This window comes from Bacillus sp. SG20033, from assembly GCF_044570195.1.
Taxonomy (GTDB): domain Bacteria; phylum Bacillota; class Bacilli; order Bacillales; family Bacillaceae; genus Bacillus; species Bacillus subtilis.
This window is the reverse complement of record NZ_CP172606.1, coordinates 2927576-3042918: the sequence shown is the minus strand read 5'-3', so window position 1 is coordinate 3042918 and position 115343 is coordinate 2927576. Positions and strand designations below refer to the sequence as shown.

The following is a 115343-nucleotide window of genomic DNA, read 5'->3' as shown; positions in this document are numbered from 1 at the left end:
CGCGATACAGCGACTTCTCATGAACGTACATATGTAATCGAAGTAATGGGCCGTCATGCCGGCGATATCGCATTGTGGGCCGGTCTTGCAGGGGGCGCAGAATCGATCTTAATCCCTGAGGCAGACTATGACATGCACGAAATCATTGCCCGCTTAAAACGCGGCCACGAACGCGGCAAGAAGCACAGTATTATTATTGTTGCCGAAGGTGTAGGCAGCGGTGTTGAATTCGGGAAACGCATTGAAGAAGAAACAAATCTTGAAACTAGGGTATCTGTATTGGGCCATATCCAGCGCGGAGGTTCTCCGAGTGCTGCTGACCGTGTGTTAGCAAGCCGTCTCGGCGCATATGCAGTTGAACTGCTGCTTGAAGGAAAAGGCGGACGCTGTGTAGGTATACAAAACAATAAGCTTGTAGACCATGATATTATAGAAATACTTGAGACAAAACACACAGTTGAGCAAAACATGTATCAGCTTTCAAAAGAACTGTCTATCTAATGTACAGCTGAAGGCTGAAGATTTCAGAAGGAAGTGAACCAAATGAGAAAAACTAAAATTGTTTGTACCATCGGTCCGGCAAGTGAAAGTATTGAAATGCTTACGAAATTAATGGAGTCAGGAATGAACGTGGCTCGATTAAACTTTTCTCACGGAGATTTTGAGGAGCACGGTGCAAGAATTAAAAATATCCGCGAAGCAAGTAAAAAACTTGGCAAGAACGTTGGAATTCTGCTTGATACAAAAGGTCCTGAAATCCGCACACATACAATGGAAAACGGCGGTATTGAGCTTGAAACAGGCAAAGAGCTCATTATTTCAATGGACGAGGTTGTAGGAACAACAGATAAAATTTCAGTGACATATGAAGGTTTAGTCCATGACGTTGAACAAGGTTCAACGATTCTGTTAGATGACGGCCTTATCGGTCTTGAGGTACTTGATGTAGATGCCGCTAAACGCGAAATCAAAACAAAAGTATTAAACAACGGAACACTCAAAAATAAAAAAGGTGTTAACGTACCGGGCGTAAGTGTCAATCTTCCGGGGATTACTGAAAAGGATGCGCGAGACATCGTTTTCGGTATTGAGCAAGGAGTAGACTTCATCGCACCATCTTTCATTCGACGTTCCACGGATGTGCTCGAAATCCGTGAGCTTCTTGAAGAGCACAACGCTCAGGATATTCAAATCATCCCTAAAATCGAAAACCAAGAGGGCGTTGACAACATCGATGCGATTCTCGAAGTGTCTGACGGCTTAATGGTTGCACGCGGAGACTTAGGTGTGGAAATTCCAGCTGAAGAAGTGCCGCTTGTGCAAAAAGAACTGATCAAAAAATGCAACGCGCTGGGCAAACCTGTTATTACAGCGACACAAATGCTTGACAGCATGCAGCGCAACCCGCGTCCGACTCGTGCGGAAGCAAGTGACGTTGCAAACGCGATCTTCGACGGAACAGATGCGATCATGCTTTCTGGTGAAACTGCTGCCGGAAGTTACCCGGTTGAAGCAGTTCAAACAATGCATAACATCGCGTCCCGTTCTGAAGAAGCTTTAAATTATAAAGAAATTCTCTCAAAACGCAGAGACCAAGTGGGCATGACAATTACAGACGCAATTGGACAATCTGTCGCACATACGGCGATTAACCTGAATGCTGCTGCGATCGTAACGCCGACAGAAAGCGGCCATACAGCACGTATGATTGCAAAATACCGTCCGCAGGCTCCGATTGTTGCGGTTACTGTAAATGACTCTATTTCCAGAAAGCTTGCCCTCGTATCTGGCGTATTCGCGGAAAGCGGCCAAAATGCGAGCTCAACAGATGAGATGCTTGAGGATGCTGTCCAAAAATCATTGAACAGCGGAATTGTAAAACACGGCGATCTTATCGTTATTACAGCTGGCACTGTCGGTGAGTCCGGCACTACGAACTTAATGAAGGTTCATACTGTCGGCGATATCATCGCTAAAGGCCAAGGCATTGGACGCAAATCAGCTTACGGTCCGGTTGTCGTTGCACAAAATGCAAAAGAAGCTGAGCAAAAAATGACTGACGGTGCGGTACTTGTTACCAAAAGCACTGACCGTGATATGATTGCATCTCTTGAAAAAGCGTCTGCTCTTATTACAGAAGAAGGCGGTTTGACTAGCCATGCTGCGGTAGTCGGATTAAGCCTTGGCATCCCGGTTATCGTGGGTCTGGAAAATGCGACATCTATTTTGACAGATGGCCAGGATATTACAGTTGACGCTTCCAGAGGCGCAGTCTATCAAGGCCGTGCGAGCGTTCTTTAATTACAGGTGAAAATGGAAGGGGAATCCCTTCCTTTTCTCTTTATCATGCCTTTTGTTGAACAGAACGTGTTACACGTGTGGGGGGCTTGGATATGAGATTTTTGTTTTTGCTTTTTATTGTGTTTCCGGCAATAGAAATCGGCATATTCCTATTTTTAGGCAAGTTGATTGGCATTTCATTTTACCGACAGTTCTATTCATGATTCTGACTGGCATTATCGGCGCAGCAGCTGCAAAAAAACAAGGAACCGAAGTGTATTATAAGGTTCAGCGTGATCTTCAATATGGCAAAATGCCGGGAGAAGCGATTGCTGACGGTCTGTGCATTTTCATTGGCGGTCTATTGCTGATGCTTCCGGGCTTTTTATCAGATTTGGCCGGCGCCTGTCTTCTTATCCCGTTTACCCGCGGCTGGTGTAAGCCGATTCTGTTCAAATGGCTGAGAGGTATGTCGAAGAATAAGCGGATCATCATCAAATAAAAAACGGCAGCCATGAAAAAACGGCTGCCGTTTTATTTTTGCTGAACGGTGATATAGGACCATATTTCTTTTAATGCGCCTGTTGTGATGAAAGCTTGGATGATGACGAGTACAGCCGGTCCCGCAATCAGTCCTAAAAACCCGAATAATTTAAAGCCGGCAAACAGGGCGATGAGTGTTGCCAGCGGATCGATCCCGATAGATTTACTTAGTATCTTGGGCTCTGTCAGCTGCCGCTGAATAAGAACGACGAGGTACAGGATACCAATTCCGATTGCTTGGGGCAGCTGGCCCGTAATCGATAAATACAAAATCCAGGGCACAAATACGGAGCCGGCACCTAAGTAAGGGAGAAGATCTACAAGCCCGATTAAAAAAGCAATTGTTGCGGCGTGTTCAACCTTTAAGAGAGAAAGGCCGATAAATACAATCACCATCGTGATGAAAACGAGGACGGCTTGTGCTTTGATAAAACCAGTCATTGCTTTTTTTAATTCGCTGCTGATCGCTTTGCTGTTAGCTGTCACACGATCCGGCAGAATTAAAACAAGCATGGCTTTCAGCTTATGCCAATCCTTTGTCATAAAAAAGGTTGCCAGAAGAGAAAAAATCAGAACCGCCGCCGTATTGGGAAGAAGAGCGAAAAATCTCGGGATCATCTCTAGAATGTGGGACAGCAGGAGCCCGGCATTTTTAGCGGCAGAATCACCGAGCGTCTGGATATGAGTGACGATGGAAGCCTGCTGGTTTGTTTCCAATTCTTGAAACAAAAGAGTTAACTCGTTATAGAGCGGCTGAATATGAGTTGTAAACAATTTTTCGCAATATGAAATAAACGTGCTGATATGCGGAGGCAGCGTTTTTGCTAGATAGGCTGTTCCCGTTACGATTTCGGCTACCAGAATGGTGAGCACGCCGAAGGCTGCGAGCAGAAAAAAAGCAAGAACGCCCAGAACATTTATCGTTCGGGGGAATCCTGTCACTTTGTCCAAATAATCGACAACAGGATGAATCACTGATGAAAGAATAAGGGCGATCAGGAACGGATAAGTTAACGGAAACGAATAATAGGCCGCAGCTATCAACCCTGCGGTCATTGATATGACAAAGAGGGTTCTGAAAAAAATAGTGATATAAGATTGATTCACGAAAACGGTCCTCCTCTCGTCAGCATGTCCTATTTTTTATATGTATTCACGCTGCGGCTGAATATGAATACATTCATCTTAAAGGAGGGATGGCATGTGTTTACACAAGCGAATTTATTTTTAATTTTACTCTTGGCTATCGCACTTATCGCAAAAAACCAATCATTGCTCTTTGCTGTATCCGTCCTTTTGATCATCAAAATCGTTGGGCTTGATCAGAAATTATTTCCGACCATCCAGTCAAAAGGCATTAACTGGGGTGTGACCATTATTACCATCGCCGTTCTTGTCCCGATTGCCACGGGAGAAATCGGATTTAAGCAGCTCGGAGAAGCAATGCGGTCTTCCTACGCATGGATCGCCCTTGGAGCGGGGATCGCAGTGGCGCTGATTGCAAAAAACGGCCTGACTCTGCTTGAAAATGATCCGCATATTACAACTGCTCTCGTGATCGGGACCATTCTTGCAGTAGCGCTTTTTGGAGGAGTTGCGGTGGGACCGTTGATCGGAGCGGGGATTGCTTATTTAGCCATGCAGATCGTAAAACTGTTCACTTCATAAAAAAAGCGGCCTTAAAGCCGCTTTTTTTTTGTATGCAAAAACCCGCAAATAAAGGCGTTTTTTCGGGGAAATCACAGAATGAAAAAAAAAATTATAGGTAAACATTTAACAAATGTCTGATTATTGTTTATAATGAGAATAGGCTTAAACTTAAATAAGCTTATAAGAATTTGTTATGTTCTTTCATAAGCAAAGGGTTTTAGTTCCAGCAGCCAGTAAAATGTAAGCATTTTCTTTTTGGGGGAGAGAAATACTTGCATCGTGCTTTTTAAGTAAGCCTCATGTTTTTACAACACTCTTAAAGGGGAAATTTATTGAAAAGGAGATGTTATATATGACAGCGACACGCGGTCTTGAAGGGGTTGTAGCAACAACATCATCTGTTAGTTCTATTATTGATGATACCCTTACATATGTGGGGTATGATATCGATGATTTGACAGAGAATGCAAGTTTTGAAGAAATCATCTACTTGCTTTGGCATCTAAGGCTGCCAAACAAAAAAGAGCTTGAAGAGTTAAAGCAGCAGCTTGCAAAGGAAGCTGCCGTTCCGCAAGAAATTATTGAGCACTTCAAATCTTATTCCCTCGAAAATGTTCATCCCATGGCTGCTCTTCGGACAGCAATTTCATTACTAGGCCTGCTTGACAGCGAGGCTGATACCATGAACCCGGAAGCCAACTACAGAAAGGCGATCCGCCTTCAGGCAAAGGTGCCTGGCCTGGTTGCAGCGTTTTCCAGAATTCGCAAGGGTCTTGAGCCTGTTGAACCGAGAGAAGATTACGGTATTGCGGAGAATTTTCTTTACACATTAAACGGTGAAGAGCCTTCACCAATTGAGGTTGAAGCCTTCAACAAAGCATTGATTTTACATGCTGACCATGAGCTGAACGCGTCAACGTTCACAGCGAGGGTCTGCGTCGCAACACTTTCTGACATCTATTCAGGCATTACTGCAGCAATCGGCGCGCTGAAAGGGCCTCTTCACGGCGGAGCGAATGAAGGCGTTATGAAAATGCTGACAGAAATCGGTGAAGTGGAAAACGCTGAGCCGTACATCCGCGCTAAACTTGAAAAGAAAGAAAAAATCATGGGATTCGGCCACCGTGTGTATAAGCATGGTGATCCGCGCGCGAAGCATCTGAAAGAAATGAGCAAGCGCCTGACCAACCTGACAGGCGAAAGCAAATGGTATGAGATGTCCATTCGTATAGAAGACATCGTCACATCAGAGAAAAAGCTTCCGCCTAACGTTGATTTCTATTCGGCTTCTGTATATCACAGCCTCGGTATTGACCATGATTTGTTTACACCGATTTTTGCTGTAAGCAGAATGTCCGGCTGGCTCGCTCATATTCTTGAGCAGTATGACAACAACCGTCTGATCCGCCCGCGGGCAGATTACACAGGCCCTGACAAACAAAAATTCGTTCCGATTGAAGAAAGAGCCTAAAGAACCATTGGAGGCTGGCTTGCGTCAATGAGGTTAGCCTCTTGTTCAGAACATCAAAATTGGGTTACACTTTAAATTGAATGTTAGGAAAAATCATTTTATTTTCTATATAAGAAAAATAAAATGTTTTCTAAATATGAATTACATACTGGGAGGTTTTTTATTGTGGCACAAGGTGAAAAAATTACAGTCTCTAACGGAGTATTAAACGTACCAAACAACCCGATTATCCCATTTATCGAAGGAGACGGAACCGGTCCTGATATTTGGAACGCGGCTTCGAAGGTTTTGGAAGCAGCAGTAGAAAAAGCATACAAAGGCGAAAAGAAAATTACATGGAAAGAAGTTTACGCCGGAGAAAAGGCTTATAATAAAACAGGTGAGTGGCTCCCTGCTGAAACATTAGATGTGATCCGCGAATATTTCATCGCGATTAAAGGCCCGTTAACGACACCTGTCGGCGGCGGTATCCGTTCTTTGAACGTAGCGCTCAGACAAGAGCTTGACCTATTCGTCTGCTTAAGACCTGTAAGATACTTTACTGGAGTGCCGTCACCGGTAAAACGCCCTGAAGATACTGATATGGTCATCTTCCGTGAAAATACAGAAGATATTTACGCAGGCATCGAGTATGCAAAAGGCTCTGAAGAAGTGCAAAAGCTTGTCAGCTTCCTTCAAAATGAGTTAAACGTCAACAAAATCCGTTTCCCTGAGACATCAGGTATCGGCATTAAGCCTGTTTCAGAAGAAGGAACAAGCCGCTTGGTCAGAGCTGCCATTGATTATGCGATCGAGCATGGCCGCAAATCTGTAACGCTTGTTCACAAAGGAAACATCATGAAGTTCACAGAAGGCGCCTTCAAAAACTGGGGCTATGAACTTGCTGAAAAAGAATACGGAGATAAAGTCTTCACGTGGGCTCAATATGACCGCATTGCTGAAGAACAAGGAAAAGACGCTGCCAACAAAGCGCAAAGCGAAGCGGAAGCAGCAGGAAAAATCATTATCAAAGACAGCATTGCTGACATTTTCCTTCAGCAGATTTTAACGCGTCCAAACGAGTTTGATGTCGTTGCGACAATGAACTTGAACGGAGATTACATTTCTGATGCTCTTGCTGCGCAAGTCGGCGGAATCGGCATTGCTCCTGGAGCGAACATCAACTACGAAACAGGACATGCGATTTTCGAGGCGACGCACGGAACGGCTCCTAAATATGCAGGCCTTGATAAAGTAAACCCATCTTCAGTTATTCTTTCAGGCGTTCTGCTTCTTGAGCATTTAGGATGGAACGAAGCGGCTGATTTGGTTATCAAATCTATGGAAAAAACAATCGCTTCTAAAGTCGTAACTTACGATTTTGCCAGATTAATGGACGGCGCGACTGAAGTGAAATGTTCAGAGTTCGGAGAAGAACTGATCAAAAACATGGACTAAGCAAGGAAAAAGCCTAAAACTAGCCATAAAGGAGAAGAGAGACATGGGAAATACTCGTAAAAAAGTTTCTGTTATCGGAGCAGGTTTTACCGGAGCTACAACTGCATTTTTAATCGCTCAAAAAGAGCTGGCAGACGTTGTTCTTGTTGACATTCCGCAATTGGAGAACCCGACAAAGGGAAAAGCGCTTGATATGCTTGAAGCAAGCCCGGTTCAAGGCTTTGACGCAAAAATTACGGGAACATCCAATTACGAGGATACAGCTGGCTCTGACATTGTAGTCATTACAGCCGGTATCGCAAGAAAACCTGGTATGAGCAGAGATGATCTGGTCTCTACAAACGAAAAGATTATGAGAAGCGTTACGCGGGAAATCGTGAAATATTCTCCTGACTCTATTATTGTGGTGCTGACAAATCCTGTTGATGCAATGACATACGCGGTGTACAAAGAATCAGGCTTCCCTAAAGAGCGTGTAATCGGCCAGTCCGGTGTGCTTGATACGGCAAGATTCAGAACATTTGTGGCAGAGGAATTAAACCTGTCAGTGAAAGATGTGACTGGTTTCGTACTCGGCGGACACGGTGACGATATGGTGCCGCTTGTGCGTTATTCTTATGCTGGCGGTATCCCGCTTGAAACTCTTATTCCGAAAGAACGGATTGACGCAATTGTGGAGCGCACTAGAAAAGGCGGAGGCGAAATCGTGAATCTTCTTGGAAACGGAAGCGCGTATTATGCGCCTGCGGCTTCTCTGACTGAAATGGTCGAAGCAATCTTGAAAGATCAGCGCCGCGTTCTTCCTACAATTGCTTATCTTGAAGGGGAATACGGCTATGAAGGCATCTACCTTGGTGTTCCTACAATTGTAGGCGGCAACGGTCTTGAGCAAATCATTGAACTTGAACTGACAGACTATGAAAGAGCGCAGCTGAATAAATCAGTTGAATCTGTCAAAAATGTCATGAAAGTATTATCCTAATAAAAAGAGAGAAAGGCTTGCTTAATACAGCCTTTCTCTTTTTACTATATATGAAAGCGCTATCATGCACATCTTTATTTCTTTTAAAAATGATGTAAAAGGCGAATTGTCGGAATGTCCTGCTTTCGCTAAAATAAAATCATGAAACATGTTAAGATGACATAAAATAGAGAAATAGGATGTCGGGGAATTATAATACTGGAGGCACAGCATGAACAAGAAAATTTTAGTTGTGGATGATGAAGAATCTATTGTTACTCTTTTACAGTACAATTTGGAACGGTCAGGCTATGATGTCATTACCGCCTCGGATGGGGAAGAAGCACTCAAAAAAGCGGAAACAGAGAAGCCTGATTTGATTGTGCTTGATGTGATGCTTCCAAAATTGGACGGAATCGAAGTATGCAAGCAGCTGAGACAGCAAAAACTGATGTTTCCCATTTTAATGCTGACAGCGAAGGATGAGGAATTCGACAAAGTATTAGGGCTGGAGCTCGGTGCTGATGATTATATGACCAAGCCGTTCAGTCCAAGGGAAGTAAATGCGAGAGTCAAAGCGATTTTAAGGCGTTCGGAAATAGCTGCGCCCTCTAGTGAGATGAAGAACGATGAAATGGAAGGCCAGATCGTAATCGGCGATCTGAAAATCCTGCCTGATCATTATGAAGCGTACTTTAAAGAAAGTCAGCTTGAACTGACACCGAAAGAATTCGAACTGCTGCTGTATTTAGGCAGACATAAAGGCAGAGTTCTGACAAGAGACCTGCTGCTGAGCGCAGTCTGGAATTATGATTTTGCCGGAGATACGAGAATTGTTGATGTGCACATCAGCCATCTTCGCGACAAAATTGAAAACAATACCAAAAAACCGATCTACATTAAAACGATTAGGGGATTGGGGTATAAACTGGAGGAGCCAAAAATGAATGAATAAATACCGTGTGCGCCTTTTTTCTGTATTCGTTGTCTGTATGATTCTGGTGTTTTGTGTCCTCGGGCTGTTTTTACAGCAGCTTTTTGAAACATCTGATCAAAGGAAAGCAGAGGAACACATTGAAAAAGAAGCAAAATACTTGGCTTCGCTTCTTGATGCCGGCAATCTGAATAATCAAGCAAATGAGAAAATCATTAAAGATGCAGGCGGCGCGCTTGATGTGAGCGCATCCGTTATTGATACAGACGGCAAGGTGCTGTATGGGTCAAACGGGAGATCGGCTGATTCCCAAAAGGTGCAGGCGCTTGTTTCTGGCCATGAGGGTATTCTGTCAACAACAGATAACAAGCTTTATTACGGACTTTCACTTAGAAGCGAAGGTGAAAAAACAGGATATGTGCTGCTTTCCGCCTCTGAAAAAAGCGACGGCTTAAAAGGCGAATTGTGGGGGATGCTGACGGCCAGTCTTTGTACCGCATTTATCGTCATTGTTTATTTTTATTCCAGCATGACCTCACGTTATAAAAGGTCAATTGAGTCAGCGACAAATGTAGCCACAGAACTCTCTAAGGGCAACTACGATGCACGGACGTACGGCGGCTATATTAGGCGTTCTGATAAGCTAGGACATGCGATGAACAGCCTTGCCATTGATCTGATGGAAATGACGCGAACGCAGGAAATGCAGCGGGATCGGCTGCTGACAGTCATTGAAAACATTGGCTCCGGGCTGATTATGATCGACGGAAGAGGCTTTATTAATCTCGTAAACAGGTCTTACGCCAAGCAGTTTCATATCAATCCGAATCATATGCTGCGCCGTCTTTATCACGATGCATTTGAACATGAAGAAGTGATCCAGCTTGTCGAAGACATTTTTATGACGGAGACAAAGAAATGCAAGCTGTTAAGACTGCCGATCAAAATAGAACGGCGTTATTTTGAAGTGGACGGCGTTCCGATTATGGGGCCGGACGATGAATGGAAAGGAATTGTGCTTGTTTTCCATGACATGACGGAAACAAAGAAATTAGAGCAGATGAGGAAGGATTTTGTGGCCAATGTTTCTCATGAGCTGAAAACACCGATTACGTCCATAAAAGGGTTTACGGAGACGTTATTGGATGGGGCGATGGAAGACAAAGAGGCGCTTTCTGAATTTCTCTCTATTATTCTTAAGGAAAGCGAAAGGCTTCAGTCTTTGGTTCAGGATTTGCTCGATCTCTCAAAAATCGAGCAGCAAAATTTCACGCTCAGTATCGAAACGTTTGAGCCGGCCAAAATGCTTGTTGAGATTGAAACGCTTCTGAAGCATAAGGCGGATGAGAAAGGCATCTCCTTGCACCTGAATGTCCCGAAAGACCCTCAATATGTATCTGGTGACCCGTACAGGCTGAAACAGGTATTTCTTAATCTCGTAAACAATGCGTTAACCTACACGCCTGAGGGGGGCTCCGTGGCTATCAATGTAAAGCCCAGAGAAAAAGATATTCAGATTGAGGTTGCCGATTCTGGAATCGGAATTCAGAAAGAAGAAATTCCGCGCATCTTTGAACGCTTTTACCGCGTAGATAAAGACAGAAGCAGGAATTCGGGCGGAACAGGGCTGGGCCTTGCGATTGTCAAGCATTTAATAGAGGCTCATGAAGGGAAAATTGATGTCACAAGCGAGCCTGGACGGGGAACTGTCTTTACCGTGACGCTGAAACGGGCCGCTGAAAAGTCCGCCTAATGTTTACAAAGGTTTAACAATATCTTCATGCACTGTTAAACCTATGCTGGTAGGATGTAGTAGAACCCCTTCATCCAAGGAGCCAATTTTGACGGCGGGAACCTATTTGTGTTCCCGTCCTTTTTTGTGTCTTCTCTTATAGTTCACGTATTTTCCTTTCAAATTGAACTTTGTTAAAATAAGAGGAGCTAATGACTATGTAAGAGATGAATGGAAGCCTGAGGCTTCTTAGGAGGAAATTGAATGACGGAACGAAAAAAATTAGTGCTTGTAGACGGAAACAGTCTGGCTTACCGGGCGTTTTTTGCATTGCCGCTGTTAAGCAATGATAAAGGTGTTCATACAAATGCTGTATACGGCTTTGCGATGATTTTGATGAAAATGCTTGAGGATGAAAAACCGACGCACATGCTGGTTGCGTTTGATGCCGGGAAAACAACATTTCGTCACGGCACATTTAAAGAATATAAAGGCGGCAGACAGAAAACCCCGCCTGAGCTTTCCGAACAAATGCCGTTTATCCGCGAGCTGCTGGATGCCTACCAGATCAGCCGCTATGAACTGGAACAATATGAAGCGGATGATATTATCGGCACACTGGCCAAATCGGCTGAAAAAGACGGATTTGAAGTAAAGGTTTTCTCAGGGGATAAGGATTTAACCCAGCTGGCAACGGACAAAACGACAGTTGCCATTACGAGAAAGGGAATTACCGATGTTGAATTTTACACACCGGAGCATGTCAAAGAGAAATACGGGCTTACGCCTGAACAAATCATTGACATGAAGGGTCTGATGGGCGATTCCTCAGATAATATTCCGGGTGTGCCCGGCGTCGGAGAAAAGACTGCGATTAAGCTTTTAAAACAATTTGATTCGGTTGAAAAGCTGCTGGAGTCCATTGACGAGGTGAGCGGAAAGAAATTGAAGGAAAAGCTTGAGGAGTTTAAGGATCAGGCATTGATGAGCAAGGAGCTTGCGACAATTATGACGGATGCTCCGATTGAGGTATCTGTTTCCGGCCTGGAATATCAAGGCTTTAATCGTGAACAGGTCATTGCCATCTTTAAAGATCTTGGCTTCAACACGCTTCTTGAACGGCTTGGAGAAGACAGTGCAGAAGCAGAACAGGATCAATCGTTGGAAGACATTAATGTCAAAACAGTCACAGACGTGACAAGCGATATATTGGTTTCTCCATCCGCATTTGTCGTTGAACAGATTGGCGATAATTATCATGAAGAGCCGATCCTCGGATTTTCGATCGTAAATGAAACGGGAGCTTATTTCATTCCGAAAGACATTGCCGTTGAGTCTGAGGTGTTTAAAGAATGGGTGGAAAATGACGAGCAGAAGAAATGGGTCTTCGACAGCAAGCGGGCCGTTGTCGCTTTGCGCTGGCAGGGCATTGAGCTGAAAGGAGCCGAGTTTGATACGCTCCTTGCGGCTTATATCATCAACCCGGGCAATTCATATGACGACGTTGCGAGTGTGGCTAAGGATTACGGCCTGCATATCGTTTCAAGTGATGAATCAGTTTATGGAAAAGGAGCAAAACGGGCAGTGCCGTCAGAAGACGTACTGTCTGAGCACCTTGGCCGAAAAGCGTTAGCGATTCAAAGCCTTCGGGAAAAGCTCGTTCAGGAGCTGGAAAACAACGACCAGCTTGAACTGTTTGAAGAGCTGGAAATGCCTCTTGCGCTTATTCTTGGCGAAATGGAATCAACTGGCGTCAAGGTCGATGTTGACCGTTTAAAACGGATGGGTGAAGAACTGGGTGCGAAGCTGAAGGAATATGAAGAAAAAATCCATGAGATTGCGGGAGAGCCGTTTAACATCAATTCTCCGAAACAGCTAGGCGTCATCTTATTTGAAAAGATCGGCCTTCCTGTCGTAAAGAAAACGAAAACAGGCTATTCTACGTCTGCCGATGTGCTTGAAAAGCTGGCTGACAAGCATGATATTGTCGACTATATTTTACAGTACAGACAAATTGGCAAGCTTCAATCAACATATATCGAAGGGCTTTTAAAGGTGACGAGACCGGATTCGCATAAAGTGCACACGCGATTTAACCAGGCCTTAACGCAAACTGGCCGTCTCAGCTCGACTGATCCGAACCTGCAAAACATTCCGATCAGGCTTGAGGAAGGGCGGAAAATTCGCCAAGCTTTTGTGCCGTCTGAAAAAGACTGGCTCATTTTTGCAGCCGATTATTCACAAATCGAGCTGCGGGTGCTTGCCCATATTTCAAAGGATGATAATCTGATCGAAGCTTTTACAAATGATATGGATATTCACACGAAAACGGCAATGGATGTGTTCCATGTCGCTAAGGATGAAGTGACATCTGCGATGAGACGCCAGGCGAAAGCGGTCAACTTTGGCATTGTATACGGGATCAGCGATTACGGTCTGTCACAGAACCTCGGCATTACCCGGAAGGAAGCGGGAGCATTTATCGACCGCTATCTGGAAAGCTTCCAAGGCGTAAAAGCGTACATGGAAGATTCAGTACAGGAAGCGAAGCAAAAAGGATACGTAACAACGCTTATGCATCGCCGCCGCTACATCCCTGAGCTGACGAGCCGGAACTTTAATATCCGAAGTTTTGCGGAGCGGACGGCCATGAATACGCCGATTCAAGGAAGCGCCGCTGATATTATCAAAAAAGCCATGATTGACATGGCTGCCAAGCTGAAAGAAAAACAGTTGAAAGCAAGGCTTCTGCTTCAAGTACACGATGAATTGATTTTTGAGGCGCCAAAGGAAGAAATTGAAATTCTTGAAAAGCTTGTTCCTGAAGTGATGGAGCATGCGCTTGCATTAGATGTGCCGTTAAAGGTGGACTTTGCATCAGGCCCATCTTGGTACGATGCGAAATAAACAGAGATAGGAAGTGATGGATGTGCCGGAATTACCAGAGGTTGAGACGGTCCGGCGCACTCTGACCGGGCTTGTAAAGGGAAAAACAATCAAATCGGTAGAGATCAGATGGCCGAATATCATCAAACGGCCTGCCGAGCCGGAGGAATTTGCGCGAAAACTAGCAGGAGAAACGATACAGTCCATCGGAAGACGGGGAAAGTTTTTACTGTTTCATTTAGATCATTATGTTATGGTTTCTCACCTTCGAATGGAAGGAAAATACGGTCTTCATCAAGCCGAGGAGCCTGACGATAAACACGTGCATGTCATATTCACGATGACGGATGGAACCCAGCTTCGGTACAGGGATGTGCGGAAATTTGGAACTATGCACTTATTTAAACCGGGAGAAGAAGCGGGCGAGCTCCCGCTTTCTCAGTTAGGTCCGGAGCCGGATGCAGAAGAATTTACAAGTGCGTATTTAAAAGAACGGCTTGCGAAAACAAACCGCGCTGTCAAAACTGCCCTACTGGATCAAAAAACGGTAGTTGGACTAGGAAACATTTATGTGGATGAGGCTCTTTTCAGAGCGGGTGTTCATCCCGAGATAAAAGCAAATCAATTATCAGATAAAACAATCAAAACCCTTCACGCTGAAATCAAAAACACTCTGCAGGAGGCGATTGATGCGGGCGGAAGCACAGTCCGTTCATATATCAACTCCCAAGGGGAAATCGGAATGTTCCAGCTGCAGCATTTTGTGTACGGAAAAAAAGACGAGCCATGCAAAAATTGCGGAACGATGATTTCGAAAATTGTCGTTGGAGGAAGAGGCACGCATTTTTGCGCAAAGTGCCAGAAAAAAAAGTAGCATAATGCTTCATCGTCCAAGCTGTCGGTGCATATATCAGTAACTCTGTAATGGAGGATGCCATTTTCGAAACACGGATTTTTCACTTTCCCATATATATGATTGTGATGAATCCCGGGCATTTCACATCTGATACAAGAGCACCAACAGAAAGGAAGAAACGGATATGCAAATGGTTTCTATACTGCTGCTGGCGTTGGCTGTCAGCTTGGACAGTTTTTCAGTCGGATTTACGTACGGATTGAGAAAAATGAAAATACCGTTTAAAGCGATTTTGGTTATCGCCTGCTGTTCCGGTGCTGTCATGTTTATATCCATGCTGATCGGAAGCTTTCTCACGAAGTTTTTTCCTGTATATGTGACGGAGAAGCTTGGCGGTTTGATATTGGTTGGAATCGGTGCGTGGGTTCTGTATCAATTTTTCAAACCGGCAAAAGATAAAGAATACCTATTGCATGAAAAAACACTGCTTAATCTAGAGGTTCGGTCATTAGGAATTGTGATTCATATTTTGAGAAAACCAATGAGTGCGGATATCGACAAATCGGGTGTGATCAACGGAATTGAGGCGGTCTTATTGGGATTTGCCTTATCGATTGATGCCTTTGGAGCAGGTATAGGCGCAGCCATTCTCGGTTTTTCGCCGATTGTGATGAGCATCGCCGTGGCAATCATGAGCTCGCTGTTTGTATCAATTGGAATCAATGCCGGCCATTTTCTGTCTAAGTGGAAATGGATCGATAAAATGGCGTTTTTGCCGGGGCTTCTATTAATCACGATTGGGCTCTGGAAATTGTAAAAAGGAGTGGATCTCTTGACCTTAGTCATTGGTTTAACGGGAGGAATAGCTAGCGGCAAAAGCACGGTAGCCAATATGCTGATTGAAAAAGGAATAACAGTTATAGATGCAGATATCATTGCAAAACAAGCGGTAGAAAAAGGGATGCCGGCCTACCGGCAAATCATTGACGAATTCGGTGAAGACATACTGCTCTCAAATGGCGATATAGATCGAAAAAAGCTTGGAGCGCTGGTATTTACAAATGAACAAAAACGTCTCGCTTTAAATGCAATTGTTCATCCCGCAGTCAGGCAGGAAATGCTCAATCGCCGTGATGAAGCCGTTGCAAATCGGGAGGCATTTGTTGTATTGGATATCCCGCTATTGTTCGAAAGCAAATTGGAATCATTGGTTGATAAAATTATTGTGGTCAGTGTGACAAAAGAGCTTCAACTGGAACGTCTGATGAAGCGCAATCAGCTGACGGAAGAAGAAGCAGTCAGCCGTATCCGCTCTCAAATGCCCTTAGAGGAAAAAACAGCAAGAGCAGATCAAGTCATTGATAACAGCGGCACGCTTGAAGAGACCGAAAGGCAGCTTGATGAAATCATGAACAGCTGGGCATAATACAAAAAACACCGTTCATATTGAACGGTGTTTTTTTGCCATTAAAAATCAAAGTTGTCCGGATCAGGACCGACGCGCAAGTTTTCATTCAGTGCATCGATTCGGTTCATGTCATCCTGCGTTAATTCAAAGTCAAATACGCTTGCATTTTCTTTAATGCGGTGTTCCTTCGTTGATTTAGGAATCGTAATGATGCCATGCTGCAGATCCCAGCGCAAAATAATTTGTGCGACAGATTTATTGTATGTTTGAGCGATGTCAGCCAATACAGGGTGATCCAGCAGCTGCCCCTGCATTAAAGGTGACCAAGCCTCCATCTGGATGCCCTGATTTTGGCAGTATCTTATCAACTCTTTTTGTGTGAGGCGCGGGTGAAATTCCACTTGGTTAATCATAGGCTTAATTTCAGCTGCCGTCATCAGATCTTCAAGATGGTGAATTTGGAAGTTGCTTACGCCAATCGCTTTGATACGGCCTTCTTTATACAGCGTTTCAAGCGCTCTCCAAGCTTCTTTATACTTTCCTTCTACAGGCCAGTGGATGAGATATAGATCCAAATAATCCAGACCGAGTTTGGACAGACTTGTTTCAAACGCGGCGAGTGTTTCTTCGTAGCCTAAATCCGCATTCCATACTTTCGATGTGATAAACAGATCCTCTCTTGAAATGCCTGCTTCTTCAATGCCTTCCCGAATCCCTTCTCCAACGCCAGCTTCATTTCCATAGATAGCTGCAGTATCAATACTGCGGTACCCGTGAACAATGGCAGTTTTAACTGCGTTTACCAGTTCAGATCCTTCTTCCACTTGGAACACGCCGAGGCCGAACCAAGGCATTGCTACCCCATTATGAAGTGTTGCTTTTGCTTGTAAATGTGTTGTCATGTTCATTTCCTCCTTTAAAATTGCCAGGCTTCCTGCCGATCTCGTTTTTCCATTAAGCGGCTCCAGCCTGTTAAAATGACTGCACCGACCACCATTAATCCGCCTATCCAAGCGGTATGAATCAATCCGATTGAATCGGTGATCACACCGCCAAGGTATGACCCAAGCGCGATTCCTGCATTAAAGGCAGCGATATTCATTGCGGATGCGACGTCAACTGCACTCGGGACAAAACGCTCAGCCAGCATGACGACATACACCTGAAGGCCTGGCACGTTCATAAAGGCCAGCAATCCCATACAGAGAATGGTAATGAGCCCTGCTGCTTGATACGGGGCTGTAAATGTCAGTACGAATAGAACAATTGCTTGTACGATAAACATATAGAATAAAGCGGCAATCGGATTTCGGTTTGACAGCTTTCCGCCAATCATATTGCCGATAGCAATAGCTATTCCGTATCCGAGCAGAATCACTGCAACAGTCCCGGCTTTGAAGCCTGTTACTTCCTGAAGCAGGGGAGACAGATACGTGAACACAACGAATGTTCCTCCGTATCCAAGCGCTGTAATGACAAATAAAAGCAATAACCGGCTGTTTGTCACAAGCTTCAATTGATCCCGCATCGTTGTTTTCGTCCCTTTTCGTAATTTGGACGGTACAAGAATGCCATTTGTAATGAAAGCAATGATTCCGACGGCGATAATGACCATAAAGGCGAAACGCCAGCCGAACTGCTGGCCGATAAATGTCCCAAAAGGAACTCCGGTTACAGTTGCCACAGTGAGGCCAGTAAACATAATTGAAATCGCGCTAGCCCTTTTATCTTCCGGGACAATATCCGCTGCGATTGTCGAACCGATCGACATAAACACACCGTGCGAAAATGCCGATATCACACGTGCTGCTAGTAAAATCCCGATGCTTGAAGCGGTTGCTGCCATCGTATTACCGGCAATAAAAATAAACATGATCCAAAGCAATAGTGTCTTACGTGACATGCTTGAGGTCAATGAAGTTAATATAGGTGCCCCAAATGTAACGCCGAGCGCATAAAGGGAAACGGTTAATCCTGCTGTCGTGACTGGAATATGCAGGTCATCAGCAATGAGCGGCAAAAGGCCGACACTGATAAATTCAGTTGTCCCTATTGCGAATGCACTTACGGCCAAAGCCAGTAGTGCAGGAATACTGCTTTTGGCTGAAGTCATGATGTTCCTCCTTTGTAAGATGTGTTGTATGATTGAAATTCTGCCGAGTAAGCTATATAAATAAAAAAGAGCAGATTCAAATCAGCCGGCAAATGTGATTATGAAACATATCGTTAAGAAATAAAAGTACGTACTTTGAAGTGCTATAGTCACTTTTTGGTGCCTGTGAGGAGAATGGATTGTATGGAGAAGAAAAAATATAACATTTCTGTTGAAGCGACTCTTGAAGTGATCGGTGGGAAATGGAAATGCGTCATTTTATGCCATCTGACGCACGGAAAAAAACGCACAAGTGAATTAAAACGCCTAATGCCCAACATCACGCAAAAAATGCTGACTCAGCAGCTGCGCGAGCTGGAAGCGGACGGTGTCATTAACCGAATCGTATATAATCAAGTTCCTCCCAAAGTGGAATACGAGCTCAGCGAATACGGCCGCAGCTTAGAAGGGATTTTAGATATGCTGTGTGCTTGGGGAGCGAATCATATTAACAGAGTGTACGGGGATACTTTTTCTGTGCTAGAAGAAAGTGTGCTCAATGATAAGTTAAAACAGGAATCATAAAGCATGAGGGCAGTCAGTGCGGAGCGCTGGCTGCTTTTTGGTTCTTACGCCTGATATTCTGTGCAAGAAAACATAAGATGCATCATAAATTAGCGTTATAATCGTTGATTTTTATCAATATGTACTGGCGAATTTGTTTTAATGTGTTATACTAATTTTAGATAGTAACAAATTAGGATGGCATAATTGATAAGGGGTGTCCAACATGAAGGTAAAAGTAGCGATCAACGGGTTTGGAAGAATCGGAAGAATGGTTTTTAGAAAAGCGATGTTAGACGATCAAATTCAAGTAGTGGCCATTAACGCCAGCTATTCCGCAGAAACGCTGGCTCATTTAATAAAGTATGACACAATTCACGGCAGATACGACAAAGAGGTTGTGGCTGGTGAAGACAGCCTGATCGTAAATGGAAAGAAAGTGCTTTTGTTAAACAGCCGTGATCCAAAACAGCTGCCTTGGCGGGAATATGATATTGACATAGTCGTCGAAGCAACAGGGAAGTTTAATGCTAAAGATAAAGCGATGGGCCATATAGAAGCAGGTGCAAAAAAAGTGATTTTGACCGCTCCGGGAAAAAATGAAGACGTTACCATTGTGATGGGCGTAAATGAGGACCAATTCGACGCTGAGCGCCATGTCATTATTTCAAATGCGTCATGCACGACAAATTGCCTTGCGCCTGTTGTAAAAGTGCTGGATGAAGAGTTTGGCATTGAGAGCGGTCTGATGACTACAGTTCATGCGTATACGAATGACCAAAAAAATATTGATAACCCGCACAAAGATTTGCGCCGGGCGCGGGCTTGCGGTGAATCCATCATTCCGACGACAACAGGAGCGGCAAAGGCGCTTTCACTTGTGCTGCCGCATTTGAAAGGAAAACTTCACGGCCTCGCCTTGCGTGTCCCTGTTCCGAACGTCTCATTGGTTGATCTCGTTGTTGATCTGAAAACGGATGTTACGTCTGAAGAAGTAAACGAGGCATTTAAACGCGCTGCCAAAACGTCGATGTACGGTGTACTTGATTACTCAGATGAACCGCTTGTTTCGACTGATTATAATACGAATCCTCATTCAGCGGTCATTGACGGGCTTACAACAATGGTAATGGAAGACAGGAAAGTAAAGGTGCTGGCGTGGTATGACAACGAATGGGGCTACTCCTGCAGAGTTGTTGATCTGATCCGCCATGTAGCGGCACGAATGAAACATCCGTCTGCTGTATAAAATAAGGTCATGGACACATTTTAAAGAAAAAACCCTTAACAGCATATTTCTGAAAAAACGCACCTTGCAAATTAGACTTAAACACAGTATACTATTTTTCGTGAACTTCTTGCTTGAGACTGTTTCGGAATTACTTAAAGGGTTAGGACCTCTCCGGACTAACTTTCCCCCGTGGTAAATGGCCGACCCAGTTGTTGGAATTTCACTTTTTAATTCTTGTTAAGGGGGGTCCATGACTATGGAAACAATGGGGCGTCACGTTATCTCCGAGCTATGGGGATGCGATTTTGATAAGCTGAATGACATGGATTTTATTGAAAAAACGTTTGTAAATGCTGCTCTAAAATCAGGTGCTGAGGTGCGCGAGGTTGCATTTCACAAATTTGCACCGCAAGGCGTAAGCGGAGTTGTGATTATTTCTGAATCACACTTAACGATTCACAGTTTTCCTGAGCACGGATATGCGAGCATTGATGTTTATACTTGTGGAGACTTAGATCCTAATGTCGCTGCTGATTACATTGCAGAGGCATTACATGCTGATACAAGAGAAAACATTGAAATACCAAGAGGAATGGGGCCTGTGCAAATTAAACAGGCGCAAGCGAAAGTACTATAAAGTAAATTGCGAACACAAAGGGAGCTGAAGCTAGAAAGCCATTATGCGCTTTTTAGCTTATGCTCCTTTTATTTTTATAAAGAAACGAGAGTGTCAGCTTTTTCTTTTTTCATTTTTTTTGTAAAATAAGAAGGAGATTTTCACAAACCACCTAATGCTATAGAAACAAATTTAACAACGGCTCTCCCGACAGATGCTGTCACATCTATTTTTAAAAGGCGGAGGCTGCCGAAAATACATTGCAGGGAACGATATAGTTGGGAGCTGATTTTATTGAAATGTCCTTCATGCCAGCATAACGGAACACGAGTCCTTGATTCACGGCCTGTGGATGACGGAAAGTCGATTCGCCGAAGACGCGAGTGCGAATCCTGCCACTACCGGTTTACGACCTTTGAGAAAGTGGAGGAAACCCCGCTCATCGTCGTGAAAAAAGAAGGTGTGCGTGAGGAATTCAGCAGAGAAAAAATGCTGCGCGGCCTCATAAAAGCATGTGAAAAAAGGCCTGTTTCACTCAAAACGCTTGAAGACATGTGCTTTGATATTGAAAAAGAGCTTCGCAATCAAGGCTGCTCCGAGGTGAAGAGTGAGCTCGTCGGAGAAATGGTCATGGACCGGCTGGCTAAGATTGACGAAGTCGCATATGTGCGGTTCGCGTCCGTCTATCGGCAGTTTAAAGATATAAACGTCTTTATCGATGAATTAAAAGACTTAATAAAGAAAGAGCGTTAAAAGAGCTAAGAGGATTCTTCTAGCTCTTTTCTCATGTGCAAAATTGGCATTTGATAGATATAAGAAACGGTGTAAAATGAAAGGTAGAAACAAATTCGGAAGGTTTGAGAATGTATGGCTGACTATTGGAAAGATGTACTGCCTGTAGACCCGTATGTGGTTAAAAGCAGATCGATGCTGCAGGATATTGACAGACAAATTATTACACAACTGTACCAGCCCTTAATCGGCCCTGTTGCATTCTCTCTTTATATGACATTGTGGGGAGAGCTTGAACAAAACCGTCTGTGGGGCGGAGAGTCCACACATAGACAGCTGATGGCGATGACACAGTCCAACTTAAAAACGATCCATCAGGAACAGGGGAAGCTCGAGGGCATCGGATTGCTGAAAGTATATATGAAAGAATCCGAGCGGCAGGAGCGCCTCTTTATATATGAACTCCTTCCGCCGCTCAGACCAAATGAATTTTTTGAAGACGGAATGCTGAATGTTTTTCTGTATAATAGGGTCGGAAAAACGAAATATCAGCAATTAAAACAATTTTTTACGCACCCGGCCATTTCAGAAGATGCGAAGGACATTACGCGTCCGTTTAATCATGCGTTTGAATCGCTGCAGCCGAGTGAATGGAAGCTCACATCCGATATGGAGGAAACGGTAAGGCTTGCCGAGGGGTCCGAGTATACTTCTGTCGGACAGTCTCCGTCCTACACCATAACGGAGGATGTGTTTGATTTTGATTTGTTTTTAGCGGGACTTTCTGAGACGATGATACCGAGAAAAGCGATGACCCAGCAGGTGCGGGACACAATCAAAAAGCTTTCTTATCTGTACGGAATTGACCCTTTGCAAATGCAAAATGTTGTGATGAGCGCAATTGATGAGCGTGACGTCATTACGACGGAGGCATTAAGAAAAGCGGCGAGCGACTGGTATCAAATTGAAAGAAACGGACAGCTGCCCGATTTGGTGGAAAAAACACAGCCGGTGCATCTGCGTGAAGGCGAAAAACCGGCAGAAGAGGATTCTCTGGATGGGAAACTGATTGCATTGCTGGAGGCGATTTCACCGAAGAAGCTTCTGCAGGACATTGCTGACGGAACAGAGCCGTCAAAAGCTGATCTGAAGATCATAGAAGAAATTATGTTCGAACAGAAGCTCGAGCCAGGCGTCACAAATGTGTTAATTTATTATGTCATGCTGAAAACCGACATGAAGCTGTCGAAAAACTATATCCAAAAAATCGCTTCGCATTGGGCACGCAAAAAGGTGAAAACGGTCAGGGAAGCGATGAAGCTCGCAATAGAAGAAAACCGCCAGTATCTTGAATGGGCTGAGGGAAAAACAAAGTCTTCGAAACGAAACCAAAAAGTGATTCGTGAAGAAAAGCTTCCTGATTGGATGACAGAAAAGGAAACAGCGTCCGATTCAGAATCCGGACAGCAGAAGCTGCATCCGCAGGATTTGGAAGAACAGAAGAAAAAGATGATGGAAGAAATGCAAAAACTGAAAAAATACTCTGCCTATTAAAGACAGAGATGCGGGGTGAAGGAATAGATGGAACCAATCGGCCGTTCCCTGCAGGGCGTAACCGGCAGGCCGGATTTCCAAAAACGTCTTGAACAAATGAAGGAAAAAGTCATGAAAGATCAAGATGTTCAAGCATTTTTGAAGGAAAACGAAGAAGTGATTGACCAAAAAATGATCGAAAAGAGCTTAAATAAGCTTTATGAATATATCGAACAAAGCAAGAATTGCTCCTATTGTTCGGAAGATGAAAACTGCAACAATTTGTTGGAGGGCTACCATCCGAAGCTTGTTGTCAATGGGAGGTCTATTGATATCGAGTATTACGAATGTCCAGTCAAACGGAAGCTCGACCAGCAGAAGAAACAACAGTCTCTTATGAAAAGCATGTATATCCAGCAGGATCTTCTTGGAGCGACGTTCCAGCAAGTTGATATCAGTGACCCAAGCAGACTCGCGATGTTTCAGCATGTTACAGACTTCCTGAAAAGCTATAATGAGACGGGAAAAGGGAAAGGATTATATTTATACGGGAAATTTGGGGTAGGAAAAACGTTTATGCTCGCTGCAATTGCCAATGAGCTGGCGGAAAAAGAGTATTCCTCCATGATTGTTTATGTGCCTGAATTTGTGAGAGAGCTTAAGAATTCGCTGCAAGACCAGACATTGGAAGAGAAGCTCAATATGGTAAAGACCACACCCGTATTAATGCTTGATGACATCGGAGCAGAATCAATGACAAGCTGGGTAAGGGATGAGGTCATCGGAACGGTGCTTCAGCACAGAATGTCCCAGCAGCTGCCAACGTTCTTTTCTTCTAATTTCTCACCTGACGAGCTGAAGCATCATTTTACGTATTCGCAGAGGGGAGAAAAAGAAGAAGTAAAAGCTGCAAGATTAATGGAGCGGATATTATATTTGGCTGCTCCGATCCGCCTTGACGGAGAAAACCGCCGACATCCATAATTGCTGCGGTTCAAAGGGGAAGGAACTGAGGGTATGAAACGAAAAACGGCTGTAAAATGGCTGGCAGTGCTTGCAGGTGCTGGTTTACTCTATTGGGGAAATAAAACGTATTTGAATGTATCGCCGAAAGAAATCAGGGTATGGGTATTGTCGTTCGGAGTCTTTGCACCTCTGATGTTTATCGGGATATCCATCGTCAGGCCACTTGTTTTATTTCCGGTGTCTGTTATTTCAATAGCTGGCGGACTTGCGTTTGGCCCGCTTCTCGGCACGCTTTATACGTTATTCGGTTCGATGTGCGCTTCAGCTGTTTCGTTTTTTGCGGCCGGTTTGTTTTCGGCGAAAAAGCACGGGCATTACGAAAGGCTTGAAGCCATACAGAAGCAAATGGAGGATAATGGATTTTTCTATATCTTTCTTTTGAGAATCCTGCCGATCAATTTTGATTTCGTCAGCTATGCGGCAGGCCTTTCCAATGTCAAAGCGCTGCCGTATTTTGCCGCAACGGCTGTGGGAATCATCCCTGGGACGATTGCGCTTAATGTGCTGGGTGCGAGCTTTTTGGCTGGCAATCTGCCCGCTTTCTTTATGGTGCTCGCTTTGTATATCGTGTTTATCTCACTGCCGTTCATCTTCAGAAAGAAAATGCAAAACTTGTTCCAAGAATCAAATTAAGATTTGCCAGTGACCTTTACGTCTATTTTAAAAACATCCCCCATATACTTGTAACAGATGCCGTAAGGGGGGACAAACATGCTTGAAATAATCTTTGAAGATGACCATGATACAGCCGCTTTTTTACATCTCATTCAGCATTCGGACGATCGGAACAATATCATTGTCCGTGAAGGCATACGAAAAATCGGGATTGAAAAAGCGAATCCGGCTTTTCCTATTCAGCGTTTTATGGAGCCGATTCTGGTCAAATTTTTTTTGGAATGCAAAGAAGACGAGCATATGCTGTCATTGATTGAGGAAACTTATTGTTTCACGGACCAGGATGAACAGCAGCAAATCCTTCAGCTCGCACACAGTATTATTGAAGGTGAAGCAGACGATCTTCCGTTTGAGCCGCTGAAGCTTTCACGGAAACAATCAATCTTGGATGAACTCCAAACGATCTGTTTAGAGGAAGGAGTATTTTACATTCGCTCCTTTCAGACCTTCCGACTTGGATCATACTATAAGCAGCTGAGAGATATTACAGAAGCAGCGATTGATGAATATAAGATGGAACAGGAATATCAAAACTTTATTCAAACACTCAGAGACTATGTAAACGCCAAACAGCCGCGAATCAAAAAAGTGCATATTGTCCATGATGGTTCCTTTACATTATGGGAGCTGCGCTATGTGCCGGAACGGGAAAAAATGAAATACATAGACAGGAGATTTGTCCGGGATCATCCTATGTATATTGATTCTCATTTGCTCGCGCCGCTGATTTCCATTGCGCCTGATGAAGTCGTGCTTTATACCGACCAGCCCGAGCACATGATGGCAAGGACCATTCAAAACGTATTTCAAGAGAGAGTGGAAATGCTCCCGCTGCATGCTTTTACAGATGCAGAAATACCGGTGAAGCACTCGGAAGGATGAGGGCCGGCAGCCTGTCTATATAAGGCTGTCGGTTTAAAAAAAGGAAACGCGATCGTGTTGATTTTTTGGATTGAACAATTTATAATACATAGGAGATTAAGAAAGACACACGTATTGATAAGGACACGAAGGAATGATACCGGCTCAAAGAGAGGGAAGCCCTGGCTGCAAGCTTCCCAGCTAAGGACCATTCGCTTTACCGCCTTTGAACTTCAGCTGTGAACCCCTTGAAAAGGAACAGTAATGGCTGACGGGAACTCCCGTTACAGAGCTAAGAGCCGCAGGTGCCGTGTATTGGCTTTGCGGAAAAAAGGGTGGAACCACGATTCCGTTTATTCAACCTCGTCCCTTTCATAGGGGGCGGGGTTTTTATATGCAAAAAAAGGAGTGACAAAGATGTCAGATATGGTAAAAATCACATTTCCTGATGGAGCAGTCAAGGAGTTTGCGAAAGGAACAACAACAGAAGATATCGCGGCATCCATCAGTCCGGGATTAAAGAAAAAATCATTAGCCGGAAAACTGAACGGAAAAGAAATCGATTTAAGAACGCCGATCAATGAAGACGGTACAGTGGAAATCATTACAGAAGGCTCAGAAGAAGGTCTTCAAATTATGCGCCACAGTACGGCTCACTTGCTGGCTCAAGCGATTAAACGCATCTACAAGGATGTTAAATTCGGCGTCGGTCCGGTTATCGAAAACGGGTTTTACTACGATGTAGAAATGGACGAAGCGATTACACCGGAGGATCTGCCGAAAATCGAGAAAGAAATGAAAAAAATCGTTAATGCGAACCTTCCGATCGTTCGAAAAGAAGTCAGCCGTGAAGAAGCGAAAGCCCGTTTTGCGGAAATCGGCGACGACCTGAAGCTTGAACTATTGGATGCGATTCCTGAAGGAGAAACCGTTTCGATCTATGAGCAAGGCGAATTTTTTGACCTGTGCCGCGGCGTCCATGTTCCTTCAACCGGAAAAATCAAAGAGTTTAAGCTGTTAAGCCTTGCTGGCGCATACTGGCGCGGTGACAGCAAAAACCAAATGCTTCAGCGCGTATATGGTACAGCTTTCTTCAAAAAAGCTGATCTTGAAGAGCATCTTCGTATGCTAGAAGAAGCGAAAGAACGCGACCACAGAAAGCTTGGCAAAGAATTAAAGCTGTTTGCGAACTCTCAAAAAGTCGGACAAGGCCTGCCGCTTTGGCTGCCAAAAGGCGCAACAATCCGCCGCGTCATCGAGCGATATATTGTCGATAAAGAAATCAGCCTCGGCTATGAGCATGTATACACACCTGTGCTTGGCAGCAAAGAGCTGTATGAAACATCAGGGCATTGGGACCATTATCAGGAAGGCATGTTCCCTCCGATGGAAATGGACAATGAAACACTTGTATTGCGTCCGATGAACTGTCCGCACCATATGATGATTTACAAACAAGACATTCACAGTTACCGCGAGCTTCCGATTCGTATTGCGGAGCTTGGAACGATGCACCGCTATGAAATGTCAGGTGCGCTGTCAGGGCTTCAACGCGTACGTGGGATGACGTTAAATGATGCACACATCTTTGTGCGCCCGGATCAAATTAAGGATGAGTTTATCCGCACAGTCCGTTTAATCCAGGATGTATATGAAGACTTCGGTTTAAGTGATTACACATTCCGTCTGTCTTACCGCGATCCGGAAGATACAGAGAAATATTTTGATGACGATGAAATGTGGAACAAAGCGCAATCCATGCTGAAAGAGGCAATGGACGAAATCGGCCACGACTATTACGAAGCAGAAGGTGAAGCGGCATTCTACGGCCCTAAACTTGATGTTCAGGTGAAAACTGCGATCGGAAAAGAAGAAACACTGTCTACGGTACAGCTTGATTTCTTATTGCCGGAACGTTTCGACCTGACATACATCGGTGAGGACGGCAAGCAGCACCGTCCGGTTGTCATTCACAGAGGTGTCGTTTCAACAATGGAACGCTTTGTTGCCTTCTTAATCGAAGAACACAAAGGCGCGCTGCCGACATGGCTTGCACCGGTTCAGTTCCAAGTCATCCCGGTTTCTCCGGCTGTGCATTTAGACTACGCGAAAAAAGTGCAGGAACGCCTGCAGCGTGAAGGCCTGCGTGTTGAAGTCGACAGCCGCGATGAAAAAATCGGCTACAAAATCCGTGAAGCGCAAATGCAAAAAATCCCGTACATGCTGGTGGTCGGTGACCAAGAAGCAGAAAACGGAGCGGTAAACGTGCGTAAATACGGAGAACAGAACTCTGAAACCATTTCACTTGATGAGTTTGTGAAAAAGGCAGTAGCTGAGGCGAAAAAATAAAATAAAAAAGCATGATCTCATTGAAGAGATCATGCTTTTTTATTTCTCTAATATAGGAAACAAATCATGAAGGCTGCTGATGATGTAATCAGGCGTTACGTCAGTTTCGTTTTTCTTATCCGTCCGGTTGATCCAAACGGTTTTGATTCCGGCTCTTGAAGCGCCTAAAATATCAGTATTCAAATTATCGCCGACCATGATGGCATCGTCTTTTTCAATATTCATCAGCTTAAGGCAGTGTTCAAAAATTGAAACATCCGGCTTGCCCTTGCCGAATGTGCCCGAGATGACGATTTCATTGAAGTAAGGAGCGAGCTCAGGTACGCCGGCAAGCTTCTCCTTTTGCAGACTCGGATCTCCATTTGTCAAAAGCAATAATTCATACTTGCCTTTTAATTGATCGAGTACAGCAAAAGTTTCATCATATACAAAAGGGCGTTTTCTGCGCTCTGCCGCAAAAAATTCTCCCAAGTATTCGCCATATGCAGGATCATCGATCCCAAGCGCTTTCAGTCCGTTTGTCCATGCATTTCTTCTGTACTCCGGCACAATCTTGTTCAGCTTTTGAAAGCCTTCACTGATTGGCTCTGAGAAATTGGACCACAGTCCTTCAAACGGGTTAATGCCGATCATCACTGTATATGGATACGTCTCATATGACATGTACAATTCTCTCGCCGCTTCGCGAACAGCTGCTTCGAATTCCTCAGGGGCAAGGCCATATTTTTTCTCCGCCTGTAAGCAAGTTTCTGCAAATGTTGTTCTGACGCTTTTCTCGTCCCAAAGTAGTGTATCATCTAAATCAAAAAATACGGCTTTCATGATCTTCTCCTCTGCTTCAGATTCAAATCTTTCTGCCAAAAGGCTCATGTTTTATTTTACAATAGATAAAAGCCTTGTGAAATATGTTTTCAGACGATTTTAAAAAAACAGTCAGCCCTAAAACGAAAACATGCTAGAATGAAAACGGAAAGAACAGGTGACATGAATGATTCATTTAATGATTATGATGCTGGAGAGAGTGGGGATTATTGTTATATTAGGGTTCATTCTCGCCCATACGAAACTTTTCAGACAAGCTCTTCAGAATCAGGACGGCTATAAAGGAAAAGCGATTTTAATTTCTATTTTTTCTCTTTTCAGCATCATCAGCAATTATACAGGCATCGAAATTCAAAGAAATATGATTGTAAACAATGACTGGGTGTTTACGATAGATCCATCGGGCTCTATCGCGAATACCCGTATTTTGGGCGTGGAAATCGGGGGCCTTCTCGGAGGTCCTTTTGTAGGGGCTGGGATCGGCATACTTGCGGGCCTGCATCGTTTTTCACTCGGTGGCAGCACGGCCTTAAGCTGTGCCGTCTCATCTATTTTAGCGGGTGTTCTTGCAGGCTTGATCGGCAGGTATTTTACGAAGCGATATCGAATGCCGACACCGCGCATCGCCGCTCTTGTGGGAATCGGCATGGAGTCACTGCAAATGATCATTATTTTGCTGATGGCAAAGCCGTTCAGTGACGCCTGGGAGCTTGTCAGCATGATCGGAATTCCGATGATACTCATTAATGGAACAGGCAGTTTTATTTTTCTGTCTATTATTCAAGCGATCATTCGCAAGGAAGAACAGGCAAGAGCTCTCGAAACGCATCGAGTGCTGACGATTGCTGATCAGACACTTCCTTTTTTTCGCCAAGGATTAAATGAAAACTCCTGTAAAAGTGTAGCGGCTATTATCCATAAGCTGACAGGAACAGATGCGGTGTCTCTCACTGACAAAGAAAAGATCCTTGCGCATGTCGGTGCGGGAATGGATCACCACATCCCATCGAAAAGTTTGATCACCGGCCTGTCCAAAAAGGTGATTAAAACAGGGCATATTATGAAGGCGATTTCGCAGGAAGAGATTGAATGCACGCATGCTGAATGCCCTTTGCACGCTGCAATTGTTCTGCCGCTGACATCGAACGGCAATACAATCGGCACCTTAAAAATGTACTTTAAAAGCCCGGCAGGCCTGAGTCAGGTAGAGGAGGAACTTGCCGAGGGGCTGGCCATGCTGTTTTCGACACAGCTTGAGCTTGGGGAAGCAGAGCTGCAAAGCAAACTTCTCAAGGATGCTGAAATTAAAGCGCTTCAAGCACAGGTGAATCCGCATTTTTTATTTAATGCGATCAACACGATTTCTGCGCTATGCCGTACAGATGTTGAAAAAACCCGTAAGCTCCTATTGCAGCTCAGTGTTTATTTTCGTTCAAACCTTCAAGGAGCGAGACAGCTGCTGATTCCGCTCTCAAAGGAGCTGAACCATCTTAACGCCTATTTGTCATTAGAACAGGCGCGTTTTCCCGGGAAATATAAAATTGAGCTTAATATCGACAGCAGACTGGAGCAGATTGAAATCCCTCCGTTTGTTTTGCAGGTGCTTGTCGAGAACGCGCTTCGGCACGCGTTTCCGAAAAAACAAGACATATGCAAGGTTACAGTCTGTGTCTTATCTGATGATGCATCCGTCTATATGAAGGTGGCGGATAACGGACGCGGAATTCCGCCGGACGTCTTGCCGGAACTGGGGAAGAAACCGTTTCCGTCTAAGGAGGGAACCGGTACAGCGCTTTATAACCTAAATCAGCGGCTGATCGGTTTATTCGGACAGCAAGCTGCACTGCATATCAGCAGTGAGGTTCATAAAGGGACAGAGGTTTCCTTTCAAGTGCCAATGCAACAGATGAAAGAGGGAGAAGAACATGCTCAGGGTGTTAATAGTTGATGATGAGATGCTGGCAAGGGATGAACTGGCTTACTTGCTTAAGCGGACCAATGAGGAAATGGAAATCAATGAAGCGGAAAATATCGAATCCGCTTTTGACCAAATGATGGATCAAAAACCTGATTTGCTGTTTTTAGACGTTGATTTATCCGGAGAAAACGGTTTTGATATCGCAAAGCGATTGAAGAAAATGAAGCATCCTCCTGCTGTTGTGTTTGCGACAGCGTATGACCAGTATGCGCTCAAAGCGTTTGAGGTGGACGCTCTTGATTATTTAACCAAGCCTTTCGATGAAGAAAGAATTCAGCAAACGCTGAAAAAATATAAAAAAGTCAATCGGGATATTGTAGAAACAGAGCAAAACAGCCATGCCGGCCAGCACAAGCTCGCGCTATCTGTGGGGGAATCGATTGTGATTGTGGATACGAAGGACATTATCTATGCCGGAACAGAAGATGGTCATGTCAATGTAAAAACCTTCGATCATTCTTATACGGTCAGCGATACACTCGTTGTGATTGAGAAAAAGCTGCCGGATTCTGATTTTATCCGCGTCCATCGGAGCTTTGTCGTGAATACCGAATATATTAAAGAAATTCAGCCATGGTTTAATTCAACGTATAATCTGATTATGAAAGACGGATCGAAAATACCGGTCAGCCGGACATATGCGAAGGAATTGAAAAAGCTGCTCCATATTTGATGGGCGGCTTTTTGCATTTCAGCCATTTGATTCTGCAACTCAGACCTGCTATACGGCATGTTATCTTGTAAGCGCTTTATAACAGGGGATTCTTATTTATAATGAGGGTACCAAAGAGAAAGAGGTGAAGAAAATGAGTGCTAAAAAAGTGTACGGGTTTTTAACACAAGCATTTATTTTTGCCGTCATTATGCTGGTTTCAAATATGATTGCCGCTATTGTCCCAATACCTATCCCGGCATCGGTTGTAGGGTTGGTCTTATTATTTCTCCTATTATGTTTGAAAGTCATTAAACTGGAACAAGTGGAAACGCTCGGAACGTCTTTAACCTCTCTGATCGGATTTTTATTTGTTCCATCAGGTATATCTGTTATGAATTCGCTTGGTGTGATGCAGCAATACGGCCTGCAAATTGTTCTTGTCATTCTGCTCGCAACGATTATTCTGCTGGGGGCTACGGGATTGTTTTCTCAGCTGATTCTGTCGCTGAGCGGAAAACGCAAAACCGCAGCGGACATGAAAACAAAAACAGTGCAAAGCCCGCAGAACAATAACGAACTCGTTCACCATTAAGGGAAACAGGAGGTTCTTCACATGGAAAGCACAATGAGTCCTTATTTTGGGATTGTCGTATCACTTGCTGCATTCGGCATCGGCACCTTTTTATTTAAGAAAACGAAAGGCTTCTTCCTTTTCACTCCTTTGTTTGTTGCCATGGTGCTGGGGATCGCATTTTTAAAAATCGGCGGTTTTTCCTACGCGGATTATAATAACGGGGGAGAGATCATTAAGTTTTTCCTTGAACCGGCAACGATCGCATTTGCAATTCCTTTGTACAAACAAAGAGATAAGCTTAAAAAGTACTGGTGGCAAATCATGGCCTCCATTATTGCCGGCTCTATCTGCTCTGTCACGATTGTTTATTTGCTCGCTAAAGGCATTCATCTCGATTCGGCCGTAATGAAAAGCATGCTTCCGCAGGCGGCTACAACGGCAATTGCGCTTCCTTTATCAAAAGGCATCGGGGGCATCAGCGACATCACAGCCTTTGCGGTCATCTTTAACGCTGTCATCGTATATGCGCTCGGAGCATTGTTCTTGAAGGTGTTTAAAGTGAAAAATCCGATTTCTAAAGGATTGGCTCTTGGAACATCCGGACATGCACTTGGTGTAGCGGTCGGGATTGAGATGGGAGAAGTTGAAGCTGCGATGGCAAGTATTGCTGTTGTCGTAGTAGGAGTGGTAACGGTTCTGGTCATCCCTGTGTTCGTGCAGCTGATCGGAGGATAAGCCAAGGCTGAATGCCTTGGCTTTTTTTATTTTATGGTGCGTCTTCGGGATCGATATACCCTTGTTTAATGCCACATTCTACTTGATCGTCATGCCACTTTTTTCGTTCTTCATAACCATAACCATCGTCATCAGGAAGCTCTGAAGCTGGCTGTTGAATGGTTTTATCTGTCTGACTCGAGGGAGATGGTGGATTTTTACTATTAGATGAGGGTGCCTCGGTCTGCTGCCGTTGTGCCTGTGATTGCCGCTTTTTCTCAGCGTTCGCTTTCTGCTCTTTTTGGATTGCTGCCTGCCGCTGTCTTTCAAGTTCAGCTTGTCTTTTTGCTTCCGCTAATCGCTGATTCTCTGCCGCCTGCTGCTCTGCTAATCGCTGTCTCTCTGCTTTTTCCTCCTGCTGTTTCTTTCGTTTCGCCTCCCGCTCTTTTTCAAGCTTTTTCTCTGCGGCGATTTGTCTTTGCTTTTCAGCTTCTTCTTTTGCCTTCCGCTTTCCTAACTCAGTAGCAAGTGGACTCTCGAACTTCATGTCCAATGAAACGGGTTTTAGTTTTTTTAGCTCTTTCTCCAGCCCCTTTTGAGGAAATGCTGCAGTTGTCTTAACAGTTTCGACTTTTGATTCGGAAGATGTGCTGCTATTCGAGCAACCGGTTAATATCAATGTGAAAAATAAAGCAAGCTGTATCAGTTTGTTCATGTGTCAGGCTCCCTTCTGCTTCTTATATCGGTCAGAGATTAACTTTGTTTTACATTTCTTCCTGTCGGTGGTTTTGTTGTAAATTGCGAAATAAGGGGGGAATTGTTGGTTCTTTGTATTCTGGGTGGGGATGAAAGATTTTCTTTTTCTCTCTTGCGCTCATAGAAAACCCATGTTACAATGTAAAAGTTGTTCCGGATAAGTCGTCCTTGACTAAAGATCCGGTATTGTGTAGAATAGTTATTGAATTGAATATAAATCACAAGCAGAAGCACCCGCTTCTCACCTGATTGACACATGCATGTAGTTGGCAGGTTGACCGTACATTTTTATTGATACAGATGTTCGTAGTGTGGGTGTTTTATAATGCCCACACTTTTTGTTTGCCTGCAAAATGCATTCAAAATGAGTTGTGAATCAATTCGAAGAAACTATGGAGGTGGCTCATTATTAGCAAAGATCAATTGGTTAATGAGGGTATCCGTGCACGTGAGGTCCGTTTAATCGGACAAAATGGCGACCAGCTTGGAATCAAGTCCCGTCAGGAAGCACTTGAAATCGCCGGCCGCGCAAATCTTGACCTTGTGTTAGTTGCAGCGAATGCAAAACCGCCTGTCTGCCGAATCATGGACTACGGTAAGTTCCGATTTGAGCAGCAGAAAAAGGAAAAAGAAGCACGCAAGAATCAAAAAATCATTAACTTAAAAGAAGTTCGGTTAAGTCCGACAATCGATGAGCATGACTTTAACACGAAATTGCGCAATGCGATTAAATTCCTTGAAAAAGGCGATAAAGTGAAAGCTTCTATCCGCTTTAAAGGACGCGCAATCACTCATAAAGAAATCGGTCAGCGTGTATTAGACCGTTTCTCCGAAGCATGTGCTGAGGTTGCGACAGTCGAAACAAAACCAAAAATGGACGGCCGCAGCATGTTCTTAATGCTCGCACCGAAAAACGAAAAGCAATAAGGAGGAAATCCCATGCCAAAAATGAAAACTCACCGCGGATCTGCTAAACGTTTTAAAAAGACAGGTTCTGGGAAGTTAAAACGTTCTCACGCGTACACAAGTCACTTATTCGCCAACAAATCTCAAAAGCAAAAGCGTAAGCTTCGCAAGAGTGCTGTTGTAAGCGCAGGAGACTTCAAACGTATCAAACAAATGCTTGCTAACATCAAGTAATCGGATAAGGAACAATTAGGAGGGAAATTCAATGCCAAGAGTAAAAGGCGGAACTGTTACACGTAAGCGTCGTAAAAAGGTTCTTAAATTAGCAAAAGGTTATTTCGGTTCAAAACATACATTATACAAAGTAGCTAACCAGCAGGTCATGAAATCTGGAAACTATGCTTTCCGTGACCGTCGTCAGAAAAAACGTGATTTCCGTAAACTTTGGATCACTCGTATCAACGCAGCTGCTCGCATGAACGGCCTTTCTTACAGCCGTTTAATGCACGGTCTTAAGCTTTCTGGTATCGAAGTAAACCGTAAAATGCTTGCTGATCTTGCTGTAAACGATCTTACTGCATTCAATCAGCTTGCTGATGCTGCTAAAGCTCAATTAAACAAGTAATCATATAGAGCCGCTCTCCAGCAGAGCGGCTTTTTCTATATAAAGGATGAGGCAACATGATTATTGCTGCTTATTTGGTGTTGATTAATCTGTGCGGTTTTTGGGTGATGGGCATTGACAAACGCAAAGCGCAGCAGCACAAGTGGAGAATTTCTGAAGACCGGCTGTGGCTGATAGCCATCGTGTTTGGAGCGCTCGGTGTCTGGCTTGGCATGCAAACCTTCAGACATAAAACGAAACACGCTTCTTTTAAGTACGGAGTACCGCTTCTTCTGGTAATTGAAGCGATTCTCATCGCTATTTACTACAGCCCGTTTGATTTATAAAAAGCAGAAAAGCGTTTAACGCTCTTCTGCTTTTTTTGCGAGTTTAATGGGCTGGTCCCAGTCAATCTTACAATTTGGATATCGTTCCAGCACTTTTTCTTCAATGCTCTCAAAATCTTTTGCAGAGAAATGCTTCAGCTTCTCAGGAGATTCTGTCCAGACAAAGATCGTGTGAATAAACAGCGGATGATCCTTGGAAGGAATATGCTTTTCTCCCTCAAAAAGCACGCCTTTATACGTCAGCTGAAAATTCTTCCGGGTATTGTTTTGTTCATCAATAATATAAAAATGTTCTTTTGATTGGGCCAGCTTAAGCCTTCTCTTAGGATTCGCGACATATTTGACCACGGCATAAATACAATAAGCAAAAAGTGCAAGCAAAATAATCCTTAGAACCATGACAAACATTGTGTGAAGGCACCTCCCTTATGGTGATGATCTGATGTAATACGAAAAGCATAGAAAAAGGTTTCACTTTTTCTAAAAGAAAGCTGTAAAAACATATACCCGATTTTCAAGTGAAATAGTCGTATGGTTAGCGCTATGTTTTGTATAATAAGAATGCAGGACTGATGAAGGAGGGTTTGGAACATGGCAAAATTAGATGAAACATTGACCATGCTGAAAGATTTAACAGATGCAAAAGGCATACCGGGCAATGAAAGAGAAGTAAGGCAAGTGATGAAATCATACATAGAACCATTTGCTGATGAGGTGACAACAGATCGCCTGGGCAGTTTAATTGCCAAAAAAACTGGTGCAGAAAACGGCCCGAAAATTATGATCGCCGGACATTTGGATGAAGTCGGCTTTATGGTGACACAAATCACAGATAAAGGCTTTATCCGTTTTCAAACCGTTGGCGGCTGGTGGGCTCAGGTTATGCTTGCCCAGCGGGTCACCATTGTCACAAAAAAAGGAGAAATCACTGGGGTTATCGGATCTAAGCCGCCTCATATTTTGTCTCCTGAAGCAAGAAAAAAATCAGTGGAAATAAAAGACATGTTTATTGATATTGGAGCTTCAAGCCGGGAAGAAGCCTTGGAGTGGGGGGTACTTCCGGGAGATATGATCGTTCCGCATTTTGAATTTACGGTCATGAACAATGAAAAATTCCTACTCGCAAAGGCGTGGGACAACCGCATCGGCTGTGCGATTGCAATTGATGTGTTAAGAAACTTACAAAACACAGACCATCCAAATATAGTGTATGGCGTCGGAACCGTGCAGGAGGAAGTTGGGCTGAGGGGAGCGAAAACGGCTGCACACACCATTCAGCCTGATATTGCGTTTGGTGTTGATGTAGGGATAGCAGGAGACACGCCTGGCATTTCCGAGAAGGAAGCGCAGAGCAAAATGGGCAAAGGCCCGCAGATTATCGTTTACGATGCATCCATGGTCTCTCACAAAGGTTTGCGTGATGCAGTTGTGGCAACTGCAGAGGAAGCCGGCATTCCCTACCAATTTGATGCCATTGCCGGCGGCGGAACTGATTCGGGTGCCATCCATTTGACGGCAAATGGCGTTCCTGCGCTGTCCATTACCATTGCAACCCGCTACATTCATACGCACGCGGCCATGCTGCATCGTGATGATTATGAAAACGCGGTAAAGTTAATTACAGAAGTCATTAAGAAGTTAGACCGAAAAACGGTTGACGAAATTACGTACCAATAAAGATACGGAAGAATCCGCCTATTGAGGCGGATTCTATTTTTTTGTCTGTACAAATTACAGCATAGTGACTACAATAAAGGGGATACCGAAAATTTCCTGAACATGACGATATACGATACGCAGCTCGATTTGACAGGAAGGGAGGATAAACAATCTAATTTGTAAGCGCTTTCTAATATAAAGGAGGTTAAACAAAATTGAAAAAGAAAAAAACATGGAAACGTTTCTTACATTTTTCGAGTGCAGCTCTGGCTGCAGGTTTGATATTCACTTCTGCTGCTCCCGCAGAGGCAGCGTTTTGGGGTGCATCCAATGAGCTGCTTCATGACCCGACTATGATTAAAGAGGGGAGCTCATGGTATGCGCTCGGAACAGGGCTTACTGAAGAACGGGGACTGCGGGTTTTGAAGTCTTCAGACGCTAAAAATTGGACCGTACAAAAATCCATTTTCAGTACACCGCTATCGTGGTGGTCCAATTATGTGCCGAATTATGGTCAAAACCAGTGGGCGCCGGACATCCAATACTATAACGGCAAGTATTGGCTGTATTATTCCGTTTCTTCTTTTGGAAGCAATACATCTGCCATTGGCCTGGCATCTTCAACAAGCATCAGTTCGGGGAGCTGGAAGGACGAGGGCTTGGTGATTCGTTCGACAAGTTCAAATAATTATAACGCCATTGATCCGGAGCTGACATTCGACAAGGATGGCAACCCGTGGCTTGCATTCGGCTCGTTTTGGAGCGGCATTAAGCTGACTAAGCTCGATAAGAGTACGATGAAGCCTACAGGCTCGCTCTATTCGATTGCTGCCAGACCGAATAATGGCGGGGCGCTTGAGGCTCCTACTCTTACGTATCAAAATGGCTATTACTACTTAATGGTCTCATTTGATAAATGCTGTGACGGGGTAAACAGTACGTACAAAATTGCTTACGGAAGATCCAAAAACATTACAGGCCCTTATCTTGATAAAAGCGGAAAAAGCATGCTTGAAGGCGGAGGCACCATTTTGGATTCGGGCAATGACCAATGGAAAGGACCTGGAGGCCAGGATATTGTGAACGGAAACATTCTTGTTCGCCATGCCTATGATGCCAATGACAACGGCATTCCAAAGCTTCTTATCAATGATTTGAATTGGAGCTCGGGCTGGCCGTCCTATTGAATCAAAAAGCCGGGCTCTGCCCCGGCTTTTTTTAAAAGAAAAGATTGACAGTATAATAGTCAATTACTATAATAAAATTGTTCGTACAAATATTTATTTATAGGTTTATTTTCTATCATTAGTACGTATCTTTTGTATTTGAAAGCGTTTTATTTTATGAGAAAGGGGCAGTTTACATGCTTCAGACAAAGGATTATGAATTCTGGTTTGTGACAGGAAGCCAGCACCTATACGGGGAAGAGACGCTGGAACTCGTAGATCAGCATGCTAAAAGCATTTGTGAGGGGCTCAGCGGGATTTCTTCCAGATATAAAATCACTCATAAGCCCGTCGTCACTTCACCGGAAACCATTAGAGAGCTGTTAAGAGAAGCGGAGTACAGTGAGACATGTGCTGGCATCATTACATGGATGCACACATTTTCCCCTGCAAAAATGTGGATAGAAGGCCTTTCCTCTTATCAAAAACCGCTTATGCATTTGCATACCCAATATAATCGCGATATCCCGTGGGGTACGATTGACATGGATTTTATGAACAGCAACCAATCCGCGCATGGCGATCGAGAGTACGGTTACATCAACTCGAGAATGGGGCTTAGCCGAAAAGTCATTGCCGGCTATTGGGATGATGAAGAAGTGAAAAAAGAAATGTCCCAGTGGATGGATACGGCGGCTGCATTAAATGAAAGCAGACATATTAAGGTTGCCAGATTTGGAGATAACATGCGTCATGTCGCGGTAACGGACGGAGACAAGGTGGGAGCGCATATTCAATTTGGCTGGCAGGTTGACGGATATGGCATCGGGGATCTCGTTGAAGTGATGGATCGCATTACGGACGACGAGGTTGACACGCTTTATGCCGAGTATGACAGACTATATGTGATCAGTGAGGAAACAAAACGTGACGAAGCAAAGGTAGCGTCCATTAAAGAACAGGCGAAAATTGAACTTGGATTAACCGCTTTTCTTGAGCAAGGCGGATACACAGCGTTTACGACATCGTTTGAAGTGCTGCACGGAATGAAACAGCTGCCGGGACTTGCCGTTCAGCGCCTGATGGAGAAAGGCTATGGGTTTGCCGGTGAAGGAGATTGGAAGACAGCGGCCCTTGTACGGATGATGAAAATCATGGCTAAAGGAAAAAGAACTTCCTTCATGGAAGATTACACGTACCATTTTGAACCGGGAAATGAAATGATTCTGGGCTCTCACATGCTTGAAGTGTGTCCGACTGTCGCTTTGGATCAGCCGAAAATCGAGGTTCATTCGCTTTCGATTGGCGGCAAAGAGGACCCTGCGCGTTTGGTATTTAACGGCATCAGCGGTTCTGCCATTCAAGCTAGCATTGTTGATATTGGCGGGCGTTTCCGCCTTGTGCTGAATGAAGTCAACGGCCAGGAAATTGAAAAAGACATGCCGAATTTACCGGTTGCCCGTGTTCTCTGGAAGCCGGAGCCGTCATTGAAAACAGCAGCGGAGGCATGGATTTTAGCCGGCGGTGCACACCATACCTGCCTGTCTTATGAACTGACAGCGGAGCAAATGCTTGATTGGGCGGAAATGGCGGGAATCGAAAGTGTTCTCATTTCCCGTGATACGACAATTCATAAACTGAAACACGAGTTAAAATGGAACGAGGCGCTTTACCGGCTTCAAAAGTAGAGGGGGATGTCACATGGCTTACACAATAGGGGTTGATTTTGGAACTTTATCAGGAAGAGCAGTGCTCGTTCATGTCCAAACAGGGGAGGAACTTGCGGCTGCTGTAAAAGAATACAGGCATGCTGTCATTGATACCGTCCTTCCAAAAACGGGTCAAAAGCTGCCGCGTGACTGGGCGCTGCAGCACCCTGCTGATTACCTCGAAGTCTTGGAAACAACCATTCCGTCTTTACTCGAACAGACGGGCGTTGACCCGAAAGACATTATCGGGATTGGAATTGATTTCACGGCATGTACGATCCTTCCTATTGACAGCAGCGGGCAGCCGTTATGCATGCTGCCTGAATATGAAGAGGAGCCGCACAGCTATGTGAAGCTCTGGAAGCATCATGCGGCCCAAAAACATGCTGATCGGCTCAATCAAATCGCGGAAGAAGAAGGAGAGGCTTTTTTACAGCGGTACGGAGGAAAAATTTCATCAGAATGGATGATTCCAAAGGTCATGCAAATTGCCGAGGAAGCGCCTCACATTTATGAAGCGGCTGACCGGATCATCGAGGCTGCGGACTGGATCGTGTACCAGCTGTGCGGCTCGCTCAAGCGAAGCAATTGTACCGCAGGGTATAAAGCGATGTGGAGTGAAAAAGCGGGGTATCCGTCAGATAATTTCTTTGAGAAATTAAATCCTTCAATGAAAACGATTACAAAGGACAAATTGTCAGGTTCTATTCATTCAGTAGGAGAAAAAGCCGGCAGTCTGACTGAAAAAATGGCAAAGCTGACAGGGCTTCTCCCGGGAACGGCTGTTGCGGTTGCCAATGTGGACGCTCATGTTTCGGTACCGGCGGTCGGCATTACAGAGCCAGGGAAAATGCTGATGATTATGGGAACCTCGACGTGCCATGTTCTACTTGGTGAAGAGGTGCATATCGTTCCAGGAATGTGCGGCGTTGTGGACAACGGAATTCTCCCGGGCTATGCGGGATATGAAGCCGGGCAGTCCTGTGTCGGCGATCATTTTGACTGGTTTGTGAAAACATGTGTCCCGCCAGCTTATCAAGAGGAAGCAAAGGAAAAAAACATTGGCGTTCATGAGCTGCTGAGTGAGAAAGCAAACCATCAAGCGCCTGGTGAAAGCGGCTTGCTTGCTTTAGATTGGTGGAATGGAAACCGTTCAACTCTTGTTGATGCAGATTTAACAGGGATGCTGCTTGGCATGACACTGCTGACGAAGCCTGAAGAGATTTATAGAGCGTTAGTTGAAGCGACAGCTTACGGAACCCGGATGATTATCGAAACATTCAAAGAAAGCGGTGTTCCGATTGAGGAACTGTTCGCAGCCGGCGGAATAGCTGAGAAAAACCCGTTTGTCATGCAGATTTATGCGGATGTGACAAACATGGACATTAAAATCTCTGGTTCACCGCAAGCACCAGCCTTAGGATCTGCCATTTTCGGCGCGCTTGCAGCAGGCAAAGAAAAAGGCGGCTACGATGACATCAAAGAGGCAGCGGCGAACATGGGAAAACTGAAAGATATAACTTATACGCCAAATGCCGAAAACGCCGCGGTTTATGAAAAATTGTACGCTGAATATAAAGAGCTGGTTCATTATTTCGGAAAAGAAAACCATGTCATGAAGCGTCTGAAAACGATCAAAAATCTTCAATTTTCATCTGCCGCCAAAAAGAATTGATAAAGGGTGATGGAGCATGCTTGAAACATTAAAAAAAGAAGTGCTGGCTGCCAACCTGAAGCTTCAAGAGCATCAGCTGGTAACCTTTACGTGGGGAAATGTCAGCGGCATTGACCGGGAAAAAGAAAGAATTGTCATCAAACCTAGCGGAGTCGAATACAGCGACCTGACAGCCGATGACTTGGTTGTTTTGAACCTTGATGGAGAGGTCGTCGAAGGCTCGCTTAAGCCTTCTTCAGATACACCTACCCATGTTTATTTATATAAAGCCTTTCCGAATATCGGGGGAATTGTCCATACCCATTCTCAATGGGCGACAAGCTGGGCACAATCGGGCAGAGACATCCCTCCGTTAGGCACGACCCATGCTGATTATTTTGACAGTGCGATTCCATGTACTCGAGAAATGTATGATGAAGAAATCATTCATGACTACGAACTGAATACAGGAAAAGTCATAGCGGAAACCTTTCAGCATCATAACTACGAACAGGTGCCGGGTGTGCTCGTGAATAATCACGGACCGTTCTGCTGGGGCACTGACGCCTTAAATGCCATTCATAACGCAGTTGTATTAGAAACGGTTGCCGAAATGGCCTATCACTCCATTATGCTGAACAAGGATGTAACCCCAATCAATACAGTTCTGCATGAAAAGCATTTTTATCGAAAACACGGAGCAAATGCGTATTATGGCCAGTCATGATACGCCTGTGTCACCGGCCGGCATTCTGATTGACTTGGACGGTACTGTATTCAGAGGAAATGAGTTGATCGAAGGAGCAAGAGAAGCGATCAAAACGCTTAGGAGAATGGGAAAGAAAATCGTCTTTTTAAGCAACCGGGGGAATATCTCCCGTGCCATGTGCAGAAAAAAACTTCTTGGCGCGGGGATTGAAACGGACGTAAACGACATTGTTCTGTCATCAAGCGTGACAGCGGCTTTCCTGAAAAGACATTATCGTTTTTCAAAGGTATGGGTGCTTGGGGAGCAAGGCTTGGTTGACGAGCTGAGGCTGGCCGGTGTGCAGAACGCGAGCGAACCGAAGGAAGCGGATTGGCTCGTGATCTCCCTTCATGAAACGCTCACGTACGACGATTTAAATCAAGCCTTTCAAGCGGCTGCCGGCGGCGCTCGTATTATCGCTACAAACAAAGACCGCTCTTTTCCGAACGAAGACGGAAATGCCATTGATGTGGCTGGAATGATTGGGGCGATAGAGGCTTCCGCACAAGCGAAGACTGAACTTGTTGTCGGAAAACCGTCATGGCTGATGGCGGAGGCTGCCTGTACAGCAATGGGGCTGTCCGCACATGAATGCATGATTATAGGAGACAGCATTGAATCTGACATTGCGATGGGGAAGCTTTATGGCATGAAAAGCGCCTTAGTGCTAACTGGTTCTGCGAAACAGGGTGAACAGCGTTTGTACACGCCGGATTATGTGCTGGATTCTATTAAGGATGTAACCAAATTGGCTGAGGAGGGGATTCTGATATGAATCGTATCGCAGCTGACGTTCAGCGTGCTTTTGAAAACGCCGGAGAAAAGACGTTACCTATAAAAGTTGAAGAAATTGTTCTCGGTAAACAAGCAGCTGATTCGCTTTTGGATTATGTAAAACGAAAAAACAATAAACATATTGTCCTTGTCTGCGACGCGAATACACACCGCATTGCAGGAATTGATCTGGAAAATCAGCTGAATCAAGCAGGATTTCAGGCCGAGTGCCTGATCATTCCAGAAAATGAAGCTGGAGATGTGACAGCTGATGAACGATCGCTCATTCATGTGCTGATCCATACGAAACAAACAACGGATGTCATGATCGCAGTCGGTTCGGGCACGATTCATGATATCGTCCGCTTTGCAGCGTTTCAAAGAGATTTGCCGTTTATTTCTTATCCGACTGCTCCATCTGTAGACGGTTTTACATCAGCAGGGGCGCCGATTATTTTATACGGTACGAAAACAACCATTCAAACGAAGGCCCCGTCTGCACTGTTCGCTGATCTGGATCTATTAAAAGCGGCACCGCAGTCAATGGTGGCGGCTGGATTTGGTGACATGCTCGGTAAAATAACGTCTTTAGCAGATTGGGAAATATCCCGGCATCTTGCCGGTGAGCCTTATTCGCATGCAGGAGCTAAGATCGTTCAGGAGGCGCTTGCTGCCTGCATTGAACACACAGAAGACATTGCGATGAAAACGGAAACAGGCATACAGATTTTGATGGAGTCTTTAATCGTATCGGGGCTTGTCATGCTGGCATTAGATCATTCCCGCCCGGCATCAGGCGGAGAGCATCATATTTCACATTGGATTGAGATGGAATTAATGGAGAAAAAACGGCCGCAGATTCTTCATGGGGCAAAGGTGGGCTGTGCCGCTGTTTTATTAACTGACACATACAGAAAGCTCGCTCAGGATGACGGGCTGAACGAATTTTCACCAAGCCGCCGGGAAGCCATCCAATCGGCTTATCAAACTCTCCCGGAAGGAGAAGTGCTGGCTGATTGGCTGAGATCAGCCGGAGGCCCTGCGTATTTTGACGAAATCGGTGTCGGGCAGGATTCCGTCAAGAATGCCTTCAGACACGCGCACACCTTAAGAGACCGCTGCACCGGATTAAGAATCATTAATGAAAACAAAACGCTGATCAACCATGGTCTATATGAATAGCCCGCACCTCGAATGGAAGGGGTAACGCAGATGAAAAAAATGACTGTCTGTTTTCTTGTGCTCATGATGCTGCTGACATTAGTCATTGCTGGGTGTTCAGCAGAAAGATCATCCGGGAAGTCGGGTGAAACCGAGCTGACCTTTTGGACATTTAACGGACTTCATGAGCAGTTCTATGTAGAAATGGTGAAGGAATGGAATGAAAAATATCCTGACCGCAAAATTAAGCTGAATACGGTCGTTTATCCGTATGGACAAATGCACGATAACTTGTCTATCTCCTTAATTGCAGGAGAAGGCGTCCCTGATATTGCCGATGTCGAATTGGCCCGTTTTTCAAACTTTTTGAAGGGCTCTGACATACCGCTTGCCGACTTGACTCCGCTGATTGAAAAGGACCGCGATAAATTCGTTGAGGCGCGGCTGACCCTGTACAGCAAAAACGGCAAGCTTTACGGACTCGATACGCATGTAGGAACAACGGTCATGTTTTATAACATGGATGTGATGAAAAAAGCCGGCGTCAATCCTGACGATATTAAAACATGGGATGATTACCATAAAGCCGGACAGAAAGTGCGCAAAGTGACCGGGAAGCCGATGGGAACGGTGGAAACAAATGATTCCGCAACGTTCTTATCTATGATTTCACAGCAAAACTCAGGCTATTTTGATAAAAACGGCAAGCTGATCCTCAATAATGACACCAACGTAAAAACACTTCAATATTTAAAAGACATGATCAATGATAAAACGATGATTCCTGCGCCGGGCGGCGGGCATCACAGTGAAGAATACTACGGTTTTATGAACCAAGGAGGAGCTGCTTCAGTCCTCATGCCGATTTGGTATATGGGAAGATTTATCGATTATATGCCTGATCTGAAAGGGAAGATTGCCATCAGGCCGCTCCCGGCATGGAAAGAGGGAGGCGACCGCTCGGCAGGTTTGGGCGGTACGGCAACTGTTGTACCGAAGCAATCCAAGCATGTTGAGTTAGCAAAAGAGTTTTTGGCCTTTGCGAAGGGCTCTGAAGAAGGAAATAAAAAACTCTGGAGCGTACTCGGCTTTGACCCGCTTCGCTGGGATGTTTGGAGCTCCAAGGAATTGAAAGAGAAAAACAAATACACGGATTACTTCCAAAACGGAACAGGCATTTTTTCTGTGCTGCTCGATATCAAGGATGAAATTAATCCAATTTATTTACATGAGGATTTTGCCAAGGCTTCAGACCTTGTCAACAGAAGCGTATTGTTCGACGCACTTAAATCTCAGCAAAAAACGCCTAAACAAGCCTTGGACAGAGCGGCAGGTGAACTGAAACAGAAATAGAATCCCATTCAAAAAGTGAAAGCGGGGAGGTTCTCATGAAACCTGTGAAAACAGGAACGGTTCATCCCGTTCCTTCAGCTGCGAAACAATCAGGCTGGCGAGATGTATTTTATTCGAAAAAAGCGGCGCCCTATCTGTTTACAGCGCCATTCGTTTTATCCTTTCTCGTATTTTTTCTATACCCCATCATTAGTGTCTTCATCATGAGCTTTCAAAGAATATTGCCGGGAGAGGTGTCCTTTGTCGGATTGTCTAATTATACAGCGCTAAACAACCCGACGTTCTATACCGCCCTTTGGAATACGCTGGAATACACCTTTTGGACGCTAATCGTGCTAATTCCTGTCCCATTGCTTCTGGCCATATTCCTGAATTCAAAGCTGGTCAAATTTAGAAATATATTTAAATCAGCACTATTTATCCCGGCATTGACCTCCACCATTGTCGCGGGGATCATTTTTCGGCTGATCTTCGGAGAAATGGAAACGTCTCTGGCCAATTCCATCCTACTCAAACTCGGCTTTTCACCTCAGAACTGGATGAACAATGAACATACCGGCATGTTTTTGATGGTGCTGCTTGCTTCATGGAGATGGATGGGAATCAACATCCTTTACTTTTTAGCCGGTTTGCAAAATGTGCCGAAAGAGCTGTACGAAGCCGCTGATATAGACGGTGCGAATACAATGAAAAAATTTATGCACATCACGCTGCCGTTTCTCAAGCCTGTAACCGTATATGTGCTGACCATCAGCATCATCGGCGGCTTCAGGATGTTTGAGGAAAGCTACGTGCTTTGGCAGAATAATTCCCCGGGTAATATTGGTCTGACGCTTGTCGGATATTTGTATCAGCAGGGGCTTGCCTACAACGAAATGGGGTATGGAGCGGCCATCGGCATCGTACTTTTGATTGTGATCCTTGTTGTCAGCCTGATTTCATTAAAGCTGTCAGGCTCGTTTAAGGGGGAGGGATAAATGTTGCGGCACAGTCCTCAGTTCAGCGTTTATAGAATTGCGCTAACCCTGTTTTTTATGATGCTGAGCATATTGTATCTTTTTCCGATTTTCTGTTTGCTTTTAGGATCCTTAAAGCCGTCATCTGAGCTTTTGCGTGTAGGGCTGAATCTTGACATTGATCCTAAAGTGATGAGTCTTGATAATTATACATTTCTGTTTAACGGCGGAAGCATTTATTTCAAATGGTTTTTTAACAGTCTTGTACTTGGGCTTTTCACAACCGTGCTCACTCTGTTTTTTTCTTCGATGATCGGGTACGGGCTTGCGGTTTATGATTTTAAGGGCAGAAATATCATCTTTGTTCTTGTGCTGATTATCATGATGGTTCCGCTGGAAGTGATGATGCTTCCTTTGTTTAAGCTTACTGTCGGACTGCACTTGATCGATTCATATACAGGTGTCATATTGCCGTTTATCGTTTCACCTGTTGCCGTTTTCTTTTTCAGGCAATATGCTCTTGGCCTTCCAAGAGATCTGCTGGACTCTGCAAGGATGGACGGCTGTACGGAATTCGGCATCTTTTTCAGGATTATGGCACCGCTGATGAAACCGGCTTTCGGCGCGATGATTATCCTTCAGTCCTTAAACAGCTGGAACAACTTCTTATGGCCGCTGATTGTGCTTCGGTCGAAAGAAATGTTTACGCTTCCAATAGGGCTGTCCAGCTTGCTGAGCCCTTATGGCAACAACTATGACATGCTTATATCCGGCTCAGTATTTGCGATTTTGCCGGTGATTATCATTTTCTTGTTTTTCCAAAAGTACTTTATCTCCGGCCTGACGGTAGGGGGAGTCAAAGGTTAATGAAGGAGGAAACGTGTGATGAAAAAAGCGCGAATGATTGTAGACAAAGAATATAAAATCGGTGAAGTAGATAAACGGATTTATGGCTCGTTTATCGAACATATGGGTCGTGCGGTATATGAAGGCATATACGAGCCTGATCACCCTGAAGCGGATGAAGATGGATTTAGAAAAGATGTCCAGTCGCTGATCAAAGAATTACAGGTTCCCATCATCCGCTATCCGGGCGGAAACTTTTTATCCGGATACAACTGGGAGGACGGTGTCGGACCAGTCGAAAACCGCCCGAGACGGCTTGACTTGGCATGGCAAACGACAGAAACCAATGAAGTGGGAACAAATGAATTTTTATCTTGGGCAAAAAAGGTGAACACTGAGGTCAATATGGCCGTCAATCTTGGCACAAGAGGCATAGATGCCGCCCGTAATCTCGTTGAATATTGCAACCATCCGAAAGGCTCTTACTGGAGTGATTTAAGAAGATCGCATGGCTATGAACAGCCGTATGGCATCAAAACATGGTGCTTAGGAAACGAAATGGATGGACCGTGGCAGATCGGCCACAAAACAGCTGATGAATACGGACGGCTTGCTGCAGAGACAGCAAAGGTCATGAAGTGGGTTGACCCATCAATTGAACTCGTTGCCTGCGGCAGCTCAAACAGCGGCATGCCGACCTTTATCGATTGGGAAGCGAAGGTGCTTGAGCATACGTATGAGCATGTCGACTATATCTCTCTTCACACTTACTACGGAAACCGGGATAACAATCTGCCAAACTACTTGGCACGTTCTATGGATTTGGATCATTTTATCAAATCAGTCGCTGCGACCTGTGACTATGTAAAAGCAAAAACACGCAGCAAGAAAACAATCAATCTTTCTCTGGATGAATGGAACGTCTGGTACCACTCAAATGAGGCTGATAAAAAAGTCGAGCCGTGGATCACTGCGCGTCCGATTTTAGAGGATATTTACAATTTTGAAGATGCCTTATTAGTCGGCTCTCTGCTCATTACGATGCTGCAGCACGCAGACCGTGTGAAAATTGCGTGTCTTGCACAGCTTGTCAATGTCATCGCGCCGATCATGACGGAAAAAGGCGGAGAAGCATGGAGACAGCCGATTTTCTATCCATACATGCATGCTTCTGTTTACGGAAGGGGCGAGTCACTGAAACCGCTTATTTCTTCTCCTAAGTACGATTGTTCTGATTTCACTGATGTGCCATATGTTGATGCTGCTGTTGTGTACTCTGAAGAGGAAGAAACACTCACTATTTTTGCGGTAAACAAGGCTGAGGATCAGATGGAGACGGAGATTTCGCTCAGAGGCTTTGAATCCTACCAAATCGCAGAGCACATCGTACTTGAGCATCAGGATATCAAAGCAACAAACCAGCATAACAGAAAAAATGTCGTTCCGCATTCCAACGGATCATCGTCTGTCAGCGAAAACGGCTTAACTGCTCATTTCACGCCGCTTTCCTGGAATGTGATCCGCCTGAAAAAACAGTCATAAGAATAGCAAAGCCGGAGAGAAATCTCCGGCTTGTCTTTCAACTGCCACGAGCCGGCCCGTTCAAGCCGGCTTTTTGTATAGGAAAAAATGACCGCTTTTCACCATGAAATTATGATATATTTATGAAAAACAGCAAAGGGGATGGGAGAAAATGAATGCGGTTACAATTGTGATAGCGTCAATGTGTATTTTGGCTATTGCCTATCGTTTATACGGAACATTTATGATGGTGAAGGTTCTCAAAGTAAATGATGACAAGCCGACACCTGCTCACGTGCTTGAGGATGGGAAAGACTATGTGCCTACAAATAAATGGGTTTCGTTCGGCCACCATTTTGCCGCGATCGCAGCGGCCGGACCACTGGTCGGACCAATTCTGGCGGCGCAGTTTGGCTATTTGCCGGGATTATTGTGGCTGTTAATCGGGGCGGTAATTGGGGGAGCCGTCCATGATATTGTGGTGTTGTTTGCATCGATGCGCAAAAACGGAAAATCGCTGTCGGAAGTGGCAAAGGATGAGCTTGGCCCTGTTGCAGGATTTTGTACAGGACTGTCCATGCTGTTTATCATCACGATCACAATGGCGGGCCTGTCGATGGTTGTCTTGCATGCGCTTGAACGTAATCCATGGGGAACATTTGCGGTAGTGATTACGATTCCGATTGCGATGGGTGTGGGCTTATTTTATAAGAAAACGGGAAATTTAAAGCTCGCTTCAACGGTCGGCTTTCTCTTTTTAATGGCAGGAGTCTTTATCGGTCCGTGGGTACAGACTACCGCGCTCGGTGACTTTTTAACGCTAGATACGAAAACGCTTGCAATCGCGCTTCCTGTTTATGCGTTTTTTGCGGCTGCGCTTCCCGTTTGGCTGCTTCTTGCTCCGCGTGATTATTTAAGCAGCTTTATGAAAATCGGTGTTTTTATCGCTTTGATTGTTGGTGTGTTTGTCGTCAATCCGTCCATTCCGTTTCCTGCGTTTACAGAATTCGTAAAAGGCGGCGGGCCGGTGCTGGCAGGACCTGTCTGGCCGTTCATCTCAATAACCATCGCCTGCGGGGCGATCTCTGGGTTCCATGCCTTTGTCGGCTCAGGAACGACACCGAAAATGCTGAATAAATGGAGTGATATGAAGCCGGTTGCGTTTGGCGCAATGCTTGTTGAGTGTCTTGTCGGCATCATGGCGCTGATTGCAGCGACCGCTTTACAGCCTGCTGATTACTTTGCGATTAACAGCACGCCTGAGGTTTTCCGTACGCTTGGCATGAATGTCGTACATTTGCCTGAATTGAGCAGGGAAATCGGTTTGGACTTAGAAGGAAGAACAGGGGGAGCCGTCACGCTTGCGGTGGGGATGACTTATATTTTTACCGGAATGCCGTTTTTCAGCCATTTGGCCTCATACTTTTTCCAATTTGTCATTATGTTTGAAGCGGTCTTTATTTTAACAGCGATTGACGCCGGCACACGCGTTGCCCGTTATTTGATCCAGGACTTCTTCGGGGAGGTGTATAAGCCGCTGAAGAAAACAGACTGGATTCCGGGCTCTGTATTTGCCAGCGCGCTTGCCTGTTTGATGTGGGGGTACTTGCTGTATTCAGGAGATATCGGTTCCATTTGGGCGCTGTTCGGCGTTTCTAATCAGCTGATGGCTTCAGTGGGGCTGATTATCGGAGCGACCATCGTGCTGAAAATCGCTGATAAACGCCGGTACATTCTGACTTGCCTTATCCCGCTTGCCTACTTATATGTCACTGTCAATTATGCGGGCTATTGGATGGTGCGCAATGTGTATCTCAATCCTGAAGCAGCAGGATATAGTGTATTGAATGGCGTATTATCTATCATCATGCTGGTGTTAGGCTTCATCATTATCGTGGCGGCTGTGAAAAAATGGGCGCAGATGTGGAAAGATCCGGGCTTAAGGATGGAAGCGTCTATACCGGGCTAGAAGGACTATTGAAAATGCTGAGGGGGGGTTGGCAATGAATCTATCAATGAAATATCTTATTCTATACGTATCGGACAGCAAGCGGGCTATTCATTTTTACCGGGATATTTTAGGACTGCCGATTCGTGCTGAACACGGAACGTATGTCGAATTTGATACAGGGTCTACGATATTGGCGCTTAATACGCGGGAAAGCGCCAGAGACATCACGGCGCTGGACATTCCGGATACATCTGCTTCAAACACATTTGAAATCGGGTTTGTTACTGAAAATGTAGAAGCGGTCATCAAAAGGATGAGAGAACAAGGCGTATCGATTATCGGGGAGCCGAAAGTGAAACCATGGGGGCAGACGGTCGCCTATATCGCTGATCCGGATGGACATTATATCGAAATTTGCAGTCCGATGGAATAACGCACAAAAGCCCAAAACAATGTCTGTTTTGGGCTTTCTCATGATGTTTTGTGCCCGGCTGCTTCCAATAGCAAATCAGCCAGGTGAACGGCTCTGACTTTACCGCTTAGTCCTTCGCGTTCAATCCCGAGCTTCATCTGCAGCAGGCAGCCGGGATTTGCTGTTACAATGAGGATCGCTTCGGTTGCTTTGACGGCAGCCATTTTGCTGTCCAGTATTTTCATAGACATTTCAGCTTCGACGATGTTGTAAATTCCCGCTGACCCGCAGCAGCTGTCTGCTTTCTCCATTTCTTTGAATTCCGCCCCTTTGATGCTTTTAAGAAGCTGGCGGGGCTCGAGTGACGTATGCATCACATTTCTTAGATGACATGAATCTTGGTAGGTAACGACCTGAGGCGTCTCGAGTGCTAGATCCATTTGATGGAAATCGAGTTCAACCAAAACAGAAGAAAAATCCTTCAGCTTTTGAACAAACGCAGCAGCCCGTTCCGACCACTCAGGGTCATCCTTCAGCAAATGATCATATTCAGTGAGAAAGGCTCCGCATCCTCCTGCGTTTGTAATGACAGCATCAACGTCTAACGCTTCAAAAGCAGCGATATTTTGTTTCGCGAGCTCTTTCCCTGTGTTTTTTTCACCGCTGTGTCCATGAAGCGCCCCGCAGCAAGCCTGTTCAGGAGGAATGACAATGTCGCAGCCTGCCAGCTGTAAAAGCTTCAATGTGGCGTTATTGGTCGGTAAAAACATTGTATCCATTAAGCAGCCCGAAAAAAAGGCGACCCGTTTTTTCATGGGGCCAATGGAAGGCAGGAAACGCGGCCGATGTTTCATGTCTTTGCTTTTTGGAACATCAGGAAGAACAGCTTCCATCGTCCGCAAATGCTCAGGCAGGACCCGAAGCATGCCTGATTTTCGCACAGCGGTTTGCAGTCCTGAACGCTGATACAAACCGATAAGGCTTACAGCTGAGCGCATGCGGTTTTGATGCGGAAACAGCTCGTGAAAAGCCGTCTTTCGCATGACACGTTCACCAAGAGAGTGTTTTTTATTTTGGTGGATAATATCTCTGGCTTCCTCAAGCAGCTGCCCGTATTTCACGCCAGACGGGCATACAGGCTCACAGGCGCGGCAGCCGAGGCAAAGTGACAGCGACCGTTCGACATCTTCATCCGGTTCAATCATACCGTCGGCTACGGCTTTCATTAAGGCGATGCGCCCACGCGGAGAGTGTGTTTCCTGAAATCCCGATTCGATATAGGTCGGACAGGAAGGAAGACAGAAGCCGCAGCGCATACAATTTAATAACTCTCCTTCATCCATACGCTCTTTAAATTCATTTTGGATCTGTTTCATTTCTTTTTCTGTTGTCATCTTTCCGCCACCACACGTTTTCTGGCATCTTTCGCAAACATTTTGCCGGGATTTAATATGTTCCGGGGGTCAAATGCCGCTTTCAACGCTTTCATCGCATCAATGCCTTCTTTTTTCAGCTTCATTTCCAAGTAAGGCGCTTTCATTTCCCCGACTCCGTGCTCTCCGGTTATCGTCCCGCCAAGTTCAATCGCTTTCTCAAAAATCTCGGCAAAAGCCTGTTCGACACGTTCCATTTCATCCTTATTTCTTATGTCTGTTGTGCATGTCGGGTGAAGGTTCCCGTCTCCCGCATGACCAAAGGTGCAGATGGAAATATCATATTTAGTAGCAATATCATTAATCGCTTTAACCATATTGGCGATTTCTGAGCGAGGAACGGTCGCATCCTCTAAAATCGTCGTCGGTTTGAGGCGGGCTAGGGCAGAAAGTGCAGAACGCCGGGCTTCAGTCAGGGCGAATGCTTCCTCCTCTGTTTGTGCGGTCTGAACGGAAACGGCGTCGCCTTTTTTGCAGATCGCCTCAATCTTTTCCATATCCCGTTCAACAGTTTCAAATGGCCCGTCTTGTTCAATTAACAGAACTGCTTTTGCGCTTGTCGGCAGTCCGATTTTGGCATAATCCTCAATCACTAAAAGTGTAGGCTGGTCGAGAAATTCAAGCGTGGCGGGTATGATTTTTGCGGCAATGATGTCTGATACCGTTTGAGCAGCGGCATCGATATTTTCATATAGGGCAAGCAGCGTCTTTTTTGTTTCAGGCTTTGGAACGAGCTTGACGATTGCCTCTGTCACAATGCCGAGTGTTCCTTCTGAGCCGACAAAAAGACGTGTGAGATCGTATCCGGCCACATCTTTTGCGAGTTTTCCGCCGGTGCGGATGATATCACCATTTGCGAGCACAACCTCCAGTCCAATAACATAGTCGCGGGTGACGCCGTATTTTAATCCGCGGAGCCCGCCGGAATTTTCATTGATGTTGCCGCCGATAGTTGATATTTTCATAGAACTCGGATCGGGCGGATAAAACAAACCTTTGCTTTCAACTGCCTTGATCATATCCAGCGTAATGACGCCCGGCTGAACTGTGGCAGTTAAATTTTCTTCATCAATTTCAAGAATCCGGTTCATGTGCTTAAAGAGAAGCACAAGTCCGCCTTCAGTCGGGCACGTGCCGCCGCACAGGTTTGTCCCTGATCCTCTTGGAACGATCGGCACTCGATGTTCGCTGCAAATTGTTAAAATGCGTGATACTTCTTCAGTATTCCTTGGAGCAATCACGGCATCAGGCATAGACTGATACTGAGGCGTCGCATCATACGAATAGACGAGACGGCCGGCATTCGAGTCATCAAAGTTTTCTGGTCCGGAGACCCGAATCAGCTGCTCCTTTACATCGTTGGTGATCATTTTCCCCATCCCCCTGTCAAAAAACGCTTTCAATCTATTGTAAAAGAAAAAAAGCAAAGCCTTCCATGGAGAAATATACAAAAAATGAAACTGAAACTCTCTCTATTTTGTATCTTGATCTAAAAAATAGAGTGCAACGTACATCGTGACGATGTCCTCGGTACGGTTAAAATGTAAACCCGTCAGCTGTTCAGTCTTAGCCAGACGATAACGCAATGTATTGATATGAATATGCATATCTTCTGCGGTTTGTTTCAAAGACAAATCGTGATGAAAGAAAGTCCGTATCGTATTCATAAGTTCCTGATGCTCTAGCGCCTCTCCTAATACTCTTTGCGGAAATTCATTTCGGGTTCCCGGGCTGATCTCCGTCAGACACATATCAAGCTTCAGATCCTCTTCAAATATGGGCGTTTTTCGCTTAAGGCTGACAGCCAGCGCTTTTTCCGCTTGCTCGTATGAATCTGTCAGGCTGGAGCTTGCGACAGCCCTTCCGGCGCCAGCTGCTGTATATTGGCTGCTTGCGGTATTGGCAAACGAACAAATGTGAAGGATCTTCCGTAAAAGCCGATCCCTTTGTTCATGCTGCGGCACTTCATGATTAATCAAGATCCGTTCATTTCCCCACCTGATGAACAAATCCGCAGGGTACGATGATTTCCAGATGCGTGACATTTTTTCAATATCATGACGTGACCACTCATACCCCTGAATAAGAATCATTTGGCGCCGGGAGGAAAGGTCAACACCAAGAAGCTGAGCTTTCTCAAGAAAACTGGGAGACCACTCCTTTAATTGCAGCCAATCGATCATAAAGGACTCCAGCATTCTCTCACGCCACTGGGATTGCTCTAAATGCCGTGATTCCTTAATGAACAGCTCTGTCATTTTTCGAAGCAGTTCTCCGAATGGCTGAATCTCTGCAGGCTCACCTGTCAGCCCGAAGACGGCGATCACATCATGGTCAAAAAATACAGGGAGGTTTATGCCTGCTTTCACTCCTTTTAACCTTGTTTCATCTTCTTTTGTAATAATCACGCTGCGTCTTTCTTTTGCGCAGATAAGCGCTCCCTCATGAAATTGTCCGACACGCTCATCGTTTGTGCCTGCCATAATAAGACCGTCCGTGTTTACAATAATGACTTCACGTTCGTACATTTTTTTAACTTCAGCAATAATTTTTTTCGCTAATAACGGCTGTAAAAACATGGCGTTCCCCCTCATCATGTTTTTATTATATAAGAAAAAAACCGGGCGTTGTCACCCGGTTTCATGTCTTATTCGGCGGGTTTTAATCCGCCTTCAAGCGTTTTCAGCATTTCGTTTTTCTCACTTTCGGATGCGTGCTGCCAAATGACTTCGAATAAAACGCCGAGCCCTGGAAGCATTTTTTCTTCACCGCTTTGAATCGCATCTACGATTGTATGCTCAAGCTGCTCCTGATTATTGCCGGTGACATTGGAGATGACGGCATGACGTAAATTAAGATCCATGTAAAACGCTCCTTTTTCTAAAATGTAATACGTATATTCTAACCCTGCACCTGGTTTATTATGTGCTGTTCTTGCGATATAATAACATCATGTTAAAAAAAGGAGCGCCACATAGACAGTGAAACAAATAGAATCGGCAAAAAACCAAAAAGTGAAGGATTGGAAAAAGCTTCACACAAAAAAAGAACGAACAAAAACAAATACATTTCTGATAGAGGGAGAACACCTCGTTGAAGAGGCGTTGAAAAGCCCGGGCATTGTGAAAGAAATCCTTGTAAAGGATGAAACGAAGATTCCTTCAGATCTTGAGACTGGTATCCAGTGCTATATGCTGAGTGAAGATGCGTTTTCAGCTGTGACTGAAACCGAAACGCCGCAGCAGATTGTCGCTGTGTGCCATATGCCTGAAGAAAAGCTGGCAACGGCACGCAAGGTGCTGCTGATTGACGCTGTTCAAGATCCGGGAAACCTTGGCACAATGATTCGAACGGCTGATGCGGCCGGTTTGGATGCGGTTGTACTCGGTGACGGCACGGCGGACGCCTTTAATGGAAAAACACTGCGATCTGCTCAAGGATCTCACTTCCATATTCCTGTTGTGAGAAGAAACCTGCCTTCATATGTGGACGAATTGAAGGCAGAGGGCGTAAAAGTATACGGCACGGCGCTGCAAAACGGAGCGCCTTACCAGGAGATTCCTCAGTCTGAATCCTTTGCGCTCATTGTAGGAAATGAAGGTGCAGGGGTGGATGCTGCATTGCTGGAAAAAACGGATTTGAACCTGTACGTGCCGCTTTACGGACAGGCTGAATCACTAAACGTTGCGGTTGCGGCTGCCATCCTCGTGTATCACTTGCGAGGATAGTGTTGCGCCAAGCGTTGGATTTCTCTATAATAGAACATAATATTTCAAAAACCGTGACAGAGGACCTCAATTTCTGATCAACTGCTTTCCAGGGAGAAAATGCCGCTGACTGAGAGCATTTTTAACGCAGCCGGAAATTGGCTTCACCTCTTGAGTTGTCGCCGGGACCGCGTACACTGCGCGTAAAGGTGAACCGGAATCTGATTCCGTTATGTCAATGAAGCTGACGACAGCATCAGTCTGTCTGAAATAAGGGTGGTACCGCGGCCACAACTCGTCCCTTGTACAAGGGACGGGTTTTTTTATTTTCCAAAGACATATGACGGTTTGTTTACATAAAAGGAGGATGCAAAATGGAAGAAAAGCTAAAACAGCTGGAACAAGAAGCTTTAGAACAAGTAGAAGCGGCAAGCTCATTGAAGGTTGTCAATGATATTCGGGTGCAATATCTCGGAAAAAAAGGGCCGATTACAGAAGTGCTGCGCGGAATGGGCAAGCTTTCTGCTGAGGAACGTCCAAAAATGGGGGCGCTCGCGAACGAAGTAAGGGAGCGTATTGCCAATGCGATTGCTGACAAAAACGAGAAGCTTGAAGAAGAGGAAATGAAACAGAAGCTTGCAGGACAGACAATTGACGTCACGCTGCCGGGGAACCCTGTTGCAGTCGGCGGCCGCCATCCGCTCACTGTTGTCATTGAAGAAATTGAAGATTTATTTATCGGTATGGGCTACACAGTCGAGGAAGGGCCAGAGGTTGAAACGGATTACTACAACTTCGAATCGCTCAATCTTCCGAAAGAACACCCAGCGCGCGATATGCAGGACAGCTTTTACATCACAGAGGAAACTTTGATGAGAACGCAAACTTCTCCTGTCCAAACACGTACGATGGAAAAGCATGAAGGCAAAGGTCCCGTTAAAATCATTTGCCCGGGTAAAGTATATCGCCGTGATAACGATGATGCGACGCACTCTCACCAATTTATGCAAATTGAAGGGCTTGTCGTTGACAAAAACATCAGCATGAGTGATTTAAAAGGAACGCTTGAACTTGTTGCGAAAAAAATGTTCGGGCAAGACCGTGAAATCAGACTCCGCCCAAGCTTCTTCCCGTTTACTGAGCCTTCAGTAGAAGTGGATGTGACATGCTTTAAATGCGGTGGGAACGGCTGCTCAGTATGTAAAGGAACAGGCTGGATTGAAATCCTCGGTGCCGGAATGGTTCACCCGAACGTGCTTAAAATGGCTGGCTTTGATCCGAAGGAATATCAGGGCTTCGCATTCGGAATGGGTGTTGAGCGCATCGCGATGCTGAAATATGGCATTGATGATATCCGCCACTTCTATACAAACGATGTCAGATTTATTTCGCAGTTTAAACAGGCGTAAGAGGAGGATGCAAGGATGTTTGTTTCTTATAAATGGTTAGAGGATTATGTTGATTTAAAAGGCATGGACCCGGCTGTTCTTGCTGAAAAAATTACAAGAGCCGGTATTGAGGTTGAAGGAATTGAATACAAAGGAGAAGGCATCAAAGGCGTTGTCATCGGCCATGTGCTGGAGCGCGAGCAGCACCCGAATGCTGATAAGCTGAATAAGTGCCTTGTGGATATCGGAGCTGAAGCCCCTGTACAAATCATTTGCGGCGCGCCGAATGTGGATAAGGGACAAAAAGTCGCAGTTGCAACAGTCGGAGCGGTGCTGCCGGGCAATTTCAAAATCAAAAAAGCCAAGCTTCGCGGTGAAGAATCAAATGGCATGATCTGTTCCTTACAGGAGCTTGGTATCGAAAGCAAACTTGTGGCGAAGGAGTATGCAGAAGGCATTTTCGTATTCCCTAATGACGCTGAAACAGGAAGCGATGCCTTAGCGGCTTTACAGCTTGACGATGCGATTCTTGAGCTGGGTTTAACGCCAAACCGCGCGGATGCCATGAACATGCTTGGTGTTGCTTACGAGGTTGCCGCGATTTTAGACACTGAGGTAAAGCTTCCGCAAACGGATTACCCGGCTGCTTCAGAACAAGCGTCTGATTACATTTCAGTCAAAATTGAAGATCAAGAAGCGAACCCGCTGTACACTGCAAAAATCATTAAAAATGTCACGATTGCTCCGTCACCGCTTTGGATGCAGACAAAGCTGATGAATGCAGGCATTCGTCCGCACAACAACGTCGTTGACATCACAAATTTTGTCCTGTTGGAATACGGACAGCCGCTTCATGCGTTTGATTATGACAGATTTGGCTCTAAGGAAGTCGTAGTAAGAAAAGCAGCTGAGAATGAAATGATCGTAACACTTGATGATCAAGAACGTAAGCTGTCTGCCGATCACCTTGTCATTACAAACGGAACGAAAGCGCAGGCCGTTGCCGGTGTCATGGGAGGAGCAGAGTCAGAGGTTCAGGAAGATACGAAAACGATTTTGCTTGAGGCTGCGTATTTCAACGGGCAGACGGTTCGCAAGGCTTCCAAAGATCTTGGTTTGAGAAGTGAATCAAGCGTAAGATTTGAAAAAGGAATTGATCCGGCGCGCGTACGTCTTGCAGCAGAACGGGCTGCGCAGCTGATCCATCTGTATGCCGGCGGTGAGGTGCTTGCTGGAACAGTTGAGGAAGATCACCTGACAATCGAAGCAAATAACATTCACGTATCTGCTGACAAAGTGAGCAGCGTTCTAGGCCTGACGATCAGTAAAGAAGAACTGATCAGCATTTATAAACGTCTCGGTTTTACGGTCGGTGAAGCGGATGAACTTCTCGTTGTGACCGTCCCATCACGCCGCGGCGACATTACAATAGAAGAGGATTTAATTGAAGAAGCGGCAAGACTGTACGGCTACGATAACATTCCGTCTACGCTTCCTGAGACAGCGGGAACTACAGGCGGATTAACGCCATATCAGGCAAAACGCCGTAAAGTCAGACGCTTCCTTGAAGGCGCAGGCTTATCACAGGCCATCACTTACTCACTGACAAACGAGAAGAAAGCGGCAGCGTTTGCGATTGAAAAATCACTGAATACTGTGCTTGCGCTTCCAATGAGTGAAGAAAGAAGCATTCTCAGACACAGTCTTGTTCCAAATCTGCTTGATTCTGTTTCTTACAACCTTGCGAGGCAGACTGACTCAGTTGCACTGTACGAAGTTGGCTCCGTTTTCCTAACGAAGGAAGAGGACACAAAACCTGTCGAAACAGAACGCGTAGCAGGAGCTGTTACCGGATTATGGCGCAAGCAGCTATGGCAGGGTGAAAAGAAACCAGTTGATTTCTTTGTTGTCAAAGGAATTGTGGAAGGGCTGTTAGACAAACTCAACGTCCTAGACAGCATTGAATTTGTACAGTCTGAACGCAAACAGCTGCATCCGGGCAGAACAGCGAACATTTTATTGAATGGTTCTCTGATCGGCTTCATCGGCCAAGTCCACCCTTCATTGGAAAAAGAACTGGATATAAAGGAAACATACGTATTTGAGCTCGATCTTCATGCGTTGCTCGCAGCAGAAACAGCACCGCTTGTTTACACGGCGATTCCAAAATATCCGTCTGTGACACGTGATATTGCTCTTGTAACAGATAAAACCGTCACGAGCGGCCAGCTCGAGAGCGTCATTAAAGAGGCTGGCGGCAAGCTTCTGAAAGAGGTAACCGTCTTTGACGTATACGAAGGCGAACATATGGAGGAAGGCAAGAAGTCAGTCGCTTTCTCACTCCAGTATGTCAACCCTGAACAAACACTGACTGAAGAAGAAGTGACAAAGGCGCACAGCAAAGTGCTGAAAGCGTTAGAAGACACATATCAAGCTGTTTTAAGAGGCTGATAAAAAAGCTTGCAGAGAAATCTGCAAGCTTTTTTCTATGAGCGTTTTTTATCAGCAAGGCGCTGCGCTTTTTGCGTATTGGCGAAATGGAGTTTTGTAAAGGTTCTGAGTGCAGATGCCCCTTTTTTGAGGATCAGCTTGGCGGCCGCTTCATCGACGTGAGGACCGGCCCCTTTTGGAAGCGTCATTCCTGCCGCGCGTGATAGTTTATCCATTTCCATTAAAAACGAATATCTTGCAATGATTGAAGCAGCGGCGACAGCCAGGTGAATACCTTCAGCTTTTGTGCTAAAATAGGTCCGCTCCTTCACAATGTCTCTGCCCTTTAAATGATTGAAGTAGACGCCTGGCTCAGCGAATTGGTCAATCAAAATGGCTTCAGGCTTTACTCCATCCAATTTTCTTAATAAATGTGTGATCGCCTGATTGTGCAGCAATGCTTTCATTTTCCCTTGGCTCATGCCTTTTTCCTGCATGCTGTTATACTTTTCATTTTTTAAAACCAGCAGGCTATATGGAATAGTTTTGATCAGGTTTCGGGCAATCTCGATGATTTGCGGATCTTTTAAATCTTTAGAATCCTTAACACCGAGTTCCTTCATTAAAGGAAGCATGGTTTTGTCGACGTACGCGCATACAACCGTCATTGGGCCAAAGTAATCTCCGGTTCCGACTTCGTCAGAACCGATAACAGACATTCCGGCGATATCTGCCGGAGGGGCATAGCGGGGATCAGCCGGCTTTTTGGCCGTTTTCTTCTTTTCCTGAGGCTCTGCTGTTCCCCAGCGCGCGGATTCTGCCGCAGCGTTTTTGCCTTGAAACAAGACCTTGCCGGATTGATATGCTGTAATGGTACAGCCGGGCGGTTTCGCCTGAAAAACGGCTCCCTGCGGAACAGAGGCTGTAAGCGAACAGCTGTACGTCATTTTCATTTGGTCAATAGCAGACAACGATACTTTTATCACTGAATGGGACACGTAATAATCTCCTTTTTTTACACTTTTCACTGTATATACCAGTGTATCATAACAGCGGGAGGCTCGTCTTTCCATTCATTTAATAAACGTGTTATGATAAGAACTAGGATTCTCGCGGAATGGAGGAGAAACGTTGTCTGACGGCAAAAAAACAAAAACAACCGTTGACATTTACGGCCAGCACTTCACGATTGTCGGTGAAGAAAGCAGAGCCCATATGAGGTATGTCGCCGGAATTGTTGATGATAAAATGAGAGAAATCAATGAAAAAAATCCATACCTTGATATAAATAAACTTGCAGTGCTGACAGCGGTAAATGTGGTGCACGATTATGTCAAATTACAAGAGAAATGTGAAAAACTGGAGCGTCAGCTTAAAGAAAAGGATTGAACAACTATGCTAGATATCATCATCTTAATCTTGCTCCTGATGGGGACTTTACTGGGGTTAAAACGCGGTTTTATCCTGCAGTTTATCCGCTTGACGAGCTTTATTTTATCAATTGCCTTTGCGGCTTTATTCTATAAAAACGTGGCACCGCATTTACATTGGATTCCCGCACCCGATTTTTCAGCGGGACAGCCGGCTCTTTCTTTTTTTACGGGGAATTTGGAAGCAGCGTACTATAATGCGATTGCGTTTATCGTTTTATTTATCATTGCTAAAATCTTACTGAGAATCATCGGCTCGTTCCTGAGTATTGTAGCCGGCATTCCGGTGATTAAACAAATTAACCAGATGCTGGGCGCCGTTCTCGGTTTTCTAGAAGTCTATTTATTTACATTTGTGCTGCTGTATGTCGCATCCGTTCTGCCGGTAGATGCACTGCAGCAAATGATGGGGCAATCGTCTCTCGCAAATGTGATCATTAACCATACACCATACTTGTCAGGGCTCCTACAAGAGCTGTGGACACAGTACGGGGCATAAAAAAACTTCTCTTGTCCGGAGAAGTTTTTTTCAAGTATGATGGAAACATATGTGAACGTCTGGGGGTTATGATATGCATAAAAAAGATATTATCCGGCTGCTTGAAACCATTGCAGTCTATATGGAACTCAAAGGGGACAACCCGTTTAAAGTATCCGCCTTCCGAAAAGCGGCGGCAGCTCTGGAACAGGACGACCGAAGCTTATCAGAAATGGACGATATGATGTCGCTGTCCGGCATTGGAAAAGGAACGTACAGCGTCATTAAAGAGTATATAGATGAAGGAAAGTCAAGCACGCTCGAATCGCTTCAGAAAGAAGTGCCGGAAGGACTCGTGCCTTTATTGAAGCTCCCGGGGCTCGGCGGCAAAAAAATCGCAAAGCTGTATAAAGAGCTCGGCGTACACGATGCAGAATCTCTGAAGGAAGCCTGTGAGCAGCAAAAGGTCCAGGGTCTTGCGGGCTTCGGCAAAAAATCGGAAGAAAAAATATTACAGGCGCTCGGGGAAGCCGGAAAACAGCCTGAACGGTTCCCGATCGGATACGCTCTCCGGATCGCGCGGGAAATTGAGGAGCATCTTTCTCAATTTACGCATATCATCAAATTTTCTCGTGCCGGAAGTCTCCGCAGAGCGCGGGAAACGGTGAAGGATCTGGATTATATCATTGCTACAGATCGTCCGGCTGAAGTAAGAGAGCAGCTTCTTGAGCTGCCAAACATCAAAAGCGTGATCGCAAGCGGAGATACGAAGGTGTCCGTCATCCTTTCCTTTGAATATGAAACAAGCGTCGATTTCCGTCTTGTGACGGAAGAGCAGTTTCCGACAACACTCCATCATTTTACGGGATCAAAGGATCACAATATTAAGATGCGCCAAATCGCCAAAGAACGCGGCGAGCGGATCAGTGAATACGGCGTTGAGACAGTTGAAACCGGAGAGATCAAAACATTTCCGAGTGAACGTGAATTTTATGCGCACTTCGGCCTGCCGCTGATTCCGCCGGAAATTCGTGAAAGCGGACAGGAAGTGGAAACCTACAGCGACAGCATTGAACTGATAGAGCTCGGGCAAATCAAAGGTGATCTCCACATGCACTCAACGTGGAGCGATGGCGCATTTTCGATCAGAGAGATGGCTGAAGCCTGCATCAAAAAAGGCTATCAATACATGGCGATCACCGATCACTCACAATATTTAAAGGTCGCCAACGGGCTTACTGCAGAAAGACTTAAGCAGCAGGCAAAAGAAATTGACGCGCTGAATGAGGAGTTTGAAAACTTCCGTATTTTGAAAGGCGTTGAGATGGATATCCTGCCTGACGGTACGTTCGATTATGATGACGATGTGCTTGCGGAAATGGATATCGTTATTGCATCGATTCATTCCAGTTTTAATCAGCCGGAACACGTGATTATGAAACGGCTTGAGACGGCACTGACAAACAAGCATGTTGACATTATCGCACACCCGACCGGGCGCCTTATCGGCAGACGGGCCGGTTACGAAATCGATATTGATCAGCTGATTGAGCTTGCGAGGAAAACAAATACGGCGCTTGAACTCAACGCCAACCCTGCGCGCCTTGATCTGCGCACAGAGCATTTAATGAAAGCAAACGAACAAGGGGTTACATTGGTGATTAATACTGATGCCCATAATATTGAGATGTTAGACGATATGAAAACTGGCGTTACTGCCGCGCGCAAAGGATGGACGGAAACGAAAAACGTTCTGAATGCCCGGTCGCTTAAAGACGTAGAGGCATTTCTGAAGCGCAACGATTAAGTAAGGAGGCTCACACAATCGTGCAGCAAAAAGTATTATCAGCTCTTGAATTTCATAAAGTGAAAGAACAGGTTATTGGGCATGCCGCTTCATCGCTCGGAAAAGAAATGCTTCTCGAGCTTAAGCCTTCTGCTTCTATAGACGAAATCAAAAAACAGCTGGATGAAGTAGACGAAGCTTCTGACATTATCCGGCTGAGAGGCCAAGCGCCATTTGGCGGCCTTGTAGATATCAGAGGAGCGTTAAGACGGGCGGAAATCGGCAGTGTTCTCAGTCCTTCTGAATTCACTGAAATCTCAGGCCTGCTTTATGCAGTTAAACAAATGAAACATTTTATCACCCAAATGGCTGAAGACGGTGTCGACATTCCGCTGATCCATCAGCATGCTGAACAGCTTATCACGCTGTCCGATTTAGAGCGGGACATTAATTCCTGCATTGATGATCACGGAGAAGTGCTTGATCATGCATCGGAAACATTAAGAGGAATCCGCACACAGCTCAGAACACTCGAATCAAGAGTCAGAGACCGGTTAGAGTCGATGCTGCGTTCCTCTTCCGCATCGAAAATGCTGTCTGATACGATTGTTACGATTCGGAATGACCGCTTTGTGATCCCGGTCAAACAGGAGTACAGATCCAGCTATGGAGGAATTGTGCACGACACCTCATCCTCTGGTGCGACACTATTCATTGAACCGCAGGCGATTGTAGATATGAACAATTCCCTTCAGCAGGCGAAAGTGAAAGAAAAGCAAGAAATTGAACGGATTTTGCGTGTGCTGACAGAGAAAACGGCAGAGTATACAGAGGAGCTATTTCTAGATTTGCAAGTGCTGCAGACGCTTGACTTTATTTTTGCAAAAGCTAGATATGCAAAAGCGGTTAAAGCGACAAAACCGATTATGAACGACACCGGCTTTATCCGTTTGAAAAAAGCCCGCCATCCATTGCTTCCGCCTGATCAGGTTGTTGCCAATGACATCGAGCTTGGCCGCGATTTTTCAACCATTGTCATCACAGGGCCAAACACCGGGGGGAAAACAGTCACCCTTAAAACGTTAGGCCTGCTAACCTTAATGGCGCAGTCAGGTCTTCATATCCCGGCAGATGAAGGGTCAGAAGCGGCAGTATTTGAGCACGTATTCGCTGATATCGGTGATGAACAGTCGATTGAGCAAAGTTTAAGTACGTTCTCATCCCATATGGTGAATATTGTCGGCATTTTAGAACAGGTCAATGAAAACAGCCTTGTGCTTTTCGATGAACTTGGTGCAGGGACAGATCCGCAGGAGGGGGCGGCCCTCGCCATGAGCATCTTGGATGACGTGCATCGCACCAATGCACGAGTGTTAGCTACGACGCATTATCCGGAATTGAAGGCGTACGGCTATAACAGAGAAGGCGTCATGAATGCCAGCGTTGAATTTGACATCGAAACGCTGTCACCGACCTATAAACTTTTAATTGGTGTGCCGGGTCGAAGCAATGCTTTCGAAATTTCAAAACGCCTCGGGCTCCCGGACCATATCATCGGGCAGGCGAAGTCAGAAATGACGGCCGAGCATAACGAAGTCGATACGATGATTGCGTCGCTGGAACAAAGCAAAAAACGTGCGGAAGAAGAGCTTTCTGAGACAGAATCAATCAGAAAAGAAGCGGAAAAACTGCATAAAGAGCTGCAGCAGCAAATCATCGAGCTTAACAGCAAAAAAGACAAAATGCTTGAAGAGGCAGAACAGCAGGCTGCTGAAAAAGTAAAAGCGGCAATGAAAGAAGCCGAGGACATTATTCATGAATTGCGCTCCATAAAAGAAGAACACAAATCCTTCAAGGATCACGAGCTGATTAACGCGAAGAAACGGTTAGAAGGCGCTATGCCGGCTTTTGAAAAGTCCAAGAAACCGGAAAAGCCGAAAGCGCAAAAACGCGACTTTAAGCCTGGCGACGAGGTGAAAGTCCTCACTTTCGGGCAAAAAGGAACATTGCTCGAAAAAACAGGCGGCAATGAATGGAATGTTCAAATCGGTATTTTAAAGATGAAAGTAAAAGAAAAAGATCTGGAGTTTATCAAATCAGCTCCGGAGCCAAAAAAAGAAAAAATGATTACAGCGGTCAAGGGAAAGGACTATCACGTATCGCTTGAACTTGATCTCCGCGGCGAACGCTATGAAAATGCCCTCAGCCGGGTTGAAAAATACTTGGATGATGCGGTGTTAGCCGGATATCCAAGAGTGTCAATCATCCACGGAAAAGGAACCGGCGCTTTAAGAAAAGGCGTACAGGATCTTCTGAAAAACCACCGCAGCGTCAAAAGTTCCCGTTTCGGTGAAGCAGGTGAGGGAGGATCAGGCGTTACGGTTGTTGAACTAAAATAAAAGGGAGTATGGCCATGAGTGATTTTTGGGAAAACGAGCTTGTGGAAATCGCGGCATATTACAGTGTCGCGGTTCTCTGCCTCGTCCTCTTTTTGACTGTGTTTGAGCTGGTGACGGCTTATAAAAACTGGGAAGAGATTCAAAAAGGAAATCTTGCGGTGGCAATGGCGACCGGCGGAAAAATTTTGGGGATCGCAAACGTATTTCAGCATTCCATCTCCCAGCATAATTCGCTGCTGCAAATGATCGGCTGGGGCGTTTACGGGTTTGTTATGCTTCTGATCAGCTACTTTATTTTTGAGTTTTTGACTCCGCGGTTTAAAATTGATCAGGAAATCGAAAATGATAACCGGGCTGTCGGCTTTATTTCATTTGTCATTTCTGTCGGGCTTTCATTTGTGGTGGCAGCCGGAATATAAGGGGACGGAGAATAGATGGAAAAGCTTGCAAAAGTACTGCTCGCCGCGGCGGGAATCTTTTTGTTAATTGGTCTTATATATCTGTTCATATTATGAGAAAAAGAAAGATTTACCTTTCTTTTTCTTTTTTTTGCCGTCCATCTGCTATAATGATAGGGTGGATCTCTAAAATCGAAAGGGGAGGTTTTATGCAGTCTCAAAAGCCGTGGCTTGCCGAGTATCCCAACGATATCCCGCATGAGCTTCCGTTGCCGAATAAAACCCTGCAATCCATCCTGACAGACTCCGCCGCACGATTCCCTGATAAAACCGCAATATCGTTTTATGGAAAAAAACTCACCTTTCATGACATTCTGACGGATGCTCTTAAACTTGCAGCTTTTTTGCAGTGCAATGGCCTGCAAAAAGGAGACAGAGTGGCTGTTATGCTGCCCAATTGCCCGCAAACAGTGATTTCTTATTATGGCGTCTTGTTTGCCGGTGGCATCGTGGTGCAGACGAATCCGCTTTATACCGAGCATGAGCTTGAATACCAGCTTAGAGATGCTCAGGTAAGTGTGATCATCACCTTAGATTTGCTTTTCCCGAAGGCAATAAAAATGAAAACGTTATCAATAGTCGACCAGATTTTGATAACCAGCGTAAAAGACTATTTGCCTTTTCCGAAAAATATTCTTTACCCGCTGACGCAAAAACAAAAAGTGCATATCGACTTTGACAAAACAGCTAACATTCACACGTTCGCTTCCAGTATGAAGCAGGAAAAAACTGAACTCCTGACAATCCCGAAGATCGATCCTGAGCATGATATCGCTGTCCTCCAGTATACCGGAGGAACAACCGGAGCTCCAAAAGGGGTCATGCTCACGCACCAAAATATTTTGGCAAATACTGAAATGTGCGCCGCTTGGATGTATGACGTGAAAGAAGGCGCTGAAAAAGTGCTGGGCATCGTTCCATTTTTTCATGTCTACGGACTGACGGCAGTCATGAACTATTCGATTAAACTAGGCTTCGAAATGATTCTTCTTCCTAAGTTTGATCCGCTCGAAACACTGAAAATCATCGACAAACACAAACCGACGCTCTTTCCTGGCGCACCGACAATTTACATTGGCCTTTTGCATCACCCTGAATTGCAGCATTATGATCTGTCATCCATTAAAAGCTGTCTTAGCGGATCAGCCGCGCTCCCCGTGGAGGTAAAGCAGAAATTTGAAAAGGTGACTGGCGGAAAGCTTGTGGAAGGCTATGGTTTGTCTGAGGCATCCCCAGTGACGCACGCCAACTTTATCTGGGGAAAAAACAAGCCGGGCAGTATCGGCTGTCCTTGGCCGAGTACGGACGCTGCGATCTATTCTGAAGAGACGGGTGAGCTTGCCGCTCCGTATGAGCATGGAGAAATCATTGTAAAAGGTCCGCAAGTCATGAAAGGATACTGGAATAAACCAGAGGAAACCGCCGCAGTGCTGAGAGATGGCTGGCTGTTCACCGGGGACATGGGCTATATGGATGAAGAAGGCTTTTTCTATATTGCTGACAGGAAGAAGGATATCATCATTGCCGGCGGTTACAATATTTACCCGCGTGAGGTAGAAGAAGCGCTTTATGAACATGAAGCCATCCAGGAAATTGTTGTCGCAGGCGTTCCCGATTCCTACAGAGGAGAAACAGTAAAAGCATTTGTCGTATTAAAGAAAGGCGCAAAAGCCGATGCAGAAGAACTGGACGCTTTTGCGAGATCACGTCTAGCTCCCTATAAGGTGCCCAAAGCCTATGAGTTCAGAAAGGAGTTGCCGAAAACGGCGGTGGGAAAAATTTTAAGAAGGCGTTTACTTGAAGAAGAAACCGAAAATCATCATATCAAATAAAAAAAGAGAACGTCTATGAATAAACTTGACAAACCTGAAAATCCTTCTTATCATGAAATTATGAATGAATAGTCATTCATTTCTATAGGAAGGAACGATGAACATTGAAGCAAAAACGGCCAAAGTATATGCAGATTATTGATGCAGCAGTAGAAGTCATTGCAGAAAACGGCTACCACCAGTCACAGGTATCCAAAATTGCCAAACAAGCCGGGGTAGCGGACGGCACCATCTATCTCTATTTTAAAAACAAAGAAGATATTTTAATTTCTCTTTTCAAAGAAAAAATGGGTCAATTTATTGAGCGGATGGAAGAGGACATTAAAGAAAAAGCAACAGCGAAAGAGAAATTGGCGCTTGTGATTTCAAAGCATTTTTCCCTTTTAGCGGGTGACCATAATCTCGCGATTGTCACGCAGCTTGAGCTCCGCCAATCCAACTTGGAGCTGCGCCAAAAAATCAACGAAATATTAAAAGGCTACTTAAATATTTTGGATGGCATTTTGACGGAAGGTATACAATCAGGCGAAATAAAAGAAGGCCTCGATGTCCGCCTCGCCCGGCAGATGATTTTTGGAACGATTGACGAAACTGTGACAACTTGGGTGATGAATGACCAAAAGTACGATCTCGTTGCGCTTTCAAACAGCGTTTTAGAATTATTGGTATCCGGAATTCACAATAAGTAAAGGAGTTCTGTCCTATGAATGCAATTTCACTTGCGGTTGATCAATTTGTGGCAGTCTTGACGATTCACAATCCGCCGGCAAACGCGCTTTCAAGCAGGATATTAGAAGAGCTGTCTTCCTGTCTTGATCAATGTGAGACAGATGCAGGCGTACGAAGCATTATCATTCACGGAGAGGGAAGATTTTTCTCAGCCGGCGCTGATATTAAAGAATTTACATCGTTTAAAGGCAATGAGGATTCCTCATTGCTCGCTGAGCGCGGCCAGCAGTTAATGGAGAGAATTGAAAGTTTCCCAAAACCGATTATCGCAGCGATTCACGGCGCTGCTCTCGGAGGCGGGCTGGAGCTTGCGATGGCCTGTCACATCAGAATCGCGGCAGAAGATGCTAAGCTGGGGCTCCCGGAGCTTAATCTCGGTATCATTCCAGGTTTTGCGGGGACACAGCGCCTTCCGAGATATGTCGGTACAGCCAAAGCACTGGAGCTCATCGGATCAGGAGAACCGATATCCGGAAAAGAAGCGCTTGATCTCGGACTTGTCTCAATTGGAGCGAAAGATGAGGCAGAAGTGATTGAAAAAGCAAAAGCACTTGCCGCTAAGTTTGCAGAGAAAAGCCCGCAAACGCTGGCATCTTTGCTTGAACTTCTTTATTCCAACAAGGTGTATTCCTATGAAGGCAGCTTAAAGCTTGAAGCAAAGCGATTTGGGGAAGCATTTGAGTCAGAGGACGCCAAGGAAGGCATCCAGGCATTTCTCGAAAAAAGAAAGCCTCAGTTCAAAGGCGAATAAAAGGGGATATGATCATGAATCTATTTGTACTGATGAAACGGACGTTTGACACAGAAGAAAAAATCGTCATTGAAACAGGAAAGATTCAGGATGACGGAGCGGAATGGATCATTAATCCATATGATGAGTACGCGATAGAAGAAGCCATCCAGCTGAAGGAAAAGCATGGCGGCACGATCACCGCTGTCACGGTCGGCGGTGAAGAAGCGGAGAAAGAATTGCGTACGGCGCTTGCCATGGGTTGTGACCAAGCTGTTTTAATCAACATAGAAGATGATCTTGAAGAACCCGACCAATATTCCATTTCTCAAGTTTTATACCACTATATGAAGGATCAGGAGTTTGATTTGATTCTCGGCGGAAATGTTGCCATTGACGGAGGATCAGGACAAGTGGCGCCTCGGCTTGCCGAGCTACTGGACATTCCGTGTATCACTACGATCACCAAACTCGAAATCAACGGCACTGATGCAGAAGCAGAAAGGGACGTCGAAGGGGATGTTGAAAAAATCAAAACGACGCTCCCATTGCTTGTCACAGCTCAGCAGGGCTTAAACGAGCCGCGCTATCCATCGCTTCCGGGAATTATGAAGGCTAAGAAAAAGCCGCTTGAAGAGCTTGAACTTGATGATCTTGACCTGGACGAAGAGGATGCCGAACCAAAGCTGAAAACCATTGAACGTTTTCTGCCGCCGAAAAAAGAAGCTGGGAAGCTTCTCCAAGGTGAGCCTGCTGAACAGGCAAAAGAGCTTGTTTCATTGCTCCGCAGCGAAGCTAAAGTCATTTAAAGCTTGGACATTCAAAGAAACAGGGGGATGTTAGAATGGGAAAAAAAGTGATCGTGCTTGGAGAAATACGCGATGGGGAATTGCGGAATGTCACCTTTGAAGCAATAGCTGCAGGAAGAACCATTTCAGGAGATGGGGAAGTCATCGGTGTTCTCATCGGTGAAAATGTACAAAGCATTGCACAAGAGCTTATTCATTACGGAGCAGATAAAGTTCTTACCGCTGAGGACCCGAAGCTGAAAACATACACGGCAGACGGGTACAGCCAGGTCATGAGAGGTGTTATCGAGCAAGAAAATCCTGATTCAGTCATCTTCGGGCATACGGCAATGGGCAAGGATCTTTCACCGAAGCTTGCTGCCCGGCTGCAAACAGGCTTAATTTCTGATGCTATAGATGTAAGCGTTACCGGAGGGAATGTTGTGTTCACACGGCCGATTTACTCGGGGAAAGCTTTTGAACGCGTCATTTCAACCGATCCGATGATCTTTGCAACAATTCGCCCCAATAACATTCAAGCTTCAGAAAAAGACACCAGCAGATCGGGGAGCATCAAAAGCATTGATGTTTCTCTTACTGACCTCCGCACTGTTATCCAAGAGGTCGTGAAAAAAACAGCTGACGGCGTTGATCTCTCCGAAGCAAAAATTATCGTTGCGGGCGGCCGAGGAGTCAAAAGCAAGGAGGGATTTCAGCCTCTGCAGGAGCTTGCAGAGGTGCTAGGGGCCGCAGTCGGGGCTTCTCGCGGGGCATGTGACGCTGATTATTGCGATTACGCTCTCCAAATCGGGCAGACCGGGAAAGTCGTCACTCCGGATTTGTACATTGCATGCGGCATTTCCGGCGCCATCCAGCATTTGGCCGGCATGTCAAACAGCAAGGTGATCGTCGCCATCAATAAAGACCCCGAAGCCGATATCTTTAAAATAGCGGATTACGGCATCGTCGGTGATTTATTTGAAGTTGTCCCGTTATTAACTGAGGAATTCAAACAGCTGAATATACACTCATAAAGGAAATCCCGGACTTTAAAAGTCCGGGTTTTTTCATATTTATAAATATATACGTACAAATATAAAAACAATAGAAAATGTCGTTGACATGTACGAACATATATAATATGGTTACTTTAAAAGCGCTTACATTCATGCTGACTCCTCAGGCAAACGACAGATCACATATTTGACTGTGGTGCTTTTCATATTCGTATGAAAGGAATGATCAGAGGCATGTCTGAACATCAAGCAGTGATTCAAACAGATATCGCAAAAGGAACCATTAACAAAAATATATACGGTCATTTTGCTGAGCATTTAGGAAGAGGGATTTATGAGGGGATCTGGGTCGGAACGGACTCAGACATCCCCAATATCAACGGGATACGAAAGGACGTGCTGGAGGCGCTCAAACAGCTGCACATTCCTGTCCTCAGGTGGCCGGGCGGGTGTTTTGCGGACGAATACCATTGGGCAAACGGTGTCGGTGACCGTAAGACAATGCTGAACACTCACTGGGGCGGTACAATTGAATCAAATGAATTCGGAACGCATGAATTTATGATGCTTTGCGAGCTGCTTGAATGCGAGCCATATATTTGCGGCAATGTCGGAAGCGGAACCGTTCAGGAAATGTCGGAGTGGATTGAGTATATGACATTTGAAGAAGGCACGCCGATGTCAGACTGGAGAAAGCAAAATGGAAGAGAAGAGCCTTGGAAGCTGAAATATTTCGGCGTGGGCAATGAAAACTGGGGCTGCGGCGGCAACATGCATCCCGAATACTACGCAGATCTGTACCGGCGTTTTCAGACTTATGTCCGCAATTACAGCGGGAATGACATTTATAAAATTGCAGGCGGCGCAAATGTGGATGATTTTAATTGGACGGACGTGCTTATGAAAAAAGCTGCTGGCCTGATGGACGGGTTGAGTCTTCATTATTACACGATTCCGGGGGATTTCTGGAAGGGCAAAGGATCAGCCACAGAATTCACGGAAGATGAATGGTTTATTACGATGAAAAAAGCCAAATACATCGATGAATTGATTCAAAAACACGGCACGATTATGGACCGGTACGATCCGGAGCAGCGGGTCGGGCTGATTATTGATGAATGGGGCACGTGGTTTGATCCCGAGCCAGGCACGAATCCCGGTTTCTTATATCAGCAAAACACCATTCGTGATGCACTGGTGGCGGCTTCTCATTTCCACATTTTCCATCAGCATTGCCGCCGGGTGCAAATGGCCAACATCGCCCAAACAGTAAATGTTCTTCAAGCGATGATTTTGACTGAGGGAGAGCGGATGCTTTTGACACCGACGTACCATGTATTCAATATGTTTAAGGTGCATCAGGACGCTTCTCTTTTAGCCACAGAGACAATGTCTGCCGACTATGAATGGAACGGTGAAACGCTTCCGCAAATCAGCATTTCAGCGTCGAAACAAGCTGAAGGCGATATCAATATCACAATTTGCAACATCGATCACCAAAACAAAGCAGAGGCGGAAATCGAGCTGAGGGGCCTACACAAGGCAGCGGACCATTCCGGAGTCATTCTTACGGCAGAAAAAATGAATGCGCATAACACGTTTGACGATCCTCATCATGTCAAACCGGAATCCTTCAGACAATACACGCTCAGCAAAAACAAACTGAAAGTAAAACTCCCGCCAATGTCAGTCGTCTTACTTACGCTGCGTGCTGATTCTTAATCGCGCAAGAGCGCCGGAGCTTCATGCCGGCGCTCTTTTTCAGGTTTTAAAACAGCTCCGGCAGGGCATGGTAAAGTACATGACAGTGAAGAGGAGATGTGATCTTATGCTTCGTACCATTTTAATGATTATTGGGGCAATTGTAGTGATCGGGGCCATTATCAGATTTGTGTTTTAAAAAAAGAGCATATCCCATTCAACCATATAAAAATGAGTAAACCGGCTGTGATCAGGAAAAAATAATTTGTAAGCATTAAAATAGCGTGAACGAATGGGAGATGCTATACTAAAAATCATCATTTCACATTGGAGGAATTCAATAATGGCTATCGTAAAAGCAACTGATCAATCTTTCTCAGCTGAAACAAGCGAAGGCGTCGTACTGGCAGACTTCTGGGCTCCTTGGTGCGGACCTTGTAAAATGATTGCACCTGTTCTTGAAGAATTGGATCAAGAAATGGGAGACAAACTGAAAATCGTAAAAATCGATGTAGACGAAAACCAAGAAACTGCCGGAAAATACGGCGTTATGAGCATCCCGACTCTTCTTGTGTTAAAAGACGGCGAAGTAGTTGAAACTTCAGTCGGCTTCAAACCAAAAGAAGCGCTTCAAGAGCTTGTAAACAAACATCTTTAATTTTCCGCTGCTTACATGCCAGAGCGATTCCGATTGAGGGATCGCTTTTTTTATTCGCCAATTGTGAACCATAGAGAAAAACAAACGTTCGTGTTAAACTGGAAATAAAGGATTAAACATAAGGAAGGGTAACATATGAACAAACAACTGAAAGAAAAACTCGCCCTCCTTCCTGATCAACCGGGTTGTTATCTCATGAAGGACCGGCAGCAGACTGTGATCTACGTAGGGAAAGCAAAAGTGCTGAAAAACAGAGTGCGCTCCTACTTCACCGGTTCTCACGACGCGAAAACCCAAAGGCTTGTGACGGAAATCGAGGATTTTGAATATATCGTGACGTCCTCCAATCTTGAAGCGCTTATTTTAGAAATGAATCTGATCAAAAAGCATGATCCGAAATACAACGTCATGCTCAAAGACGACAAAACCTATCCTTTCATAAAACTCACCCATGAACGCCACCCAAGGCTGATTGTCACCCGCAATGTCAAAAAAGACAAAGGGCGCTATTTCGGGCCGTATCCGAATGTACAGGCAGCAAGGGAAACAAAAAAACTGCTCGACCGTCTGTATCCTCTCAGAAAATGCTCCAAGCTCCCGGACAGAGTGTGCCTTTACTATCATCTGGGCCAATGCCTCGCTCCGTGCGTAAAGGATATTTCCGAAGAGACGAACAGAGAGCTGGTTGAAAGCATTACACGTTTCTTAAGGGGCGGCTATAATGAGGTCAAAAAAGAGCTTGAAGAGAAAATGCATGAAGCTGCTGAGAATCTTGAGTTTGAACGAGCAAAAGAGCTTCGTGACCAAATTGCCCATATTGAATCAACGATGGAAAAACAAAAAATGACGATGAACGATCTAGTCGACCGTGATGTATTCGCGTACGCGTACGATAAGGGCTGGATGTGCGTGCAGGTCTTTTTCATCCGCCAAGGGAAGCTCATTGAACGCGATGTCAGCATGTTCCCGCTTTATCAGGAAGCAGATGAAGAGTTCCTCACGTTCATCGGGCAGTTTTATTCAAAAAACAACCACTTCCTTCCGAAAGAGATTTTAGTTCCGGACAGCGTAGATCAATCCATGATCGAGCAGCTGCTGGAAACAAACGTTCACCAGCCGAAGAAAGGCCCGAAAAAAGAACTGCTCATGCTTGCCCATAAAAATGCGAAAATCGCATTGAAAGAAAAATTCTCTTTAATCGAACGCGACGAGGAGCGTTCAATCGGGGCTGTGCAGAAACTAGGTGAGGCATTAAATATTTATACGCCGCACAGAATTGAAGCGTTTGATAACTCAAACATACAGGGGACAAACCCGGTTTCCGCGATGATTGTGTTTATCGACGGCAAACCATACAAAAAGGAATACCGCAAATATAAAATCAAAACCGTTACAGGGCCGGATGATTACGGTTCTATGAGAGAGGTTGTCAGAAGACGCTATACGAGAGTGCTTCGTGAGAATCTGCCGCTGCCCGATCTGATCATCATTGACGGAGGAAAAGGGCAGATCAACGCAGCAAGGGATGTCATTGAAAATGAACTCGGCTTGGATATCCCGATCGCCGGTTTAGCGAAAGATGAAAAACACAGAACCTCAAATTTACTGATCGGTGATCCGCTGGAGGTGGTGTATCTGGAACGAAACAGCCAGGAATTTTACCTCCTGCAGCGCATTCAGGACGAGGTGCACCGTTTTGCAATCAGTTTTCACAGGCAAATCCGCGGAAAAAGCGCGTTTCAATCCGTTTTGGACGACATCCCGGGTATCGGAGAGAAAAGAAAGAAAATGCTGTTAAAGCATTTCGGTTCCGTTAAAAAAATGAAGGAAGCAAGCCTTGAGGACATCAAAAAAGCCGGTGTTCCCGCAGCGGCGGCTCAGCTCCTTTACGACAAATTGCAAAAATAATGTTGTCCTTTTAAATAAGATCTGATAAAATGTGAACTAATTTCATAGTTAGATCGTGTTATATGGTGAAGATAGAGGTGCGAACTTCAAGAGTATGCCTTTGGAGAAAGATGGATTCTGTGAAAAAGGCTGAAAGGGGAGCGTCGCCGAAGCAAATAAAACCCCATCGGTATTATTTGCTGGCCGTGCATTGAATAAATGTAAGGCTGTCAAGAAATCATTTTCTTGGAGGGCTATCTCGTTGTTCATAATCATTTATGATGATTAATTGATAAGCAATGAGAGTATTCCTCTCATTGCTTTTTTTATTGTGGACAAAGCGCTCTTTCTCCTCACCCGCACGAACCAAAATGTAAAGGGTGGTAATACATGGGTCTTATTGTACAAAAATTCGGAGGCACTTCCGTCGGCTCAGTCGAAAAAATTCAAAATGCGGCAAACCGCGCAATTGCAGAAAAACAGAAAGGCCATCAAGTCGTTGTCGTCGTTTCAGCAATGGGAAAATCCACTGACGAATTGGTCAGCCTTGCAAAAGCTATTTCTGACCAGCCGAGCAAACGCGAAATGGATATGCTGCTGGCGACAGGCGAGCAGGTCACGATTTCACTCCTTTCAATGGCATTGCAGGAAAAAGGCTATGACGCTGTGTCTTATACTGGCTGGCAGGCGGGAATCCGTACGGAGGCCATTCACGGAAACGCCAGAATTACAGATATCGACACTTCGGTTTTAGCAGACCAGCTTGAAAAAGGAAAAATTGTCATTGTTGCAGGCTTCCAAGGCATGACAGAGGATTGTGAAATTACGACATTGGGCCGGGGCGGTTCAGATACAACAGCAGTTGCTTTGGCTGCCGCTTTAAAAGCTGATAAATGTGACATATACACAGACGTGCCAGGTGTGTTTACAACCGATCCGCGCTATGTGAAATCAGCGAGAAAACTTGCGGGCATCTCATACGATGAAATGCTTGAGCTTGCCAATTTAGGCGCCGGCGTTCTTCATCCGAGAGCAGTTGAGTTCGCGAAAAATTACCAAGTGCCGTTAGAAGTGCGTTCAAGTACAGAAACCGAAGCGGGAACATTAATTGAGGAGGAATCATCCATGGAACAGAATTTAATTGTCAGAGGCATTGCATTTGAAGATCAAATCACAAGAGTAACCATTTACGGGCTGACTAGCGGCCTGACAACTTTGTCTACTATTTTTACGACACTTGCCAAAAGAAACATAAACGTGGATATCATTATCCAAACGCAGGCCGAGGACAAGACTGGAATTTCCTTCTCTGTCAAAACAGAAGATGCAGACCAAACCGTTGCGGTGCTTGAAGAGTATAAAGACGCGCTGGAATTTGAGAAAATCGAGACAGAAAGCAAATTGGCTAAAGTATCCATTGTTGGATCCGGCATGGTCTCAAATCCCGGTGTAGCGGCTGAAATGTTTGCTGTACTGGCGCAAAAAAACATTTTAATCAAAATGGTCAGCACATCTGAAATCAAAGTGTCAACAGTCGTAAGCGAAAATGACATGGTGAAAGCAGTCGAGTCGCTTCACGATGCATTTGAGCTTTCAAAACACCCTTCAGCTGTGTAATGACAATCAAAAAGGCGGGACTATGCAGTCACCGCCTTTTTGATTACACTGGGTCTTTCATATCCCATTTCACAGTCAGAACCACTTTATCGGCTCTCTTTTTCACTTGTTCATATGATTCGGCAATCTGATCATTCATCAATTGAATTTGTTCAGCGATAAAACCAGCCTCCAGCTGAAAGCAAGGTTCTTTCTGATGTTTAAGCCGGTTGGAAATGATCGGCCCTTCAAGTTCAAATTCAAGCTCCTGTTTTTTAGCGCTTACGTTGGTGAGGGTTCCCCAGCCCGCTTCTTCAAAGAAGGCCGGAAATTCCTCCCATGATTCAAGAGGAAACTTACGGGCGAGATGTTTTCCTGCCCAATACATCATGGAAGAGTAATCTTGGCCAAGCATATCTGGGAGAACGATCTCTCGTATTAGTTCGTAGGCATAGGCGTTCATTTCAATTTCTTTTAGGTTGTCAATAGATGCTTCAAATTTAGACTTCATATCTGTCTCCCCTCTCTCCTGCGTATATTATAGCTTAAACAGGGGGGAGGATTACAGAATGATCCTGTAATTCTTATGAAAAATTAAGCAAGAAATATATATTGATAAAATAAAATTTTTCAATCAACTAATCAATTCGGAAAATTATAATTTATGTACGCGTTTTCTTGACGCCCTTTTGAGGGAGGAGTAAAATGAAATTGTCAATAAATCTTAATAAAGTGCTTACAATTGAAAGAAGTGGGGGAAGAGATTTAGCACATTTCGCACTTATCAAACAGGGGGTAAAGTAATGTCTGGGAACAGAGAGTTTTATTTTCGAAGATTGCATTCCTTGCTTGGCGTCATACCGGTCGGCATCTTTCTTATTCAGCATTTAGTCGTCAACCAGTTTGCCGCAAGGGGCGCTGAAGCATTCAATAGCGCTGCTCATTTTATGGATAGTCTGCCTTTCAGGTATGCCTTGGAAATTTTTATTATCTTCTTACCATTAATTTATCATGCAGTTTATGGTGTGTACATAGCGTTTACTGCGAAAAATAACGCAGGTCAATACAGCTACATGAGAAACTGGCTATTCGTCCTGCAGCGTGTAACCGGTATCATCACCCTCATTTTCGTCAGCTGGCACGTGTGGGAAACCCGCATTGCCGCACAAATGGGCGCTGAGGTCAATTTCGACATGATGGCGAATATTTTGAGCTCTCCGGCTATGCTTGGTTTTTACATTGTCGGTGTTTTATCAACAATTTTCCACTTCTCGAACGGTTTATGGTCTTTCGCTGTTACATGGGGCATCACGGTAACGCCTCGTTCTCAAAGAATTTCGACATACGTTACGCTGATTATTTTTGTTGCACTGTCATACGTAGGCTTAAAAGCGATTTTCGCATTTGTTTAAGAGTACTAGATTACTAGAGGGAGAGGGGCTATCATGAGTCAATCAAGCATTATCGTAGTCGGCGGGGGTCTTGCCGGCCTCATGGCGACAATTAAAGCAGCGGAATCAGGAATGGCGGTTAAGCTGTTTTCCATCGTTCCTGTCAAACGTTCTCATTCGGTTTGTGCGCAAGGCGGCATAAACGGAGCGGTCAATACAAAAGGGGAAGGTGACTCTCCGTGGGAACATTTTGATGACACGGTATACGGGGGAGACTTTCTTGCCAACCAGCCGCCGGTCAAGGCGATGTGTGAAGCGGCGCCTTCAATCATCCACTTATTAGACCGGATGGGCGTCATGTTTAACCGGACGCCTGAAGGCCTGCTTGATTTCCGCCGATTCGGGGGTACACAGCACCACAGAACTGCTTATGCTGGTGCGACGACGGGACAGCAGCTGCTTTACGCACTGGACGAGCAAGTGCGCAGATACGAAGTTGCGGGTCTGGTCACAAAATACGAAGGCTGGGAATTCCTTGGCGCTGTTTTAGATGATGACAGAACCTGCCGTGGAATTGTTGCACAAAACCTGACAAACATGCAAATTGAATCCTTCCGTTCAGACGCTGTCATTATGGCGACGGGCGGACCGGGAATCATCTTTGGAAAATCAACGAACTCCATGATTAATACAGGATCTGCTGCATCAATCGTTTATCAGCAGGGAGCGTATTATGCAAACGGAGAATTCATTCAAATCCACCCGACAGCCATACCGGGCGATGACAAATTAAGACTGATGAGTGAATCAGCGCGTGGTGAAGGCGGTCGCGTGTGGACATATAAAGACGGCAAACCATGGTATTTCCTAGAGGAAAAATATCCGGCATACGGAAACCTGGTGCCGCGTGATATTGCGACACGCGAAATATTTGATGTGTGTGTGAACCAGAAGCTCGGCATTAACGGTGAAAACATGGTATATCTCGATCTGTCTCATAAAGATCCGAAAGAGCTTGATATTAAGCTTGGCGGCATCATTGAGATTTATGAGAAATTCATGGGAGACGACCCGCGTAAGCTCCCAATGAAAATCTTCCCGGCGGTCCATTATTCTATGGGCGGTTTATGGGTGGATTACGATCAAATGACAAATATCCCTGGACTGTTTGCGGCTGGGGAATGTGATTATTCTATGCACGGCGGCAACCGCTTGGGAGCGAACTCCCTGCTGTCTGCGATTTACGGAGGCATGGTGGCCGGTCCGAATGCGGTGAAATATGTAAACGGCTTAGAATCTTCAGCGGAAGACATGTCTTCATCTTTATTCGACGCTCATGTTAAGAAAGAAGAAGAAAAATGGGCTGATATTATGAGTATGGACGGAACCGAAAATGCCTATGTTCTTCACAAAGAGCTCGGTGAGTGGATGACGGCGAACGTAACGGTTGTCCGCCATAATGACAAGCTTTTGAAAACGGATGACAAAATTCAGGAGTTAATGGAGCGCTTCAAAAAGATCAACATCAATGACACGACAAAATGGAGCAACCAGGGAGCGATGTTCACACGCCAGTTCTCAAACATGCTTCAGCTTGCTAGGGTGATTACCCTTGGCGCATACAATCGTAATGAAAGCCGGGGCGCCCATTATAAACCGGATTATCCTGAACGTAATGATGATGAATGGCTCAAAACAACAATGGCTAAACATGTAAGCCCGTATGAAGCGCCGGAATTTGAGTATCAGGATGTCGATGTATCACTGATAACGCCTCGGAAACGGGATTACTCGAAGAAGAAGGTGGCGAAATAATCATGAGTGAACAAAAAACCATACGATTTATTATCACACGTCAAGATACAGCCGACAGCACGCCTTACGATGAAGAATTTGAGATTCCATACCGCCCGAATCTGAACGTCATTTCCGCTCTGATGGAAATCCGCCGGAATCCGGTTAATGTCAAAGGTGAGAAGACAACCCCTGTCACATGGGATATGAACTGTCTTGAGGAAGTATGCGGCGCATGTTCAATGGTCATAAACGGAAAACCCCGCCAGTCTTGTACGGCGCTTATCGACCAGCTTGAACAGCCGATCCGTTTAAAACCAATGAAAACATTCCCAGTCGTTCGTGATTTGCAGGTTGATCGCAGCAGAATGTTTGATTCATTGAAAAAAGTAAAAGCATGGATACCGATTGACGGTACGTACGATTTAGGACCGGGGCCGAGAATGCCGGAAAAACGCCGTCAATGGGCATATGAATTATCAAAATGCATGACATGCGGCGTCTGCCTCGAAGCTTGCCCGAATGTGAACAGCAAATCGAAGTTCATGGGGCCTGCACCGATGTCGCAAGTCCGCCTGTTTAACGCACATCCGACAGGCGCCATGAATAAATCTGAACGATTAGAAGCATTAATGGATGAAGGCGGCCTTGCAGATTGCGGCAACTCGCAAAACTGTGTTCAATCCTGTCCGAAGGGGATTCCGCTTACCACTTCGATTGCAGCCTTGAATAGAGATACAAACTTACAAGCGTTCCGCAATTTCTTCGGAAGCGACAGAGTATAAGAAGAAAAAACCTCTTCCGCATAGGAGAGGTTTTTTTAAACAATAAGGAGATGAAAAAAGATGAAGCTTCCCGCTTATATTGATATGCCGTTTCAAGAATGGAAAACATCCTTTTCTTTTGTTAATGAGGTATCCGTAAGATTTTCCGAGACAGACATGTTTGGGCATATGAATAATGTAACCCCTTTTATATATTTTGAGGAGGCGCGGATTTCTTATTTTAAAAAGCTGAATATGATGAGTGAAAACAAACAGACCATGACAGTCGTGGCAAGCCAGCAATGCGATTATTTGCGCCAAGTCATGCCTTATGAAGAATTGCGCATCTATGTGAAAATAAGCGCAGTCGGCAGTTCATCTCTTACCTTGCACTATCTCGGAGAGAACCTCGAAGGCGAGCCCTGCTTCACCGGGGCAGTCGTGATGGTTCAAGTCTCAAAGGAAAGCGGCAAGGCTGTCAGCTGGACGGATGAGGAGAAAGAAACGCTTCTTCATACACGATAAACTAATTATCTTGTAAACGTCACCTCCTGCGCCCTTCTTACATATGATATCTCGACTATATCAAAACCCATTCGTTTCTGATTCGCTCTCACCTTAGCAAGGAGGGTTACAATACTTGAAGGAGAAAGAATTTCAATCGAAGCCGCTGCTAACGAAAAGAGAAAGAGAAGTGTTCGAATTGCTCGTTCAAGATAAGACAACAAAGGAGATTGCAAGCGAGCTATTTATCAGTGAGAAAACCGTTCGAAACCATATTTCAAATGCCATGCAGAAATTGGGTGTGAAAGGGCGTTCGCAAGCCGTTGTTGAGCTTCTTAGAATGGGTGAGCTAGAGCTTTAATCCTTGCCGGTATTCCTTCTTTTAGGAAGGAGCCGGTTATTGCTGTTTGTTTGGAACATTCGAAACCAAATTTGGAATGCTGTGCAAAACGTAGGCAAGTCATAAAATAAATTTTATTACTTGATGTTGTTTGACTAAAGTCCTCTATTTCTCTCCTGCGAGTCTTGCATTTTCTTCAAAAAAGAAGGAAAATAGACACGGAACGCTTTTGTGCGTAAGAGATCCTTGAGTGAGGGATGGACAAATGACATCAAAACCTTTGGAGCATGTTGCGGATATTGAAAAGTCACTCCGCCACATTGCCGCGATCATTAAGCAAAAAGGACGAGAAATCCTTAATCAATATGCGATTACGCCGCCGCAATTTGTCGGCTTGCAATGGCTTTATGAATTAGGAGATATGACAATCGGTGAATTATCGGGCAAAATGTATCTGGCATGCAGCACGACAACGGACTTAATCGACCGCATGCAAAAAAATGAGCTTGTTGAGCGGGTCAAGGACCCGGCGGACAGACGTGTTGTCCGGATACATCTGCTGCCTGAAGGAGAACGGATTATCCAAGAGGTCATTACAAAAAGACAGGAATATCTGCGTGATATGTTCGAATCGTTTACAGATGAAGAAATAGCCATCTTCGAAAAATCTTTGATGAAACTGCAGCATGAAATGAAGAGAAAATGAGGCGATTTTGTTGGAACAACCAATAGGAGTCATTGATTCCGGGGTTGGCGGTTTAACCGTTGCGAAGGAAATCATGAGACAGCTACCTAAAGAAAATATTATCTACGTCGGGGATACGAAACGGTGTCCTTATGGGCCGCGCCCTGAAGAAGAGGTGCTTCAGTATACGTGGGAGCTGACGAATTATTTACTCGAAAACCACCACATCAAAATGCTCGTGATCGCCTGTAACACAGCAACAGCGATCGCATTGGATGACATCCAGCGAAGCGTCGGTATACCGGTGGTCGGAGTGATCCAGCCTGGTGCGAGAGCAGCGATAAAAGTGACGGATAATCAGCATATCGGTGTCATCGGCACAGAGAATACGATTAAGAGCAATGCATACGAAGAGGCGCTTTTGGCATTAAATCCTGATCTGAAGGTTGAAAATCTTGCCTGCCCGCTGCTTGTGCCTTTTGTGGAAAGCGGGAAGTTTCTCGACAAAACAGCAGACGAGATTGTCAAAACCTCGCTGTATCCGTTAAAAGATACATCGATTGATTCGCTGATTTTAGGCTGCACCCACTATCCCATTTTAAAAGAAGCCATTCAAAGATATATGGGAGAACACGTTAACATTATTTCGTCCGGCGATGAAACAGCCCGGGAAGTCAGCACGATTCTCTCGTATAAAGGGCTGCTGAACCAGTCTGCGAATGCCCCTGATCATCAGTTCTTGACAACAGGAGCGCGTGATCAGTTTGCGAAAATCGCAGACGATTGGTTTGGCCATGAGGTGGGCCATGTGGAATGCATCTCACTGCAAGAACCGATTAGAAGATAGTTTTCCCCGCAACGGTATGTTGCGGGTTTTTTTCTGTTTTGCCGGAATTCTTCGGTCTATTTCCTAAAGAGGCTCGTATACATAATAGTACAAACATCCTTAGGAGGGAAAAGTATGCTGAAAAAAGGACCTGCAGTCATTGGTGCCACTTGTCTCACCTCTGCCTTGCTTTTATCCGGATGCGGTTTGTTTCAATCTGATAAGGCAGCCGAGGAAATTGATCCGCCTCAAGACGTTACATTCGTGAACGATGAAGCGGGTGCCAATTCAAATACAACAGCAGCCAAAAAAACAGAAAGTGAAAAAAGCGATACCGCAAAAGCGGATCAAGCCTCATCTACTGTTATGAGGGAGCTTTATCTCATTGATAAAAACGGGTATGTTGTTGCGCAAACGCTGCCTCTCCCTAAAAGTGAGAGCACGGCTAAGCAGGCGCTTGAATACCTCGTACAGGGCGGGCCTGTGTCTGAAATTCTTCCGAATGGCTTCAGAGCTGTATTGCCGGCTGACACCACCGTTAACGTTGACATCAAAAAAGATGGAACCGCGATAGCTGATTTCTCTAATGAGTTCAAAAATTATAAGAAAGAAGACGAACAGAAAATCGTTCAGTCTGTAACGTGGACGCTGACGCAATTTAGTTCGATAGATAAAGTGAAGCTGAGAATAAACGGGCATGAACTGAAGGAGATGCCTGTAGGAGGGACGCCGATCTCAGATGATTTAAGCCGCAAAGACGGCATTAATTTGGAGACAGCCGGTGTAAATGATCTCACTGCTACCCATCCGCTGACAGTCTACTACTTGGCGGAAAACGAAGACAGTGAATACTACGTGCCGGTGACCAAACGAATCGACAATTCGGAAAAAGACGACATCACGGCAGCCATCAATGAATTGGCTAAAGGGCCAAGCAAGGTGAGCGGGCTGTTAACAGACTTCAGTGAAGATGTAAAGCTGGTCAGCAAACCGAAAATCAAAGACGGGCGCGTGACGTTGGATTTCAATCAATCTATATTCGGCAGCGCCGATGAGAAGACGAAAATGATTTCTTCAGAAGTGCTGAACAGCATTGTGCTGACGTTAACGGAGCAGCCGGATGTAAAAAGCGTCTCTGTTAAAGTGAACGGAAAATCAGAGCTTGTAAATGAAAAAGGCGAAAAGCTCACAGAACCGGTCTCCAGACCATCTCAAGTGAATACGGGTAGTTTTTAAATTGGGATTTTTGATATACTAGAAAGAAAGAGGTTAGCGTTCCGGCTGCCTCTTTCTTTATTCAATTCCGGGACAAAAATGGTTTATGTACATACAATCGGAGGTAAAACATGAGACATGACGGAAGACAACACGATGAGCTGCGTCCAATCACATTCGATCTGGATTTTATCAGCCATCCGGAAGGTTCTGTTCTAATAACAGCGGGAAATACTAAGGTAATCTGCAACGCGTCTGTTGAGGACCGCGTACCGCCGTTTTTGCGGGGCGGAGGGAAAGGCTGGATTACAGCAGAGTACAGCATGCTGCCGCGGGCAACAAACCAAAGAACAATCAGAGAATCTTCTAAGGGGAAAATTTCCGGCAGAACAATGGAGATCCAACGCCTGATCGGCCGCGCGCTTCGAGCTGTTGTAGATCTGGAAAAGCTCGGTGAACGGACGATTTGGATTGACTGTGATGTCATTCAAGCTGATGGAGGAACTAGAACAGCTTCCATTACAGGCGCATTTCTTGCTATGGCGATTGCGATTGGCAAGCTGATCAAAGCAGGAACAATCAAGACAAATCCGATCACTGATTTTCTTGCTGCAATCTCTGTTGGAATTGATAAGGAACAGGGAATTTTGTTAGATTTAAATTATGAAGAAGATTCCTCCGCTGAAGTTGACATGAATGTCATCATGACAGGCAGCGGCCGTTTTGTGGAACTGCAGGGAACCGGGGAAGAGGCGACTTTTTCAAGAGAGGATCTGAACGGTCTTCTGGGTCTTGCGGAAAAAGGAATTCAAGAGCTGATTGACAAGCAAAAAGAAGTGCTGGGTGATTCTCTGCCAGAACTGAAATAAAGACAGAAAGGCTTGATCATCATGAAAGAAGCAATTATTGCGACACATAATCCGGGAAAAGTGAAGGAATTCAAAGAAATTCTTGAGCCAAGAGGCTATGATGTCAAATCTTTAGCTGAAATTGGATTTACAGAAGAAATTGAAGAAACAGGCCATACATTTGAAGAAAATGCCATTCTGAAAGCGGAAGCTGTTGCCAAAGCAGTAAACAAAATGGTGATTGCGGACGACTCCGGTCTATCCATCGATAATCTTGGCGGCAGGCCCGGGGTTTATTCAGCCCGCTATGCAGGGGAACAGAAAGACGACCAGGCAAATATCGAAAAAGTGCTCAGCGAGCTGAAAGGTATCGAAAAAGAACAGCGCACCGCCCGTTTCCGCTGCGCACTGGCCGTGAGTATTCCCGGTGAGGAAACAAAAACAGTCGAAGGCCATGTTGAAGGGTATATTGCCGAAGAACCGAGAGGAGAATATGGCTTTGGCTATGACCCAATCTTTATCGTGAAAGATAAAGATAAGACAATGGCTGAACTGACAAGTGATGAAAAAAATAAAATCAGCCATAGGGCTGACGCACTTAAAAAGCTATCTAAGCTTTTGGAGGCATAAGGAGGAAGCTTGTACATGAACGTGCTGATTATCAGTGACAGCCATGGGCTTGAAGAAGAACTCCAAACCATTGCGAAACGGCATGAGGCAGAAGTTGATCTCATGATTCATTGCGGGGACTCTGAGCTTGAAACGAGGCATCCTGCATTGGAGCCTTATGCGGTTGTAAAAGGCAATTGCGATTTTGCCGGCGATTTTAAGGACGAGCTTCTACTGACTGCCGGTTCAAGAAAAATACTGGTCACACACGGCCACCTTCACGGTATAAAACAGACCTTGTTAAACGTATACTATCGTGCAGAGGAGCTCGGAGCGGATATTATCTGCTTCGGGCATTCGCACATCGCGGGAAGCGAAGTGCTGCGGGGCAAACTGATGATTAACCCAGGCAGCATCCGGCTTCCGAGGGTGCGAAGGACAGAAAGCTATGCTATACTGACATTAGAAAATGATGCTGCGACAGTCCGTTTTTACGACCAAGCAGGTAATGAAATTGAGGATCTGCAAAACCGAGTCACACTATGAAAATGTCATGAGGAAGAAAATTTTCTTCCTCATGAAAAAAATTCTAAAAAACCGTTGACTTATTATTGCATCCCATATATAATAAATCTTGTCGCTGATAGTTAAAGCGAAAAACAAAAAAACAAAACGTGTCCCAGTAGCTCAGCTGGATAGAGCAACGGCCTTCTAAGCCGTCGGTCGGGAGTTCGAATCTCTCCTGGGACGTACCAAAAGAAAAACCTCAAATCCTAATTGGATTTGAGGTTTTTTGTTGTCGGTCTATGATTTTCATTTGTTATTTAACGGATCATCATCCAAGCCGTCAACTTTTCCTTCTTTATTCAGACGAGGTTCTTCTTTTTTCACAGTTTCAGAAATATGTTCATTTTCTTCAACGGTGCGTTTGCCGACAACCACTTCATCAGTGACAACCGGTTTTTTAGTCACTTCCAGCTTTTCCTCAACGATTGGAACTCTGATCTCTTCCGAATCGTTGACGGGAGCAGCGTCTGTTTTATTTTCATCCACTGGACGGCGTTCGACATAAATTTCATCATGTCTCACCGGAATGTCCATATCTCTTTTTTCTGTTTTCACTTCTTTTCCTATCTCTACTTCGCCGGTTTGAACGTCTTCCTTATCGACCTTCAGCTGTTCTTCCCGGAGCGGCATCGTTTTTTCTTCTTTCGTTGTATAATCCGCCATTTCATTTGTGCTTGAAAAGCCGCCTGAAAGGGCATTGCCGTTATCAATAGGAGCATTTACATCTGCATCTGTATCGACGGCTACCAGAAGTTTTCCGTCATCCAAATCTTCTTGATACTTGTCTATTTCATCAGTTTTAATATCCAAGTCGGATAATGCTTTGCTGTGTGTAGCAGTATCATCCATTGTGAAATAATCTTTCAGTTTATCGAAAAAAGATTCAGATTCGTCCTGATGTGCATCGATAGCTTGATTGACTTCTGTTCCTGTACGTGACTCCAAATAATCTGTATCTCGCCGGCTTGTCACAACAGAAATGTCATCAGAATCATAGCCTTTTGTGAGTAAGCCTTCAATCGCTGCGATGGTTTCCTGCGGAGTTTCGTATACACCTACTATGCTTTTCATATCAATCTCCTCCTTTATGAATTTGCATGATATCGTTCATGTCGTTTGTAATTCCCGCTGTTCTTTAAAATAAACAAGATTGAAAACATTCGTGTTTTTTTCAGAGTAAATCTTTATTTTGTGAATTTTCTGAAAAATGAATATTCCGGAAATAATATGAAAAAATTTATAGTCATTCCGATATTTGTTATGTGAAACAATTAAATAAAGGAGTGTATTCTTTTGAAAAAATGGTTCGTTGTTTTTTTCTTATTCGTTATTACGCTGTTTCAATCGCTCCAAACAGTTAGTGCGGAAACAGTTGAATGGAAAGAAAGAGCAGATTTGCCTGAGCCGCGTGTCGGTGCAAGCAGCGGTGTAGTAGATGGAAAGATATATGTGATAGGTGGAGGAACTGTAAAACCTGGTACTTATGGGAATCAAACGTTTGTCTATGATCCTAAAACAAATGAATGGACAAGAAAAGCCGACATGCCAACAGCGAGGGGGGGAGCTGCATCAGTTACTGTAGATGGGAAAATTTATGTCTTGGGCGGAATGTCAAACGATGGAGCTGTCAACACAATAGAAGTATATGATCCAAAAAAAGACACGTGGGAAAAATTAGATGATCTTCCTTTTGAAAGAAAGATTCCAGCCTATAAGATTTATGCAGAAGCTATTGGAAAGAAAATTTATGTTGTAGGTTCTGCAAGTAACTCGTATGCAACGACTTACAGTTATGATCTAGAAACGAAGAAATGGGAGAAAAAACAAAAATTAAATTATGATGTAACCGGAGCTTCTACTGCAGTAATTGATAATAAACTATATATTCTTGGCGGAACGCATTATATTCCCCAAATCGTTTATGTTTATGATCCAGAAAAAGACACCTGGGCAGAAAATGGTAAAGGATTCACAGCAGGGTATTATTCTGCGCTTGCTTACAAAGGAAAAATTCTGATGACTGGAGGTGTAAACCGAATTAAGGTGTACGATCCTAAAAGTCAATCAGCTACAGCAGTGACAAATCCGAAAGCACTATACAGAATGGCGCATTCTTCTGCCATTATTGATGATACGCTTTACGTCATCGGTGGAAGGGAGGAGACATCAAGTTTTGTTGGTGGATATGCAAATGCTAAAATTAAATCAGTTATATCTATTTCGTTAAAAGATTTAAACATACCATCCGATTCAGAGGAAACTCCGGGAGATAAGGATAAAGGATCAACAACCCCTTCTGAAGGCAATTCAGGAGATAAGGACAAAGGATCAACAACCCCTTCTGAGGATAACTCAGCAGAAGACGGAGACGCCCTTCTTGTTGTCACCATGGTAAACGGTTTGCAAAAAGAATATCAGCTGTCTATGAAAGAAGTGAACGGATTCCTCAAATGGTACAAGCAGCGTGATGCCGGAGAGGGACCAGGCTTTTATGAAATAGATGAGCATGACAACAACAAAGGGCCTTTTGAAAGTAAAAAGGATTATGTTGTGTTTAAAAACATCTTGATGTACGAAGTAAATAAATATAAATAAACCACCCAAAAACCATCCAATGCAATGCTGGATGGTTTTTGTTGACTTACTCTATTAAATTTTAGAAGGGAAAACGGTAAGAGATAGACAGACCTTCCTCTGTACTTATCTATCCTTATAAAGCCGTCTCACAATTCCTTCGTCATAAACACACTGTTTGGATCTTCAACATAGTCTGCAAACGGTTCACAGTACTGAAAATCGAAGCTTTCATACAACTTTCTTGCCGGCTCAAATGAAGCCATTGAACCCGTTTCTAAGCTTAACCGCTCATAGCCTCGCTTTCCAGCTTCTTCAATGATATGCTGGAGAATTTGTTTGGCAACGCCTTTTCTTAAATGTGATGCAGATGTTCGCATTGATTTGATTTCTCCGTGCCGGCTGTCCAGTTCTTTTAGCGCTCCGCAACCGGCTAGCTCATCACCCTCCCATGCACTCCAAAATGTTATTCCAGGGCCTCTTAGTTTCTCTAAACCTAAGGCATGGATGCTTTCCGGCGGGGACATAAGCATCATGCTATGTAAATGCTCATTCACCAGTGAAACCACCTGATGACCAGTTAAATCATCTAGTTTTATATACATTTTATTCCTCCTCAAACATTCATCTTAATCATATTCGATCCTGTTTCCAACTATAAAGACAGATAATCTGACAGTATTGAAGCCTTTTTGGAATGTATGAGCTTCAAAAGATGCTTGAAAGCAAAAAAGAGGCCGAAATCGTTGTTCGGCCCTTGCAGTTTTCTTTAATATCTAAAGCCTCCATGCACACCGGCTGTTCCGCTAAAACCGCCGACGTGTGTTGCCGGAATACTGAAACCCCCGCTATGGCCGCTGAAGCCAGTGCCTGAAAATTGCTGCCCGAAAAAATCTGAAGTGTATGGATAAGAGGAGTACATAGCAGAGGGAGTGGTCAACGGGCTATATGCCTGGCTGAACGGCTGTCCGTATCCGTGGCCTCCAAATGGCTGATGGCTTTGCTGGTAAAAGGAAGGGACAGCAGGATAGTACTGCTGCGGAAAGCTTGGGAAGCTTGGAAAGCCTGCAGGGAATCCTTGCATGTCTGCAAATGATTTATTCATCGTATCACCTTTTCTTTGCAAGATACCATTAATATATGCCGGGGGAATAATAGGAGTGCCTATCCGACTGAAATGGTTTGCAAGATGATCTGTCAGACTCAATCTATATACGAATCATAGCGTGTTATAAAATCTTACATGTTTATATAAAATTAAATAATTCTGGTGTATTCTTGATAGATTAATAAAAAAATTATAAAAACTTTTAACATTTGCAATTCCTTTTGTACCAATAATGAAAGCGTATACAATATAGATTGATTAATCAAAATTGTCTAATAATTTTAAAAAATGCTGTTGACACTGCGTCCAAAGCGGCGTAATATGAGTTCAACAAAAGATAAACGCAAGCTTCACAAGCGAAAATCATCGCAGTATGATTCTAAAAAAATGAAAAACGAACGACCTTCTTGAACAGCTGGAAAGCCGTTCCGAAGGCTGAATATGAAAAGCGCAGATGAGGATAAGTAGCCTTGATAAAGCTTTCCACAGAGAACCGGGTTAGCTGAGAACCGGCGAAGCTTTACAAGGTGAACTCGCCTCAGAGTGCCAGTCTGAAATGACAGTAGGACTTGGCCGGGTGAACTTGATTCACTCGTTACTAAAGCGGATAGAAATATCCATGAGACGGCCGATTAACAGGCCGTAAACAAGGGTGGTACCGCGGAAAGAAAAGCCTTTTCGCCCCTTTTAGCTATCGCAGTTACTGCGCGGCTGATTGTGGGCGGAAGGGCTTTTTTTATTGAATAATCAGCTATCTAGCTAGTGAAAAGATGATCTTTAAAGGATGAAAATCCAAAAGGAGGAACTAAAATGGGGACTAATGTACAGGTAGATTCAGCATCTGCCAAATGTACACAGACGATGAGCGGAGCATTAATGCTGATTGAATCATTAAAAAAAGAGAAAGTAGAAATGATCTTCGGTTATCCGGGCGGGGCTGTGCTTCCGATTTACGATAAGCTATACAATTCAGGGTTGGTACATATCCTTCCCCGTCACGAACAAGGAGCAATTCATGCAGCGGAGGGATACGCAAGAGTCTCCGGAAAACCGGGTGTCGTCATTGCCACGTCAGGACCGGGAGCGACAAACCTTGTTACAGGCCTTGCTGATGCCATGATTGATTCATTGCCGTTAGTCGTCTTTACAGGGCAGGTAGCAACCTCTGTAATCGGGAGCGATGCATTTCAGGAAGCGGACATTTTAGGGATTACGATGCCAGTAACAAAACACAGCTACCAGGTTCGCCAGCCGGAAGATCTGCCGCGCATCATTAAAGAAGCGTTCCATATTGCAACAACTGGAAGACCCGGACCTGTATTGATTGATATTCCGAAAGATGTAGCAACAATTGAAGGAGAATTCAGCTACGATCATGAGATGAATCTCCCGGGATACCAGCCGACAACAGAGCCGAATTATTTGCAGATCCGCAAGCTTGTGGAAGCCGTGAGCAGTGCGAAAAAACCGGTGATCCTGGCGGGTGCGGGCGTACTGCACGGAAAAGCGTCAGAAGAATTAAAAAATTATGCTGAACAGCAGCAAATCCCTGTGGCACACACCCTTTTGGGACTCGGAGGCTTCCCGGCTGACCATCCGCTTTTCCTAGGGATGGCGGGGATGCACGGTACTTATACAGCCAATATGGCCCTTCATGAATGTGATCTATTAATCAGTATCGGCGCCCGTTTTGATGACCGTGTCACAGGAAACCTGAAACACTTTGCCAGAAACGCAAAGATTGCTCACATCGATATTGATCCAGCTGAAATCGGAAAAATCATGAAAACACAGATTCCTGTAGTCGGAGACAGCAAAATTGTCCTGCAGGAGCTGATCAAACAAGACGGCAAACAAAGCGATTCAAGCGAATGGAAAAAACAGCTCGCCGAATGGAAAGAAGAGTATCCGCTCTGGTATGTAGATAATGAAGAAGAAGGTTTTAAACCTCAGAAATTGATTGAATATATTCATCAATTTACAAAAGGAGAGGCCATTGTCGCAACAGATGTAGGCCAGCATCAAATGTGGTCAGCGCAATTTTATCCGTTCCAAAAAGCAGATAAATGGGTCACGTCAGGCGGACTTGGAACGATGGGATTCGGTCTTCCGGCGGCGATTGGCGCACAGCTGGCCGAAAAAGATGCTACTGTTGTCGCGGTTGTCGGAGACGGCGGATTCCAAATGACGCTTCAAGAACTCGATGTTATTCGCGAATTAAATCTTCCGGTCAAGGTAGTGATTTTAAATAACGCTTGTCTCGGAATGGTCAGACAGTGGCAGGAAATTTTCTATGAAGAACGTTATTCAGAATCTAAATTCGCTTCTCAGCCTGACTTCGTCAAATTGTCCGAAGCATACGGCATTAAAGGCATCAGAATTTCATCAGAAGCGGAAGCAAAGGTAAAGCTGGAAGAGGCATTAACATCAAGAGAACCTGTTGTCATTGACGTGCGGGTTGCCAGCGAAGAAAAAGTATTCCCGATGGTGGCTCCGGGGAAAGGGCTGCATGAAATGGTGGGGGTGAAACCTTGAAAAGAATTATCACATTGACTGTGGTGAACCGCTCCGGGGTGTTAAACCGGATCACCGGTCTATTCACAAAAAGGCATTACAACATTGAAAGCATTACAGTTGGACACACAGAAACAGCCGGCGTTTCCAGAATCACCTTCGTCGTTCATGTTGAAGGAGAAAATGATGTTGAACAGTTAACAAAACAGCTCAACAAACAGATTGATGTGCTGAAAGTCACAGACATCACAAATCAATCGATTGTCCAGAGGGAGCTGGCCTTAATCAAGGTTGTCTCCGCACCTTCAACGAGAACAGAGATTAATGGAATCATAGAACCGTTTAGAGCCTCTGTCGTTGATGTCAGCAGAGACAGCATCGTTGTTCAGGTGACAGGTGAATCTAACAAAATTGAAGCGCTTATTGAGTTATTAAAACCTTATGGCATTAAAGAAATCGCGAGAACAGGTACAACGGCTTTTGCGAGGGGAACTCAGCAAAAGGCGTCATCCAATAAAACAATATCTATTGTATAAAACATAACAAGGGAGAGATTAAAATGGTAAAAGTATATTATAACGGTGATATCAAAGAGAACGTATTGGCTGGAAAAACAGTAGCGGTTATCGGGTACGGTTCGCAAGGCCACGCACATGCCCTGAACCTTAAAGAAAGCGGAGTAGACGTTATCGTCGGTGTTAGACAAGGAAAATCTTTCACTCAAGCCCAAGAAGACGGACATAAAGTATTTTCAGTAAAAGAAGCGGCAGCCCAAGCCGAAATCATCATGGTTCTGCTTCCGGATGAACAGCAGCAAAAAGTATACGAAGCTGAAATCAAAGATGAATTGACAGCAGGAAAATCATTAGTATTCGCTCATGGATTTAACGTGCATTTCCATCAAATTGTTCCTCCGGCGGATGTAGATGTATTCTTAGTGGCGCCTAAAGGACCGGGACACTTGGTCAGAAGAACATATGAGCAAGGAGCCGGCGTACCTGCATTGTTCGCAATCTATCAAGATGTGACTGGAGAAGCAAGAGACAAAGCCCTCGCTTATGCTAAAGGAATCGGCGGCGCAAGAGCGGGCGTATTAGAAACGACATTTAAAGAAGAAACAGAAACAGATTTGTTCGGTGAGCAAGCAGTTCTTTGCGGCGGATTAAGCGCACTTGTCAAAGCGGGATTTGAAACATTAACTGAAGCAGGTTATCAGCCTGAACTTGCATACTTCGAGTGTCTTCATGAGCTGAAATTAATCGTAGACCTTATGTACGAAGAAGGACTTGCAGGAATGAGATATTCAATCTCTGACACAGCACAGTGGGGAGATTTCGTATCAGGCCCTCGCGTTGTGGACGCTAAAGTAAAAGAATCTATGAAAGAAGTATTAAAAGATATCCAAAACGGTACATTCGCAAAAGAGTGGATCGTCGAAAACCAAGTAAACCGTCCTCGTTTCAACGCTATCAATGCAAGCGAGAACGAACATCAAATCGAAGTAGTGGGAAGAAAGCTTCGTGAAATGATGCCGTTTGTGAAACAAGGCAAGAAGAAGGAAGCGGTGGTCTCCGTTGCGCAAAATTAATTTTTTCGATACGACGCTTCGTGATGGTGAACAGTCCCCTGGAGTGAACTTGAATACACAGGAGAAACTTGCCATAGCTAAGCAGCTCGAAAGACTCGGGGCAGATATCATTGAAGCGGGATTTCCCGCTTCGTCCCGAGGTGACTTTTTAGCTGTTCAGGAAATCGCAAGAACCATTAAAAATTGTTCAGTAACTGGTCTGGCCCGTTGTGTAAAAGGTGATATTGATGCTGCTTGGGAAGCGTTAAAAGAAGGTGCTCATCCGAGAATTCATGTTTTTATCGCCACATCGGACATTCATTTGAAGCACAAGCTGAAAATGACACGTGAGCAAGTCATTGAAAGAGCGGTTGAAATGGTGAAATACGCAAAAGAACGTTTTCCGATTGTGCAATGGTCAGCTGAAGATGCCTGCCGCACTGAACTGCCGTTTCTAGCAGAAATCGTCGAGAAAGTGATTGACGCAGGCGCCAGTGTTATCAATCTTCCGGACACTGTCGGCTACCTGGCCCCGGCGGAATACGGAAATATCTTTAAATATATGAAAGAAAACGTTCCGAACATTCACAAAGCAAAGCTTTCAGCCCACTGTCATGATGATTTGGGAATGGCAGTCGCAAACTCTCTTGCTGCGATTGAAAATGGCGCTGATCAAATCGAATGCGCTGTGAACGGGATCGGTGAAAGAGCCGGAAACGCGGCATTAGAGGAAATTGCCGTAGCCCTCCATACCAGAAAAGATTTCTACCAAGTCGAAACAGGTATTACTCTGAACGAGATTAAGAGAACAAGTGATTTAGTAAGCAAACTGACAGGCATGGCTGTCCCGCGCAACAAAGCGGTTGTTGGAGATAATGCATTTGCTCATGAATCAGGCATCCATCAGGACGGCTTTTTAAAAGAAAAATCGACTTATGAAATTATTTCACCGGAGCTTGTCGGCGTAACCGCAGATGCGCTTGTCCTAGGTAAACATTCCGGACGCCACGCATTTAAAGACCGGCTGACTGCTTTAGGATTCCAATTTGACAGTGAAGAGATTAATAAATTCTTTACGATGTTCAAAGAGTTGACTGAGAAGAAAAAAGAAATCACTGATGAGGATCTTGTTTCTCTTATTTTAGAAGAAAAAGTAACAGATCGCAAGATTGGGTATGAATTTCTTTCTCTGCAAGTACATTACGGAACAAGTCAGGTCCCTACGGCTACTCTATCTTTGAAAAATCAAGAAAACGCAGAGCTTATTCAGGAAGCTGCAACTGGAGCTGGAAGCGTGGAAGCAATCTACAATACGCTTGAGCGCTGCATCGATAAGGACGTGGAGCTCTTAGACTACCGCATTCAGTCTAACAGAAAAGGCGAAGATGCATTTGCCCAGGTGTATGTAAGAGTTTTGGTGAACGGAAAAGAATCAGCAGGGCGGGGCATAGCGCAAGACGTATTAGAAGCATCAGCGAAAGCCTATTTGAACGCAGTAAACCGTCAATTGGTTTTCCAGTCGAATATGAGCGGATTGAAAAACCACACAGCTGTCGGATCATAAAAGAAAGGAGAACGGTTAACTTGAAGAAACGTATTGCTCTATTGCCCGGAGACGGGATCGGCCCTGAAGTATTAGAATCAGCGACAGACGTACTGAAAAGTGTTGCCGAACGCTTTAACCATGAATTTGAATTTGAATATGGCCTGATTGGAGGGGCGGCTATTGATGAACATCATAACCCCCTCCCGGAGGAAACCGTTGCTGCTTGTAAAAATGCAGACGCGATATTGCTTGGCGCTGTCGGCGGACCGAAATGGGATCAAAATCCTTCGGAACTGAGACCGGAAAAAGGGCTGCTCAGCATCAGAAAACAGCTTGATTTGTTTGCGAATTTGCGGCCTGTGAAGGTATTTGAAAGCCTTTCTGACGCTTCGCCTTTGAAAAAAGAATATATAGATAATGTTGATTTCGTTATCGTTCGTGAGCTCACAGGCGGCTTGTATTTCGGCCAGCCGAGCAAACGCTATGTAAACACTGAAGGTGAGCAGGAAGCAGTAGATACACTGTTTTATAAGCGAACGGAAATTGAACGAGTGATCAGAGAGGGCTTCAAAATGGCGGCAGCCAGAAAAGGCAAAGTGACCTCTGTAGATAAAGCGAATGTTCTTGAATCAAGCCGGCTGTGGCGTGAAGTGGCTGAGGACGTTGCACAAGAGTTTCCTGATGTGAAGCTTGAGCACATGCTTGTGGATAACGCGGCCATGCAGCTAATTTATGCACCGAATCAATTTGATGTCGTGGTGACTGAAAATATGTTCGGTGATATTTTAAGCGATGAAGCGTCCATGCTTACAGGCTCGCTCGGAATGCTCCCGTCAGCCAGCCTATCAAGCTCTGGTCTTCATCTGTTTGAACCTGTTCATGGCTCCGCGCCTGATATTGCCGGTAAAGGGATGGCAAATCCGTTCGCAGCCATATTGTCAGCGGCAATGCTTTTGAGAACATCTTTCGGGCTTGAAGAGGAAGCGAAAGCTGTAGAAGATGCGGTAAACAAAGTCTTGGCTTCCGGAAAAAGAACAAGAGACTTGGCACGGGGTGAAGAGTTCAGCAGCACTCAGGCCATTACAGAGGAAGTTAAGGCAGCAATCATGAGTGAAAATAAAATTTCTAATGTGTGACAGCTTACGTTAAGCGGTCTTAGCTCTAGGTAGAGGGAGGAAATAAAAGATGATGCCTCGAACAATCATCGAAAAGATTTGGGATCAGCATATTGTAAAACATGGTGAGGGAAAGCCGGATCTTCTCTATATTGATTTGCACCTCATTCATGAGGTGACGTCTCCTCAGGCATTTGAAGGCTTGAGACAAAAGGGAAGAAAGGTCAGAAGACCCCAAAACACATTTGCGACAATGGACCACAACATCCCGACTGTCAATCGTTTTGAGATAAAGGATGAAGTTGCGAAACGCCAGGTAACGGCGCTTGAAAGAAACTGTGAGGAATTTGGCGTGCGCCTTGCCGATCTTCACAGTGTGGATCAAGGGATTGTCCATGTCGTCGGCCCTGAACTGGGCTTAACGCTTCCAGGGAAAACGATTGTGTGCGGTGACAGTCATACATCAACACATGGCGCTTTCGGCGCTCTTGCATTTGGAATCGGGACGAGTGAAGTTGAACATGTCCTTTCCACACAGACACTTTGGCAGCAGCGTCCAAAAACACTTGAAGTGCGCGTAGATGGAACGCTTCAAAAAGGGGTAACGGCAAAGGATGTCATCCTTTCTGTCATCGGCAAATACGGTGTGAAATTCGGCACAGGCTACGTCATTGAATACACTGGGGAAGTATTCAGAAATATGACGATGGATGAACGAATGACTGTTTGTAACATGTCAATTGAAGCAGGAGCAAGAGCAGGTTTGATTGCACCTGACGAGGTGACGTTTGAATATTGCAAAAACCGCAAGTACACGCCAAAAGGCGAAGAATTTGACAAGGCCGTAGAGGAATGGAGGGCGCTGCGCACAGACCCGGGCGCTGTTTACGATAAATCTATCTTCCTTGACGGCAACAAAATTTCCCCTATGGTGACATGGGGCATTAACCCGGGAATGGTTCTTCCTGTCGATTCTGAAGTTCCTGCGCCGGAAAGCTTTTCTGCAGAAGATGATAAAAAAGAAGCGATTCGCGCTTATGAATATATGGGACTGACTCCTCACCAAAAAATTGAAGACATTAAAGTGGAGCACGTATTTATCGGTTCCTGCACGAATTCCCGCATGACTGACCTTCGACAGGCTGCTGACATGATCAAAGGGAAGAAGGTAGCTGACAGCGTAAGGGCCATCGTCGTGCCCGGATCTCAAAGCGTGAAGCTTCAGGCTGAAAAAGAAGGGCTTGACCAGATTTTCTTGGAAGCTGGATTTGAATGGAGAGAGTCAGGCTGCAGCATGTGTTTGAGTATGAATAATGATGTTGTTCCTGAGGGAGAGCGCTGTGCATCAACCTCTAACCGCAACTTCGAGGGCAGACAAGGAAAAGGTGCAAGAACACATCTCGTCAGCCCGGCAATGGCTGCGATGGCTGCCATTCACGGACACTTCGTTGATGTCAGAAAGTTTTATCAGGAAAAAACAGTTGTGTAAGGAGTGCGCGAGATGGAACCTTTGAAATCACATACGGGGAAAGCAGCCGTATTAAATCGGATCAATGTGGATACAGACCAGATTATTCCTAAGCAATTTTTGAAGAGGATTGAAAGAACAGGCTACGGGCGTTTTGCATTCTTTGACTGGAGATATGATGCGAATGGTGAACCGAACCCTGAATTTGAATTAAACCAGCCTGTTTATCAAGGAGCTTCCATTTTAATAGCAGGAGAAAACTTCGGCTGCGGGTCATCGCGTGAACACGCTCCGTGGGCACTTGATGATTATGGGTTTAAAATTATCATTGCGCCATCATTCGCTGATATTTTCCATCAGAACTGCTTTAAAAACGGCATGCTTCCGATCCGCATGCCATATGACAATTGGAAACAGCTTGTCGGCCAGTATGAAAACCAGTCATTGCAAATGACTGTTGACCTTGAAAATCAGCTGATTCATGACAGTGAAGGCAATCAAATTTCATTTGAAGTTGATCCGCATTGGAAAGAGATGCTGATTAACGGATATGATGAAATTTCCTTAACGCTGCTGCTGGAGGATGAAATCAAGCAATTTGAATCACAAAGAAGCTCTTGGCTTCAAGCCTGAAAAAGCGGCCGGTATTTGTCCGGCGGCTTTTTTTGCCTGATGAAACCTTTCATTTCTTGTGTTTGTTCACAGGTGTTGATACACTTGAACAAAATAAATGCCTGAAAGGAATATAGGTATGACGCATGACAAGAAGAACGCAAAAATTATTCCTTTTCCTCATCTGAAAGACCGCCTTGTGGAAAAAGGGATGTCATCACTAAAGGAAAAAAAGTATCAAGAAGCGCTTGAACTGTTTTCAGAAGCGATGAAATATGATGATACTGAATCCGATCTTCACTTAGGGATGGCCATCTGCTTTTTAGAGCTGGGCGAGCTGGAAGAGGCAAAAAGCGTGTGCGAGAAGATGCTCAAAGAAGGTTATGGCCATTATTTTACGGTTTTGCAGGTGTACATGACCATCTTAATTCAGCTCAAAAAATACGAGGAAGTCAAAAGCACCATTGAAGCCGTTTTGGAAGAAAATCAGCTGCCGGCAGAAAGCGCCGAGCAATTTTATAAGCTGCTGGATTTCAGCCGGAAAATGACCGATCCGGATCGTGAGGACGAGGCTTGGGCCGAAGAATACGAGGATACAATTGACACCGAGAAAGTGCTGGCAAGCCCTGAGGAGCAAATGAATCTCATTCATTCCTTAAAAGACCGTAACGTAGCAAAGTATACAGGATTGCTCAAAACAATCCTCCAAGACCCCTCAGCCCATCCGATTATCAAAACGATGATTGTCATGCTGTTGGCTGAGCATGAGTACAGTAAACCTGTACACATTAGCAAATTTGGCGAGTCATTGACAATTGAACCGTCTGAGATTGTTCCGCCTGATGCCGCGCCGATTCTGCACCGTGTTCTCAGGGTGCTGGATGAGACACTTGGAAATGAAAATCCAACCTTATATGCAGCAGTAGAAGAATTGTGGAGAAGACATTTGTACGTTTTATATCCGTTCCAGCCGAAATTGCTGTCGGCTGACCTTTGGGCGGCTGCCCTGCATAAAGTCGGTTACGAGATGCACGGAATTGAAATTGAAAGAGAAGAACTTCATATGATGTATGAATTTACCGACAGAGAACTCGATGAAGCTTGCACAATGTTAAAAGATATTGAAGAAATTTCTTATTTGTAAATCGCGCCATATAGTTGAAAGCGCTATGTGTTATGTTATAATATAGTGGTTGTATTTGTGTATAACGGGTTATAAGAAATACGGTTGGACAGGCTTTGCAGTTCATTATTAACATCTATACATAATGATTCTGATCTTTGGCAGCTTTGTTTTTGTTGGACGAAGCCGAATGATTGCTTTAGAATGGAAGACCGACACAACCTGAATAGATTTTTGGAGGGAAACACATGTCTGTAAAATGGGAAAAACAAGAAGGCAACGAAGGCGTTTTAACGGTTGAAGTTGATGCTGAAACGTTTAAAACAGCACTTGATGATGCATTTAAAAAAGTAGTAAAACAAGTTTCAATTCCTGGATTCCGTAAAGGTAAAATTCCTCGCGGATTATTCGAACAGCGCTTTGGCGTAGAAGCTCTTTACCAAGATGCTTTGGATATTCTTCTTCCTGTAGAATACCCTAAAGCGGTTGAAGAAGCTGGAATCGAGCCTGTAGACCGTCCTGAAATCGATGTTGAAAAAATCGAAAAAGGCGAAAGCTTAATCTTCACTGCGAAAGTAACAGTAAAACCTGAAGTGAAGCTTGGCGAATACAAAGGCCTAGGCATTGAAAAAGACGACACAACTGTAACTGACGAAGATGTTCAAAACGAACTAAAAGCCCTTCAAGAGCGTCAAGCTGAGCTTGTTGTAAAAGAAGAAGGCGCCGTTGAAGAAGGAAACACAGTTGTTCTTGATTTCGAAGGATTCGTTGACGGCGAAGCTTTCGAAGGCGGAAAAGCTGAAAACTACTCTCTAGAAGTAGGTTCTGGTTCATTCATCCCTGGCTTCGAAGATCAATTAGTTGGCCTTGAAGCAGGTGCTGAGAAGGATGTTGAAGTGACATTCCCTGAGGAGTACCACGCTGAAGATCTTGCAGGCAAACCAGCTGTGTTTAAAGTGAAAATTCACGAAATCAAAGCGAAAGAGCTTCCTGAGCTTGACGATGAATTCGCAAAAGATATCGATGAAGAAGTGGAAACACTTGCTGAATTAACTGAAAAAACAAAGAAACGTTTAGAAGAAGCAAAAGAAAACGAAGCTGACGCTAAATTGCGTGAAGAGCTTGTTCTGAAAGCTTCTGAAAATGCTGAAATCGATGTGCCTCAAGCAATGGTCGACACTGAGCTTGACCGCATGCTGAAAGAATTCGAACAGCGTCTGCAAATGCAAGGCATGAACCTTGAGCTTTACACTCAATTCTCAGGCCAAGATGAAGCTGCGCTTAAAGAGCAAATGAAAGAAGATGCTGAAAAACGCGTAAAATCTAACCTGACTCTTGAGGCGATTGCGAAAGCGGAAAACCTTGAAGTATCAGATGAGGAAGTTGATGCTGAGCTTACAAAAATGGCTGAAGCATACAACATGCCTGTTGAAAATATTAAACAAGCCATCGGTTCTACTGACGCGATGAAAGAAGATTTAAAAGTTCGCAAAGCAATTGATTTTCTTGTAGAAAACCGTTAATATGGTGCATAATAATAGTACTAATAAAACAGGGCGCGAATCATTCGTGCCTTGTTTTGTACAATTATGAGTTATCTCTTTTTCTTGGGGCAATATAGTTAATGCAGGGCTGTTTTTTGTCATACATATAGAATGTGCAAGTCAGAAACACATTGTTACCGTCTTTTTGGAAAGTATGGTAAAATGCAATACATACTCGTTCGTTTCAAGAATCATTTTCTTTTGCTCTGCCGGTAAAAGAAAAAGTGAGACAAGATTAAGGGGTGAAAGAATGTTTAAATTTAACGAGGAAAAAGGACAATTAAAATGCTCGTTCTGTGGAAAAACACAAGATCAGGTTCGTAAGCTTGTAGCTGGACCTGGTGTATATATATGTGACGAATGTATCGAACTCTGCACTGAAATTGTAGAGGAAGAACTCGGAACAGAAGAAGAAGTAGAATTTAAAGACGTACCAAAGCCTCAGGAAATTCGTGAAATTTTGAATGAATATGTCATCGGCCAAGATCAAGCGAAGAAATCACTTGCTGTTGCTGTGTATAACCACTATAAGCGCATTAACTCCAACAGCAAAGTTGATGATGTTGAGCTTTCAAAAAGTAATATTTCATTAATCGGCCCTACGGGAAGCGGTAAAACCCTTCTGGCGCAAACACTGGCTCGCATTTTAAATGTGCCGTTTGCGATTGCTGACGCTACATCTTTGACTGAAGCTGGATACGTGGGTGAAGATGTAGAGAATATTCTCTTGAAGCTTATCCAAGCTGCTGATTATGATGTGGAAAAAGCCGAAAAAGGCATTATCTATATTGATGAAATCGATAAAGTGGCTAGAAAATCTGAAAACCCGTCTATCACACGTGATGTGTCAGGTGAGGGTGTACAGCAGGCATTGCTTAAAATTCTTGAGGGTACAGTGGCAAGCGTGCCGCCTCAAGGTGGACGTAAGCATCCTCATCAAGAATTCATTCAAATTGACACAACAAATATTTTGTTCATTTGCGGCGGAGCTTTCGATGGTATCGAACAAATCATCAAACGCCGTTTAGGCCAAAAAGTGATTGGATTCGGTGCCGACAATAAAGCTGCTGATCTTGAGAAAGAAGATCTTCTTTCAAAAGTGCTTCCTGAAGATTTGCTCCGTTTCGGGTTAATTCCTGAATTTATCGGACGTCTTCCGGTTATTGCAAGCCTTGAAAAGCTTGACGAAGAAGCATTGGTTGCGATCTTAACAAAACCGAAAAACGCTCTTGTTAAGCAATTCAAGAAAATGCTTGAGCTTGACAACGTTGAGCTTGAGTTTGAAGAAGAAGCGCTTTCTGAAATTGCTAAAAAAGCAATTGAACGCAAGACTGGAGCACGCGGACTCCGTTCTATCATTGAAGGCATCATGCTTGATGTGATGTTTGAGCTGCCTTCTCGTGATGACATTGAAAAATGTGTAATTACCGGGGCAACTGTGACACACGGAGAGCCTCCTCGCCTCTTATTAAAAGACGGCACTGAGGTAAGCCAAGATAAAACATCTGCATAAAGATAAGCACAAACCTCCTGAGTGGTAACATTCAGGAGGTTTTTTTGCATGCAACTCTTCCGGAAAAACGTTTATTCCCGTCTTCTATGGGAGATACTAGCAATCAGAGGAATGAATTGGATACATAAATTGTTTTTCAGGAGGGACCACCATGAGTTGGACAGGGATCGCGTTATTTATTCAGCTGTTTTTTGGGATCATCATCGGTTTGTATTTTTGGAATTTGCTTAAAAATCAAAGGACACAAAAGGTCACGATAGATAAAGAATCAAAGAAGGAAATGGAGCAGCTTCGGAAAATGCGCGCTATCAGCTTGTCCGAGCCATTATCTGAGAAGGTCCGCCCCAAAAGCTTTCAAGATATCGTCGGACAGGAAGACGGCATTAAAGCATTAAAGGCTGCTTTATGCGGGCCAAATCCTCAGCATGTGATTGTCTATGGGCCACCGGGAGTTGGGAAAACGGCTGCTGCGCGGCTTGTGCTGGAAGAAGCAAAAAAACATAAACAATCACCGTTTAAAGAGCAGGCTGTCTTTGTGGAACTCGATGCGACAACAGCCCGTTTTGATGAAAGAGGAATTGCCGATCCGCTCATCGGCTCTGTCCATGACCCGATATACCAAGGGGCCGGAGCGATGGGACAGGCTGGGATTCCGCAGCCGAAGCAGGGAGCTGTCACCCATGCCCATGGCGGTGTGCTGTTTATTGATGAAATAGGGGAGCTGCATCCTATTCAAATGAATAAAATGCTGAAGGTGCTTGAGGACAGAAAAGTCTTTTTAGACAGTGCGTATTACAGTGAGGAAAATACACAAATTCCGAATCATATTCATGATATTTTTCAAAATGGGCTGCCGGCTGATTTTCGCTTGATTGGCGCGACCACGAGAATGCCAAACGAAATTCCGCCAGCTATCAGGTCCCGCTGTTTGGAGGTTTTTTTCCGCGAGCTTGAAAAGGACGAGCTGAAAACGGTTGCCAAAACAGCAGCGGATAAAATTGAAAAAAATATCTCCGAAGAAGGCCTAGATCTTTTGACCAGCTACACGCGGAACGGGCGGGAAGCCGTCAATATGATTCAAATCGCAGCGGGGATGGCTGTAACGGAGAATCGGAAGGACATTACGATTGAGGATATCGAATGGGTCATTCACTCCAGTCAGCTTACTCCAAAGCACGAGCAAAAAATCGGTGTTGAACCACAGGTTGGCATTGTAAATGGGCTTGCAGTCTATGGGCCTAACAGCGGATCGCTTTTGGAAATCGAAGTAAGTGTAACCGCGGCTCAAGATAAAGGATCAATTAACATCACAGGAATAGCTGAAGAAGAAAGCATCGGCAGCCAATCAAAATCAATCAGACGAAAAAGCATGGCGAAGGGTTCGGTTGAAAATGTATTAACCGTGCTCCGGACAATGGGAATGAAGCCTTCTGATTATGATATTCACATCAATTTCCCAGGAGGGATTCCGATTGATGGGCCGTCAGCAGGCATTGCGATGGCGGCGGGAATTTTCTCGGCGATACATAAAATTCCTATTGACAATACCGTTGCGATGACGGGCGAAATCAGCCTGAACGGTCTTGTGAAACCCATCGGAGGCGTCATTCCGAAAATAAAAGCGGCCAAGCAGTCCGGTGCGAAAAAGGTGATTATCCCATATGAAAATCAGCAGGCGATCTTAAAGCAGATTGACGGGATCGAAATTATTGCAGTGAAGACGTTCCAAGAAGTGCTTGATGAAATTTTAGTGAATCCGCCAACGGAACAAAAACCGTTTCATATTGAAATCAATAAAGAATCCGTTTAAACCCTATTTTGATAATAGGGTTTTTTTCATGAAGGACATCTTTTCCTTTTTCATATCAGAAAGAAAGGGTATACTACGAGGAGACTGTTTTATAGAAAATGGAACCATGCCGTTTATTGTACAAGGATGAAAAAGTTGTATTATAATGGTTCATACTAAAGTCACGGAGGTGTCAGTCACATGGCAGAAGAATTAAAACGCAGCATCCCGCTCCTCCCTTTAAGAGGTTTATTAGTGTACCCGACGATGGTTTTGCATTTAGATGTAGGACGTGACAAGTCGGTTCAGGCTCTTGAACAGGCAATGATGCATGATCATATGATATTTTTAGCCACTCAGCAGGATATTTCGATAGACGAACCTGGTGAAGACGAGATTTTCACTGTCGGCACCTATACAAAAATTAAGCAAATGCTGAAGCTTCCGAACGGTACGATTCGTGTGTTGGTGGAGGGCCTCAAGCGCGCCCATATCGTCAAATACAATGAACACGAGGATTACACGTCGGTTGACATTCAACTTATTCATGAAGATGATTCAAAAGATACAGAAGACGAAGCATTGATGCGGACTTTGCTAGACCACTTTGATCAGTACATAAAAATTTCTAAAAAAATCTCGGCCGAAACGTACGCCGCGGTTACTGATATCGAAGAGCCGGGGAGAATGGCAGACATCGTTGCTTCTCATCTGCCCCTTAAACTAAAGGATAAGCAGGATATTTTAGAAACGGCTGATGTCAAAGACAGGCTGAACAAGGTCATTGATTTTATTAATAATGAAAAAGAAGTGCTGGAGATTGAGAAAAAAATCGGCCAGCGCGTCAAACGTTCGATGGAGCGTACGCAGAAGGAATACTACTTACGAGAACAAATGAAGGCGATCCAAAAAGAGCTTGGCGATAAAGAAGGCAAAACTGGCGAAGTTCAGACGCTGACGGAAAAAATCGAAGAAGCAGGCATGCCTGAGCATGTGAAGGAAACAGCGCTTAAAGAATTGAACAGATATGAAAAAATTCCGTCAAGTTCTGCGGAAAGCTCCGTGATCCGCAACTATATCGACTGGCTTGTTGCTCTTCCGTGGACGGATGAAACAGATGATAAGCTTGATTTGAAAGAAGCAGGACGTCTCTTGGACGAAGAGCATCACGGGCTTGAAAAAGTAAAAGAACGTATTTTAGAATATTTGGCTGTCCAGAAGCTGACCAAATCTCTGAAAGGCCCGATTCTCTGTTTGGCAGGACCTCCAGGTGTCGGAAAAACGTCTTTAGCCAAATCAATTGCAAAAAGCTTGGGACGCAAATTCGTCAGAATCTCACTCGGAGGAGTACGGGACGAATCAGAGATACGCGGACACAGACGGACCTATGTCGGAGCAATGCCTGGACGGATTATTCAAGGGATGAAAAAAGCGGGCAAGCTGAATCCGGTCTTCTTATTAGACGAAATTGACAAAATGTCATCTGATTTTAGAGGAGACCCGTCTTCCGCTATGCTTGAAGTGCTTGATCCAGAGCAAAACAGCAGCTTCAGTGATCACTATATTGAAGAAACCTTTGATTTATCCAAAGTGCTGTTTATCGCAACGGCGAACAATTTGGCCACAATCCCGGGCCCGCTCAGAGACAGAATGGAAATTATTAATATCGCAGGCTACACAGAAATAGAAAAACTTGAAATCGTAAAGGATCACTTGCTTCCAAAGCAAATCAAAGAACACGGGCTGAAGAAAAGCAATCTTCAGCTGCGTGATCAGGCGATTCTTGATATTATCCGCTACTATACGAGAGAAGCTGGTGTGAGAAGCCTTGAACGCCAGCTTGCCGCGATTTGCCGTAAAGCTGCAAAAGCCATTGTTGCTGAAGAGCGAAAACGGATTACGGTTACTGAGAAGAACCTTCAAGACTTTATCGGAAAACGTATTTTCAGATATGGACAAGCTGAGACAGAGGATCAGGTTGGTGTAGTGACAGGGCTTGCTTATACAACCGTTGGCGGAGATACGCTGTCGATTGAAGTATCGCTTTCTCCGGGGAAAGGGAAATTAATCCTGACAGGAAAGCTCGGAGATGTTATGAGAGAGTCTGCTCAGGCTGCATTCAGCTATGTGCGATCCAAAACAGTAGAACTTGGCATTGAACCTGACTTTCATGAGAAGTATGATATTCATATACATGTACCAGAGGGTGCGGTGCCAAAAGATGGTCCGTCAGCCGGTATTACGATGGCAACAGCGCTTGTTTCTGCTTTAACGGGACGGGCGGTTTCGCGTGAAGTCGGCATGACTGGGGAAATCACGCTTCGCGGGCGCGTGCTGCCGATCGGCGGCTTAAAGGAAAAAGCGCTTGGCGCACATAGAGCGGGATTAACGACCATTATTGCGCCTAAAGATAATGAAAAAGATATAGAGGATATTCCGGAAAGCGTCAGGGAGGGGCTGACATTTATATTGGCGTCCCACTTAGACGAGGTTTTGGAACATGCCTTAGTAGGAGAGAAGAAATGAAAGTCACAAAGTCAGAAATCGTGATCAGTGCAGTAAAACCGGAACAGTACCCTGAAGGGGGGCTTCCGGAAATCGCATTGGCCGGAAGATCGAACGTAGGAAAATCGTCTTTTATCAATTCATTAATCAATCGCAAAAATCTTGCGAGAACGTCATCAAAGCCGGGAAAAACACAAACGCTTAATTTCTACATTATCAATGATGAGCTGCATTTTGTGGATGTGCCGGGCTACGGTTTTGCCAAAGTGTCAAAGTCTGAGCGTGAAGCATGGGGCAGAATGATTGAAACCTATATCACGACACGCGAGGAATTAAAAGCTGTGGTGCAGATCGTTGATTTGCGGCATGCGCCATCTAATGATGATGTACAGATGTATGAATTCTTAAAGTATTACGGCATTCCTGTTATTGTTATCGCTACAAAGGCGGATAAGATCCCGAAAGGCAAATGGGACAAACACGCGAAGGTTGTCCGACAAACATTAAATATTGATCCGGAAGACGAGCTGATTCTCTTTTCCTCAGAAACGAAAAAGGGAAAAGACGAAGCTTGGGGAGCGATCAAAAAAATGATAAACCGGTAGAGAATCCTCTACCGGTTTTATTTATCGTATAGATTTTTTCCGTTTTATCAATAATAACAATAAACTGATTCCAATAAAGACAAACGGCCAATACTCCTTCAGAAGTGCTGTTGGAATATGCGCAGACTCAAGCCATGCCATAATTTGTTTGAAAAAGTACAAAAACAGGGAAAAACAAATCATCGACACAGCTTCATATACATATTCTTTTTTTTGAACGGCTGAAACGAGAAGTGAGAAGCCGATCATAAAGAGGAGCATTTCAAAATCATCCGGCCACCATACCCATTTCGGCTTGGCAAAAAAGTGTAAGCCGATCCCGAAGAGAAGCAAACCGATGAAGAAATGGGGTGTAACGGCTTCTTTTTTTCCTTGATATACAAAGGCTGCGCCTAACAGCATGAGGAGAACAGGCCATTGATCCTGCCCTGAAAACAGTTCGGCTTGGCCGCTTTCTAGCCATGCATATACAGAAGCGGCAAGCAGCAGACAAGGGAATAAAATTGATTTTTGTTTCATGCATATCACCTTCTTGTTTTTTAGAGCTGATGTGTAGTAAATTTCTGCTGTTTTTGGTATTGTCAATAAGAATGCTTCTTTTCCCTGAAGCTTTTTCTAATATAGCATAAGAATTTTAAAATCTGTTCACATTTTGTGAAAGAAACTATGTTATAATTATTATAAATAATGAGTTCTATGTTAGAATAATTATAAATTAAGATTGGGTGTTGGGGGTGTAATTAGAGCGATGCATATACTTGTTGTGGGAGTAGATTATAAATCCGCCCCTATTGAGATACGTGAAAAAGTAAGTTTTCAGCCGAATGAGCTGGCGGAAGCAATGGTGCAGCTGAAAGAAGAGAAAAGCATTCTTGAAAACATCATTGTCTCAACCTGCAACCGCACTGAAATTTATGCGGTAGTCGACCAGCTCCATACCGGCCGTTATTATATAAAAAAGTTTTTAGCTGATTGGTTTCAATTAAGCAAAGAAGAGCTGTCACCGTTCTTAACTTTTTATGAGAGCGATGCCGCTGTTGAGCATTTATTCCGTGTAGCCTGCGGACTTGACTCTATGGTGATTGGCGAAACGCAGATTCTCGGACAGGTACGCGACAGCTTTAAAACAGCTCAGCAAGAAAAAACGATCGGGACTATTTTTAATGAGCTGTTTAAGCAGGCGGTTACAGTGGGCAAACGAACTCACGCAGAAACAGACATTGGCTCAAATGCGGTGTCAGTAAGCTATGCTGCAGTTGAACTTGCCAAAAAAATCTTCGGAAATCTTTCAAGCAAGCACATATTGATTCTCGGTGCGGGAAAAATGGGCGAGCTTGCTGCGGAAAACCTGCACGGACAGGGAATCGGCAAGGTCACTGTCATTAACCGAACATACTTGAAAGCGAAGGAGCTTGCAGACCGTTTCTCAGGTGAAGCGAGAAGCTTGAATCAGCTTGAAAGTGCGCTTGCGGAGGCTGATATTTTAATCAGTTCAACCGGTGCAAGTGAATTTGTCGTGTCCAAAGAGATGATGGAAAACGCGAATAAGCTTCGCAAGGGACGTCCGCTGTTTATGGTCGACATTGCCGTGCCTAGAGATCTTGATCCGGCGCTGAATGATCTTGAAGGTGTTTTTCTTTATGATATCGACGATCTGGAAGGCATTGTAGAAGCGAACATGAAAGAGCGGAGAGAAACAGCTGAAAAAGTTGAACTGTTAATTGAAGAAACCATTGTGGAATTTAAACAATGGATGAATACACTTGGTGTTGTGCCGGTTATTTCTGCATTGCGCGAAAAGGCGCTTGCTATCCAGTCAGAAACGATGGACAGCATTGAGCGTAAGCTGCCTCACTTAAGCACAAGAGAGAAAAAACTGTTGAACAAACACACCAAAAGTATTATTAACCAAATGCTTCGTGATCCGATTTTAAAGGTGAAAGAGCTTGCGGCAGATGCTGATTCGGAAGAAAAGCTCGCGTTGTTTATGCAGATTTTTGATATTGAAGAAGCTGCGGGCCGTCAAATGATGAAAACCGTTGAAAGCAGCCAAAAGGTCCACTCTTTTAAGAAGGCTGAATCAAAAGCGGGCTTTAGCCCACTTGTAAGTGAGTGAAAGCTGAATGATTGATACTGCAATGGCAAGACTTAATGAGGGGACAATCGTCATTTACGCGTTAAGTGTACTCTTTTATTTTATAGATTTTCTTCAACACAACCGGAAGGCTGGAAAAATGGCCTTCTGGTTGCTTTCTATTGTCTGGACTCTGCAAACCGTGTATTTGGCCTATTTTATGTGGGTGACGGGGCGGTTTCCGGTATTAAATGTGACAGAGGCGCTTTATTTTTATGCCTGGGTGCTTGTCACGCTGTCACTTGTACTGACAAAGCTTTTACGTGTTGACTTTATCGTGTTTTTTACAAATGTTATAGGATTTTCTATGATCGCCATTCACACATTTTCACCGACAGAGCAGCAGTCAGCTGCTTTTTCCGGGCAGCTTGTATCCGAGCTTTTGGTGATTCATATTACAATGGCGATTCTTTCATACGGCGCTTTTTCCCTTTCTTTCGTTTTTTCTGTGCTATATATGTTTCAATATCATCTGCTGAAAAAGAAAAAGTGGGGAAAATGGCTGTTGAGAATAGAAGATTTATCTAAGCTTGATTATATGGCGTATGTTTTAAATGTCATCGGGGTTCCGATGCTGCTGCTGAGTTTGATTCTCGGCGTCATATGGGCATATGTCTCACTAGAAACGCTGTATTGGTTTGACGCCAAAGTGCTTGGTTCGTTTGTCGTCCTGCTGCTGTACAGCTATTATCTTTATATCAGGCTGATTAAAGAGCTGCAAGGAAAGGTCGCTGCACTGTGGAATACGGCTTGTTTTCTGGTGCTGATGATCAATTATTTCCTGCTTGGAAGCCTGTCGCAATTCCATTGGTTCAGTTAAACGATGTCCCAAGCAGATTCGGGAGGAAAGAAATGATGAGAACGATTAAAGTAGGTTCCAGACGAAGCAAACTCGCTATGACTCAAACAAAATGGGTTATTCAAAAACTGAAGGAAATCAATCCTTCATTTGCTTTTGAAATTAAAGAGATCGTGACAAAGGGCGACCGGATTGTCGATGTTACACTCTCAAAAGTGGGTGGAAAAGGGCTTTTTGTCAAAGAAATTGAACAGGCGCTTTTAAACGAAGAGATTGATATGGCAGTGCACAGCATGAAGGACATGCCTGCTGTTTTGCCTGAAGGCCTTGTGATCGGCTGTATTCCTGAACGGGAGGACCCGCGTGATGCCCTTATTTCAAAGAATCGCGTAAAGCTTTCAGAAATGAAGGAAGGTGCTGTCATTGGCACAAGCAGTTTAAGAAGAAGCGCACAGCTTTTGATTGAGCGCCCTGACCTTACAATTAAATGGATTAGAGGTAATATAGATACAAGACTTCAAAAGCTGGAAACAGAGGATTATGACGCGATTATTTTAGCGGCTGCCGGACTTTCTAGAATGGGGTGGAAGCAAGATGTCGTAACCGAATTCCTTGAGCCTGAGCGCTGTTTGCCTGCTGTGGGGCAGGGAGCACTGGCGATTGAGTGCCGAGAATCGGATGAAGAGCTGTTGGCGTTGTTTTCTCAGTTTACAGATGAATATACAAAACGGACTGTCTTAGCGGAACGTGCTTTTTTAAACGCGATGGAGGGCGGCTGCCAGGTTCCGATCGCGGGCTACTCCGTGTTAAATGGACAGGATGAAATTGAAATGACAGGTCTTGTCGCTTCACCTGACGGCAAAATCATTTTTAAAGAAACCGTCACCGGAAACGATCCTGAGGAAGTAGGAAAGCGCTGTGCCGCTCTTATGGCTGACAAAGGAGCAAAAGATTTAATTGATCGTGTAAAACGGGAGCTTGATGAGGATGGAAAATGATTTTCCGTTGAAAGGAAAAACAGTGCTTGTCACCCGGAATAAGGCACAGGCAACATCATTTCAGCAAAAAGTGGAGGCGCTTGGCGGTAAAGCGGTTTTAACCTCTTTGATTACGTTTCGCCGCGCTTTGCCGAATGATGTTGCGGAACAGGTAAGGGAGGATCTAACCGCGCCAGGCTGGCTTGTTTTTACAAGTGTGAACGGGGCAGACTTCTTTTTTTCTTATCTGAAGGAAAATCAGCTTATTCTCCCTGCGCATAAAAAAATTGCAGCCGTCGGTGAAAAAACCGCCCGCCGTTTAAAAACGCATAACGTATCGGTTGATGTGATGCCACAGGAGTATATTGCTGAACAATTGGCTGACGCTCTTAAGCAGCATGCTGAACCGGGGGAGCCCATTACCGTGATGAAAGGGAATTTGTCACGTGATGTGATAAAACAAGAGCTTGTCCCGCTCGGTTTTGAAGTAAAGGAATGGGTTCTCTACGAAACGATTCCGGATGAAGAAGGCATTGAGGCACTGAAAGACGCTGCGGGTCAATATTCCTTTGACTATGTAACATTTACGAGTTCATCAACCGTACATACGTTTATGCATGTCTTGGGAGAAGAATTAAAAAAGTGGAAGGCGAATGGGACGGCCTGTATCAGCATTGGGCCTTTAACAAATGATGCCCTTCTGACATACGGCATCACATCGCATATGCCTGATACATTTACAATAGATGGCATGCTTGAGTTAATGTGCAGCATGTCAAGAGAGGAAGAGAGAATATGAGTCAATCATTTAATAGACACCGCCGCCTGCGGACATCAAAAGCAATGAGAGAAATGGTAAAGGAAACACGTTTGCATCCATCAGATTTTATATATCCGATTTTTGTCGTTGAAGGGCTGGAAGGCAAAAAAGCTGTTCCGTCAATGCCTGATGTTCACCATGTATCATTAGATTTATTGAAGGATGAAGTAGCGGAGCTGGTCAAACTGGGCATTCAATCTGTTATCGTCTTCGGCATCCCAGAAGAAAAAGATGATTGCGGAACACAAGCGTACCATGATCACGGAATTGTCCAAAAAGCCATCACAGAAATTAAAAAACACTTCCCTGAAATGGTTGTTGTCGCTGACACGTGCCTGTGCGAATATACAGACCACGGCCATTGCGGACTGGTCAAAGACGGGGTCATCCTCAATGATGAATCGCTGGAGCTTTTGGCGCAGACAGCTGTCAGCCAAGCGAAAGCAGGTGCGGATATCATTGCGCCATCAAACATGATGGACGGATTTGTTACAGTGATCAGAGAAGCGCTTGATAAAGAAGGATTCGTCAATATTCCAATCATGTCTTACGCTGTGAAATATTCTAGCGAGTTTTACGGTCCGTTCCGTGATGCAGCAAACAGCACACCGCAATTCGGAGACCGCAAAACATATCAGATGGACCCTGCCAACCGTATGGAGGCACTCCGCGAAGCACAATCAGATGTCGAGGAAGGCGCGGACTTTTTGATTGTCAAACCTTCGCTTTCTTATATGGATATCATGCGTGACGTAAAAAATGAGTTTACTTTGCCGCTCGTCGCTTATAATGTAAGCGGAGAGTATTCAATGGTGAAGGCTGCAGCGCAGAACGGCTGGATCAAAGAAAAAGAAATTGTGTTGGAAATTTTGACAAGCATGAAGCGCGCGGGTGCCGACCTGATTATTACGTATCATGCGAAAGACGCAGCGAAATGGCTTGCGGAGTAATTTTATTCAGTTGACAGGAGTTGAGGCAGATGAGAAGCTATGAAAAATCAAAAACGGCTTTTAAAGAAGCGCAAAAACTCATGCCGGGCGGTGTGAACAGCCCCGTTCGCGCATTTAAATCGGTAGACATGGACCCGATTTTTATGGAGCGCGGAAAAGGCTCGAAAATCTTTGATATTGACGGGAATGAATATATTGACTACGTCTTGTCATGGGGGCCTTTAATTTTAGGGCATACAAATGACCGCGTCGTAGAAAGCCTCAAAAAAGTGGCTGAATATGGGACAAGCTTCGGTGCTCCGACTGAAGTAGAAAATGAACTCGCTAAGCTCGTCATTGATCGTGTGCCATCTGTAGAAATTGTACGAATGGTAAGCTCCGGAACAGAGGCTACAATGAGTGCCCTCCGTTTGGCAAGGGGCTATACGGGCCGCAACAAGATTTTAAAATTTGAGGGCTGCTACCACGGACACGGCGATTCTCTCTTGATTAAAGCTGGTTCAGGTGTTGCCACTCTCGGTCTGCCTGACAGCCCGGGGTGCCTGAAGGCATTGCGAAAAACACCATCACCGTTCCGTACAATGATTTAGAAAGTGTAAAGCTTGCTTTCCAGCAATTCGGTGAAGACATTGCGGGAGTCATTGTAGAGCCAGTTGCCGGAAATATGGGTGTTGTTCCGCCGCAAGAAGGTTTCCTGCAGGGTCTGCGTGATATCACTGAGCAGTACGGCTCCCTGCTGATTTTTGATGAAGTGATGACTGGCTTCCGGGTCGATTATAACTGCGCTCAAGGCTACTTCGGCGTAACGCCTGATCTGACTTGTTTAGGAAAAGTAATCGGGGGCGGACTTCCTGTCGGCGCTTATGGCGGAAAGGCAGAAATCATGGAGCAGATCGCTCCAAGCGGCCCGATCTATCAAGCTGGTACATTGTCAGGCAATCCGCTTGCGATGACGGCTGGCTTAGAGACATTGAAACAGCTGACACCT

General features: G+C 44.7%; 105 protein-coding genes, 1 tRNA gene, 4 pseudogenes, 1 riboswitch and 2 other annotated features (2 of these 113 running past the window's edge). Of the genes and pseudogenes, 93 read left to right on the top strand and 17 right to left on the bottom strand.

What is annotated here, in order from left to right; translation table 11 throughout:
- The 3 genes and pseudogenes from pfkA to ACFVP7_RS16090 form a co-directional block, all read left to right on the top strand.
- A protein-coding gene (pfkA, locus tag ACFVP7_RS16100; RefSeq protein ID WP_003237788.1) for a 6-phosphofructokinase crosses the window boundary here: on the top strand, nt 1-501 show its 3' portion. 459 nt of this gene lie to the left of the window's left edge; the window shows 501 of its 960 coding nt (coding positions 460-960); its start codon lies beyond the left edge, outside the window; its stop codon occupies nt 499-501.
- Between the two features lie 42 nt (nt 502-543).
- Nucleotides 544-2301: a pyruvate kinase gene (gene pyk / locus ACFVP7_RS16095; RefSeq protein ID WP_004398560.1), complete on the top strand. Its 1758-nt coding sequence runs from the start codon at nt 544-546 to the stop codon at nt 2299-2301.
- A 92-nt stretch (nt 2302-2393) separates the two neighbouring features.
- Nucleotides 2394-2782, top strand: a pseudogene (locus ACFVP7_RS16090) (FxsA family protein).
- A gap of 32 nt (nt 2783-2814) precedes the next feature.
- Here the strand turns inward: ACFVP7_RS16090 and ytvI are convergent.
- Nucleotides 2815-3930, bottom strand: a complete 1116-nt coding sequence (ytvI, locus tag ACFVP7_RS16085) for a sporulation integral membrane protein YtvI (protein WP_338730673.1) — start codon at nt 3928-3930, stop codon at nt 2815-2817.
- A 96-nt stretch (nt 3931-4026) separates the two neighbouring features.
- On the opposite strand from ytvI, the gene ACFVP7_RS16080 reads away from it, so the two are divergent.
- From ACFVP7_RS16080 to coaE, 10 genes and pseudogenes are all read left to right on the top strand, one after another.
- On the top strand, nt 4027-4491 hold the full coding sequence (locus ACFVP7_RS16080; RefSeq protein WP_004398695.1) for a DUF441 domain-containing protein: 465 nt from the start codon (nt 4027-4029) through the stop codon (nt 4489-4491).
- A gap of 334 nt (nt 4492-4825) precedes the next feature.
- On the top strand, nt 4826-5944 hold the full coding sequence (citZ, locus tag ACFVP7_RS16075; RefSeq protein ID WP_004398810.1) for a citrate synthase: 1119 nt from the start codon (nt 4826-4828) through the stop codon (nt 5942-5944).
- Between the two features lie 165 nt (nt 5945-6109).
- The gene (icd, locus tag ACFVP7_RS16070) at nt 6110-7381 is read left to right on the top strand and encodes an NADP-dependent isocitrate dehydrogenase (protein ID WP_163131695.1); all 1272 of its coding nucleotides are present in this window, start codon (nt 6110-6112) and stop codon (nt 7379-7381) included.
- Nucleotides 7382-7424: 43 nt separating this feature from the next.
- Nucleotides 7425-8363, top strand: coding sequence for a malate dehydrogenase (gene mdh / locus ACFVP7_RS16065; protein WP_003237775.1), 939 nt, complete (start codon nt 7425-7427; stop codon nt 8361-8363).
- A 211-nt stretch (nt 8364-8574) separates the two neighbouring features.
- Entirely contained in the window at nt 8575-9297 is a 723-nt protein-coding gene (gene phoP / locus ACFVP7_RS16060; RefSeq protein ID WP_003229442.1) for a two-component system response regulator PhoP, read from the top strand.
- Nucleotides 9290-11029 carry a sensory box histidine kinase PhoR gene (gene phoR, locus ACFVP7_RS16055; RefSeq protein ID WP_014480538.1) on the top strand — a complete coding sequence of 580 codons (1740 nt, stop codon included), beginning with the start codon at nt 9290-9292 and terminating at the stop codon, nt 11027-11029. Before phoP ends, phoR begins: the two co-directional genes overlap by 8 nt.
- 243 nt (nt 11030-11272) lie before the next feature.
- The gene (gene polA, locus ACFVP7_RS16050; RefSeq protein ID WP_338730671.1) at nt 11273-13915 is read left to right on the top strand and encodes a DNA polymerase I; all 2643 of its coding nucleotides are present in this window, start codon (nt 11273-11275) and stop codon (nt 13913-13915) included.
- A gap of 22 nt (nt 13916-13937) precedes the next feature.
- Nucleotides 13938-14768 (top strand): DNA-formamidopyrimidine glycosylase, encoded by an 831-nt coding sequence (gene mutM, locus ACFVP7_RS16045; protein ID WP_019712903.1) that lies wholly within the window; start codon nt 13938-13940, stop codon nt 14766-14768.
- A gap of 148 nt (nt 14769-14916) precedes the next feature.
- Nucleotides 14917-15567, top strand: a pseudogene (gene ytaF, locus ACFVP7_RS16040) (sporulation membrane protein YtaF); the annotation flags it as partial.
- Between the two features lie 15 nt (nt 15568-15582).
- Nucleotides 15583-16176, top strand: a complete 594-nt coding sequence (gene coaE / locus ACFVP7_RS16035) for a dephospho-CoA kinase (protein WP_128993275.1) — start codon at nt 15583-15585, stop codon at nt 16174-16176.
- A 41-nt stretch (nt 16177-16217) separates the two neighbouring features.
- Here coaE and ytbE read toward each other — a convergent pair whose 3' ends face one another.
- A complete protein-coding gene (gene ytbE, locus ACFVP7_RS16030; protein WP_338730670.1) occupies nt 16218-17060 on the bottom strand; it encodes an aldo/keto reductase YtbE in 843 nt (280 codons plus the stop codon).
- 14 nt (nt 17061-17074) lie between these two features.
- Complete coding sequence (locus ACFVP7_RS16025) at nt 17075-18271, bottom strand: MFS transporter (RefSeq protein ID WP_338730668.1); 1197 nt, start codon at nt 18269-18271, stop codon at nt 17075-17077.
- 183 nt (nt 18272-18454) lie between these two features.
- Here ACFVP7_RS16025 and ACFVP7_RS16020 point away from each other — a divergent pair, with 183 nt between their 5' ends.
- From ACFVP7_RS16020 to thrS, 9 genes are all read left to right on the top strand, one after another.
- Nucleotides 18455-18835, top strand: coding sequence for a winged helix-turn-helix transcriptional regulator (locus ACFVP7_RS16020; protein ID WP_003229458.1), 381 nt, complete (start codon nt 18455-18457; stop codon nt 18833-18835).
- A 205-nt stretch (nt 18836-19040) separates the two neighbouring features.
- Nucleotides 19041-20063: a glyceraldehyde-3-phosphate dehydrogenase gene (locus ACFVP7_RS16015; RefSeq protein WP_338730667.1), complete on the top strand. Its 1023-nt coding sequence runs from the start codon at nt 19041-19043 to the stop codon at nt 20061-20063.
- A gap of 238 nt (nt 20064-20301) precedes the next feature.
- Nucleotides 20302-20682: an adenosylmethionine decarboxylase gene (speD, locus tag ACFVP7_RS16010; protein ID WP_003223584.1), complete on the top strand. Its 381-nt coding sequence runs from the start codon at nt 20302-20304 to the stop codon at nt 20680-20682.
- Between the two features lie 273 nt (nt 20683-20955).
- Nucleotides 20956-21414 (top strand): transcriptional regulator NrdR, encoded by a 459-nt coding sequence (gene nrdR, locus ACFVP7_RS16005; protein WP_003223586.1) that lies wholly within the window; start codon nt 20956-20958, stop codon nt 21412-21414.
- A 114-nt stretch (nt 21415-21528) separates the two neighbouring features.
- Nucleotides 21529-22947, top strand: a complete 1419-nt coding sequence (gene dnaB, locus ACFVP7_RS16000) for a replication initiation membrane attachment protein DnaB (RefSeq protein ID WP_087614657.1) — start codon at nt 21529-21531, stop codon at nt 22945-22947.
- A 27-nt stretch (nt 22948-22974) separates the two neighbouring features.
- Nucleotides 22975-23910 (top strand): primosomal protein DnaI, encoded by a 936-nt coding sequence (dnaI, locus tag ACFVP7_RS15995; RefSeq protein ID WP_003229466.1) that lies wholly within the window; start codon nt 22975-22977, stop codon nt 23908-23910.
- Between the two features lie 33 nt (nt 23911-23943).
- A complete protein-coding gene (locus ACFVP7_RS15990) occupies nt 23944-24585 on the top strand; it encodes a TVP38/TMEM64 family protein (protein WP_116316279.1) in 642 nt (213 codons plus the stop codon).
- Nucleotides 24586-24663: 78 nt separating this feature from the next.
- Nucleotides 24664-25509 carry a putative sporulation protein YtxC gene (gene ytxC / locus ACFVP7_RS15985; RefSeq protein ID WP_134982332.1) on the top strand — a complete coding sequence of 282 codons (846 nt, stop codon included), beginning with the start codon at nt 24664-24666 and terminating at the stop codon, nt 25507-25509.
- 396 nt (nt 25510-25905) lie between these two features.
- Nucleotides 25906-27837: a threonine--tRNA ligase gene (thrS, locus tag ACFVP7_RS15980; RefSeq protein ID WP_014480529.1), complete on the top strand. Its 1932-nt coding sequence runs from the start codon at nt 25906-25908 to the stop codon at nt 27835-27837.
- A gap of 39 nt (nt 27838-27876) precedes the next feature.
- On the opposite strand, the gene ACFVP7_RS15975 is transcribed toward thrS, so the two are convergent.
- On the bottom strand, nt 27877-28659 hold the full coding sequence (locus ACFVP7_RS15975; RefSeq protein ID WP_338730665.1) for an HAD family hydrolase: 783 nt from the start codon (nt 28657-28659) through the stop codon (nt 27877-27879).
- Nucleotides 28660-28825: 166 nt separating this feature from the next.
- On the opposite strand from ACFVP7_RS15975, the gene lytS reads away from it, so the two are divergent.
- From lytS to lrgB, 4 genes are all read left to right on the top strand, one after another.
- Entirely contained in the window at nt 28826-30607 is a 1782-nt protein-coding gene (gene lytS, locus ACFVP7_RS15970) for a two-component system sensor histidine kinase LytS (protein ID WP_003229477.1), read from the top strand.
- Nucleotides 30585-31310: a two-component system response regulator LytT gene (gene lytT, locus ACFVP7_RS15965; RefSeq protein ID WP_015251493.1), complete on the top strand. Its 726-nt coding sequence runs from the start codon at nt 30585-30587 to the stop codon at nt 31308-31310. Before lytS ends, lytT begins: the two co-directional genes overlap by 23 nt.
- Nucleotides 31311-31443: 133 nt before the next feature.
- Nucleotides 31444-31884, top strand: coding sequence for an antiholin-like murein hydrolase modulator LrgA (lrgA, locus tag ACFVP7_RS15960; RefSeq protein ID WP_014477620.1), 441 nt, complete (start codon nt 31444-31446; stop codon nt 31882-31884).
- A 21-nt stretch (nt 31885-31905) separates the two neighbouring features.
- The gene (lrgB, locus tag ACFVP7_RS15955; RefSeq protein WP_003229482.1) at nt 31906-32601 is read left to right on the top strand and encodes an antiholin-like protein LrgB; all 696 of its coding nucleotides are present in this window, start codon (nt 31906-31908) and stop codon (nt 32599-32601) included.
- Nucleotides 32602-32632: 31 nt separating this feature from the next.
- On the opposite strand, the gene ACFVP7_RS15950 is transcribed toward lrgB, so the two are convergent.
- The gene (locus tag ACFVP7_RS15950) at nt 32633-33295 is read right to left on the bottom strand and encodes a hypothetical protein (RefSeq protein WP_338730664.1); all 663 of its coding nucleotides are present in this window, start codon (nt 33293-33295) and stop codon (nt 32633-32635) included.
- 257 nt (nt 33296-33552) lie between these two features.
- Nucleotides 33553-33683, top strand: a sequence feature (ribosomal protein L20 leader region).
- Nucleotides 33684-33741: 58 nt separating this feature from the next.
- Here ACFVP7_RS15950 and infC point away from each other — a divergent pair.
- The 4 genes from infC to ACFVP7_RS15930 are packed head-to-tail and all read left to right on the top strand — an operon-like array spanning nt 33742 to nt 35193.
- Nucleotides 33742-34263, top strand: coding sequence for a translation initiation factor IF-3 (infC, locus tag ACFVP7_RS15945; protein ID WP_010886591.1), 522 nt, complete (start codon nt 33742-33744; stop codon nt 34261-34263).
- A 12-nt stretch (nt 34264-34275) separates the two neighbouring features.
- On the top strand, nt 34276-34476 hold the full coding sequence (rpmI, locus tag ACFVP7_RS15940) for a 50S ribosomal protein L35 (protein ID WP_003222418.1): 201 nt from the start codon (nt 34276-34278) through the stop codon (nt 34474-34476).
- Nucleotides 34477-34507: 31 nt separating this feature from the next.
- Nucleotides 34508-34867: a 50S ribosomal protein L20 gene (rplT, locus tag ACFVP7_RS15935; protein WP_003222420.1), complete on the top strand. Its 360-nt coding sequence runs from the start codon at nt 34508-34510 to the stop codon at nt 34865-34867.
- A 56-nt stretch (nt 34868-34923) separates the two neighbouring features.
- Entirely contained in the window at nt 34924-35193 is a 270-nt protein-coding gene (locus ACFVP7_RS15930; RefSeq protein WP_003229490.1) for a DUF1294 domain-containing protein, read from the top strand.
- A gap of 15 nt (nt 35194-35208) precedes the next feature.
- Here ACFVP7_RS15930 and ysdB read toward each other — a convergent pair whose 3' ends face one another.
- A complete protein-coding gene (ysdB, locus tag ACFVP7_RS15925; RefSeq protein ID WP_029318219.1) occupies nt 35209-35601 on the bottom strand; it encodes a sigma W pathway protein YsdB in 393 nt (130 codons plus the stop codon).
- A 183-nt stretch (nt 35602-35784) separates the two neighbouring features.
- Here ysdB and ACFVP7_RS15920 point away from each other — a divergent pair, with 183 nt between their 5' ends.
- From ACFVP7_RS15920 to ACFVP7_RS15855, 14 genes and pseudogenes are all read left to right on the top strand, one after another.
- Complete coding sequence (locus ACFVP7_RS15920; protein ID WP_003229495.1) at nt 35785-36870, top strand: M42 family metallopeptidase; 1086 nt, start codon at nt 35785-35787, stop codon at nt 36868-36870.
- 197 nt (nt 36871-37067) lie between these two features.
- Entirely contained in the window at nt 37068-38039 is a 972-nt protein-coding gene (abnA, locus tag ACFVP7_RS15915; protein WP_024573508.1) for an arabinan endo-1,5-alpha-L-arabinosidase AbnA, read from the top strand.
- A 176-nt stretch (nt 38040-38215) separates the two neighbouring features.
- On the top strand, nt 38216-39706 hold the full coding sequence (araA, locus tag ACFVP7_RS15910) for an L-arabinose isomerase (RefSeq protein ID WP_003229499.1): 1491 nt from the start codon (nt 38216-38218) through the stop codon (nt 39704-39706).
- Nucleotides 39707-39719: 13 nt separating this feature from the next.
- Nucleotides 39720-41402: a ribulokinase gene (gene araB, locus ACFVP7_RS15905; RefSeq protein WP_080529649.1), complete on the top strand. Its 1683-nt coding sequence runs from the start codon at nt 39720-39722 to the stop codon at nt 41400-41402.
- 16 nt (nt 41403-41418) lie between these two features.
- Nucleotides 41419-42108: an L-ribulose-5-phosphate 4-epimerase gene (gene araD, locus ACFVP7_RS15900; RefSeq protein ID WP_003229501.1), complete on the top strand. Its 690-nt coding sequence runs from the start codon at nt 41419-41421 to the stop codon at nt 42106-42108.
- Nucleotides 42086-42904, top strand: a complete 819-nt coding sequence (gene araL, locus ACFVP7_RS15895) for a sugar-phosphatase AraL (protein ID WP_257435957.1) — start codon at nt 42086-42088, stop codon at nt 42902-42904. The genes araD and araL overlap by 23 nt, the downstream gene beginning before the upstream one ends.
- Nucleotides 42901-44085: a sn-glycerol-1-phosphate dehydrogenase gene (gene egsA, locus ACFVP7_RS15890; RefSeq protein ID WP_257435829.1), complete on the top strand. Its 1185-nt coding sequence runs from the start codon at nt 42901-42903 to the stop codon at nt 44083-44085. Before araL ends, egsA begins: the two co-directional genes overlap by 4 nt.
- Nucleotides 44086-44115: 30 nt before the next feature.
- Nucleotides 44116-45417, top strand: coding sequence for an ABC transporter substrate-binding protein (locus tag ACFVP7_RS15885; protein ID WP_174223131.1), 1302 nt, complete (start codon nt 44116-44118; stop codon nt 45415-45417).
- A gap of 35 nt (nt 45418-45452) precedes the next feature.
- Nucleotides 45453-46394 carry a carbohydrate ABC transporter permease gene (locus ACFVP7_RS15880; RefSeq protein WP_087961011.1) on the top strand — a complete coding sequence of 314 codons (942 nt, stop codon included), beginning with the start codon at nt 45453-45455 and terminating at the stop codon, nt 46392-46394.
- Nucleotides 46395-47240, top strand: a complete 846-nt coding sequence (araQ, locus tag ACFVP7_RS15875; protein ID WP_338730662.1) for an arabinose ABC transporter permease AraQ — start codon at nt 46395-46397, stop codon at nt 47238-47240. It abuts the gene before it with no gap.
- Between the two features lie 18 nt (nt 47241-47258).
- Complete coding sequence (gene abfA, locus ACFVP7_RS15870) at nt 47259-48761, top strand: alpha-L-arabinofuranosidase AbfA (protein WP_004398747.1); 1503 nt, start codon at nt 47259-47261, stop codon at nt 48759-48761.
- Between the two features lie 151 nt (nt 48762-48912).
- Nucleotides 48913-50709, top strand: a complete 1797-nt coding sequence (cstA, locus tag ACFVP7_RS15865; protein ID WP_338730661.1) for a carbon starvation protein CstA — start codon at nt 48913-48915, stop codon at nt 50707-50709.
- Nucleotides 50652-50841 (top strand): annotated as a pseudogene (locus tag ACFVP7_RS15860) (hypothetical protein). Before cstA ends, ACFVP7_RS15860 begins: the two are co-directional and overlap by 58 nt.
- Nucleotides 50756-51124, top strand: coding sequence for a VOC family protein (locus ACFVP7_RS15855; protein ID WP_225510034.1), 369 nt, complete (start codon nt 50756-50758; stop codon nt 51122-51124). Before ACFVP7_RS15860 ends, ACFVP7_RS15855 begins: the two are co-directional and overlap by 86 nt.
- A gap of 38 nt (nt 51125-51162) precedes the next feature.
- Here ACFVP7_RS15855 and ACFVP7_RS15850 read toward each other — a convergent pair whose 3' ends face one another.
- The 4 genes from ACFVP7_RS15850 to sspI all read right to left on the bottom strand — a co-directional run bounded on the left by ACFVP7_RS15850 (nt 51163) and on the right by sspI (nt 55399).
- On the bottom strand, nt 51163-52497 hold the full coding sequence (locus ACFVP7_RS15850; protein ID WP_074794638.1) for a (Fe-S)-binding protein: 1335 nt from the start codon (nt 52495-52497) through the stop codon (nt 51163-51165).
- On the bottom strand, nt 52494-53906 hold the full coding sequence (gene glcD / locus ACFVP7_RS15845; RefSeq protein WP_396582466.1) for a glycolate oxidase subunit GlcD: 1413 nt from the start codon (nt 53904-53906) through the stop codon (nt 52494-52496). Before glcD ends, ACFVP7_RS15850 begins: the two co-directional genes overlap by 4 nt.
- Nucleotides 53907-54008: 102 nt before the next feature.
- Nucleotides 54009-55115, bottom strand: a complete 1107-nt coding sequence (locus tag ACFVP7_RS15840; protein ID WP_396582464.1) for a CdaR family transcriptional regulator — start codon at nt 55113-55115, stop codon at nt 54009-54011.
- 68 nt (nt 55116-55183) lie between these two features.
- Nucleotides 55184-55399, bottom strand: coding sequence for a small acid-soluble spore protein SspI (sspI, locus tag ACFVP7_RS15835; protein WP_021480275.1), 216 nt, complete (start codon nt 55397-55399; stop codon nt 55184-55186).
- A 118-nt stretch (nt 55400-55517) separates the two neighbouring features.
- Here sspI and ACFVP7_RS15830 point away from each other — a divergent pair, with 118 nt between their 5' ends.
- Nucleotides 55518-56264: an RNA methyltransferase gene (locus ACFVP7_RS15830; RefSeq protein WP_338730659.1), complete on the top strand. Its 747-nt coding sequence runs from the start codon at nt 55518-55520 to the stop codon at nt 56262-56264.
- A 66-nt stretch (nt 56265-56330) separates the two neighbouring features.
- Here ACFVP7_RS15830 and ACFVP7_RS15825 read toward each other — a convergent pair whose 3' ends face one another.
- Nucleotides 56331-56537 carry a hypothetical protein gene (locus ACFVP7_RS15825; RefSeq protein WP_004398812.1) on the bottom strand — a complete coding sequence of 69 codons (207 nt, stop codon included), beginning with the start codon at nt 56535-56537 and terminating at the stop codon, nt 56331-56333.
- A gap of 80 nt (nt 56538-56617) precedes the next feature.
- Between ACFVP7_RS15825 and pheS the strand changes: the two genes are divergently transcribed.
- Both pheS and pheT read left to right on the top strand, forming a co-directional pair.
- Nucleotides 56618-57652 (top strand): phenylalanine--tRNA ligase subunit alpha, encoded by a 1035-nt coding sequence (pheS, locus tag ACFVP7_RS15820; RefSeq protein ID WP_004398818.1) that lies wholly within the window; start codon nt 56618-56620, stop codon nt 57650-57652.
- A gap of 15 nt (nt 57653-57667) precedes the next feature.
- Complete coding sequence (pheT, locus tag ACFVP7_RS15815; RefSeq protein WP_038429426.1) at nt 57668-60082, top strand: phenylalanine--tRNA ligase subunit beta; 2415 nt, start codon at nt 57668-57670, stop codon at nt 60080-60082.
- A gap of 35 nt (nt 60083-60117) precedes the next feature.
- Here the strand turns inward: pheT and rnhC are convergent, their stop codons facing one another.
- Entirely contained in the window at nt 60118-61059 is a 942-nt protein-coding gene (gene rnhC / locus ACFVP7_RS15810; RefSeq protein ID WP_396582461.1) for a ribonuclease HIII, read from the bottom strand.
- Nucleotides 61060-61192: 133 nt separating this feature from the next.
- On the opposite strand from rnhC, the gene zapA reads away from it, so the two are divergent.
- The 14 genes from zapA to ACFVP7_RS15740 all read left to right on the top strand — a co-directional run bounded on the left by zapA (nt 61193) and on the right by ACFVP7_RS15740 (nt 77570).
- Entirely contained in the window at nt 61193-61450 is a 258-nt protein-coding gene (gene zapA / locus ACFVP7_RS15805; RefSeq protein WP_003229534.1) for a cell division protein ZapA, read from the top strand.
- Nucleotides 61451-61456: 6 nt separating this feature from the next.
- Nucleotides 61457-61990, top strand: coding sequence for a CvpA family protein (locus tag ACFVP7_RS15800; protein WP_003229537.1), 534 nt, complete (start codon nt 61457-61459; stop codon nt 61988-61990).
- 73 nt (nt 61991-62063) lie between these two features.
- Nucleotides 62064-63776 (top strand): DNA polymerase/3'-5' exonuclease PolX, encoded by a 1713-nt coding sequence (gene polX / locus ACFVP7_RS15795; protein WP_396582458.1) that lies wholly within the window; start codon nt 62064-62066, stop codon nt 63774-63776.
- 20 nt (nt 63777-63796) lie between these two features.
- Entirely contained in the window at nt 63797-66154 is a 2358-nt protein-coding gene (locus ACFVP7_RS15790; protein ID WP_227057833.1) for an endonuclease MutS2, read from the top strand.
- Between the two features lie 14 nt (nt 66155-66168).
- The gene (locus tag ACFVP7_RS15785; protein WP_003237674.1) at nt 66169-66573 is read left to right on the top strand and encodes a DUF350 domain-containing protein; all 405 of its coding nucleotides are present in this window, start codon (nt 66169-66171) and stop codon (nt 66571-66573) included.
- Nucleotides 66574-66761: 188 nt separating this feature from the next.
- The gene (lcfA, locus tag ACFVP7_RS15780) at nt 66762-68444 is read left to right on the top strand and encodes a long-chain-fatty-acid--CoA ligase LcfA (protein WP_080529640.1); all 1683 of its coding nucleotides are present in this window, start codon (nt 66762-66764) and stop codon (nt 68442-68444) included.
- 104 nt (nt 68445-68548) lie between these two features.
- A complete protein-coding gene (gene fadR / locus ACFVP7_RS15775) occupies nt 68549-69133 on the top strand; it encodes a fatty acid metabolism transcriptional regulator FadR (protein ID WP_003229547.1) in 585 nt (194 codons plus the stop codon).
- Nucleotides 69134-69147: 14 nt separating this feature from the next.
- A complete protein-coding gene (locus tag ACFVP7_RS15770) occupies nt 69148-69924 on the top strand; it encodes an enoyl-CoA hydratase (protein WP_038429422.1) in 777 nt (258 codons plus the stop codon).
- Nucleotides 69925-69938: 14 nt separating this feature from the next.
- On the top strand, nt 69939-70712 hold the full coding sequence (etfB, locus tag ACFVP7_RS15765; protein WP_014480500.1) for an electron transfer flavoprotein subunit beta: 774 nt from the start codon (nt 69939-69941) through the stop codon (nt 70710-70712).
- Between the two features lie 35 nt (nt 70713-70747).
- Complete coding sequence (etfA, locus tag ACFVP7_RS15760) at nt 70748-71725, top strand: electron transfer flavoprotein subunit alpha (RefSeq protein ID WP_128474158.1); 978 nt, start codon at nt 70748-70750, stop codon at nt 71723-71725.
- A 216-nt stretch (nt 71726-71941) separates the two neighbouring features.
- Nucleotides 71942-73429 (top strand): alpha-L-arabinofuranosidase AbfB, encoded by a 1488-nt coding sequence (gene abfB / locus ACFVP7_RS15755; protein ID WP_004398654.1) that lies wholly within the window; start codon nt 71942-71944, stop codon nt 73427-73429.
- 322 nt (nt 73430-73751) lie between these two features.
- On the top strand, nt 73752-74066 hold the full coding sequence (gene trxA / locus ACFVP7_RS15750; RefSeq protein ID WP_003222500.1) for a thioredoxin: 315 nt from the start codon (nt 73752-73754) through the stop codon (nt 74064-74066).
- Nucleotides 74067-74201: 135 nt separating this feature from the next.
- A complete protein-coding gene (gene uvrC, locus ACFVP7_RS15745) occupies nt 74202-75974 on the top strand; it encodes an excinuclease ABC subunit UvrC (protein WP_014480497.1) in 1773 nt (590 codons plus the stop codon).
- A gap of 64 nt (nt 75975-76038) precedes the next feature.
- Nucleotides 76039-76218, top strand: a riboswitch (Lysine riboswitch).
- A 125-nt stretch (nt 76219-76343) separates the two neighbouring features.
- Nucleotides 76344-77570, top strand: coding sequence for an aspartate kinase (locus ACFVP7_RS15740; RefSeq protein WP_024572581.1), 1227 nt, complete (start codon nt 76344-76346; stop codon nt 77568-77570).
- Between the two features lie 43 nt (nt 77571-77613).
- Here ACFVP7_RS15740 and ACFVP7_RS15735 read toward each other — a convergent pair whose 3' ends face one another.
- Complete coding sequence (locus tag ACFVP7_RS15735; protein WP_003222508.1) at nt 77614-78060, bottom strand: YslB family protein; 447 nt, start codon at nt 78058-78060, stop codon at nt 77614-77616.
- Nucleotides 78061-78352: 292 nt separating this feature from the next.
- Between ACFVP7_RS15735 and sdhC the strand changes: the two genes are divergently transcribed.
- The 12 genes from sdhC to ACFVP7_RS15675 all read left to right on the top strand — a co-directional run bounded on the left by sdhC (nt 78353) and on the right by ACFVP7_RS15675 (nt 87275).
- Complete coding sequence (sdhC, locus tag ACFVP7_RS15730; protein ID WP_003222512.1) at nt 78353-78961, top strand: succinate dehydrogenase cytochrome B558; 609 nt, start codon at nt 78353-78355, stop codon at nt 78959-78961.
- Nucleotides 78962-78994: 33 nt separating this feature from the next.
- On the top strand, nt 78995-80755 hold the full coding sequence (gene sdhA, locus ACFVP7_RS15725; protein ID WP_003229567.1) for a succinate dehydrogenase flavoprotein subunit: 1761 nt from the start codon (nt 78995-78997) through the stop codon (nt 80753-80755).
- A gap of 2 nt (nt 80756-80757) precedes the next feature.
- The gene (gene sdhB, locus ACFVP7_RS15720) at nt 80758-81519 is read left to right on the top strand and encodes a succinate dehydrogenase iron-sulfur subunit (protein WP_003229569.1); all 762 of its coding nucleotides are present in this window, start codon (nt 80758-80760) and stop codon (nt 81517-81519) included.
- A gap of 60 nt (nt 81520-81579) precedes the next feature.
- A complete protein-coding gene (locus ACFVP7_RS15715) occupies nt 81580-82023 on the top strand; it encodes a thioesterase family protein (protein WP_003229571.1) in 444 nt (147 codons plus the stop codon).
- Between the two features lie 115 nt (nt 82024-82138).
- The gene (gene gerE, locus ACFVP7_RS15710) at nt 82139-82363 is read left to right on the top strand and encodes a spore germination transcription factor GerE (protein ID WP_003184172.1); all 225 of its coding nucleotides are present in this window, start codon (nt 82139-82141) and stop codon (nt 82361-82363) included.
- A gap of 244 nt (nt 82364-82607) precedes the next feature.
- Nucleotides 82608-83048 (top strand): MarR family winged helix-turn-helix transcriptional regulator, encoded by a 441-nt coding sequence (locus tag ACFVP7_RS15705; protein ID WP_003229573.1) that lies wholly within the window; start codon nt 82608-82610, stop codon nt 83046-83048.
- A 7-nt stretch (nt 83049-83055) separates the two neighbouring features.
- Nucleotides 83056-83874, top strand: coding sequence for a glutamate racemase (gene racE, locus ACFVP7_RS15700; protein WP_015251521.1), 819 nt, complete (start codon nt 83056-83058; stop codon nt 83872-83874).
- A gap of 114 nt (nt 83875-83988) precedes the next feature.
- The gene (gene gerM / locus ACFVP7_RS15695) at nt 83989-85089 is read left to right on the top strand and encodes a spore germination protein GerM (RefSeq protein ID WP_003229578.1); all 1101 of its coding nucleotides are present in this window, start codon (nt 83989-83991) and stop codon (nt 85087-85089) included.
- A 110-nt stretch (nt 85090-85199) separates the two neighbouring features.
- The gene (gene rph, locus ACFVP7_RS15690; protein WP_003246039.1) at nt 85200-85937 is read left to right on the top strand and encodes a ribonuclease PH; all 738 of its coding nucleotides are present in this window, start codon (nt 85200-85202) and stop codon (nt 85935-85937) included.
- Nucleotides 85938-85949: 12 nt separating this feature from the next.
- Complete coding sequence (locus tag ACFVP7_RS15685; RefSeq protein WP_015251523.1) at nt 85950-86546, top strand: XTP/dITP diphosphatase; 597 nt, start codon at nt 85950-85952, stop codon at nt 86544-86546.
- Nucleotides 86547-86561: 15 nt separating this feature from the next.
- The gene (locus ACFVP7_RS15680; RefSeq protein WP_015384295.1) at nt 86562-87071 is read left to right on the top strand and encodes a metallophosphoesterase; all 510 of its coding nucleotides are present in this window, start codon (nt 86562-86564) and stop codon (nt 87069-87071) included.
- 130 nt (nt 87072-87201) lie between these two features.
- Nucleotides 87202-87275 (top strand) — tRNA-Arg (locus tag ACFVP7_RS15675).
- A gap of 63 nt (nt 87276-87338) precedes the next feature.
- On the opposite strand, the gene ACFVP7_RS15670 is transcribed toward ACFVP7_RS15675, so the two are convergent.
- Nucleotides 87339-88163: a YsnF/AvaK domain-containing protein gene (locus ACFVP7_RS15670; protein ID WP_024572294.1), complete on the bottom strand. Its 825-nt coding sequence runs from the start codon at nt 88161-88163 to the stop codon at nt 87339-87341.
- A 324-nt stretch (nt 88164-88487) separates the two neighbouring features.
- On the opposite strand from ACFVP7_RS15670, the gene ACFVP7_RS15665 reads away from it, so the two are divergent.
- Nucleotides 88488-89687, top strand: a complete 1200-nt coding sequence (locus ACFVP7_RS15665; protein WP_396582452.1) for a Kelch repeat-containing protein — start codon at nt 88488-88490, stop codon at nt 89685-89687.
- A gap of 128 nt (nt 89688-89815) precedes the next feature.
- On the opposite strand, the gene ACFVP7_RS15660 is transcribed toward ACFVP7_RS15665, so the two are convergent.
- Both ACFVP7_RS15660 and cotQ read right to left on the bottom strand, forming a co-directional pair.
- Entirely contained in the window at nt 89816-90271 is a 456-nt protein-coding gene (locus tag ACFVP7_RS15660; protein WP_134981739.1) for a GNAT family N-acetyltransferase, read from the bottom strand.
- A gap of 164 nt (nt 90272-90435) precedes the next feature.
- Nucleotides 90436-90771 carry an inner spore coat protein CotQ gene (gene cotQ / locus ACFVP7_RS15655; protein ID WP_087614651.1) on the bottom strand — a complete coding sequence of 112 codons (336 nt, stop codon included), beginning with the start codon at nt 90769-90771 and terminating at the stop codon, nt 90436-90438.
- Between the two features lie 445 nt (nt 90772-91216).
- Nucleotides 91217-91463 (top strand) — a binding site (T-box leader).
- Between the two features lie 121 nt (nt 91464-91584).
- Between cotQ and ilvB the strand changes: the two genes are divergently transcribed.
- From ilvB to yihA, 13 genes are all read left to right on the top strand, one after another.
- Complete coding sequence (gene ilvB, locus ACFVP7_RS15650) at nt 91585-93309, top strand: acetolactate synthase large subunit (RefSeq protein WP_021480256.1); 1725 nt, start codon at nt 91585-91587, stop codon at nt 93307-93309.
- Nucleotides 93306-93824, top strand: a complete 519-nt coding sequence (gene ilvN / locus ACFVP7_RS15645) for an acetolactate synthase small subunit (RefSeq protein ID WP_004399096.1) — start codon at nt 93306-93308, stop codon at nt 93822-93824. The genes ilvB and ilvN overlap by 4 nt, the downstream gene beginning before the upstream one ends.
- A gap of 23 nt (nt 93825-93847) precedes the next feature.
- Nucleotides 93848-94876 carry a ketol-acid reductoisomerase gene (gene ilvC / locus ACFVP7_RS15640; protein WP_003222549.1) on the top strand — a complete coding sequence of 343 codons (1029 nt, stop codon included), beginning with the start codon at nt 93848-93850 and terminating at the stop codon, nt 94874-94876.
- Nucleotides 94863-96419, top strand: coding sequence for a 2-isopropylmalate synthase (locus ACFVP7_RS15635; RefSeq protein ID WP_087614649.1), 1557 nt, complete (start codon nt 94863-94865; stop codon nt 96417-96419). Before ilvC ends, ACFVP7_RS15635 begins: the two co-directional genes overlap by 14 nt.
- Nucleotides 96420-96439: 20 nt before the next feature.
- Nucleotides 96440-97537: a 3-isopropylmalate dehydrogenase gene (gene leuB / locus ACFVP7_RS15630; RefSeq protein WP_338730654.1), complete on the top strand. Its 1098-nt coding sequence runs from the start codon at nt 96440-96442 to the stop codon at nt 97535-97537.
- Nucleotides 97538-97586: 49 nt separating this feature from the next.
- Complete coding sequence (leuC, locus tag ACFVP7_RS15625) at nt 97587-99005, top strand: 3-isopropylmalate dehydratase large subunit (protein ID WP_042975036.1); 1419 nt, start codon at nt 97587-97589, stop codon at nt 99003-99005.
- Between the two features lie 12 nt (nt 99006-99017).
- On the top strand, nt 99018-99617 hold the full coding sequence (leuD, locus tag ACFVP7_RS15620) for a 3-isopropylmalate dehydratase small subunit (RefSeq protein ID WP_003229606.1): 600 nt from the start codon (nt 99018-99020) through the stop codon (nt 99615-99617).
- 118 nt (nt 99618-99735) lie between these two features.
- Nucleotides 99736-100740, top strand: a complete 1005-nt coding sequence (ddcA, locus tag ACFVP7_RS15615) for a DNA damage checkpoint antagonist DdcA (RefSeq protein ID WP_014477566.1) — start codon at nt 99736-99738, stop codon at nt 100738-100740.
- Nucleotides 100741-100967: 227 nt separating this feature from the next.
- Nucleotides 100968-102242, top strand: a complete 1275-nt coding sequence (gene tig, locus ACFVP7_RS15610; protein ID WP_003229611.1) for a trigger factor — start codon at nt 100968-100970, stop codon at nt 102240-102242.
- Nucleotides 102243-102513: 271 nt separating this feature from the next.
- The gene (clpX, locus tag ACFVP7_RS15605) at nt 102514-103776 is read left to right on the top strand and encodes an ATP-dependent protease ATP-binding subunit ClpX (protein ID WP_003229613.1); all 1263 of its coding nucleotides are present in this window, start codon (nt 102514-102516) and stop codon (nt 103774-103776) included.
- Nucleotides 103777-103927: 151 nt separating this feature from the next.
- Entirely contained in the window at nt 103928-105586 is a 1659-nt protein-coding gene (lonB, locus tag ACFVP7_RS15600) for an ATP-dependent protease LonB (protein WP_014477564.1), read from the top strand.
- Nucleotides 105587-105766: 180 nt separating this feature from the next.
- Nucleotides 105767-108091: an endopeptidase La gene (lon, locus tag ACFVP7_RS15595; protein ID WP_251233345.1), complete on the top strand. Its 2325-nt coding sequence runs from the start codon at nt 105767-105769 to the stop codon at nt 108089-108091.
- A complete protein-coding gene (gene yihA, locus ACFVP7_RS15590) occupies nt 108088-108675 on the top strand; it encodes a ribosome biogenesis GTP-binding protein YihA/YsxC (RefSeq protein WP_003229621.1) in 588 nt (195 codons plus the stop codon). Before lon ends, yihA begins: the two co-directional genes overlap by 4 nt.
- 21 nt (nt 108676-108696) lie before the next feature.
- Here yihA and ACFVP7_RS15585 read toward each other — a convergent pair whose 3' ends face one another.
- Nucleotides 108697-109194, bottom strand: coding sequence for a hypothetical protein (locus ACFVP7_RS15585; protein ID WP_014477563.1), 498 nt, complete (start codon nt 109192-109194; stop codon nt 108697-108699).
- A gap of 229 nt (nt 109195-109423) precedes the next feature.
- Here ACFVP7_RS15585 and hemA point away from each other — a divergent pair, with 229 nt between their 5' ends.
- The 6 genes and pseudogenes from hemA to hemL all read left to right on the top strand — a co-directional run.
- The gene (gene hemA / locus ACFVP7_RS15580) at nt 109424-110791 is read left to right on the top strand and encodes a glutamyl-tRNA reductase (protein ID WP_004399038.1); all 1368 of its coding nucleotides are present in this window, start codon (nt 109424-109426) and stop codon (nt 110789-110791) included.
- A 7-nt stretch (nt 110792-110798) separates the two neighbouring features.
- Nucleotides 110799-111629, top strand: coding sequence for a cytochrome c biogenesis protein (locus ACFVP7_RS15575; protein WP_003222575.1), 831 nt, complete (start codon nt 110799-110801; stop codon nt 111627-111629).
- Nucleotides 111630-111661: 32 nt separating this feature from the next.
- Nucleotides 111662-112606 (top strand): hydroxymethylbilane synthase, encoded by a 945-nt coding sequence (gene hemC, locus ACFVP7_RS15570; protein ID WP_015251536.1) that lies wholly within the window; start codon nt 111662-111664, stop codon nt 112604-112606.
- Nucleotides 112596-113384, top strand: coding sequence for a uroporphyrinogen-III synthase (hemD, locus tag ACFVP7_RS15565; protein WP_024572901.1), 789 nt, complete (start codon nt 112596-112598; stop codon nt 113382-113384). The genes hemC and hemD overlap by 11 nt, the downstream gene beginning before the upstream one ends.
- Nucleotides 113381-114355, top strand: coding sequence for a porphobilinogen synthase (gene hemB, locus ACFVP7_RS15560; protein ID WP_338730652.1), 975 nt, complete (start codon nt 113381-113383; stop codon nt 114353-114355). The genes hemD and hemB overlap by 4 nt, the downstream gene beginning before the upstream one ends.
- A 29-nt stretch (nt 114356-114384) precedes the next feature.
- Nucleotides 114385-115343: pseudogene (gene hemL / locus ACFVP7_RS15555) on the top strand (glutamate-1-semialdehyde 2,1-aminomutase); it runs 333 nt beyond the window's last position.

Bases quoted from the DNA above. Each gene is read 5' to 3' on its own strand.
- ACFVP7_RS15680 (WP_015384295.1), top strand. From the start codon at position 86,562: ATGAACGTGCTGATTATCAGTGACAGCCATGGGCTTGAAGAAGAACTC.
- ACFVP7_RS15740 (WP_024572581.1), top strand. From the start codon at position 76,344: ATGGGTCTTATTGTACAAAAATTCGGAGGCACTTCCGTCGGCTCAGTC.
- ACFVP7_RS15840 (WP_396582464.1), bottom strand. From the start codon at position 55,115: ATGTTTTTACAGCCGTTATTAGCGAAAAAAATTATTGCTGAAGTTAAA.
- ACFVP7_RS15950 (WP_338730664.1), bottom strand. From the start codon at position 33,295: ATGAACAAACTGATACAGCTTGCTTTATTTTTCACATTGATATTAACC.
- lonB (WP_014477564.1), top strand. From the start codon at position 103,928: ATGAGTTGGACAGGGATCGCGTTATTTATTCAGCTGTTTTTTGGGATC.
- araD (WP_003229501.1), top strand. From the start codon at position 41,419: ATGCTTGAAACATTAAAAAAAGAAGTGCTGGCTGCCAACCTGAAGCTT.
- etfA (WP_128474158.1), top strand. From the start codon at position 70,748: ATGGGAAAAAAAGTGATCGTGCTTGGAGAAATACGCGATGGGGAATTG.
- cstA (WP_338730661.1), top strand. From the start codon at position 48,913: ATGAATGCGGTTACAATTGTGATAGCGTCAATGTGTATTTTGGCTATT.
- ACFVP7_RS15975 (WP_338730665.1), bottom strand. From the start codon at position 28,659: ATGAAAGCCGTATTTTTTGATTTAGATGATACACTACTTTGGGACGAG.
- polA (WP_338730671.1), top strand. From the start codon at position 11,273: ATGACGGAACGAAAAAAATTAGTGCTTGTAGACGGAAACAGTCTGGCT.
- leuD (WP_003229606.1), top strand. From the start codon at position 99,018: ATGGAACCTTTGAAATCACATACGGGGAAAGCAGCCGTATTAAATCGG.
- leuC (WP_042975036.1), top strand. From the start codon at position 97,587: ATGATGCCTCGAACAATCATCGAAAAGATTTGGGATCAGCATATTGTA.
- phoP (WP_003229442.1), top strand. From the start codon at position 8,575: ATGAACAAGAAAATTTTAGTTGTGGATGATGAAGAATCTATTGTTACT.
- araQ (WP_338730662.1), top strand. From the start codon at position 46,395: ATGTTGCGGCACAGTCCTCAGTTCAGCGTTTATAGAATTGCGCTAACC.
- ACFVP7_RS15785 (WP_003237674.1), top strand. From the start codon at position 66,169: ATGAGTGATTTTTGGGAAAACGAGCTTGTGGAAATCGCGGCATATTAC.
- ACFVP7_RS15770 (WP_038429422.1), top strand. From the start codon at position 69,148: ATGAATGCAATTTCACTTGCGGTTGATCAATTTGTGGCAGTCTTGACG.
- etfB (WP_014480500.1), top strand. From the start codon at position 69,939: ATGAATCTATTTGTACTGATGAAACGGACGTTTGACACAGAAGAAAAA.
- ACFVP7_RS15880 (WP_087961011.1), top strand. From the start codon at position 45,453: ATGAAACCTGTGAAAACAGGAACGGTTCATCCCGTTCCTTCAGCTGCG.
- araL (WP_257435957.1), top strand. From the start codon at position 42,086: ATGCGTATTATGGCCAGTCATGATACGCCTGTGTCACCGGCCGGCATT.
- ACFVP7_RS15990 (WP_116316279.1), top strand. From the start codon at position 23,944: ATGAAACGAAAAACGGCTGTAAAATGGCTGGCAGTGCTTGCAGGTGCT.
- rph (WP_003246039.1), top strand. From the start codon at position 85,200: ATGAGACATGACGGAAGACAACACGATGAGCTGCGTCCAATCACATTC.
- ddcA (WP_014477566.1), top strand. From the start codon at position 99,736: ATGACGCATGACAAGAAGAACGCAAAAATTATTCCTTTTCCTCATCTG.
- egsA (WP_257435829.1), top strand. From the start codon at position 42,901: ATGAATCGTATCGCAGCTGACGTTCAGCGTGCTTTTGAAAACGCCGGA.
- hemA (WP_004399038.1), top strand. From the start codon at position 109,424: ATGCATATACTTGTTGTGGGAGTAGATTATAAATCCGCCCCTATTGAG.
- hemD (WP_024572901.1), top strand. From the start codon at position 112,596: ATGGAAAATGATTTTCCGTTGAAAGGAAAAACAGTGCTTGTCACCCGG.
- tig (WP_003229611.1), top strand. From the start codon at position 100,968: ATGTCTGTAAAATGGGAAAAACAAGAAGGCAACGAAGGCGTTTTAACG.
- hemC (WP_015251536.1), top strand. From the start codon at position 111,662: ATGATGAGAACGATTAAAGTAGGTTCCAGACGAAGCAAACTCGCTATG.
- sdhC (WP_003222512.1), top strand. From the start codon at position 78,353: ATGTCTGGGAACAGAGAGTTTTATTTTCGAAGATTGCATTCCTTGCTT.
- lytT (WP_015251493.1), top strand. From the start codon at position 30,585: ATGCTCAGGGTGTTAATAGTTGATGATGAGATGCTGGCAAGGGATGAA.
- cotQ (WP_087614651.1), bottom strand. From the start codon at position 90,771: ATGAATAAATCATTTGCAGACATGCAAGGATTCCCTGCAGGCTTTCCA.
- ACFVP7_RS15855 (WP_225510034.1), top strand. From the start codon at position 50,756: ATGAAATATCTTATTCTATACGTATCGGACAGCAAGCGGGCTATTCAT.
- mdh (WP_003237775.1), top strand. From the start codon at position 7,425: ATGGGAAATACTCGTAAAAAAGTTTCTGTTATCGGAGCAGGTTTTACC.
- sspI (WP_021480275.1), bottom strand. From the start codon at position 55,399: ATGGATCTTAATTTACGTCATGCCGTCATCTCCAATGTCACCGGCAAT.
- gerM (WP_003229578.1), top strand. From the start codon at position 83,989: ATGCTGAAAAAAGGACCTGCAGTCATTGGTGCCACTTGTCTCACCTCT.
- ACFVP7_RS15575 (WP_003222575.1), top strand. From the start codon at position 110,799: ATGATTGATACTGCAATGGCAAGACTTAATGAGGGGACAATCGTCATT.
- lrgA (WP_014477620.1), top strand. From the start codon at position 31,444: ATGAGTGCTAAAAAAGTGTACGGGTTTTTAACACAAGCATTTATTTTT.
- ACFVP7_RS15930 (WP_003229490.1), top strand. From the start codon at position 34,924: ATGATTATTGCTGCTTATTTGGTGTTGATTAATCTGTGCGGTTTTTGG.
- abfB (WP_004398654.1), top strand. From the start codon at position 71,942: ATGTCTGAACATCAAGCAGTGATTCAAACAGATATCGCAAAAGGAACC.
- ytxC (WP_134982332.1), top strand. From the start codon at position 24,664: ATGCTTGAAATAATCTTTGAAGATGACCATGATACAGCCGCTTTTTTA.
- rplT (WP_003222420.1), top strand. From the start codon at position 34,508: ATGCCAAGAGTAAAAGGCGGAACTGTTACACGTAAGCGTCGTAAAAAG.
- araA (WP_003229499.1), top strand. From the start codon at position 38,216: ATGCTTCAGACAAAGGATTATGAATTCTGGTTTGTGACAGGAAGCCAG.
- uvrC (WP_014480497.1), top strand. From the start codon at position 74,202: ATGAACAAACAACTGAAAGAAAAACTCGCCCTCCTTCCTGATCAACCG.
- hemB (WP_338730652.1), top strand. From the start codon at position 113,381: ATGAGTCAATCATTTAATAGACACCGCCGCCTGCGGACATCAAAAGCA.
- ilvB (WP_021480256.1), top strand. From the start codon at position 91,585: ATGGGGACTAATGTACAGGTAGATTCAGCATCTGCCAAATGTACACAG.
- thrS (WP_014480529.1), top strand. From the start codon at position 25,906: ATGTCAGATATGGTAAAAATCACATTTCCTGATGGAGCAGTCAAGGAG.
- dnaB (WP_087614657.1), top strand. From the start codon at position 21,529: ATGGCTGACTATTGGAAAGATGTACTGCCTGTAGACCCGTATGTGGTT.
- ACFVP7_RS15850 (WP_074794638.1), bottom strand. From the start codon at position 52,497: ATGACAACAGAAAAAGAAATGAAACAGATCCAAAATGAATTTAAAGAG.
- lytS (WP_003229477.1), top strand. From the start codon at position 28,826: ATGATTCATTTAATGATTATGATGCTGGAGAGAGTGGGGATTATTGTT.
- ACFVP7_RS16020 (WP_003229458.1), top strand. From the start codon at position 18,455: ATGGAGAAGAAAAAATATAACATTTCTGTTGAAGCGACTCTTGAAGTG.
- ACFVP7_RS15715 (WP_003229571.1), top strand. From the start codon at position 81,580: ATGAAGCTTCCCGCTTATATTGATATGCCGTTTCAAGAATGGAAAACA.
- sdhB (WP_003229569.1), top strand. From the start codon at position 80,758: ATGAGTGAACAAAAAACCATACGATTTATTATCACACGTCAAGATACA.
- pheT (WP_038429426.1), top strand. From the start codon at position 57,668: ATGTTTGTTTCTTATAAATGGTTAGAGGATTATGTTGATTTAAAAGGC.
- phoR (WP_014480538.1), top strand. From the start codon at position 9,290: ATGAATAAATACCGTGTGCGCCTTTTTTCTGTATTCGTTGTCTGTATG.
- pheS (WP_004398818.1), top strand. From the start codon at position 56,618: ATGGAAGAAAAGCTAAAACAGCTGGAACAAGAAGCTTTAGAACAAGTA.
- citZ (WP_004398810.1), top strand. From the start codon at position 4,826: ATGACAGCGACACGCGGTCTTGAAGGGGTTGTAGCAACAACATCATCT.
- ACFVP7_RS15705 (WP_003229573.1), top strand. From the start codon at position 82,608: ATGACATCAAAACCTTTGGAGCATGTTGCGGATATTGAAAAGTCACTC.
- ytbE (WP_338730670.1), bottom strand. From the start codon at position 17,060: ATGACAACACATTTACAAGCAAAAGCAACACTTCATAATGGGGTAGCA.
- ysdB (WP_029318219.1), bottom strand. From the start codon at position 35,601: ATGTTTGTCATGGTTCTAAGGATTATTTTGCTTGCACTTTTTGCTTAT.
- lrgB (WP_003229482.1), top strand. From the start codon at position 31,906: ATGGAAAGCACAATGAGTCCTTATTTTGGGATTGTCGTATCACTTGCT.
- ACFVP7_RS16015 (WP_338730667.1), top strand. From the start codon at position 19,041: ATGAAGGTAAAAGTAGCGATCAACGGGTTTGGAAGAATCGGAAGAATG.
- ACFVP7_RS15670 (WP_024572294.1), bottom strand. From the start codon at position 88,163: ATGAAAAGCATAGTAGGTGTATACGAAACTCCGCAGGAAACCATCGCA.
- polX (WP_396582458.1), top strand. From the start codon at position 62,064: ATGCATAAAAAAGATATTATCCGGCTGCTTGAAACCATTGCAGTCTAT.
- trxA (WP_003222500.1), top strand. From the start codon at position 73,752: ATGGCTATCGTAAAAGCAACTGATCAATCTTTCTCAGCTGAAACAAGC.
- ilvC (WP_003222549.1), top strand. From the start codon at position 93,848: ATGGTAAAAGTATATTATAACGGTGATATCAAAGAGAACGTATTGGCT.
- abfA (WP_004398747.1), top strand. From the start codon at position 47,259: ATGAAAAAAGCGCGAATGATTGTAGACAAAGAATATAAAATCGGTGAA.
- yihA (WP_003229621.1), top strand. From the start codon at position 108,088: ATGAAAGTCACAAAGTCAGAAATCGTGATCAGTGCAGTAAAACCGGAA.
- lon (WP_251233345.1), top strand. From the start codon at position 105,767: ATGGCAGAAGAATTAAAACGCAGCATCCCGCTCCTCCCTTTAAGAGGT.
- glcD (WP_396582466.1), bottom strand. From the start codon at position 53,906: ATGATCACCAACGATGTAAAGGAGCAGCTGATTCGGGTCTCCGGACCA.
- lcfA (WP_080529640.1), top strand. From the start codon at position 66,762: ATGCAGTCTCAAAAGCCGTGGCTTGCCGAGTATCCCAACGATATCCCG.
- ACFVP7_RS15800 (WP_003229537.1), top strand. From the start codon at position 61,457: ATGCTAGATATCATCATCTTAATCTTGCTCCTGATGGGGACTTTACTG.
- speD (WP_003223584.1), top strand. From the start codon at position 20,302: ATGGAAACAATGGGGCGTCACGTTATCTCCGAGCTATGGGGATGCGAT.
- sdhA (WP_003229567.1), top strand. From the start codon at position 78,995: ATGAGTCAATCAAGCATTATCGTAGTCGGCGGGGGTCTTGCCGGCCTC.
- clpX (WP_003229613.1), top strand. From the start codon at position 102,514: ATGTTTAAATTTAACGAGGAAAAAGGACAATTAAAATGCTCGTTCTGT.
- ACFVP7_RS16025 (WP_338730668.1), bottom strand. From the start codon at position 18,271: ATGACTTCAGCCAAAAGCAGTATTCCTGCACTACTGGCTTTGGCCGTA.
- rpmI (WP_003222418.1), top strand. From the start codon at position 34,276: ATGCCAAAAATGAAAACTCACCGCGGATCTGCTAAACGTTTTAAAAAG.
- ACFVP7_RS15735 (WP_003222508.1), bottom strand. From the start codon at position 78,060: ATGAAGTCTAAATTTGAAGCATCTATTGACAACCTAAAAGAAATTGAA.
- dnaI (WP_003229466.1), top strand. From the start codon at position 22,975: ATGGAACCAATCGGCCGTTCCCTGCAGGGCGTAACCGGCAGGCCGGAT.
- pyk (WP_004398560.1), top strand. From the start codon at position 544: ATGAGAAAAACTAAAATTGTTTGTACCATCGGTCCGGCAAGTGAAAGT.
- ACFVP7_RS15885 (WP_174223131.1), top strand. From the start codon at position 44,116: ATGAAAAAAATGACTGTCTGTTTTCTTGTGCTCATGATGCTGCTGACA.
- ACFVP7_RS15585 (WP_014477563.1), bottom strand. From the start codon at position 109,194: ATGAAACAAAAATCAATTTTATTCCCTTGTCTGCTGCTTGCCGCTTCT.
- ACFVP7_RS15660 (WP_134981739.1), bottom strand. From the start codon at position 90,271: ATGTATATAAAACTAGATGATTTAACTGGTCATCAGGTGGTTTCACTG.
- ACFVP7_RS15920 (WP_003229495.1), top strand. From the start codon at position 35,785: ATGGCAAAATTAGATGAAACATTGACCATGCTGAAAGATTTAACAGAT.
- araB (WP_080529649.1), top strand. From the start codon at position 39,720: ATGGCTTACACAATAGGGGTTGATTTTGGAACTTTATCAGGAAGAGCA.